The organism is Mucilaginibacter pedocola (assembly GCF_002013915.1).
In the GTDB taxonomy this organism is placed as follows: Bacteria; Bacteroidota; Bacteroidia; order Sphingobacteriales; family Sphingobacteriaceae; genus Mucilaginibacter; species Mucilaginibacter pedocola.
In genome coordinates this window covers 173015-288357 of sequence record NZ_MBTF01000035.1, presented here as the reverse complement: position 1 = coordinate 288357, position 115343 = coordinate 173015, and the positions used below count along the sequence as shown (strand labels likewise).

Sequence of the window (115343 nt, the reverse complement as noted above, 5' to 3'; positions counted from 1 at the left end):
AGCTGGTATATGAGGGTTTGCTGGTTCGTAAAAAACGCACGGGCACTAAAGTTAACCAGGCCACGGTAAGCTCCAAATCAAACAACTGGCTTAGCTTTTCGCAAGAAATGAAGTTGCGGGGCATCAGTATCAAAAATTTTGAGCTGCATGTTACCTGGGTCTATCCCGATGAACTGCTGGCTAACTTTTTTGAAATAAAACCCGACCGCAAAGTACTGAAGATGGAGCGCGTACGCGGTAAACCCGATGGGCCATTTGTATACTTTATATCTTACTTCCACCCGCGCATAGAGTTAACCGGCGACGAGGATTTTAAGCGCCCGCTTTACGAGTTGCTGGAGCTGGAATATTCTACCGTTGCTAACTTATCCAAGGAAGAAATAAGCGCACATGCGGCAGATGAACTGATAGCAGAAAAGCTACGCATTAAAGTTGGCGAACCCGTTTTATTCCGCAAACGCTTTGTATTTGACCAGGGTGAGCGCCCTATGGAATATAACTTAGGCTATTATAAAGCCGATAGCTTTATTTACACGGTAGAAAGCCGCCGATAGTAAGGGCTCTGCAATAAAACAGAGAGGTCAATGTATCAACACATTCGGCCGCCTTTCATTTTGGTTAAGCATTTCCTTGTTTTGGTTATGCCCACTGCGTTAGCAATGCCCACCTTTGGTTATTCATTTTAAACATCATTCTAATGGAAAACCAAACAGCATCAAAAATTAACCAACCCATTGCGCTGGTTACCGGGGCAAACCAGGGCGTAGGCAACCAAATAGCTAAAGAGCTTGCCGCCAATGGCTATACCGTATATGTAGGTTCGCGCAATTTTAGCAACGGCGAAAAAGCTGCTGCCGAAATTGGCGGCAATGCAAAACCCATACAACTGGATGTTACCCAAGCCGACAGCATTAGCGCAGCCGTTGCCAAAATAGAGGCCGAGCATGGCCGATTAGACCTTTTGGTAAACAACGCGGGCATTTCTCACGCAGGCAAACCCGGCCGCACACTGGAAGAAGTAATAGCCGAAGGGCAGGCCACCACCGCCAAGCTTGACGAAGTACGCACCGTGTGGGAAACCAATGTATTTGCGGTAATTGCCGTTACGCAGGCCATGCTGCCATTGCTGCGTAAATCCACAGCAGCACGTATTGTAAATGTTTCGAGCGGGCTGGGTTCACTCACCTGGATATCCGACCCCGAGTGCTGGGCACGCAGTAATTTCGGCGTGGTTTATGCTGCATCAAAAACAGCGCTTAATGCTATAACGCTGGCCTTTGCACTGGAACTGGAGAAAGAAGGCATTAAAGTTAACGCCACCAGCCCGGGCTTTACTGCCACCGCACTGAACAATTTCCAGGGGACAGATACCCTTGAAGTTGGCTCGCGCGAACCTGTACGTGTGGCACTGGAAACTGATGGGCCCACAGGCGCCTTCACCGGACCGGATGGGCCATTACCCTGGTAATAAACACAGCAATTTCATTTTATCCCCTATGGCTACGGCCGCGGGGGATACTTATTACATTTAAAAAATGAAAAGCGAAACACAGAAAGTAGAGAAGCTGGAATCGTTAACGGTAATACACCGTATGCTGGGGTTACCTGGCCCCAACCATCCCTTGATCACTTTTGTAGATGCCACACAGCAACAGGTCGACCTTTGCCGGCTGCCGGCAAATTATGTGCTCACTTTTTACAAAATAACCTTTGTTACCAAATTGGGCGGCAAGGTAAAATACGGGCAAAGCTATTACGATTTCGACGAAGGCAGCCTGATGTTTGCGGCGCCCGGCCAAATCATGGGCGGTGGCATGGAAACTTATGGCGATAACGAAGGCTACTCGCTTATCATCCATCCCGATTTTTTGCAGGGCTTCCCGCTGGCGCAAAAAATAAAACAATACGGCTTTTTCTCCTACGCCAGCAACGAGGCTCTGCACCTGTCGGAGCAGGAACGGTGCACCATTATGGCTATCTATGATATTATCCGCAAAGAGATAAACACCCAGGTAGATGACCTTAGCCAGGAAGTAATTATTGCACAGATAGAGTTACTGTTAAGCTATGCCAAACGCTTCTATAAACGCCAGTTTATTACCCGGCAGGTTGCTAACCACGGCCTGCTTCAGCAACTGGAAGAGTTGCTGAACAATTATTTTGATACCGATCAGCCTATTGACAAAGGCTTACCAACCGTACAGTACCTGGCAGATCAATTGAATTACACCCCCAATTATTTAAGTGATATGCTGCGTTCGCTTACGGGATTGAATGCACAGCAGCATATCCATCAAAAACTTATCGAACGGTCTAAAACGCTCTTGTCTACTACTGCCTTGTCTATCAGCGAGGTGGCTTACCGGTTGGGGTTCGAGCATCCGCAATCGTTCAGCAGGCTGTTTAAAATAAAAACCAAAGCTTCTCCTGCAGAATTTAGGGCGGCGTTTAATTAAGACCCTCAAACAAGTCGCCTTTTACCCGTTGGATGTCGTTTTTACACAGCGCGTAATGCGTATATTCATGCCATATTTGTATCGTCAGCAAAACCTTAAACAACCTGATGCCACAGCATGAAAACAGCGATAAAAAAATTTAGCATCGTAAAACTCGGGGTAGTATTTGCCATGCTTTTGTTAACGTCACTTAGCGTGAATGCGCAGCAAAGCAAACCCATCAAAAGTGGTTATGCGCCGGTTAAAGGCGCTAAAATATACTACGAAGTTTATGGCAAGGGCAGGCCGCTGGTACTCATCCACGGCGCTTTTTACACCATAAAAATGAACTGGGTGGAGCTGATACCTGAGCTATCCAAAACGCACAAGGTTATTGCCCTCGAGATGCAGAGCCACGGGCATTCCCCTTACTCCGACCGTAAGCTGGACATTAACACACTGGCAACAGATGTAACCGATGTGATGGACTACCTCAAAATAGATAGTGCTGATGTTGCCGGCTACAGTATGGGCGGCTCCATAGCTTACCAGGTAGCAGTTAACAGCCCCAAACGTGTTCGCAAATTAGTTATCATTTCGTCTACCTATAAAACCGCCGGCTGGCTGGATGTGGTGAATGGAGCCTTTAAAGATTTTAAGCCTGAGTTTTTTGACAATACGCCTTTACATACCGGCTATAACGCCGCTGCGCCCGACAAAACCAAGTGGCGCAAGTTTTTGGAGCAAATGATGGTATTTGCCGAGGAACCCTTTGATGTGGGGGATGACAATATCGCCAAAATGAAGATGCCCGTGCTGCTCATTTCGGGCGATAACGATGGGTTGGATAAAGTTGAACTGATGAAAACTTATAAGCTATTGGGTGGCGGCATAGCTGCGGACATGGCACCGATGCCAAAATCGCGGTTAGCCATTGTACCCGGCCAAACCCACGTTGGGCTGATGATGCAAACCAAAACCATATTAGGGTATTTGAACGGGTTTTTGAAATAGGGCGGAAGGCTAAAGCTCGGTTGCTAATTTCTTATTTCGTTTCGGTTTTATATGGGCGAAATCCTCTTTACTTGTACAATACTCCAGCAACAGGATAAGCAAAGTGGAGGTAGCAAAATTTATCTTCTGCGTAATGGGCAGTAGGTTCCAGTCGCTTATTCCCCAAAGGTATACGCTGTAGTAAAACATTAACAGACTTATCACGCAAAGGAATTTTAGCCAATGCAGTTTTGTTTTCAGGATGAAAATGGTGATGATCACCAGGCAGGTCCAAAACAGGCTGGTGGATATGATCAGCATCAGGTCGTGCAGGCCGGTGGCAATTAAAAAGGTGGCGAGGATATTAGCCACGCCGCCGATCTGGATAATAACCGCAGCGTTCTTCTCGGGCATTTTCTTAGCCATCCTAACAAAAAACAAAGCATAGGTACAGGGGAACAATATCATAGCGGTATAGGCCCAGTACCTTGCGGGGTTTAATGCACCGTTCAGGGCATGCTCGCCGAAAAGGTTGCATATAAAACTTTCGCCCCAGGTAAAGCCAACGGAATGCGCATTGGCATAAGAGCCGCCGGGATACAGCATAATGGCCTTTATCATGAAGATAAAGGATATAATTACCCCTAATAACACTGCATGTTTCCTGATCAATTGCATAACGTATAGGTTGATAAGCCCTAATGAGATTACCGGCCTGCCCTTTTGTTACAAATTACCCCTGCATTACCACAATGCGGTTCGGCAGAAAGCGGGCTTTTTGTAATTTAGCCCCAAGCAAAAGCATCGCCCATGAAAACACTTGCCGAATTTAAAGCCTCGTTAACCGAAGCGCAGCCACCCCACCAATTAAGTGTACAATTAAAAAGCCTTTGGTACGATGGTAAAGGCGATTGGCATAAAGCCCACGCCGAGGTTGACCAACTAAACGATGCCACAGCGGCCTGGGTACACGCCTACCTGCACCGCAAAGAAGGCGACATTTGGAACGCCGACTATTGGTACCGCCGCGCCGGGCAGAAGCGGCCTAATGTATCGTTGGATGAGGAATGGGAGGCGTTGGTTGAAGAGTTAGTTTAAGCCTAACTTCACTGCAAAGAAAAAAGTAGTTCCCTCGCCAAGATCAGATTCCACCCAGATGCGCCCGTTGTGTCGTTCGAGGATGCGTTTTACTATGGTGAGGCCCATGCCTACGCCTTCGTACTGGCTGCTGCTGTTGTGCAGGCGGCTGAATATGTCGAATATCTTTTTGTGGTTCTCTTTGGCTATACCTATCCCGTTGTCGCTTACAGTGAATACCTGCTCGCCATCTTTCTGAAAGCTGCGCACGGTTAGCTCGGGCTTTTTATCGCCCCGGTATTTAATGCCGTTCCCCATCAGGTTTTGGAAAAGCTGCACCATTTGCACGTAGTTGGCCTCTATGGTTGCCATAGGCTCAATGGTAACCACCGCACCACATTCGTTCACCTTGTTTTGCAGGTTTTGCAGGGCCTCTTCGGCAGCCTTGGTCATATCCACGGGTACAAAAGCGTCCGACTGCGAATCCATTACGGTGTATTGGTATATGCCCTCGATGGTATTGGTCATGTTGTGCGATACCTCGGTAAGCATGCCCATGGTTTCCTGTAGTTCTTCCGACAGGTCTTCGCCAAGCATTTGCAGGGTATCTATCAATAATATGGCAGATGCAATGGGCGAGCGCAGGTCATGAGCTATAATATGCGCAAAACGCTCCAGGTCCTGGTTCTTCAGGCGCAGCATTTCTACCAGGCCGCTGTTGTAGCTTTCCAGCTTTTCATAATTCAGTACCGACCGTATGATACTGGGCAGCAGCAGCATGTGCTCGCCCATATTCTTATCTTTGATCAGGTAGTCGGCAGCGCCGGCCCGCATTAGTTCCACTGCGGTTTTCTCTACTCCCTGCCCGGTAGCAATTACGATAGGAATATCTGCCCCCGCGGCAATCGCTATCGAATCGAAAGCATTACCATCTGGTAAGTTAAAATCGGATACTACCAGGTCGTAGTCTTTTTTCTCTATTTGCTCACGAAGCTCGCCAATACTGGTTACTATATCGCACTCGTACTGTGGGTTAAGCCTGATGAATTTACGTTTGATGAAGGTAATATCTATCTCCTCGTCTTCGAGGAACAGGATTTTGTTTTGCCCGCCAAGGGCAAATTGTTCGTTGAAAAGTTGCGTAATAACACCGGGCAACTCTTTTAAGTGGCTGCCATCAGGGGTTTTCACCAATTCTCTGATAACCTTGTTTTTGAACGATTGCGCTTGTGGCTCGCGCAATACCAGAAACGGTATTTTGGTAAGCTCGAGGAAAGGCATTATGTAGGTGTAAAATGCCCTGTTAACGGCAGCATCATTCACAATTATAAAATCGCAATTATGAAGCTTTACGGCCTTTTCAAAATCTTCGCGGCTTTCGCAGAAGGTTATTTGGGGTTGCTGAAATGCGGCGTTCAGCTCGTTGCTAATGAGAATTTGTTCGTTTTGATCGGCAATTATGGCAATTCTCAAATCATTGATCATATCTGAAAAAAGTATCGGTAATAAAATAACGGGCGCTACTTTTGCGAAGGTGCGGGTGGCTGATTCAGCATTAGCCAATACAGACCCACTTGTTTCACAGCTTCGGCGAAATTGGCAAAATCGATAGGTTTTACAATGTAGCTGTTCACGCCGAGCTCGTAGGCTTTTTTAATATCTACATCTTCTTTTGATGATGTCATCATAATAACCGGGGTAGACCTTAGCCCTTCTGATGACCTTATCTGTTCCAAAACTTCAAGCCCATTCACGCGGGGAAGTTTCAAGTCGAGTAGTATTAGTTTGGGTACGGCTTGCAAAACCTTCTCCGGGCCAGTACCAAAAAGGTAATCTAAGGCATACTGGCCATCTTCCAGCCACTTAATATCGTTTATAAGATTATATTTTTTTAATGCGCGAATGGTGAGCGTTGCATCCTCTTCGCGGTCTTCTACTAATAATACTTCAGGATATTCTTTTATCGTCATGGTAAATGAAAATTATTACTACCTGTTTACTCGAAAAATGTTTGCTTATGCTTTGGGCAGGCTAAAGCTGAAAGTAGCGCCTTTGCCCAGTTCACCCTCGGCGCTTACGGTACCACCATGGCGTTCTATCACCTTTTTTACGATGCTTAAGCCGATGCCGGTGCCTTCAAAATCGCGATCATTATGCAGGCGCGAGAATATCTTGAACAATTTGTTCTTGTACTTCTCGTCAAAACCGGCACCATTATCCTTTACCGAATAAGTAGTGCTGTCGCCATTATCGGTAGAGCTTACTATGATATGCGTTTCGGATGTATTGCGCGAATATTTAAGGGCGTTGGATACAAAGTTGGTAACTACTTGCGCTATCATGGCCTGGTCGCCAAAGGATGGTGCCAATTCGCCAAGTTCAAAAACGACCTTGTGCCCGGCGGGCTCCTGCCTGATCAATTCGTCATAAACGTTCCTGAAGATGGCTTTCATATCCAGCTCGGTATTGATCTTCTCGGCGCGGCTCAGTTTAGAGAACGATAGGATATCATCTATCAGCGTACCCATGCGCAGGGCATTAACTACGATGGTATTCAAGGTTTTTTGGCCATCTGCATCCAGCTTATCCGAATAGTCTTCGATCATGATATTGCTAAAGCCGGCTATGGCGCGCAGAGGTGCCCTTAAATCGTGGCTTACAGAATAGGAGAAAGCCTCCAACTCTTCGTTGGCATGGCGTAGCGCCTCGGTACGTTCGGCAACCAGTTTTTCCAGGTGATTGCGGTGTTCCAGTATCTCGGCACGGTTGCGGCGATTCTCAATGGCCAGGTTGGCAAAACGGGCGCCATAAGCTATACGCTCCAGGTCAACCGGTTCAGGCGTGCGGGGTTCGCGATGATAGATGGCAAAAGTACCCACCATTTCGCCTTTGCTTGATAAAATGGGCTGCGACCAGCACGACTGCACACCTGCTTTAAAAGCCAACTCCTTAAAGGCGGCCCAATAAGGGTGTGTGCCAATATCGTCAACCGTTACCAATTGTTTAGAGAAAGCTGCGGTGCCGCAGGAACCTATGCCCTCGCCTACCGATATACCATCAATGGCATCGTTGTAGAACTTAGGCATACCGGGCCCCACGCCCGAGCCTAATGTATTGGTCTCCTTATCGTAAAGTAATATGGTACAAATAGAACCGGTATCTTCTTCCTGTATCGATTCTACGATAGAATGCATAATCGTGAAGATGTCGATATCGCCCGCCAGTTGCTCCAATATATGGGCCCTGTTGCGTTCGCGAACTCGCAGGAGGTCGCGCTCGGTGTTGTCAGTTTGGTGTTGCTCCCCAGCCTGCCATAATTTATCATGAGCAGAGAGGGTAGATGTGCTCTCGGTGGTTCTCATAGGGTAAAGATGTTATCACGAAAATAAAGCACCGGCTTTTTTCCCGCAAAACAAACCTCACCACTTATAGGAATAACAACCAGACTATGGGCCTACCATTCGGCCAAACTACCGTCTTCCAACCGCCAAACAGGGTTTGCCCAATTGTGACCAACCTTCTGCGCTTCTTTCAGGGCATCTTCGTTTATCTCCACACCTAAGCCCGGCTTAGTGAACAGGTCAATGTAGCCATCGGTTATTTTGAATATCTCCGGGTTAGCCACATAATCCAGCAGGTCGAAACCCTGGTTGTAGTGTATGCCTATGCTGTTCTCTTGTATAATAGCGTTAGGGCAGGCAAAATCAATATGCAAGGCTGATGCCAGCGAGATGGGGCCAAGCGGGCAATGGGGTGCAATGGTAACATCATACGCCTCGGCCATAGCAGCTATCCTGAATACTTCGGAGATACCGCCGGCATGGCTCAGGTCGGGCTGAATGATATCTACGTGCCCATCGTGCAGTAAATTCTTAAAATCCCAGCGCGAGAACATGCGCTCGCCGGTAGCAATAGGGATGCTGGTATAGGCCGCTATCTGTTTAAGCGCCTCGTTATTTTCGCTTAGCACCGGCTCTTCAATAAACATCGGGTTGTAAGGCTCCAATTCGTCTATCAGGCGGCGCACCATGCCTTTGTGCACGCGTCCATGAAAATCCAGGCCCACTTCCAGCGTATCGCCAAACTCATCGCGCAGTTTGCGGATGTTCTCGGCAACTTTCTTTATCTCCGTTTGGGCAGATATCCATTCCATGGGGCCGGTGGCGTTCATTTTAACAGCTTTGAAGCCCGCATCCATTTTATCTTTTGCCTGCTGTAGTACTACCTCGGGGTTGTCGCCGCCTATCCAGCAGTACATCTTCATTTTATCGCGCACGGCGCCGCCCAGCAACTGGTAAACAGGCACGTTCAGGGCTTTTCCTTTGATATCCCAAAGCGCCTGGTCTATCCCCGCAATGGCACTCATGAGTATGGGGCCGCCGCGGTAAAAGCCGGCGCGGTAAAGCACCTGCCAAATATCCTGTATACGATGCGCCGACTGCCCGATCAGGTATTGCTCCATTTCCTTTACGCAGGCAGCAACGGTATCGGCCTTACCCTCTACAATGGGTTCGCCCCAACCAATGATGCCCTCTTTAGTAGTTATTTTAAGGAACAGCCAGCGCGGTGGCACCTTAAACAGTTCGATACGTTCGATGATCAGTTGATCTTGCATACAGCAGCGTTATTTTATTTTACTGAAAAGCTTTTCTACATTTTGTTTTACCACCTCGGGCGAGCCGTTCACCACAGAGCCGCCCACGCCAATGCCCACCGCACCTGCGGCCAGCCACTCGGCAGCATTGGCAGCGCCAATACCGCCCACGGCTAAAAATTTGGTGCCCTTGTAAGGACCAAGCAGGGCCTTAAAATAATCAAGCCCCATGGGCCCCGCGGGGAATATTTTGATAAAATCGGCACCGTTGTTTATACCCACCGCAATATCAGTTGGGGTGATGGCCCCCATTAGGGTAACCACTTCGGCTGCTTTGGCTTCGGCAATTACATCGGGGTTCATGTTGGGCGTTACCAAAAATTGTGCGCCTGCGGCTATGGCCTGTTTGGCCAGTTCGGGGTTAATAATGGTACCCGCACCCACCATTACATCGGGATGGGTTTGCCTTGCCCGGGTAATATGCTTACAAAAATCGGGCGTGTTAGAGGTAATTTCCAGCGCCGTAATACCCGCAGCTACAAGGCTGTCAATGGTTGCGCCAACGCTTTCGCTGTCATCGGTGCGGATAATGGCCACAACCTTCGCTGCTTCTATATTTTTTATAATAATGTCTTTCATCTGATCACATGCCCGGAGGTGTTCCCCTCCATTATTGCTATAATTTCCTGTTCGGTGCTGGTGTGCTGGTCTCCGTAAATGGTATGTTTCAGGGCGAATGCCGCGCCGGCAAAGGCTACGCATTTTTCGTCGCTCCAGCCATGGGCAAGCCCGTGCAGCATACCCGCGGCAAAAGCATCGCCGGTGCCAAACCTATCGGCAATATCAACCGTGTAATTGGCAGAATGGTAAACCTTGCCGTTATTGAGGTATACCGCGCCCAATTTATTTTGCGATGCCGATGTATGCTCGCGGATGGTAAACGCTACCTGTTTTAAACCGAAGGTTTCTGCAGCTACCTGTAGCCCATGTTCTGCTTGTTTTTCCTCGTTGCTGCCATTTATCTGCACATCGTAAACATCCAGCAGGCTGCCTGCATTACCAAGCAAAAGGTCCGTATGTGCCAGTATCTCATCGAATATTACGCGGGCATCTGCCCTATCGTTCCATAAAGTGCGGCGGTAGTTAAAATCGAAGGCAACCTTTACATTCATTCGTTTGGCTTCTTTCACCATCGCGATAGCTTCGGCAGCGCAATTGGCAGAAACAGCGGGGGTAATACCCGAAACGAACAGCCATGATTTGCCCTTCAGTATCTCCGCCCAGTTAAATTCACCGGGCGCTATCTCACTGAAGGCAGAATGCTTGCGGTCGTAAACCACCCGCGAGGGGCGGATAGAGGCGCCCAGCTCTATAAAGTAGGTACCCAAGCGCTCACCGCCGCGGCTGATAAGCGAAGTATCGATACCATAGCTACGAAGCGACCTGATAGCACCATCGCCAAGCGGGTTATCGGGCAGTTTGGTTACAAATTGCACCGCATTACCCAGCACGGCAAGCGAACTGGCCACGTTAGATTCGGACCCGGCGTAGTTTACACCAAACGCCGAACTCCCGGCAAGTTTATCGCCGCTCAGCGCCGGCGTAAGCCTAAGCATCAGTTCGCCAAAGGTTAATATACTCATTGTTAAAATTGGGCCTTCCCGGTTTATTTTACCGAAAGTATAAATATAGTTATAACTACAAGGCCAGTATTTGATTTTTGATACGTTTAAACTATATAATGATAGTTTTTATACGCCCGATAGCAGCCCACCATCTACATAGAGCATCTGCCCGTTAACGTAATCGCTCGCTTTTGATGACAGGAATATCAGCGCCCCAACCAACTCATCCGTTTCGCCCCAACGGCCGGCGGGAGCGCGTTTGCAAACCCAATCATTAAAGTCGGTGTTCTCATAAAGGGGTTTGGTCATGTCGGTTTTAAAGTAGCCGGGGCCAATACCGTTCACCTGTATGTTGTGTTTGGCCCACTCCACAGCCATGCCTTTGGTGAGCATCTTAAGCCCTCCTTTTGATGCCGCATAAGGTGTAATAGAAGGCCGCCCGAGTTCCGACTGCAGCGAACCGATATTAATAATTTTACCGCTTCGGCGGGCTATCATTTTACCTACCACCGCTTTAGAAACTATAAAGGCGCTGGTTAAATTGGAAGCGATTATTCTATCCCAATCCGACTCGTCAAAATCTTCCAGCGGGGCACGCACCGTGATGCCGGCATTGTTTACCAATATATCGATATCGCCTATTTTGCTGCTGATATCAGCCACTGCGGCATTCACCGCCGCAGAATCGGCAATATCAAAATCGTAACCGTAAACCTCGTAACCATCCTCGGTAAATTGTTTTACCTGCGCATCAAGCTTTTGGCGGTTGCGGCCGTTCAAAATAACACGGGCACCATGTTGGCACAAACCTTTGGCAAAAGCCGAACCCAGCCCCCCCGATGAACCGGTGACCAATGCCACTTTTCCTTTGATATCAAATAAATCGCTTTGAAACATTTTTGAGGGAATTACATGTAAGTGCCACCATTTATGCTGATGGTTTGCCCGGTGATGTACGATGCTGCATCTGAGGCTAAAAACACAATGGTGTTGGCCACTTCTGCCGATGTACCCAAACGCCCCATGGGGATGTTATTCATCAGGAAATCCATTTGGTGGGCCGGCACGCCATCCTGCATGCTGGTATCAATAATACCCGGGGCAACAGCATTTACACGCACGCCATTGGGTGCCCCCAATTTGGCCAGCGATTTGGTGAGGCATTCTACCGCCGCTTTACTTGCCGCGTAATGCGCCCCGGCTATCAGTCCGCCCACTTTGCCTGCTACCGATGCCAGGCTAACTATAGCACCGTTCTTGCGCGCTATCATGCCATCAATAACTTTTTGGGTGAGCAGAAATACCGAGGTTAAGTTGATATCCATCAGCCGCTCCCACTCGGCTTTGCTTATTTGCAGCGCCGGGGTACGCAGGTAGATGCCGGCGTTGTTCACCAACACATCTATTCGGCCTTCTTTTTCGGTGATGTGGTTTACCAGCGTTTCGATAAAAACTTCGTCGGTAAGGTCGCCCTGCACATAGTTATCTTCCCGCCGGGCGGCTATATCGGTGCCGTATACACTGGCACCCAGTTCTTTAAATTCGGTAACTAAGGCCGAGCCAATACCACCGGCCGAGCCGGTAACCAGTACCACTTTATCTTGTAGGTTTAAATTCATTTTTCAGTATGTAGAAATTATTGTTTGTCCAGTTTGTAAAAACGCACTGCGTTGGCGTTATAAATTTTGTAGCGGTCGTCATGGCTCAGACCCGCCAGCAACTCATCCGCGGTTTCTTTCCACCGTTTATAGGTTGATGCCTGCCGCACCACGGGCCAATCGCCGCCGAATATCAGCCTGTCGGGGCCGAAATGTTTAAGTACAGCATCAACATATGGCTTTAGTTGAGCGGCGGTCCAGTTCTCAAAGTCTGCTTCGGTAACCAGGCCCGATAATTTGCAATCCACATTGGAGAATTGGGCAAGGATTTCAATGTCCTTTTCCCATTGCATAAAATCCCAGTTCCTGATATCAGGCTTGCCAAAATGGTCGAGCATAAAGGCAACGTTAGGGCATTGGCGTACCAGCTCGATAACTTTGGGCAATTGGTGATGCGCCACACAGATATCAAAGCTCCAGTTATAGGCCGGCAGTAGCTGCACGCCCTGCACAAAACCGGGGCGCAGGCAAAAGTCCGCATCCGCCTCAAATTGAATTATGCGGCGTATGCCTTTGATGAGCGGGTTTTGTGCCATCCTGTCCAGCACCTGTTTTGCCCCCTCGCCAAGTTCGAGCGGCGCCCAGGGGATTATGCCCTGTATGCGTTTATCCTGTTTAGCTATCCCGGTAACCCAGGCGGCCTCTTGCTCGCATTGGGAGGGTTCGCATTCGCACTGTACAAAAACCATCCGTTCTATTTCAATGCCCTCGGTTTGTTGGTTGTAATCGGCTATCAAATGGGCTGTGTTCAGCATGGGCACGTCATCCAGCCAGGGGTAGCGCAGCAATTGCGGGTCCCAAAGGTGCAGGTGGGCATCAACAACAGGTATATTTTGCATCATTAAATGAGTTTAAAGGCTGCCGGCAAAAGATGATGTTTCGCCAAGGCCTTCGCCGCCCATGGTGAGGTAGCCACCATCAATGAACAGGTCGGCACCGGTAATAAAGCTGGCCTCATCGCTCAATAAAAAGGCTACCGGACCGGCACACTCTTCGGCCTCGCCCAGGCGGCGCAGCAAGTGGTATTTACCCCATACCGGCTCCCATTTATCGCGCCCTCCAATAGCGGCCTTCTCTACTTCTTTGGTCCATATCCAGGCGGGACTAACCGCATTTACGCGGATCTTTGGTGCAAGGTCCATGGCCATGCATTTGGTAAGCTGGGTAACGGCTCCCTTGGCCGAATTATAGGTCCAGCGGTAGGGCTGGGCTATGTGTGCCGATATACTGGATAGGTTCACTATGGCGCCGCCGCCTGCATCAACCATGTGCGGATAGGCATATTTGGCCATAGTGCCATAAGCCACGGGGCCGGCGTGCATTACCCTATCCCAATCGGCACGGGTAACATCAGGGCCTTTAGATACAAAGGAAAAAGCATTATTCACCAAAAAATGCAGGCTGCCCCATTTGGCTACCGCGGCATCAACTACCGCTTTGCAAAAGGCTTCTTCGGCCATATCGCCTTTAATAAATTGCACCGAATACCCTTTCTCTGCAAGCTCTTTTTCTGTATCAAAGCCGCCATCGCTAAGGCCGGTAAATGTTACCGAAACCCCTTCGGCACACAGGCGCTCTACGCATGCCTTCCCAATACCCGACGAGCCGCCGGTAACGATAGCAACTTTTCCTGCTAATCCTTTCATGTTGTTTTTTGTAGTTTATATGCGGGGCAACGGCCCTTTGTGGTTGTATTGCCGGTTATCGCCCAAGCTTAGAATACTGTATTTTATTCCGCTTTACCATGACAAAACCGTTCACCAAAAGTGATGGAATTTGCAGGCGGGAGATGATACGTTTTTAGCCAGTAATAGAACAATGTTGACTTTTGTTGAAGGGTGTTATTGTGGTGATAAAACAACAAAGCCGCACCTGTTGGTGGCAGGTGCGGCTTGTGCGGAAGGTCTAGGAAGAATCACTTTGTTGTTGTCTGCCTGCCCATAAAAAACTTGTCAGCCAATACCCCTATCAGTATCACTATCCCCATCACCGCAAAATTGAGCGAACTGGGTATGCCCAACAGGTTTACCAGGTTCTGTATCACCTGCAGCATGGCCGCACCAATAATGATGCCCGCAATAGAACCCTCGCCGCCTTTTAAGGAGCAACCGCCCAATACCGCTGCGGCTATACCATACAATTCATAAAAATTACCGTGCGACGATGGGGCAATTGCATTGGTATAAAAGGCCAGCAATATGCCCGAAATACCTGTAAGCAAACCCGAAATAACATAAGTAAGCAACACCATGCGGTTGGTGTTTATGCCCGAGAAAAAGGCAGCTTCTTCGTTACGGCCAATGGCAAAAATATAACGCCCGTAAACCGACCTATGCAAAAATATGCCTGCTATAACGGCAATGAGTATCATCAACAAAAAGGGCACCGGCACGCCCAGCAAATTGCCGGCCGCTAAATACTGCACTCCTGCAAAACCTTCGCCATCGCCAAAGCCCATGGTTACATCGTTGGAGATGAAACGGGCTATCCCACGGTAAAAAAGCAAGCCGCAAAGTGTTACAATAAATGCCTGAATTTTGTATTTGGCTATCAGCGTTCCCTGGAACCAGCCGATAAGCAGGCTTAAGGCTATCACCGCCAATATGGCCAGCGGCCAGGCCACATGATGGGTAACCAGCAACATACTGAGTATTACCCCCACCAATGAGAACACCGAACCCACGGCAAGGTCTATCCCCCTGCCAATAATAACAATACCACTACCGATGCTAAAAATACCGAATATGCCGATGAGCCGCGTAGTATTCTTCAGGTTGGCGGCGCCTAAAAAGTTGGGGTTGCCTATCGACACCAGCACGCACAACACCACAAAAATTATAAATATCCCTCGTTCCTTCTTCATATTGCTTTAGTACTACAGCCCCACCGCGTGGCGCATAATATTTTCTTCTGTAAAATCGGCAGGCATCAACTCGCCCGAAATCTTGCCCTCGTGCATCACCAAAATGCGGTGGCTGATGTTGATGATCTCTTCCATATCCGAACTCACTACCAGTATCATTACCCCCTGCTTGGCCAGGTTGCGCATAATGGCGTATATCTCGGCCTTGGCGCCAATATCTACGCCACGGGTAGGTTCATCAAATATCAGCAGGCTGGGGCTGCGCGATAACCACTTGCCAATGGCCACCTTTTGCTGGTTACCACCGCTCAAGTTCTTCAACAAGGTGGTTAAGCCCGGTGCTCTTACGTTCAGTTCTTTGGCCACCTTTGCAGTAGCCTCATTCTCTTTCTTGTTGCTGATGATTCCGCCCGATGAATTGGGGCCAAGGTTGGGCAGCGTGGTATTTTGAACGATATCCATCGATACGATGATCCCCTGGCTGCGCCGGTCTTCGGGCACTAAAAAAATCCCGCTGGCTATGGCATCGTCGGGGGTGTTGATACGTTTATCCGCGCCATTAAGGCGCAGGTACCCGCCGGCGGGTTTGTGTATACCGAAAAAGGTATTCACCAGTTCTGTACGGCCCGCACCTACCAGGCCCGATATACCCAGTATCTCCCCGCCAACCAATCGAAGGTTTATTTTGTTGCCGGGGTAGCGGTAAGTGCTTATATCTATGGCCTCAAAAGAATACTCGGGTTTGTAAGCCCACCCCTCCTGCTCGGCCTTGAAAATATCGCGGCCTATCATCAGCTTCACCAAATTATCGTGGTTGATATCCTCGCGTGCCAATTCGCCGGAATTTTTGCCATCCTTTAGTACAATGGCACGGTCGGCTATTTGGGTAACTTCGTTCAGCCGATGCGATATGTATACTACCGATATGCCCTTTGCTTTCAGGCCGCTTATAATGCCGAAAAGCAGTTCGGTTTCTTTTAAAGTGAGGCTGGAGGTAGGCTCATCCATAATGATCACCCGCGCATTTTGCGAGAGTGCCTTGATGATCTCGATGAGTTGCTGCTCAGCTATCGAGAGTTTGCTCACGCTGGTTTGGGGCGATATCTTCAGCCCGAACAATTTCAAAAGTTCAGCAGCATCGGCATACATCTTTTGCTTGTCTACCAGTTTGAAGCGCCCCGTTGGTTCGCGCCCTAAAAAGATGTTGCCCGCCACATCAAGGTTGTCCAGCAGGTTCAGTTCCTGATGAATGAGGATGATGCCCAATTGCTGCGCCGTTTTTACCGAATCGATAGTTTGTTTAACACCATCAATATCTATCTCGCCGCCGGTGGGTATATGGATACCGCTGAGAATCTTCATCAGGGTAGATTTCCCGGCACCGTTCTCGCCCAACAGGGCCAGCACCTCGCCCGGACGAATATCGATATTCACATCATCCAGAGCCCTGAACGCTCCGAAAGCTTTGCTGATGCCCTTCATCCGGATGAAAGGGCCCGGCGTTCCACTCACAATATCTGCAGACATATAATTTTCAGATAGCAGGAATTACTTGGCCCTGATGGCTTTCATTTTAGCAATAAAACCCTCCACATTATCGTGGTTGATGATGGTTGCCGGGATGATCACCTCGCCCGGCGCCGACTTTTTATCACCAGAGATATACTTGGCCAACAGCTTTACCGACTGGTAACCGAACTCGTAAGGCTGTTGCACCACAGTGCCTACTATCTCGCCTTTTTGCACACCTTGCAAAGTCTCCTGCTCTTCATCAAAGCATACAATTTTTACACTCGCCAATTTGCCCGATTCTTTTACGGCATTGAGTATGGCGGGGCCATTATAACTCCATAGGCCTACAAAGCAGCCCACCTCGGGGTTTGATACCAGCACATCGTTCACATTGGCCTTGGCACGTACGCGGTCTATGTTATCGGTTTTAATGCCTACAATGGTAATGCCCGAGTCTTTCAGTTCTTCCTCCAGCCCGGTTATTCTTTCTTTGGCATTTTGCGCATCGGCCTTGCCTACAAATAACATCACCTTGCCGCCTTTGGGCAGGGCGGTTTTTATTAACTGGCCCGCCGCTTTACCTGCCTGTATGTTGCTGGTGCCCAAATAGCACAGGCGTTTGCTGCCGGGGATATCGCTATCGGTAATAACCACTGGGACTTGCTCGGCAGTAGCATCAATAAATGGTTTCTGGTTAATAGGATCCAAGGGGGCAATGGCTATGCCGCTTACGCCGTTCACCAGCAGATCGTCTACCACGCGCTTTTGTTCTTCGGTGGCGCCATCTGTAGTGTATTTAAATATCACGTTATAGCCTGGCAGTTCTTTGGCGGCCTGGTTGGTGCCTTTTTCGGCAAGGGTCCAAAAATCGGTTGCGGCGCCTGCTATAAAGGCAATGGTAGGTTTATCGTTTCGTTTGCAGCCGAAGTTGAGCAGCGCTGCAAGCAGGATGATCTTCGCAGATAGTTTCATATGATAGTTTGGGATATGGGTAAGCGGCACACAAAAATGCCGCAATTAGCGTACATTATTAATACTCCTTTAGCCGGTTATGGTACTTATTTGACTGGTTTTACCTGTAATTCCGGCGTTCAATTAACGGGGACAGCAACAGCAGCGCGGTCAACTGTACCACTTACAACGCCAAAACTGTACTCATCCTCCAGGTATCGCTGCACCTCTCGCAAACCGTTGCAAAGGGCATCGGCACGGCAGGCCGCTTTAAATTCATCCGTTGGATCGGGGTGAACCGCCACGCAGGCAATACCGGCATTAGTGGCCGAATCTACTCCCGTAAGCGTATCTTCTATTACGATGCATTCTTCTTTGGTAAGGCCCAGTTTTTCTACCGCTTTTAAATATGGTTCGGGATGGGGCTTTGCGTTAGATACATCATCGCGTGTAATGATGAGGCCGAAATAACCCATGAGGTTCGCGCGCTCCAGTATAACGGCAACCTCATCGGCCGAACTTGATGTTACCAGTACCAACTGCACACCCAACGCGTTAAAATGGTTGATGATACCCAAAGCATAAGGCATGTGCACGATATCATCGGTACGGAAGGTTTCCAGCATCAGTTCTTCGCGCTTGGCGATCATATCCTTTAGCGAAATATCGAGTGAGAATTCATCGATAAGCCGTTGGGCGTTGATAGCTAATGCCACGCCGGAATACGATGCCATGTAAACATCGTGCGGCAGGTTGTGGCCGAAAAGGGTCACCAAAGCATTCCAGCAACGGTAATGGCTGTTCTCCGAATCAATTAAAGTGCCATCCAAATCGAACAAAAGTGCTTTGGCTGTTTTCATCTGTAGTTTAATAGGGCTTGCTGTAAAGCAATTCAGGTTTATTATTGCCGCTGAAAAGGGCATCTGTTTATAGACGCAAATTGCCTATTTATGCCGATGACCGCACTAACCATATTGACGAAAACTTGTACCCTATTGACCATTTTAGGCAAGGGCCTAGTGCGCCTTTTTCACCGTGAAATGGCGCTGATACTCCATTGGTGTTTCGCCTTTTATGGTTTTGAATTTGCGGTTGAAGTACGACACATTATTAAAGCCCGACTCCACGCTTACCTGCGATATACCCATACTATTGGTTTGCAGCAATTTGCAGGCATAGCCGATACGCAGATCCACCATAAACTCAGATAAGGTTTTGCGGGTGAACTTTTTAAAGTAACGGCAAAAGGCCGAGGGCGATAAATAAGCTATCGAGGCTACCTCATCCAGCGAGAGGTCGCGTTTAAAGTTGGCGAGGATATAATCGTATACCTTGCTCATGCGGGTGGAGTCGTCCAGGTCGAGGTCGTGGATAAAGCCGGGGCTTGATAACACGTTGTAGTCTTTGGAAAGGGAAAGATCTTGCAGGATGCCTAACAAGCCTATCAGCGTTTCGGCGGAGCCAAGGCCTACCAGGTTGCCTATCTGTTTGATCATTTTCTGCCGGGTTTCGCCGGTGAAAACAATGCCCTGGCTGGAACGCTGCAATAGTTCTTTTATGCTCTTAAAAGGTTTCCGCTCGAAAAAGCCGGGGCCGAGGAAATTCTCGTGGAATTGTATCACCACCTGCTTAATGGCTTCGTTATCGCTAAGCCCCCGGGTGAAAAACGTATGCGGCAGGTTAGAGCCGAACATGCAAAGATCTACCCCGCTAAACTCGGTAATACTATCGCCAATAATGCGCCGCCCGTTGCCTTCGAGTATCAGGATGATCTCGTACTCGGGATGAAAATGGAAAGGGAAGTCGTTATATTTAAAACTCTCCTCCTTAACAACCACCTGATTGTCGGGGCTTACAATGTTCTCACGAAAAATTCTCATACTATAATACCGGGGGTATATTGGTTAGCTACGCCTAATTTAATAAATATGTATGAAACTGTACGTAACATATTTGCTGCGGTATCATTCAAAAAAACCGGCGCAATTTATTGCGACCGGCTTTAACCAACTAAAAATTATGAGCTATGCTTACAAAAACGGCAATACGCGGCGGGCTATCCACCGTACAATGACGTTTGAGTTTAACAAAAGTCCTTATTAGCCAAGCAATTGTTTGACACTCGCTTAGCCACTTGTAACACCAAATTGATATTTGCTTAATGCTGTTTCAGCACGATGATATTCTCGATGGCGAGCACATCTATGTCGGTTTTAAGGAAGCAGTCGATGGCATCGGCAGGCGAGCAAACGATCGGCTGATCTTTTACATTGAAGGAGGTATTTACGATAGCGGGGCAGCCCGTGAGTTGATAAAAGGCCCGTAGCAATTGATAGAACTTCCCGTTGGCAGGGCCGATGGTTTGCAACCGCGAGGTACTATCAACATGAGTTACCGCCGGGAAGGGAGATGATATATCCTTCAGTTTTTCGAAACCTTTTACATCGGCATTGGATGCGCGCTGATACTCCTGCAGCAGATCGGCAACAATAAGCATATATGGGCTGCTTTGTGCGATATCGTAATACTGTGCAGCATGCTCCTCCAATATAGCAGGGGCGAAGGGCCGGAACGACTCGCGAAACTTCACCTTCATATTGATGTGCCGCTGCATATCCGCGCCGCGGCAATCGCCAAGGATGCTGCGCGCGCCTAAGGCCCGGGGCCCAAACTCCATCCGCCCAGAAAACCATCCGACCACTTTGCCATCATTAATGTAGTTTGCAACCGCCTGCAGAAATTCATCATCGACCAAGATATGATAGCTTAATGCTTCTGCCCGCAAAGCATCCTCCACTTCGGCGGTGGACCATGCAGGGCCAAGCAATGACTGCTTCATGCTATCGCCTTCTTTGGCTTGTCTGGTAAATTTAAGGTGTAAGTATCGCGCAGCAAAAGCAGCACCCAAGGCCCCACCCGCATCGCCTGCCGCAGGTTGCACCCAAAGGCGTTTGATGGGCGTGTGTTTAAGCAACTTTCCGTTGGCTACGCAATTAAGGGCAACACCGCCGGCAAGGCACAAGTCGGTTAGTTGATGTTTCTCTGATAGAAAAGTGACCATAGTGATGAGGATGCGCTCGGTAACCGACTGGATAGAAGCCGCCACATCCATATAAAACTCATCTATCTCCGCGTCCGGCAGCCTCGCGGGTTTGCCAAATAGCTTGATGAAGTGCTTATTGATCATGGATAGCCCGCCCATGAAATCGAAGTAGCACATGTTGAGTTGAAAGGAGCCATTGGGTTTTAGATCGACTATCTCCCGCAATATCAACTCGGCAAATCGTGGCTGTCCGTAAGGCGCCAAACCCATCACTTTGTATTCGTCACTGTTTACTTTAAAGCCGAGGTATTGGGTGAACGCCGAATAAAGCAAACCCAACGAGTGCGGGAAAGGCATATCGCTAACCATACTGAGTGTGTTGCCCGCGCCTATCCATGCCGAGGTGGTGGTCCACTCGCCTACGCCATCAATAGTAAGTATAAGCGCCTTTTCAAATGGAGAAGGATAATAGCCGGATGCCGCGTGCGACTGGTGATGCCCGGTGAAGAGCAGTTTATGGTTACGCTTTGGCCAAGCTGCATCGATGTTGTTTAGCTCGCGGTTGATGAGGCGCTTTTGGAAAAGTTTTTCGCGCAGCCAAAGGGGTATAGCTTTCAGGAACGAGCGTAAACCGAACGGCGCAGTGGCTACATAACTTTCCAGCAGCCGCTCGAATTTCAGGAAAGGCTTTTCGTAAAACACTACGTGTTCTATGTCGGCAAGGGTAATACCCGCTTCGCGCAAGCAATATTTAATAGCCTCAGCAGGGAAAGCCGCATCGTTCTTTATCCTCGAAAAACGCTCTTCTTGCGCGGCAGCAATTACCTCATCGTGATGAATAAGGCAGGCGGCGCTATCGTGGTAAAAAGCGGAGATCCCGAGGATGTACATGGTTCAGAAAAGCGAATAAATAAAGGGAGCCAAAGCCGAACCGTGCGCCAGCGCAATAAGCGCCCCGAAGAAGATGAGCAGGAAGAATATAGGCCACAACCAATACTTTTTCCGGTGCCTTAAAAAGCTGAAAAACTCTGCAATTATTTCCATGTTTAAAATTGTTCTTCCATTGATGTTTGGCTACTGTCAGGCTCCTCCCAGTAAGATGCTGCCGGAGTTTTAAATTTCCGCCCCATCGTATCGCGGCCCAACAGCCGGCGGATAAGACCCAGCGGAGTTAACACTAAAAAGTATATCCCCGAAAGCATCACCACCCCGTTGATGTTACCCAATAGCTCGCCCAACCAAAGCCAGCACCTGCGAAAACCATCCGCAAGCTGTGGGCGAACAAAGCCCACAAGAGCGAAAACCACCGCTATACCTAAAGTATACCATGCGCCCGCCCTGTCTTTATAAGCTAACAGCGCCGTTACGGCAAGCAAAGCCATCGCCATTTGCAGGCAAAATTTGCGGTTGATGTTATTTGTTGCTTTCATTAGTTGGCCTTGGTGGATGCATACTTATTGGCAATACTATGCTCACCCAGCAGGCGGTAGCAGCGTGCCATCTCTTTATTATCCTGCATATTTGGTTTCTGCCTGATGTTGTTCTCTACGGCTATCATGTGCTGTAACAAACCGCGTACATTGGCCAACGTTGTGTTCTGCGGGCTTTGGCTTAAGCCGTAATCGATATAAGCCAGGGCATTTTGCAATTGCTGCCGTTTCACCTCCAGTTCGAAAAGTTCTTGTGCCAATTGCATAGAGGGCTGCATTTTAAATGCCCGACCCAGATAATTGGCTGCCTTATCTAATTGCCCGAGTTTTGCACTTAGTCCGCCTGCCATGGTGTAAAATGCAGGGTCGGTAGGGTACTCCAGTAGCACTGCTTCGGCTACTTTCAACATCCCGATAGTGTCCCGACGGCGCTGGTAGTTCTCCATCAACTTATCCATGGCATCGGTCCATTTTAAACCGCGGGCAGCCATATCGTAGCCAACGCTATCTTCAAAAGCGACAGGCGTAACCAGTTTTATTTTTTGGGTGAAAGGCCAGCGTTGTTTCAATAGTTGGATAGTGTATGCGCCAAAAGCAGAATCGGCACGGGTGATAGGCATCTCCTGCCGAAGTTGTTGCAGGGTTAGGTTGCGCGCAGGTTTTGCAGGCAGCAGGTGGCGTTTGTTAAGCGCCTGATAAAAAGCGTCCGACAGCAAAGCATAACCAAACAAATTAGGATGCACATGCTCGGTAAGGGTGCTGTTGCCAATAATACCATTCGGCGAATTTGCCTCGAATATAGCTTTAGCATCCACCAAATAAGTTTGCGGGTAGCGCTTCGTCAAAGCTATTACCTCTGCATTTATTTCTTCCGGCGCACGGAAGCGTAGTTTATCGGCTTGTTTGGCAGCTACAAAAAGTTGTTTCGCCTTTAAGTAATTACCCGTAGCATATTCCTGCTGTGCTGTTTTGTATAAGCCCCCAGCATTGCCTTTTGTATCGCTAATAAAAGGCCGCAGGTCCTTTTCGTTGCTTACTATCGTACTCAAAAACACCGGGACACCCTTTGCGGATAACGTTCTACAAACCGCATCCATATTATCAGCGAACTGTTCGATACCCGCTTTATATATCTCCGAACCTTCCGGAATTTTCTGTTCCTGCGCCATACGCTCCATCAGGTTTTTGGAAACATCCGCATCCGCCGAATTTTTGCCCTTGAACAGGGAGGTATATCCGTTGAATAGTAACTGCACAACGCGCAACTTCTTTAAAGCTATCAATGCTCGCACAACCGTTTGGTTACTGCCTAATTTACTGGTAGAGCCAACACCCAAGGCCCCGTAATATTCGTTATGCCCGCAATAAATAAGTACTGCATCGGGCTTGTAAGCGGGCAGCTCGGCAGCTATATCCCGCACGGTGAACGAGTTTACAGCTGTTAGCGCGAGGTTAATAATTTCTATTTGCTTCTCCGGGTATTGCTGCATCAACCGGTATTGCAAGAACCGATGGAACGCCCCATTGTGCATATAAGGGAAACCAATAGTGGTAGACTCGCCCAGCACAAAAAACCGCAACAGCCCCTTTGGCTTTTCCTTCAAAAATGGCTCGGCGTTGCCTATGGTGGCATTAGCGCCAATAGTAAAATAGCGTTGCGACAAATGCGGGTTGACGACTAAGTAATCGGGCTGATTTTCGTCGGCAAGGAACAGGCTCAGGTCCTGACCGTAATGGAACAGCCGCAGCAAAACTTCCAATAGGCCCATTATTACAAATGGCAACAAAACGGCAAAAAGCTTAAAAAACAGCGTTTTTCTGCTGTTCTTTAAGCTACCATGTTTATTTGTTTTGCTTATTGCCATAGTGACCGTTTAAAATGCCAGAAAAGGGTGCTGCAAAAAATGCGGCACCCTTTTACAGGATAGTTTAATACCCCGTATTCTGTTTAAGATTCGGGTTGGAATTAAGCACCTGCTGCGGTATAGGGAATATCGACCTAAAATCGCCGTTGGGTTTGTGTGATAGCCAACTTTTGGTGGTGAACACCCCGAAGCGGATATCATCGCGACGGCGGTGGGCTTCCCAGGGGAACTCGTAGCCCAGCTCGTCCAGCATACCACCGAACGGTACTACGGCCTGGTTGCCGGGATTGGTAATGTTATAATTCTCCACAAAGCCATAGTTGTATTTGCTGTTACCCGCCAGTTGCGCGCCGGTCACGGTAGCCTGCGTAGCATCGGTAAAGTTGCGGGCACGTACCTGCGTTACTATCTGCGCAGCTTCGGCGCTGTTGCCGCTTCTTAATAAACATTCCGCCTTCATCAACAATACTTCGGCGTAGCGGAAGAAGGGGAAATCGTTACTCAGGTCGCTCAGTGCGCCGGTTTTTACTTCGAATTTGTTCATGCGATAGCCTTCGGTCTCGCTGGTGAAAAGCCCGTCGGGCAGGCGGTTCACAAAGTTGAGCGGCTGCCCATTTTTATCGTAAGAGCCCCTTAACGGCGTAACACCATCCGCCCTGAATTGCGGGCCCATCAGCCAGGTATCGGCAAGCCTTTTATCGGCAGCATTGTAGGTATCAATAAACTGCGGGATACCCTGCGCCGAACCCGAACCCCAAGGCGTGGCCTGCATCGAAACTTTATCCTTCAGGGCACCATGCCACGAAAACATCTCTACAAAAAAGCCCTTGCCCTGGTTCTCGTCGAACGGTATAGCAAAAACTATCTCCGGCGAGTTCTCATTAGAGGTTTTGAAAACGTTTTTGAAAGCCGGCTCCAGCGAGTATTTGTTAGAGGCAATAATATCGTTACACTGCGCCAGGGCCTCTGCCCATTTAGCAGTGCCGGTGTACACTTGTGCATTCAGGTAAATGTTGGCCAACAAGGCTTTTGCCCCCCATTTGTTAAAACGGCCGTACATCAGCTTATCGTTATTCTCGCTCAGGTTTGGCAGGGCATCGGTAACATCTTTAACAATAAAGTTGTAAATATCGGTGCGCGAAGCTGTCTGCGGCAGTTCGGTAGAGGTGCTGGTTACCAGCGGCGCATTACCAAAGTTGTCACAAATAAGCCAGTAGTAAAATGCTCTTACCACCTTCATTTCGGCAATAAGCGATTCTTTTTTAGTACCGGCATCGGGCGGAATGCTGCCTTTATCCAATTGCTCGATGATGCGGTTGGCGTTAATTACGCCCGCATAAAGCGTTTGCCACATATTGCCCATTTGCGGGTTCTCCGAGTTCCACGTATGCAGGTGTATGCGTTTGTAAATACCGGCATCTTCCCAACCCGATGGATTGGCAGGCATCACTATCTCGTCAGAACTGGTTTCCTGCAGGGCGTAATAACTGGTGTGCGAAAACAGGCCGCGCAGGTTGGCATAGGTAATGCCCATGGCCGCGTAGGCACCGGTGTATTTGTAGGTTTGCGCAGAAAGGTCCGAAAAAGTTACCTCGTTCAGATCGTTCTTGCAACCCGGTATGGCTGTCAGCATTAAAGCAGGCAACAACATTAAATATTTTAATTTTTTCATGGTCGGCTTAATTAAAATGTGAAGAATGCACCCAAGGTGTAGGTTGATGTAGCGGGGTAACGGTTCCTGTCGTCGACACCCGGCGCAAGGCCAAGTATGGCAACTTCAGGGTCGATGCCTTTGTATTTCGAGAACGTTTTCAGGTTAGAGCCCGATGCATAAACACGCACGCTTTTGATGTAGCGGCTTTTTATGGCCAGGTTGTAGCCCAGGGTTACGTTATCTATCTTCCAATAGTCGCCATTCTCAATATAGTAGCTCACATAGCTAACCGATTGGTCGTCTGCCAGCGGGCGTTTGCCATACACATTATCGTAGGCCGTTTTCAGCAGGTTACCGCGGGTCATCATCACCGGGGCATCGTACCAAATACGCGGGGTGTTCAGTATCTGGAACCCAAAAGCACCGCGCATGGTAATGTTCAGGTCGAAACCTTTGTACGAGAAGCTGTTGTTCCAGGCCAGGTAATGCTTAGGCAAACCGTTACCAATAATTTGTTTATCATCTGCCTGTGCCTGTACAATAGGTTTGGGGTTACCATCCTTGCCTTGTACTATCCAGTGGCCGGCATCATCTATATCCACACTCTTAAAGCCCCAGAAGTTGCCAATAGGCTGGCCAATTTGTACGCGACTGGTGGGAGTTTGTATAGGCTCTGCCAAAAAGCCGGCGTCAAAATAACCGCTGGCCAGTTGGAAGCTTTTGTCGGACAATGAAAGGATCTTGTTTTTGTTGGTAGAGTAATTCACCTGCGTATTCCAGGTAAAATCCTTACCCTGCACGGCGGCAATGTTCACGCCCACCTCAATACCCTTGTTCTCCATTGATGCGGCGTTGGCCGTAATGTTGTTGTACAGGTATGGCGGCGTAGCTACGGGGTAGTTAAAGAGCAGGTCGCTGGTGGTGCGGTTGTAGTAATCAACCGTTGCGGTAATGCGGTTATCCAACACACCAATATCCATACCCACGTTCAACTCTTTTTTGCGCTCCCAGCGCAGGTCGGGGTTGGCGTTGCTCGATGGGTTAATGGCTTGTATCCACTGCCCGTTCACGTAGGTGTTGGTATTGAAGTTTATCCTATCCAACGATAAGTACGGACTGGCAGGCTCGGTACCGGTGATACCATAACCCGCGCGGAATTTTAACGAACTGATGGTTTTGTTATCGACAAGGAAGGATTCTTTCTTCACGTTCCAGCCGACAGACGCTGCCGGGAAATTACCCCATTTGTGGTTCACCCCGAATTTTGATGAACCCTCGCGGCGTATACTTGCCATCAGCAGGTATTTATCGTTAAAGGCGTAATTCAAACGGAAGAAATAACCGATCAGCTTATTCTGGCTGCGGTACGAGTTTTCTACACCCTGGCCGCGGCTAAGCGCACGGCCCGATTGCAGGCTATTGTATGAGTTATCGTTAGTAGGGAAATCGTAGTTCTGCGCGTAAAAGCTCTGGAAATCGGTTTCGCGCCAGCTATAACCTGCCAAACCGGTAAAGGCATGCAGGCCAATGTTCTTTTTGTAGTTGATGGTAGCCTCCAACAGGTTCTCTTCGTTGCGTTGCGCGCCCCTTGCGGCATAACCATTCTTACCATCGTGCAGGGTGGAGTAGTGCTGCTTGGTTTCCGAGTAGCCTGAGAAGTTATTCAACAAGTCGCGCGAACCCAATACTTTAAAGTCCAGATCGGTTATGGGTGTAAACGTTACCGAACCAATAGTACGCAGGTCGGTGTTTTGCTGTATACCATCCGAATTATAAAGCAACGATACCGGGTTGGCATAATCCGTTTTATCTACATGTTCCGAATAGCTGCCATCCGCTTCTTTCACAGGTTGGGTAGGGTTCAGGTAAATAGCGTTGCGGTAAACATCGCCACGGAAACCGCCGCCATCAAAACCGAAAAAGTTTTGCTCGTAGCCGTTAATGTTAGCATTCAGTTTCAGTTTACCATCAAACATATTGTGGTTCACCTCTATGCGCGGGAAAATGGTTTTATTGTTAGAGCGCTGCATGATACCGTTCAGGTTACGGTAGTTGAGGTTCACCACGTAGTTCGTATTTTCGTTAGAGCCTTTCAAGTCGATGTTGTACACCTGCGAGAAAGGGTTTTGCAACACCTCGGGCAGCCAGTCGGTGCTCGATCCATAGTCGGTTGCACCCGGTTTCTTTTGGGCCACGTATTGCCTGTACTCGTCGGCGTTTAAAAAGTTGAGGCGTTTGGTTATCCTTTGGGTAGTGAAGTAAGTGTTGAACTCCATCTTAGGAGCCGACGGGCCTTTAGCCTTACGCGTAGTGATCAGGATAACGCCATTGGTACCACGCGTACCATAAATAGCGGCTGCCGAACCATCCTTCAATACGTCGACAGATTCGATATCTTCCGGTGCAACCGTGGTTAAAGTACCCGGCACACCATCAATAATTACCAGCGGACTGGTGCTGGCATTAAGCGTAGCTATACCACGCAGGTTCACCTGGGCAGTAGCGGTTGGGTTACCATCGGTAGTAACAACCGACAGGCCCGGCACTTTGCCACGAATCAACTGCGCTGCATCGTTTACCGAACCTTTTACAAAGTCCTTAGCTTTTACGGTAGATACTGCGCTGGTTACCTCACCGCGGCGCTGGGTACCGTAACCTACCACAACTACCTCATCAAGCCCTTTTGGCTCGTCGAGCAGTTGTATATTGATGGTGGTTTTGCTCTCGCTAAACGTTACTTCCTGCGAAGCAAAGCCGATGAACGAGAACACCAGCGTACCGGTAGCGTTGGGCACCGTGAGGCGGTAATTACCGTTAATGTCGGTAGTGGTGCCGGTGGTGGTGCCTTTTAGCTGCACGTTAACGCCCGGCAGGGGCAAATTTTTACTATCTGTTACCTTACCGGTAATGGTGGCCGGTGGTATGGGTTGCGTTGAAGTGCTTGCGGCGCCAATGGGTTTAATGGTGCCCGCTGCGGCCGGTTGAAAGCAGAGAACGGTTGCCGGCAATAAGGTTAATGCCATAGCTTTCCGGTATCTTCCGCCCAGGGGGTATAGCCGCAATACACTATTGAAAAATATTTTCATACTTTTGAATGTCTGGTTAATTAGGTTGATAATTACTTGAGTGGTTATTTGCTGTAGCCCGACTTGCCGGGATCTGTCGCAAGCATTTCCCGGTTTTGCGTTATGGCCTTTTTGTAAACTTTATTGCATACGCAGGTTCCTTCCTTGGTTTAAATTGGTTGCCGTATATCTTTTTTTAAAATGAGCATCCCCAGCACCGGTATTTTTCACCCGATGTAAAAGTTCTTCAGCAGCTTTTAGCGCTGCTGAAGAGTTTCAATAAATATTAGTTTGCTATTTGGCCTTCTCCGGTATCCAAACCTGGTACGGCGCGCCTAATTCCCTGTTGCCAAGGGTGTAAAAAGGCACAGCTGTAAAGTCAACCGTTTTCCCCGTAGCCTCGTTTACCGCTTTACCCGTTACCACGTTAACGCCGTTGAGCAGGTTCGGCTTGTAAGTGAGCACCATTGGTGTATTAGGGCTTACCTTGTACGATGCCAATGATGGGTTATCAATAGTTTCGAAGCTGTACAATACCGGCCCCGAAGCAATGGCCAGTTTGCTTTTAACGCTCTGTACCGAATCATTAGCCGTTACCACACGGGGCGCCATTGGTAACGACAGGCTTATTGCGTCGCCTTTTTTCCATTTACGGTTAATAACCGCATAACCATTTACCGGCTGTACTTTCATGGCAACACCATTCACTTTTAACGTTGCCCTCCCGGTGCTGTTAGATGTATACAAACCGTAAGGGTTTTCTTTCCCTTGCGCCCAGCCCGGGATGCGCACTTTTACCGTAAAGTTTTTAGGAACTGCAGGGCTTACGGTTATTTTGGTGTCGCCTTTCCAGGGGTATTGTGTGCTTTGATTCAATAACACTTCGCTGTCGGCAACCTTTACCGTTGCTTCGCTGCCTATGAACAGGTTCACGTAAACATCTTTTGCATCCTGTGCGTAAATGTATTGCGGCAGTACGCCTATCATTTTCAATATCATGGGCGGGCAGCAAGGGCAATCGTGCCAGGCCCAGCGTTTGTTACCGTTGCCCACCAGCGGGTTTTCGTAAAAGTATTTCTCACCGCTTAACGATACGCCCGAAAGCAGGTTATTGTAAGCTACGCGCTCAAATTCGTCCATGTATTTGCCATCGGCTTCCAGTTCATTCATCCTGCCGCTGAAGAAAGCCGAACTGATAGAGGCGCAGGTTTCACCGTAGGCATTCTCGGGCAAAAAGTAATTGGGGCCAAATTTCTCTTCATCGTGTATAGCACCCTCGCCACCGGTGATGAAAAGCTTTTTGCCTATCATATTATCCCAAAGGGTATTGGCGGCCAATATGTACTTCGGGTCTTTATTTTCCAACGCAGCGGTAGTTACACCGGTGGCAAACAGCGTTGCCCTAACGGCGTGCCCCTCAATAGTTTTTTGCTCAAAAACCGATTTATCATCCTGGTCATAAGCTTTCAGGTTCTCGCGTTTGTGGGTGCCATCAGCATTGCCATGGTCGCCGCGTGCCTCTATCCAAAATTTAGCCAGGTCAAAATATTGTTGTTCTTCTACCGGAGCGCCTACTTTGCTTTTAAGCGCAGGGTTTTGCTTGAACAACCAATACAGTTTTATCAACGCCTCTTCAGGGCCGCCATGGCCGGGTACTACGTTCAGTTTTGGATATGGGCCCATTACTTTGTACATATAGTTGCTCAGCTTTACGGCAACGGTAAGCAGTTTGGTTTCGCCGGTGGCGTTGTAGTAATGCACTGCCGCCTCTACCAGCATGCCTGCGTTATAGCAATCGTGCTGCCAGGTATCGCTGCCACCATTAGTTCCCCAGCGCATAGTGGGGCGGGTAAGGGTGGTGTAGGTGTTTATGTAGCCATCAGGGTCGGCAGCTTGGGCTGCGGCTATACGGTCTATATAGGCATCTATCTTTTTCTGCAAGGTAGGGTCGGGGTGCTCGGCCAGCAAGTCGGCGGCACCGCGGATAGTTTCGTAAACCAGGCCATCGTACCAGGGCGGGCCGTCGTGGGTTTTGGTATCTACCTTGCCTTTGGCTACCTCGTCAAAATTCAGGAAAGCGTTACGGGTACGACCGAGCTTTTCTTTTTCCGCGATAATGTCGGGCCGGTCGGGGACGTATTTACCCTCCAGTTTATCGAACACATCATACACGGTTTTAGATGTCCATACCTTCAGTTTAGGGCTCCAGAACGAGTCGTCTATCCGCACCTGCTGAAAAGTTAACGGGGTTATGATCTGGGTTTTACCACCCGTTTGCGCAAGCGCGGGCAATGATAACAGCGCCAGCTGACTGCACACCAGGGCTATGCGGTGCCTTTTAAAAAATGCCATTGAGTAAAATTTTATTCGTTTATGTTGGTATATAATTGAAGCCCTTGCTATAGTGGATATGCAATACTTCTATTTCGGATGCAATTTGGGGTTTATGTGTGCCTTGTTTTAGCACAATCTTAACTTTTTCTTGCACTTTATTGATATGTGTATTTTAGGGGTTAAAATACGAATTTCGATGCTTTTACTGTGTAATTGCATTACGCAAGGGCTAAACTTAGTCAATATTGATGTAAAAGCCGTCAAAAGGGTGCAAGCCAATTTGCAGCACATGGCAGACATTAGGCGGAATTATAAAAACCTGTTATGAACATATCCCGATCATCTATCAACCTCCTCACAAAGGCGGGCATTTTCTCTGTATTACTCTTTAAAACCGCGGCGGCCGATGCTCAATCGGCACATATTACTATCGATGCCGCTAAGGTTCTAAATAAAGTGCCTGCTACGCTGTATGGTTCGTGCATTGAGGATGTGAATCACGAGGTTTACGGCGGTATTTATGGCGAGCGCATTTACGGCGGCAACTTTGAAGAACCCGCACTTGCCCATGCCTTTAAGGGCTGGGCCAACCTGCAAGGCGAGTGGCGCATTGGCGGTGGTGGCGCAGGCTCGGCAGCAGGCCCGGGATATACCATATTGCGCAATGGCGTACAGACCAACAACGGCTCTATAGAAGCCGATATTGCCTTTACAGATAGGGGGCGCGATGCAGGACTCTTATTCCGGGTAACAAAAGCTACGCCCGGAAGCCCTTATTTTAATGGTTACCGCGTAAGCTGCAGCAAAGGGCAACGCCGAATAAGGCTCGAAAAATTCAACGGCAGGCCTGCACTGGTAGACGAAAGTGCAGAAGATATCGATATTAAAAACGAAGTCCACCTTAAGATAAAAGCCACAGGCAACCACATATCGGTTTACGTGAACAGCAGCGAAACACCGGTTATCGACTATAGCGATAAAACGCCCCTCCCGGCAGGAAGCGTCGGTTTGTACACCAACAATGCTGCGGCAAGTTTTCAAAACATAGCTATAGATGCCGATGGTAATAAAAGTAAAGAAGCAAGCCTTACTCCCGTTACGGCACTACAAGTAAGCTTTCAATGGAAGCCTGTGGGACCGGTAGCGGCGGTAAAATATTCACTCGATTCGGCCGATGCTGTATCGGGCAGGCAGGCACAGGTAATAGAGGCTTTAACCGCTAATTCCAAAGCCGGCATTTCCAACGCCGGGCTTAACCATTGGGGCATCAGTATAAAAAAAGGGCAGCGTTATCCGGGGTTTGTTTACCTGAAAGCGCAGGGCTACAGCGGAACGGTTATGGTTACGCTGGAGAGCGATGATGCCAAAACCATTTATGCAAAAGCAACCATTAGCGGTGTTTCTTCGGCATGGAAAAAGTACTCTTTCAGCCTGCAAACTACAGGCAGTACCGCCCGCGGCAATTTGGTGATACGCCTACTGGGAAAAGGAAAGCTTTTGATCGACCGCGCATCGCTCAGCGGAGCACCTCAGGATGAATTTAAAGGACTAAACCTGCGGGCGGATATTGCCGGCATGATGCAAAAGGAAGGGCTTAGCTTTTTACGCTATGGCGGTACCATGGTGAACGCAAAAGAATATAACTGGAAGAACATGACGGGCCCGCAAAGCCTGCGCCCGCCCTACAGAGGGCATTGGTACCCGTGGTCGAACAACGGGTTTGGCTTCGAGGAGTTTTTGCAGTTATGCGAGGCAGCCGGATTCACGAGCGCCTTTGCCGTTAATACCGAAGATTCGGCTGAGGATATTGCCAACATGGTGGAGTATTTAACCGCTGATAAAAGCACTGCATGGGGCGCAAAACGCGCGGCCGTTGGGCACCCTAAACCTTACCCGGTGAAGTACATAGAAATTGGGAATGAGGAAGTGATATGGGGCGATAAAAAGGAAGATTACGAACATTACGCCCAACGCTTTAACATCCTGTACGATGCCATTCATGCTAAAAACCCGGCTATAAAAGTAGTTTGCGCTGCCTGGTGGCGGCCTAAATCGCCCAATATGGAGATCGTATTTAAAGCTATAAACGGCCGAGCCGATTATTGGGACCTGCACACCGATGCCGACGAAGCTGCTGCGGGCACCACGGTGGATAAGAACATCCAACACATGCATGATCTGTTTTTGCAATGGGACCCGGCCACCAAAATGAAGTGCGCCGTGTTTGAAGAAAATGGCGGGCTGCACAATATGCAACGTGCATTGGGCCACGCCACTACGCTGAATGCCATACGCCGCCACGGCGATTTTGTGCTTACCTCATGCCCGGCCAATGCCCTGCAACCTTACCTGCAAAATGATAACGACTGGGACCAGGGGCAAATATTCTTCACACCAGATAAAGTTTGGGGTATGCCGCCCTTCTACGTGCAGCAAATGGCATCGGCCAACCACCAGAGGTTGCGCATTGCCGAAACGGTTGAAGGCCCGCTTGATGTAAGCGCCACCCGCTCGGATGATGGTAAAGAACTGGTATTGCACATTGTGAATACGGGCAAAAGCGAAGTAACCTCTGCGCTTGATATCACCAATTTTAAAGCCACGGGGCAAGTTGCCGTAACTACTATCAGCGCCCCGCCTTCGGCAGAAAACACATTGGAGGAACCCAGTAGAGTTTCGCCTTTGAGCAAGGTGATATCCCTGCAAAAGGAGTACACCTTCCTACCGAACTCTTATACTATAATGCGTTTTAAAAGATAAAAACCAACGGCACGCCATTGCCAAATGTTGACTAAATTACGGCTCGGTTAACCGCATGTTAAATACGGTTAACCGATGCCTGTAAATGAAGAAGTTTTTCGCCCTGCTGCCCTTTGTTATTTATGCTTTTTTGCTGCCATGCAAGGCACAAAATATGCTGGGTACACCGGCTATAAACAACTATAAACCCGAACAGTACCGCGCGGCAAACGACATTTGGCACACCGCACAAGATGCCGGCGGCAGGCTTTATTTTGCTAATGATGAGGGACTGCTTTGTTTCGATGGTACTTACTGGAAAACTTACCTGCTCCCCAACAAAAGCGGCATCAAGTCGGTAGCTATAGATGGGAAGGGGCGTATATGGGTTGGCGGGCTTGATGAGATCGGCTACTTTTTTCCCAACGCACAAGGACTACTGAAATACCATTCGCTCACCCAACTACTGCCGCTTAAAGCGCGGCAATTTGCAGATGTATGGGATATTGTGCTGTATAACGATGAGGTGTTTTTCCGCACCATCGAATGCATCTTCGAGCTAAAGAACAATACCATACACACTTTTGATGCGCCATCCGCATGGATGATGCTGGCTTGTGCGGGCAAGGAACTTTTTGCTTATGATAAAGACCTGGGGCTGCTCACGTTCGGGCAGGGCAAATGGCAGCCTGCTACCGATGGCGCCATAACTACCCGTATAACCGGCATAGCCGAATACGGGCGCGACACCTTGCTGCTGGCTACCCGCAATAACGGACTGCTGTTTTTAAGCGGACGAAAAGTTACACCCGCCCCTGCCGCCATAAACACCGAATTACGCACCGACCCGGTGAACTTTATGCAAGGCATGCCCAACGGACAATACCTAATTGGTACCGCAGCAAAGGGCGTTTTTATATTGGATAAAGCACTTAGGGTTACAGCCCACTACACTACGGCACAAGGGTTGCAAAACAACAATGTACACAGTGTCTTTGCCGATGATAGCCATAACTTGTGGCTTGGATTGGAGAGCGGCACCGACCATATTTTTTACAACACCGCGGTCACCCGAATCACCCCTAACCATAATAACAGGCTCAAAAGCAATGCGGTTACCGTTTTCGATAATACATTATACATTGGTACCTCCAATGGCATTTACGCTACGCCGCTTAGTACCCTTCAGCGGGATATCAGTAAACAAAACGCCGCCTTTACCGAAGTTACCGGCACCAAGGGGCAGGCCTGGAGTTTTACCGAAATTAACGGGCAGCTATATGCCGGCCACCAGGATGGCGTTCTGGCTATCAACGGCTACTCGGCTACACCAATTACACCCGGCCCGGGTGCCTGGATGCTGAAGCAATTGCCCAACACCAACCATGTGGTGGCGGGCACCTACACAGGTTTCCAGTTGCTGAACCGGCAAGGCGGCGCGCTCGGCTTTGTTGACCGGATAAATGGCATTTACGAATCGTTAGGGAATTTGGCGGTTGATGCCGGGGGTAATGTCTGGGCATCGCACCCGTTCCGGGGGATATATAAAGCACAACTATCGCCCAACCATCAAAAGGTATTGCACGCTACCCATTACACGGGCAAGAACGGGTTGCCGTCATCAGCCAATAACCGCGTAAACTTTATCCGCAACCAAATTGTAGCCGCCACGGTTAGCGGCGTTTATGAATACGATGCAGGAAAAGACAAATTCGTTCGTTCTCATTTTTACCAAAAGCTATTCGGCGATGCAGGCGTTCAGTTCTTAACTACCGATGCAGCGGGGAAAATCTGGTTCATTTGCGGCCAGCGCGCCGGGGTGGCCGACTTCAGCAAACCCGCCGGTAGCCAAGCTTACACAGTTACTTATTTCCCCGAAGTAGCCGGGCAAAAGGCAAGGTCGGCGCAATACATTTACCCTTACGATGCCGAAAATATTTTTGTGGGGAGCGATGATGGCGTATTCCATTTAAACTATAAAAAGTACGCTGCTGCGGCTGTAAAACAGCAAGTGCTACTATCATCGGTAACGGCCGTTGGCGAAAAGGATAGTGTTATCTTTGGCGGGTACTTTACAGGTACGGGTGCACCGGATGCCGGGCAGGTAATATCTTTACCCAATAAATGGAACTCCTTTCGTTTCGAATACTCGTCTACCTCGTTCAGCCCTAACAATACCCGGGAGTTTACCTACAAACTGAAAGGCTTTGATAAAGAATGGGCGGAATGGGCCAGCAAAACCGAAAAAGATTATACCAATCTCCCCTACGGTAAATACACCTTTTGGGTAAAGGCGCGGAACAGCTTTGGTGCGGAGTCGGCACCATTGGGTTATACTTTTATTGTAGAGCCAGCCTGGTACCAAACCATTTGGGCCTACCTGCTTTATGCTGCGTTGGTAGCTGCCTTGGTTTATGCAGGTGTCCGCTTACAGCAAAAACGACTGGCCCTGCAGCAACGCCGGCACGAAGATGAGCAACGCCGCCTCAGCTATCTGCACAGCCTGGAGCTCGACCGCAACGAGAAAGAAATTATTGCCCTGCGTAACGATAAACTGGAAGCCGACCTGAACTATAAAAACAAAGAGCTGGCAACACTAACTATGCAGATGGTAGGCCGTGGCAAGCTATTGCAGGATATTGAGGAAGAGCTGGAACAGTTACTCAAAAAACTGAACATACCCGATGCCGGGCATCAATTCAGAAGCGTGTTCCGCCTTCTGGGCGATAGCGAAAAAAGCAGCGAGGACTGGGATAATTTTGCGCTGTATTTTGACGAGGTGCACAACAACTTCCTCAGCAAGCTAAAAGCCAAATTCCCTAACCTATCCCCCACCGACCTTAAGCTTTGCGCCTACCTGCGGCTCAACCTGTCATCAAAAGAAATTGCCCAACTACTCAACATCTCGCTGAAGGGAGTAGAGGTGAGCCGCTATCGCCTGCGCAAAAAACTGCAGATTGTTACGGAAACTAATTTGTACGATTTCCTGATAGAGGCAACAAAATAACCATTGGCAGTTAATTAAGATAAGTTAGGCGATTTTGTTAGCCCATCGGGCTAAAAGCTTTGTAGAAAACCATTCAACCACGCTTTCGAGCGCCGTAGGTGCTCAACTAAGCCGGGTTCAACACCTAACGGCGTTGCCTTGTTTTTTCATGGTTTCTACAAAGCTTAAACCTCTACGATGTTGAACTTCTAACTAAGTGGTACTGCCCTCTGCTATTTCGCTCCTGTTCCCAGCCAAAGCATGGCATCGCTAAACATTTTATTTTGCAGTGGCGAATTAAATACAGCATCGCCGTGGCCCATGTTGAGGTATATCATGCGGTAGCGGGTGTTGGTCCACACTACCGGGATGTCGCCGCCACGTATCACATCCTTTTTACCCAAGGGGTAATTGGCGGGGTCCATGGTGAGCAATACTTTTATATCCTTATTATCGCGCGGGTTGGGTTTCCAACCGTACCACTCCGTAATGGGTGCTACATAGTTTTTGGGCAGGCTTTTGGTAGCAGGGTGCGTGTTATCATCTACTATTAATTTTGCTGGTAGCGGCGGCCAGTTGTTGTTATGAAAGGTAGCGCCTAAAAACTGCACTATCCAGGGCCATTTGGTGGTACCATCGTTATAGCCCGATACGTGGTAGCCCATCCACGCACCGCCGTTCTCCATAAAATCTTCAAAGGTTTTGCGCTGGGCTTCGTCCTGCGGGAAATCGTTTATCCAAACTACTACCTGGTAATCTTTCAGGTTGGCGGGGTTCAGTTTTTTCCAGTTGGTGGTAGTATCGAACACAAAATTCCTGTCGGCTGCCATTTTTGTGTAGAAGCTGATGCAATCGCGTGCAAAGTCCACATGGTCGGGTTCCACAATGGTTGAGTAAAAGGCCAGTGCTTTAAATTTTGGCTGCTGTGCCTGCGCGGATAGTGCGAATGCGTTTTGTAACGATTTCCGCATTTTGCCCAATGCATCCACAAACCCGGTAAACAGCGCGTCATCCTCTGCCGACCAGTGCTTGCCTTTGCGGTAATCCCACCAGCGGTATTCCAGCTTCGAGTATTCGTTGCTGATGCCCGGCTCAACGGGTTGCTCAAATATCTTGTCCACAATAAACCTGTAACCCGCCGTGGTATGTTGCAGGGTTAAGTTAATGCGCATCCAATAATAATGCCCGCTGCTGCTCACCGGTATCTTAAAAATACCTGTGCCGGTTACGCTATGGCTTTCTTTATCAACCCGCATAACGCCGCTACCCGGATACTTAAATTCCGATTTGAACCATTGCCCCGCTTTGCTGAACAGTTGCGCATCGGTTAGTATGGCGGTCGAAGTATAAGTAGAATCGTAAACAATTTTACCGCGCACCAGCGGCAACACTGCTTTGGGTGCAGGTGTTTGTGCCATGGAGGCCAGCGGCAGTAACAGGCAAAGGAGGAGGCTTTTGTAAAACATTGTGATAAGGTTTAGAAATTATTTCTTAGCGGCTGCCCAAAATATAGCATTGCTGAAAAGCCGCTTGTAATTCGCATCATCAAACAAAATAGGCGAATGCCCCATAAAAATGTAAACGTTGCGGGCTTTGTAAGCGGGGTTGGTCCAGATAACGGGATGGTCGCCCATTTTCACATCGCCATTGGGTTGGTAGGTATTCTCATCTACCGAGGCCAGCACATGCACATTGGGGCGGGGGCTTTTATCGTAGGTGTACCATTCTTCTTTTTCTACCCAAAACGAAGCCGGGATACCCTTCATCACGGGATGCTTTTTATCCTCTACATTCACCTGCCCCTTGGCAAAGGCGGGGATGTAATTCTTAAACCGAACCTGCCCCATAAATTGGTAGAACCAGGGCCACATCTCAAAGCCATCGAACTCGCCCAGCAAAGTAGCATGATGGAAACCTATCCAGCCTCCCCTACCTTCGTTAATGTATTGCTCAAAGGCTTTTACGGCCTTATCCTTCCAGCCGTATGGCGGAAAATCTAACTGGATAAATAATTGGTATTTGCTTAAAAAGGCGCTGTCGATGCCGTCGGTATTGGTGATGTAATCTACAATGAAACTATTATCAGCTGCCAGTTTATTGAGCCATGGCATGGCCGCTTTAGAAAATTCGAGGTGGTGCCCGCCATTCTCATAAAGGGCCAAAACTTTAAAACGCGGGGCTTTTTGTGCCCGACTTGCAAATGCCAAAAGGCAACAAAAGACTATTAGAAGGATTCGTTTCATATCGGTTTATTTTGATGCCGCCCAAACAATGGCATCGTGTATAAGGGTTACATAATCTTTGTTCTCAAAATCATCAGGCGAGTGGCCAATGCCGATGTATATCATGCGGCGGAACTGTTCGTTCGTCCAGATGATGGGGTGGTCGCCCATTGGTTTGTTTTGTTTGTAAGTGCTTTCGTCAACTGTTGCCAGTACGCGCACTTTATCGCGCGGGCTTTTGTTGAACTCGTACCATTCGTCGGCTATGGTAAAGCTTGCGGGTAAGCGCCGGGTTGCGGGGTGATTCCTATCCTCTACCAACACCGTAGCCTGCTGAAATTTGGGGTGGGGCGAATAAGTAACACCACCCATAAAACCTTCGAACCATTGCCAATAACGCGTATTGGGTCCTAAAAATTCTTTACCGGTAAGCCCCGCCGCATGTATACCCACCCAGCCGTTACCATCCTCGCAAAACTTTTGCAAAGCATCTTGCTGTGGGTACGCCATATCGAAAGGGGCTAATTGCAACATCACAAATACTTTATACCGGCGCAGGTTGGCTGTGTTTACTTTGCTGGTATCGTCGGTATAGTCAATAGTGAAGCCACTATCGGCAGCCAGTTTGGTAAAGAAGGGCTTTGCAGCGGCCATCATTTTCATGTGGTCGTCTGCCCGCGATGCCAGTATCAATACGCGGAACTTGCTTTTTTGAGCTAACGTACTACCAATGCTTAGCAGTAATATAAACGAGGTAAATACTATCTTCTTCATGGTTGCATATTAGGGTGTAGCTACGGCCAATAAATACCAGGCAGCATGCGGTAGCCACTGCTCGGCCCAGCGCCAGTCGGAATCTTTGCCCGATACGGCATAGGGGATATTAAAGTCGATATCATGCTCATCATCAAAGCCCGACGTAATGCCGTTTACGATACCGCCCGGCGCGTTGGTATACTCAAAGGTGCCAAAGAAACCATAAGCCGGGTTGTTATGCCCCGTGCCCTGCAGCATACTGGCATCAAAGGGGTTCAGCCCTAATATCCAGTTTAGTTGATCGAGCGCGTAGGTTTGCAGTTGCTTGTAAAATATCTTATCATCTTTAAACAGCGGTGCGGCCATTTTTGCAGCAGTAGCTACCGAACCCAACCGCGCATTCTCGCCCTGCCACCAGGGCGAAGCATCGCTGCCATGCGGGAAGAAGAACGATGTACTGCGCTTGCCTAAGGTATCCTGCACCAATTGGCGGCTGTAACCAAAGGGGTTGTTCACCTCGCGGGTAATATCCAGTTCGGCTTGTAGCGATGCTTTTACAGCAGCCTTAATTTTTTGCTGCATGTCCTGCGATGCCTGTGGATAAAACTCCAACAGGCTTACCACCGGCATGCCGGCATCAGAGGGGTGGAAAAAGGGCCTGTCCTTATCATCGGCACGCCAGTAGTTTTTGTACTTACCCCAGGCAGTCAATCTGCCCAATAAATTATTGGCGCGGCGCTCGGCAGCGGCTTTGTAAACATCCTTATGGGTTACTTTATATAATTCGGTCGCTGCGGTAAGGGCGCAATAGTCATCGAGTATATTTTCCTTACCATCGTAATCTATTTCAGGGTTGTGTTCCTCAAGGAAGGCGAAAGCGTTTTCGGCAGCCTTCAGGTAATCGGCATTGCTAAACTCGCCCGATGTAGGGTACGCCGATGCCATGGCAAGCGATCCGATAGCCAAGCCACCACCCGAGCGGTAACTGGCCAAATAGCTGCGCAGGCTTTTTTGTTCGATGGTTTTGGTGAACGATTGGTTTTTGTTTTGCTTAATGCGATAGCTACCTTCGTCGGGCTGTATCACCCTGTCCTGCGGCAGCTTGCCGGGGCCGGGCGCACCAACCGAACGGTAGAACGAACCATCCTTTACCTGCAGCCTCACCAAATAATCGGCGCCATACATGGCCTCATCCAAAATGCGGCGCAGAAACTGGCGGTAATCGGTTCCCGGGCGGGCGCTCAGTAACTCGTAGGTTTTAAACAGGCTCCAATCGGTAAGCGATATTTGCTGCGGGTTAAAGTAATTGGAAAACGACAGGTGCGAGAGATGCTTGCCATAATCGCCGGTAGCATCGTACCAGCCTCCGTGTGCATCAATGGTATCTTTACCCTTGCCCGATAGGGTTAGGGTATGGTCCGCCTTATCCAGCAAACCCGAACTGCGCTGCCCTTTAAAATAATACACCACTTCAGATATCGTCTTTTGCTCCAGCAGGTTTTTGCCAATGGTAAAGGGGAATGAACTTACTTGTTTTGCCGGAAGGTTTACCATCAGTTTATACTCCCCGGGCGTTGTAAAGCTGCTAAAGTCGATAGTATAAAACTGCCAGTGCTTCCATTTATCAACCGGGCCGCTGTACTGTACCTTTCCTGCAAATACTTCTTTGCCGCTTTCAGCATTCACTAATTTAAAGGTGTTAATGGCGAGCTTGCTTTCGGCAACCACTACGGCGCGTTTGGGTTTATCAAACTCGTATCCCACGTGGTTGGTAACAATTTTCACCTGGGCCAATGCGCAGGCAGGTAGTGCGAGTAAAAAGCAGAAGGTTTTTAGCAGTTTTATCATATCAATACGGTAAGCCAAAACTAAGGCATTAAGCCGCCCGTTGCTAATTTGTTGCCACTACAATAACACTACTGATGGTAAGTTTCGAGCACATTTATACTTAAATACCCATCGCTGTAGTGTAAATGTAGTGGTGCGTGTTGCGTATATTTAAAACGGGCGGCCGTAATTTGCGGCAGCTTTAACAAGCCCTAAATTTACGCATGCCGCAATTACCAAAACGCCTTTTATCTATCGATGTGCTCCGTGCGCTCACCATGTTCCTGATGATATTTGTGAACGATGCCGATGGCATAAAACAAATACCCGAATGGATAGGGCACGCCCCGGGTGATGCCGATGCGCTTGGTTTTGCCGATACTATTTTTCCGGCATTCCTGTTCATCGTGGGTTTGTCGTTGCCCTTCGCTATAAACAACCGAATCAAAAAAGGCGACGGCCCGGTGCAGGTACTGTTTTATATTTTCATCCGCAGCGCGGCTTTATTAATAATGGGCTTTTACCATGTAAACCTCGAAGGTTACGACGAAGCCACCGCCCCGCTGCTTAAAGCTGTTTGGGCACTCATCATTACTACGGCCTTCTTTTTAATATGGATGGATTACCCCGAAACGCTTGCCAAAACCCGCAAAAACCTATTGATAGGTTTAGGCGTAGCCATACTGTTAGCCATGGCCATCATCTACAAAGGCTGCGACGATGATGAGGTTGCCCGCGGCATGCGCCCCGGCTGGTGGGGTATATTGGGTATTATTGGCTGGGCGTATTTGGCATGCGCAGTTTTATATTACGTGCTCCGAAAAAAGCTGGCCTATTTGGTTACCTGCTGGGCGGCACTTATTGCGCTTAATATCATCGGCCATAGCATGGCGCCAAAATTCAGGCTTTGGCTGGTTGGCGATGGCGCCTCGGAAGCTTTAATAATGGGCGGCATTGTAGCATCGCGGCTGTATGCTTTACTGGCAGAACAAGGTAAACCGCAAAGGCTATGGGCGACGTTTATTACTATAGGTATTGGCCTGTTGGCCGCCGGTTTTGCCATTAGGCCCTTCGCACAAGGTATATCAAAAATACACGCTACACCTGCATGGGTACTTATTTGCAGTGGCATTACCTTGCTGGTGTTCCTGCTGTTTATTTATTGGGTAGATGTGCGCGGCAATAAAAATTTATTCAATTGGATTCGCCCTGCCGGTACCAGCACACTCACCTGTTACCTTATGCCCTATTTCCAGGTATTTATCCTCAAGCTTTTTATCACCAAATACCCCGATGTAATTAATACCGGTGCCACGGGTCTGCTGCGTTCGGTACTTACCTCATTTGTGCTGATAGCATTGGTGGGGCTAATGGAAAAGAAACACCTCCGCCTTAAAATTTAAACCTAACTAACCCTATTGATACCCGAAAATGAAAACATTAATTAAATTTAAGCCCCTGCTGCTCGCCTCTGCCTTGCTTTGCATAGTAGCGCTATCGGCAATGGTGAACCCGAACCCGCCCAAGCCCAAAAAACCCAAGCGCGTTATAATAGGCTACGTAGGCGGCTACCGCGGGCTGATAGATACCACCATGGTGAACGCCAATAAGCTTACCCATATTAACTACGCTTTTGTGGATGTGCAGAACAACCGCGCCTTTTTGAAACGCCGCAAAACCGATACAGTTAACTTCCGCATACTGCGCAACCTAAAAAAAGTAAACCCCGACCTGAAGATACTTATCTCCATAGGCGGCTGGACCTGGAGCCGCAATTTTTCGGACGCGGTACTTACCGATACCTCACGCCGTGCATTTGCCAAAAGCGCCGCCGACCTGGTAAAAACCTACCAACTGGATGGTGTAGATATAGACTGGGAATACCCTAACGATATTGGCAACGGCAACATCTACCGCAAAGAGGATAAACAAAACTTCACGCTGATGTTCGAGGCATTGCGTAACGAGCTGGACGAAGTAGAACGCGTTACCGGCAAAAAGATGCTGCTTACGGCGGCCGTCGGCGGGTTTAAACGCTTTATCCAAAATACCGAAATGGATAAGGTGCAGCGTTACCTCGATTACGTAAACCTAATGACTTACGATTATTTCCAGGACAGCTTGGGCATTGCCGTGCATCATACAAACCTATACCCATCAAAAGTTTACCAAACCGCCAACTATGCCGATAAAGCTGTGAATGATTTTATTGAAGCCGGCGTACCTGCTCATAAACTGGTGATGGGGATGGCCTTCTATGGCCGCTCGCGCAAGGTTACCGATGTGCTGCGCCAGGGGTTGGGGTTAAAAACAGATGGCTATATGCGTGGCGGCGGCTATACGTATATTAAAGATAGCCTGCTTACCCAAAAAGGCTTTAAATACTACCGCGACCGCGATGCCGACGCGCCCTACATCTTCAATGCCGAAACCAAGCAGTTCATTTCGTATGATGATGAATGGTCGGTAAGGCAGAAGTGTTATTACGTAATGAAACGCGATATGGCAGGCGTAATGTTTTGGGAATATTCTGATGATAAAAAGGAATACCTCATCAACGCCGTAAACCGGGCACTCAAATAAAGCTCATCTCTCTTTTTTTATATCTCTCTCGGGGCCGCCTCAAGCAATTGGGGTGGCTTTTTTGTTTTGCTTAATAATTATTTAACCTTATAATTGCATTAAGCCAATACGCTATAAATAATTTTGGTACAATTACATAACAAGGTGTTTATTCCCCGCAGACCAATATATGTTAGGCCTCTTGCCATTTGTACAGTTGCACTGTACTTTGTATTTGCCTGTTTGTATGTAATTGCCTGCCCCAATGTTTTCCGTCAAAACCTTAACGAGCATTCTGTTGCCGTTAAAGATGCAAAACAGGGCGAACGCCATGCCGGCCACTTCAAGTTTTTGAGCAGGCCGCGCCTTATTCTCAGCAAAAAGTCGCCTTTGCCCGTTACGCCATACTTCCCTCAGGGAGGCTTTAGCTATTCGGCTTCGGTGCAAACTATACAAACCGCTTTCACCTGCGCCCAGCCCCAAACCAAGGCACAGTTATCAGTTGGTGTAAACCAGCTATTTTGCCGCTGGTTGGTTTAAATTAGTATTTTTCTTACAGCCCCACAAAACGGTTTCCTGGTTAGGAGGCCCATCATTTCGCTTAACATTTTTATTTAAAATATTTGAACCCAGTGGTTCAAAGTTTCCGTTTAACCGGAAACAGTTAAGGCTAATACCCGCGAGGGGTGTTTCATGTATATTTTTTTTAACCGGCTATTCCTAATTTGGGATGGCCGGTTTTTTTATGGAATAACACCACCTTACGCAATAAACATTGGTTTATAAAATGTTATGCAACCTTAGCGCCGCAACGTTATATTTGTTTCAAACCAAAACAAACCTACCTATGAAATTACCTGCTTTTGCACCACGTGTTTTTATTGCCTTACTTTTTATATTACCAGCAGGCATGGCTAAAGCGCAGCATTCGGTAACCAAATTATGGCAAACTGATACTGTTTTAAATATTCCGGAATCGGTTCTGCACGAAAAAGATGTATTGTATGTTTCACTCATCGACGGCGATGCCTGGGCGGCAGACGGCAAAGGTGGTGTTGGTACCGTTTCCATCGATGGTAAAATAAAAAATACCAGCTGGATAACCGGACTGAATGCGCCGAAAGGCATGGCGCGTGTTGGCGATAGGCTATACGTTGCCGACCTGAATGAAGTAGCAGTGATTGACATTAAAAAAGGGGCTATCGACCATAAGATAGCCATACCGGGCGCTGCCTGGCTGAACGATGTTACGGCGGATAAAAAGGGCACTGTTTACGTAACAGATTCTAAAAATGGTACTGCTTACAAAATCGAAGGCGATAAAGCCACCCTGTTTTTAGAAGGCATAAAAGGTATCAATGGGATAAAAGCCGTTGCCGATAAGGTATACGTACTCGGAGGCGATGCCATGTACCTTGCCGGGAATGATAAAAAAGCCACCAAATTTGCCGAATTGGAACATGGCGGCGATGGCCTTGAGCCTATTGGCAACGGCGATTTCCTGGCAACGGCCTGGTCGGGATACCTGTACTACATAAAAGCCGACGGCACGAAGGAGCTGCTTTTAGACACCCACGAAACAAAAAACAAAACCGCCGATATAGGATATGACCCCAAAACGCGAATAATTTATGTGCCCACATTTTTAGGCAAATCGGTGGTCGCGTACAAGCTCAATTAAGGGCTTCAATTCCGGCGGCCATATTACCGTAGCTGGGCTATAGGGCCCTGTTGGCGTACCCAAGACATAACTAATTCTTAACCGGCTATTACTCTTTTAGGATGGCCGGTTTTTATGCGTCCGAGTTTATATATTTACGCATATCTATCGAAACCTCATGAAAACATTTGCCTTAAACACCTTTATGGTGTTCTGCTTTTTATTGCTTACAAGCGTTACCAGGGCACAACACGCTGTAACTAAACTATGGCAAACTGACACCATATTGGCAGTACCCGAATCGGTATTGCCGGGCAAAGGCGTATTATATGTTTCGCAAATAGGCGACCCTAAGAATCCGACAGCTCGTAAAGGCGGTGTGGCACAACTTTCGCCGGCGGGTAAAGTGCTTAAAACCGATTGGATAACCGGGCTGCAGGCACCAAAAGGCATGGCGCAAATAGGCAATTTACTTTACGTTGCCGATGTGAACGAATTGGTGGTAGTGGATATTAAAAAAGGCCTTATCGATCATAAAATAACATTTAGCGGTAACCCGGGGCTTAATGATGTAACTGCCGATAAAAACGGCATCGTGTACGTTACCGACCCGCGGAATGGCAGCGCCTACAAAGTAGAAGGCGATAAATACACCCTGTTTTTAGAAGGGCTTAAAGGCATAAATGGCATTAAAGCGGTTGATGATAAAATATACGTGCTCACTGCCGACGGCATATACCTTGCCGGTAACGATAAAACCGCCACCAAAATTTGCACGCTCGAATACGGCGGTGACGGCATCGAACCCATCGGCAATGGCGACTTCCTGGTTACATCGTGGGTGGGCTACCTGTATTACGTACATGCCGATGGCACCAAAGACCTGCTGCTGGACACCCACGAATCGAACAACAAAACCGCAGACATAGGCTACGACCCAAAAGCCAAAATAATTTACGTACCAACATTTTATGGCAAGTCGGTAGCGGCTTATAAGCTAAATTAATGTGCGCTCAAACAGCTTCTGTCCTTAACCCAGTGCCAGACGTCCCGTTAGGGACCAAAGCTTTGTAGAAAATATAGTAAACAATATTTCAACGCCGTTAGGTGTTGAACTCGGTCTTGCTGAGTACCTACGGCACTCCAAGTCTCGGTTGGTTAATTTTCTACAAAGCTTTCAACCCTACCGGGTTGGTAGAAATGCTCAAATACAGAGACTTCTTTACGGCGTTTTCCATGTATCGGCCGTCAGCACCGGGTTAAACTCTATATTGTTTGTGGTTACGGTAAGCTTGTTTTTTCCATCGGATGATTCTGTTACTGATGGATAGGTGATGCCGCCTTTGGCCACAAAGTTTCGGTATACCGAATAGTTTGCTGCACCACCAACCGAATAAGCGTTTGCTTTGATGTTGCCGCCGGCATCTATCAAATAAATTACCTTGTTGCCATTTACTAAAAAGGTTACCATATTATCACCTTTTGATTTGGCCACGGTAGCGGTAGAAAAATAGTTGTTCAGGTTTTTATGCAGGCCCATTACGCCCTGATAAAGGCTTAGTTCCATATCGGTTTTGTCCTTTTCAGACAGGGCACTTTTCGCGCCTTTTACCCATTGCCAGCTATCGACCCCTGCCGCTTGTTTCACCATCAGCAATTGCCCGTTCTGCCTTATTTCGAGGCGGAATTTCCGTGCAGCAATATCGGTTATGGCGGTAGCTTGCATGTTGCCGGTTATGGTTGATGTTTCCTTTACGGTGTTTACTTTATCGATAGCGGCTCCACCATAAGTTGCGCGAAGTTTGGTTAACAATTCTCCCGCTGATACGCCGGCATCCGATGAAGCAGAATTGTTACTGGTTGTGGTACTGCTACTACCCGTACTCTTCTTTACCGATCTGTTTGGGCGCTCTTTGACCAACTCATCTTTATCCTTACGGAAATAAAAATCGCCATCCATTACTATCATATCCTGCTCGGCAGGCGGGCTGTAAAACAGGCTGTGCTTATCTACCTTGCCATTGTTAAAACTCAGCGTTATTTCGCCCGGACTAAGTTTGTAAGTACCCGCGGTCGACTTGTCATTGCTGAACTTTCCGCCAATACTGCCGCCTGTGGCAACCTCGCCCATAACGCCTACAACGCTGGAACGATCTGCCGAAAAATTGCCCTTACCATCGAAGAAAAGAAAATCGGACGAGAATGCGCCCACATAAGGCATATTGGTACCAATACCCCCACTGCTTGATGCCGACTTGCGTTCAAATGCCCCGGCGGGTATGCTGGTTATGGCCTTCATTTTATAAAGCGTATGCCTGATGCCTTGTGTACTTTCGAGGTTACCACTGCTGTTTATTTTGTAGGTTTCGTTATCCTTCTTGTAAACAAAATGCACCGCACCGCCACTGATACTGTATTTTCCCGTAACATCTGTACGCCAGGTGCGGCTTTTCATATTATCGGTATAGGTACCATCGGCCCGGAAATAAACCGAAAAATAACTTATCTGCATACCGTTAAAAGGGGTGGTATACAATTGCGCCCCGCCAAAAACGCCATCCAGCTTTTGAGCCTTAGCCTCGCCGAAACAAATGCCTATAACAAACAGGCACATCAATAGATATTTTTTATAATTCATAAGTTGTTGTTTTTTAAGCAGCTTACTTATCAATTATAAAAGGCAATAATTACTTTTTTGTTGTAGCTAATTTCAATTCTGACAAACGTAAACACTCAAAGCTTGATAAAAACAAACCGTCTGGCAACGGCTCAAAATCAGGTGACACCGTCTATAACTGACTCACTTAAAGAATTTTACTTTTTTTTCCAAATCAACTATTTAAGACTATATTAGAGGAGCCTTAACCTTAAACTCGAATGAAAAAGCTTTATTCTAAACTATTTAAGATCATAATTATGATTACGATCTTAATATTGTCTGCTGAGAACTTAAAAGCTCAGGTTTATAATAACCAAACGAAAGACCTGCAGATAAAAATTAACAACATCCTTAATTTCCCTTTAAAGTCGGAGAACTTTATAACCGATTCGAACTTTGTTAAACGCTTAGATTCGGTACTAAATACAGTTAGCGGCATAACTTACAAGGATGGAAAGGGAGGAATCACATCGGCCAGTATAGATGATAAAGGTTTATCACTTTTCGGCAACATCCGCGACAGAGAAAACTACACTCTACAGGTAACCCTTGGAGGGCAATCAACAAATAGCTTTGTGGATGTATTTTCCGGCGGACATTACAACAAAACGCTCAATGCAGGGCTGAATTTTTTTTATTTCCCATCGTGCAATAGCGCTACCCTTGTAGGTAACCCCCGGCAAGATTTATACGATAAAATGGATCGACTGCATGAGTATTACTCAGGCCTAAGAAACGGTACAATTGTTCAAACGGAGGTTAAACAACTCGCTGAACTTTTTGATACTTACGGCATTTATATATATTCAAACGATCGAATTCCTTCTGGAATGGTAGCTTCTTACGAACAGGTTATCAAATCCTATCTTGCTTTACTTGCCAAATACCGCACCTATTTGCCCAGCACTTTTGACGCAGATAATTTAGCTGCTAAAAGGATGTCAATTGAAGCCTTAAATAACAACCGGGATGATATAGCTATCAATTTTTGGCATCGGAAAGAATTAGATACGCTGAATCGAGTGCAATTAACATTGCCATTCCATCAAGTTATCTATAACTGGTTCAATTTTAGCGCAAAAATTAACACCACAAAATATCCAATTTATGACTCTACTGCTCATGATTCAAAATTTGTTAGGAATTTTGATGATAATTATTGGAGCGGCTCGGCATCTTTTAACGTTTTATGGGCGCGCCCTAAAGCTAATTGGTATTTTTCGCCAACAATAAAAATCTCAAACAATCACGATTTTAAAGCGGCCGACTTAATAACAGCAAATATTCTTACAAAAACCGTTATAACTAATGGTAAAACTATAAATGAGTACGACCCGACAAGCTACTATGCGCAAAAAGCTAAGAGGAAGTTTGCTGTAAACGCCGAACTCCCCTTGGTACTTTTTTACCCTAATAATAACTTCCCGTTTGGATTCGACCTTGCCATTAACGCAGACCTACAACCCAATTGGGCTAACTTGGGCGCACGTTTTGGATTCTATTTAACCCTACCCGGAACTAAAGACAATGTAGTGATAGAACCAATCATAAGGTTCAGCAAACTTGAACAAGGAGACTTGGTATTTCTCAAAGATCAATTTGCTTTTGGTTTCAATTTGACTGTTACACTCCCAACCTTTCTTACAGGCAAGAAAAAATAACCCGGCTTTAATATCTATTATAGATTAATATAAGCTAATAATGATTTCAACCCGGTCCCGGGCTAACGGCGCTCCAGCCACCATCAACAACAATATTTTGCCCTGTAATTTGCCCCGATAATGGCGAGGCCAAAAACAATGCGGCGTTCGCTACATCCTGTACGGTACCTGCGCGGCCCATGGGTGTAAGTTTGGCCCAAGTATCTTTATAACCGGCATCTTCCATGGTGCGCTCGGTAAGGGTTGCGCCGGGTGCTATGGTGTTCACCGTAATTTGATATTGGGAAAGTTCTACCACAAGGCTTTTGGCCAGCATCTCTAAGCCAGCCTTGGTCATTCCGTAGGCCTCAAGGTCGCGGTGAGCCTGGTGACCCGTTACCGACGACATGAAAACAATGCGCCCGCCGCTTTGCTGTTTTACCATTTGCCTTGCCGCCCGCTGCGCCAAAAAGAAAGTGCCGCGCAAGTTAAGGTCCATCACCCGCTGCAGCGAGTCAACAGGATAATCCAAAAAGTTACAGAACAAAGTAATACCCGCATTGGCTATTACGATGTTGAGTTTACCATAACGCTCCACGGCAGCATCTACCAACTGCTGAATAAAACCCACGTCAGAAGCATCGCCCGACAATGCCGAGCAATTACTGTCTTCGGCATTAATCGCCTCTACGGCTTTTGCCAATAAGGTTTCGTCTTTATCGTTCAACAACACGTCGGCACCGTTCAGCGCCAATTGTTTGGCAATTTCGTACCCAATGCCCTGCCCTGCTCCTGTTACTATGGCTACCTGCCCTTCAAATGTTCTCGCTGTCATATATGCCTGTTGTATTTTAATGCGAATCTTTAGATACTTTGCTGCCGCTACCGCCCCGTAAAAAATCCATATCGGCCCCAAGGTGCGCCTGCTCTACATGCTCGATATACAATTTAACATAGCCCCGAGTAGCCACCGGTTCACCGGGCTTCAAATTACGTTTACGCTCGGCAAGTTCGGTCTCTGTAAGGTTCACCGTTAATGATCGGTTAGGTACATTCAATGTAACGAGGTCGCCTGTTTGGATGGCCGAGAAGTTACCGCCTGCCGCAGCTTCGGGCGAAGCGTGTAATACCACGGTACCAAAGCCGGTGCCGCTCATGCGCCCGTCGGATATCCGCACCATATCTGTAATGCCTTTATCAAGCAGTTTCTTGGGGATACCCATATTGCCCACCTCCGGCATGCCTGGGTAACCTTTGGGGCCAACATTCTTTAACACCAGCACACTGGTTTCGTCAACCTCCAGTTCATCGCTATCTATCCTTGCTTTATAGTCGTCTATATTTTCAAAAACTACCGCTTTGCCCGTGTGCACCATCAAATGCGCGCTGGCTGCCGAGGGCTTTATTACCGCTCCGGCTTCGCAGACGTTTCCGCTTAATATAGCCAAACCCGGTACGCTATTGAAAGGCTTATCGAGCGTGGCCAACACATCATCGTTATAACACTCTGCCTTCTCATAATTCTCCGCGATTGTTTTACCGTTAACCGTCATAGCATCGCGGTGCAGCAGGCTATCCAGCGCCTTCAGCACCACGGGCAAGCCACCGGCATAAAACATATCTTCCATAAAATATTTACCGGCGGGCTGGATGTTGGCCAGCAAGGGCACATTGGCAGCCAATGGGTCAAAGTCCAGCAGCTTTAACGGAACGCCTATCCTGCCGGCAATGGCCAACAGGTGTATCACAAAATTGGTAGAGCCGCCAATGGCCGAGTTCACCCGAATAGCGTTCTCGAATGCCTCGCGCTTAAGGATATCTGAAAGCTTCATATCCTCCCTCACCATATCCACAACGCGCAGTCCGGACAACTGCGCCAAAACCTTCCGCCGTGAATCTGCCGCCGGGATGGCCGCGTTGCCGGGTAGAGATAAACCCAACGACTCGACCATACAAGCCATAGACGATGCCGTGCCCATCACCGCACAATGCCCCAGGCTGCGGCACATGGCGGCCTCGATGGTAAGCAGCTCTTCGTCCATTATTTTGCCCGACCGTATATCATCATGATAACGCCAAATATCGCTGGTGCCGATGGATGCGCCGCGGTGCCTGCCCGTAAGCATTGGCCCGCCCGAAACTACAATAGTGGGCAGATCCACACTGCAGGCGCCCATTACCAACGAAGGGGTGGTTTTATCGCAACCGCAAAGCAACACTACACCATCCAAGGGGTTGGCGCGGATAGATTCCTCTACATCCATACTGGCCAAATTGCGGTAGAGCATGGCGGTGGGTTTCATCAGCGTTTCGCCCAACGACATTACCGGAAACTCCACCGGGAAACCACCAGCCTCCAGCACGCCGCGTTTAACCGACTCGGCCAGGTCGCGAAAGTGCGCGTTGCAGGGTGTCAGCTCGCTCCAGGTATTGCAGATGCCTATGATAGGTTTATTCTTAAACTCGTACTCGGGGATGCCCTGGTTTTTCATCCAGGCGCGGTAAATAAACCCATCCTTGCCTTTACGGCCAAACCATTCTGCACTGCGTAGCTTTTTATCCTCGGGCATATTCTTAAATATTTAGTGCTGTTTTCGGGGCGACAGCTTATAACTGGTTCTCAAAGTTATAATATCTGCGGGCAGATGAAAACGCATAAGAAAGTTTATGTACCGATAGGTGTGCATTTTGTATTTAGCGGCCGATAACCTTTTAGCTGCTATCATCCCCCTAAACTAAAAGGCAATTATTTGCATGCTAAAACGGTAAGGCTAAAACACATGCTTATATTTACACATCGCTTTAAAATAGTGCCCAGCTATTGTTTTTTATAATTATTACATAACTTGCAGCACCAATTTTAAACTGTTTACCCGGTAATTAACTAATCTAACGTGGTTCGCCCCTACAGAAATACGTCGGACAATGACCTGTTTTTGTTGCTTGCAGAAAGCGACGAGCGGGCCCTTGCCGAAATTTATGACAGGTATTGGGCGGTACTTTATTTGTATGCAACAAAATTTTCGTGGCATGCAGATGGTGCGGAAGACATTGTACAGGATGTATTTATCGACCTTTGGAACCGCGCCCCGGAATTAGATTTGAACAGCAGCCTATCGGCTTATCTTTATGCGGCGGTCCGATATAAAATATTCGACCTGCTGGACCATGAAAAGGTGAAAGAAAAACACCTTGCCTCGCTTAGCGCCTTCCTCGAAAAGCAGCAGGCAACACCTGATAGCGCTATTATTGAAAAAGAACTGGCCAACCAGATAGAATTGGCAATTGAAGCTTTGCCGGCAAAAATGCGCGAAGTGTTCGAGCTGAGCCGCAAAAATGGGCTATCGCAAAAAGAAATAGCCTTGCATCTGAATATATCTGATAAAACGGTAAAAAAGCAGGTGAGCAACGCCATCAAGATCCTGCGCCTTAAGTTGGGGACGCTTATCTCTGTACTCCTTTTTTTCTGACCGAAAAAATATTTTCATTCCACCTACTACCTGCGCCACGGTTAACCTACTTATACCCGAGAATGAGTAAACGCGGGCCTCAACCAAGCCCTTATACCAGCGGCACTGCCATTCGCCAATTATCGAACCCAAAAAATGACTAACAAATATAACCCGGAAGAATTGCTGGCACGGTACCGCGCCGGAATCTGCACGCCCGAAGAAAAGGCGCTGGTAGAAAGCTGGCACCTGCAGCAATTGCGCGAAAAGCCTACCCAACCCGACCTTGCCGAGATGGATGCTGCCAAAGGGCGCATGTGGCAGCATATTACGGCAGACAAAACGCGTGTAAAACGCCTGAACAAGCAATGGCTGCAATATGCTGCCGCGATATTGGTATTTGCAGGCCTGGGCATTTGGCTATGGCGCGATACCACGCAACTGCCTGCTCCGGGTACCTCAATTGCAAAAAGCAAACCCATTGTACCCGGCAGCAACAAAGCCGTACTTACTTTGGCCAGCGGGAAGCAGGTTGTACTTGACGGCACATCGGCGGGGATCATCGCTAACGAGGGCGATGTTGCCGTTGTTAAAAATACCAACGGGTCTATCCAGTATAACAACGGCGATAAAACCGGGCAAACTGCCTACAATACGCTGAGCATACCACGTGGTGGCACCTATAGCCTTATACTGGCCGATGGTACTAAGGTTTGGCTAAACTCAGCATCTACCATAAAATACCCAACTGCATTTACCGGCAACCAGCGCGCGGTAGAAATTACGGGCGAAGCGTACTTCGAGGTGGCCAAAAACAAAGCCATGCCATTTGTAGTAAGCACGCCGGGGCAAAAAATACAGGTGCTGGGTACCCACTTTAACGTGCATGCCTACAGCGACGAAAAAACTGCTGAAACCACCCTATTGGAGGGTAAAATTGCGATAAGCAAAGGCTCACAAACCGAGATACTAACACCAGGCCAACAGGCTATAAATGCCGAAGGCATCGCCATGCGGATAGTTAACATGCCCGATGCCGAAGATGCCATTGCCTGGAAGAATGGTTACCTATCTTCCTCGCACGAGAGTATCTACAGCCTCATGACGCGTATATCGCGCTGGTATGATGTGGATATCGAGTACAAGGGAAACTTTGAGGGACGGTCGTTCGGGGGCACCATCTCCAAATTCGGCAACGTGAAAGATGTGCTCAACATTATAGAATCTACCGGATCTGTACACTTTAAAATTCAGGAGAGGAGGATCATTGTTATGCCGTAACTCTACCATACACAGCTTAATAAATGATCTTGAAAAAGGGCCTGAAGCGCGGCAACGCTTCAGGCCGGTGGCCAAAGCCATTGCAAGTATCGTTGATCAATTAACACACCGACCAATTAACCTTACGATCAAATGTATAAAAAATATCATGCATTTATATGCAGGGGTGCCTTTTGCGTGCCCGCCAAAATCATTATAAGAGTGAAACTTATCTTCATTTTTATGCTAACCGCGCTGCTACAGGTGCACGCATCATCGTATGCGCAACGCATTACGCTTAATGCCAAAGATGCCTCGTTGCAAAAAGTATTTAAAACCATACGGCAACAGAGCCAATACGGCTTTTATTACGACGAATCGGTACTTAAAGAGGCCAAGCCGGTAACCATAAACGTTAACGACGAGCCCATTGGTCCCGTGCTTGACAAGATATTCCGCGACCAGCCCGTAACGTATGTTATACAGCAGAATACCATAGTGGTAAAACGCCGCGATGCCGAACCCGCACAAGAGCTGCGCCCGGTTTCGCCTGCGGATATTACCATTAGCGGTAAGGTAACCGATGCCAATAACATACCTCTGCCGGGCGTGAGCGTATCTGTAAAAGGCACCACCCGCGGGGTAATGACCAAGCCCGACGGAACATTCAGCCTGGCCGTACCCGACACTAAGCAAACGCTGGTTTTCAGTTACATCGGGTTCGAAACCAAGGAGGTACCCGCAAGTGCTTCGAGTTTCAACATCATCCTTACCGAAACGCGCTCGGCTCTGAACGAGGTTGTGGTGGTAGGCTATGGCGTACAAAAGAAGGTGAACCTTACCGGAGCCATATCTACCGTAGATATGAAGAAGCAGGAGAACGCCCCTCTTACCAACGCATCGCAATTATTGCAGGGTGTAGAAGGTGTTTACGTAAACCAGGCCGGCGGCCAGCCGGGGCGCGATGTGGCCACCGTGCGTATAAGGGGTGTGGGCACGCTTAACAACAGCAACCCATTAGTATTGGTGAACGGTATAGAGTTCGCGCTGGAGAATGTTAACCCGGCAGATATCGAAAGTGTATCAGTACTCAAAGATGCGGCTTCGGCGTCTATCTATGGTTCGCGGGCGGCCAATGGTGTTATACTGATCACTACCAAAGGCGGCAAAAAAGATAAGTTCAGTGTAGATTATGACTACTACACCGGCAACCAGTACGTAAACTACCTGCCCGACTTTGTAAAAGACCCAATTCAGTTTATGGAGTTGCGCAACCAGGCGCAAAAAAATGAAGGTAAAGCTGTGGTTGATTACTCGGACGCACTGATAGCCGAGTACAAAGCAGGCATGCTTACCGATAAGAATGTTTACCCCAATAACGATTGGCTGGATATCATGTTCAATCCGGGCAATATGCAAAACCACGATGTCCGTTTTTCTGCCGGGACGGATAAACTTACTTACGCATTATCGCTAAACTACCTGTCGCAGGATGGCGTTTTGCGTGGCACCAACTCTAAACGCTACGCCTTAACCTATAACACTACAGCGCAGGTAAGCAGCAGGCTGAAGATAGGCGCTTATCTTAATGCATCGTACAAGGATATTAACGAACCCGTTGCCGGTGTGGCCAACCTGATGGAGATGACCTTTAAAGCCCAGGCTTTCCACCCTACGTACCTGCCCGACGGGCGCTACGCCAATACATTCATCCGTACACCGGGGCACAACATTTTCAGGAACCCGCTGGCCCTAGCCGACGAAGGCAAAAACAACAGCAAAATACAGCAGGTGTTGTTGAATATTTTTGCAGAGTATAAACTGCCTTTTAATATTACCTATAAAATAAACGGCGCGGTAAACAAAGGCGATAACTTTATATCGCAGTTCGTACCCGAAATATATACCTACCAGGTAAAAACCGGTGAGACCCAACTGATCCCCTATGACGGGCAGGGCCAGCGCGGCACCCGCCAAACCAACCCGGGCAGCCTGAATACAACCTTGTTTAACACCCTTAACTGGGAAGGCAACATTGGCGACAAGCACAACCTGAAAGCATTGGCCGGTTACAGCCGCGAGAGCTTTAGCAACCGCTCGTTCTTTGCGCGCAACGAGGGTTATTTGGGCAATACGCTTTACGAGTTAAATGCGGGTTCGTCTAACCCTGCGGTGGGGGGCACATCCGCATCATCAAAACTTAGCTCATTCTTCGGCAGGTTGAATTATATCTTCAACGAAAAATACCTGGCCGAGGCTAACTTCAGGTACGATGGCTCTTCGCGTTTTGCACAGGGCAGGCAATGGGGTTTCTTCCCATCGTTCTCGCTGGGCTGGAGAATTAATAAAGAAGCTTTCATGCAGAACATCCATTGGATAGACGACCTGAAACTCCGCGGATCTGTGGGCCAGCTGGGTAACCAAAACATCGATCTGTTCCGCTATGTAAACCTCGTTACGCTCGGGCGCGATTACCCTTTCGGCACTACGGTATCATCGGGCGCGGCAGTTACTGCTTATAACGACCCCACCATCACCTGGGAAACCACAACTATTACCAACATAGGGCTTGATGCTACCTTGTTCAACAGCACCCTTAACTTTACGGCGGAGGTATTTAAAAAACGCACCACCGATATCCTGAACGCAGTTACCATCCCCGACCAGATAGGCGCTTTAACAGGCCCTATCCAAAACATAGGCACGGTAGATAACACCGGCGTAGAGTTGAACCTTGGTTACAATGGCAAAATAAAAGAGTTTCAGTTCGGTATATCGGGCGGTATCACTTATGTAAAAAACAAGGTGGTTGATCTTAAAGGCGGCGTAATATACAACGGCCGAAACATTATTACCGAGGGCTACCCTATTAATTCTTACTACTTAATAAATGCTGCAGGTATATTCCAAAATACTGCCGAGATTGCTTCAAGCCCGTTCCAAAACATTAATACCAAACCGGGCTACTTAAAGTATAAAGATGTGAATGGTGATAACGCCATCTCAGAGGCCGACCGTACAATACAGGGTTCCAACATCCCAAAACTAACCTACCAGTTCAATGTAAACCTGAGCTACAAGCGCCTGTCGCTTAACACCTTCTTCCAGGGGGTAGGCACGGTTTATACTTATACCGAAAACATTGGTGCGCAACCGTTTTGGTTCGGCACATCGGTAACTAAAGAGTGGGTTACCGATTCGTGGACACCTACTAACACCGGTGCCCGCCTGCCCATAGTAACTACTGTAGAAGGCAGCCAAACCGAGAATTACCGCAGTTCTACCTTCTGGTTAAAAAATGCCGCCTATCTGCGCATGAAAAATATCCAGCTTAACTATGCCTTACCCGAGCGTTGGGTAAATAAGATCGGCATCAAGAAGGCCAAAATATTTGCTAACGGCCAAAATCTCCTCACGTTTACCCCGCTTAAAGGCTTCGACCCGGAGAAGAACCTCACAGGTTCTACCTTCTACGAATTCCCAACGGTAAAAACGTTTACCGCCGGCATCAATGTTTCATTATAATATCAAGCACGATGAAAAACCTTAAGATATACATCCCACTCATCATTATACTCCTTACTGTAAATCCCGGTTGTAAAAACGACTTGGTAGTAAACCCGACCGACCAATATAGCGAAGACACTTTTTGGAAAACACAGGCAGATGCGCTGGCGGGACTATCGGGCATATATAACTCCCTGTACGATTGCCAGACCTGGTTCTACGAAACCGACATGATAACTTCTAACGGCTTGGCCTACAACGAAACCAATGGTACCGATGCCATTGCCCGTGGTGCCCATACGCCCATTACTGCCTTAATAACCAGCCGCTGGACACAGGGCTACCGCGGCATAGGCCGCGCTAATACCTTTTTGGCTAAAGTAGGCGGAGTTACCGGCATGGCCGACGACCTGAAAAACCGCACCATTGGCGAAGCTAAATTCCTGCGTGCCTTTTATTACTTGGGGCTGGTTGATTGCTTTGGCGGCGTGCCGCTAATAACCGACGAACCCAATGTAGCCACCCAGGCCACGCTACCGCGCAATACGGCCGACGAGGTGTACGCCCAAATAATAAAAGACCTTGACGAAGCCATCCCTGCATTACCCAACAGCTACACCGCAGGTACCGATCTTGGGCGTGTAACCAAAGGCGCTGCTATGGCATTAAAAGCAAGGGCCTTGCTTTATACGGGCCGCTGGGCCGAGGCTGCCACAGCCGCAAAAGCATTGATGGATATGAACGTTTACACCTTGTTCCCGCACTACCGTAACATGTTTTTGGTGGCCAACGAGCGTAACTCGGAAGTTATTTTTAACGTGGAGTACCAGTCGCCCCGCTTTTTAAATAACATGGATAACGACAGTTACACGCTTAACCGCCCGGCACCCACTAAAAACCTTGCGGATGTTTACCTGATGACGGATGGACTGACCAAAGAAACATCGCCATTGTACAACCCGGCCAAACCTTTTGACAACCGCGACCCACGCTTGCTGCAAACTATGTACCCCGTAGGTTATAAATTTAACGGCAGAGTAACGGCCGCTTCTAACGTAGTTACCACCGGTTTCGGCCTGAAAAAATACACCAACCTTACCGATGACGATGCGCAACCTGCCCCAAAGGCTAACAACAGCGACCTGAATATTATTTTTATACGTTATGCCGAAGTATTGCTCATTTATGCCGAAGCGCAAAATGAAGCCAGCGGGCCCGATGCATCTGTTTATGATGCACTGAACAAAATACGTAAGCGGGCATCGGTAAACATGCCGGAGATAACGCCCGGATTAACGCAAAGCCAAATGCGAGATGTAATAAGGCGCGAACGCCGCGTAGAGCTGGCTTTTGAGGGACTCTACTACAGCGACATTAAACGCTGGAAGACTGCCGAAATAGAAAACAACGGCACCATATTAGACTACCTTGACCGCGTAAGGAGCACCCGCACTTTCAATAAAAACCGCGACTATTTGTGGCCCATACCAAGTAACCAAATACAGTTAAACCCTAATTTAGCGCAAAACCCTAACTGGTTTTAAAAACCCTCATCTATGAATACTAATAAACTAACCCTTGGCTTTGCAGCGTTGCTGATGCTGTGTGGCGGAGCTAACGCCATTGCCCAAACCAAACCGGCAATAAAGCCTAACGTAATTGTTATCTATACCGACGACCAGGGCACCCTCGACCTGAACATCTACGGTGCCAAAGACCTTACAACGCCTAACCTGGACAGGTTGGCGCGCTCTGGCACCCGGTTCTCCAACTTTTATGCTGCATCGCCTATTTGTTCGCCATCGCGGGCATCGTTGTTAAGCGGGCGTTACCCGCAGCGCGCGGGCTTGGTTGATAATGCTGCCGGCGCTTATGGAGGTGGCGGCATGCCGGGTAGCCAGTTCACCATGGCCGAAATGTTTAAGGCCGGTGGCTACAACACGGCGCATATTGGTAAATGGCACATAGGCTATAACCCCGAAACCATGCCTAATCAGCAAGGCTTTAACTATTCGTTCGGCTTTATGGGCGGCTGTATAGATAGCTATTCGCACTTTTATTATTGGGGTGGCCCCAACCGGCACGACCTATGGCGCAACGGTACCGAAATTTGGGAGGCTGGCCACTACTTCCCGGATATGATGGTTGACGAGGCAGGCAAGTTCATGGCCTCAAACAAAAGCAAGCCGTTCTTTATGTACTTCGCCATTAACATGCCGCACTACCCGCTGCAGGGTGAAAAGAAATGGCTCGATCATTATAAGAACCTGCCTATCCCGCGCAGGTTTTATGCCGCATCGATATCTACCATGGACGAAAAAATTGGCTTACTGCTGAAGAAGCTCGACGCATTGGGGCTAACCAAAAACACCATCGTAGTTTTCCAGGCCGATCAGGGGCACTCGGAAGAGGAACGAGCTTTCGGCGGCGGTGGTTACGCGGGACCGTACCGCGGTTCAAAATTCAGCGTGTTCGAGGGTGGTGTTAAAGTGCCTGCATTTATTAGCTGGCCCGGGCATATTGCAGCCAATGCAATACGCAGCCAGTTTGCTGCCAATATAGATTGGTACCCCACGCTTGCCGAATATTGCGGTATAAAACTGCCCGAGCGCAAATTAGATGGTGTTAGCCTGGTGCCTGTTATCGCATCGCCAAGCGCACCAACTACGCACCCGGTATTTTATTGGCAAAGCCTTGGCTCTAAAGAAGACCCGCAATGGGCAGTGCGCGAGGGCGACTGGAAACTGCTGCACAACCCCATCCAATCGAAAAAAGAGGAATTGGATGCTAACAAGTTCATGCTGATAAACCTAAAACGCGATAGCAGCGAGAAGGTTAACGAGGCAGCTAACAACCCCGAGATAGTAGAAAAACTGAAAGCCAAATACCAAACCTGGATAAAAGAGGTTTACGAGCAGTAGTTTTTGTGGTTAATTTTACCACAGAGTACACAGAGGGAGAAACACAGAGATGCACAGAGCCTGTAAAATGGTTGACAAAGCTGTTTATCGAAGTCCAGCAATAAAACTCCTCTAACAAATTTGCAAATCTCTCTGCGAACCTCTGTGTAAAACTCTGCGCCCTTTGTGGTTAAATAACCAATCGCAACATTGTTGTTAGTTATTTAACCACAGAGTTTTTTTTGACCGGTAAATAATTTTTTGTGGTTAATTTTACCACAGAGGCACAAAGAGAAAAACACAAAGATGCACAAAGGGTAGCTCGGTAAAGTTTTTCAATGGAGCCTGTTTAAACCAATTATAGAACGAGAAATTGAAGATAAGCTTTACAAATAGCGCCATCGCCTTGCTATGCCTAACGGCTTGGGGCTGTGGCAATGCCGGTAAGCCCGCCGCGCAACAAAATGCCGACACGGTGGCCAGCCAAATGCAGCCAACAACTGCGCCTGCAGGTATGGTATTGATAAAGGGCGGAACCTACACCATGGGCGCAATCGATTCTACTTTTACCGATGCGCGCCCTTTGCATAGCGTTACTGTGGGTGATTTTTTGATGGACGAACACGAGGTTACCAATGCCGAGTTTGCTGCTTTTGTAAAAGCCACCAATTATGTAACCGTTGCTGAACAGGCCTTAAACCCGGCAGACTACCCAACGGTAGACCCAAAGGACCTGGTGCCCGGCTCGGCAGTATTTACGCCGCCTGAACATCCTGTTAATTTAAATGATGCTATGCAGTGGTGGCAATACATTGCCGGAGCAAGCTGGCAACATCCCGAAGGAAAAAACAGCAGCATTAAAGGGCGGGAAAATTACCCTGTAGTGCATGTTTGCTACACCGACGCAGCTGCCTATGCCAAATGGGCAAACAAGCGCCTGCCTACCGAGGCCGAATGGGAATACGCGGCACGCGCAGGCGGCGGCAACAGCACCTACTATTGGGGGAACGAATTGCACCCCGGCGGCAAATGGATGGCCAATAATTACCAAGGGCACTTCCCGGATAAAGACTTGGCCGAAGATGGCTACAAAGGTGTAGCCCCTATTAAGAAATTCCCGGCCAATAAATATGGCTTATACGATATGGATGGCAATGTATGGGAATGGTGCAGCGACTTTTATCGCCCCGATTATTACCAACACAGCCCCGCCAACAACCCGCTGGGCCCTACCGACAGCTACGACCCTGATGAACCCGGCGCGGTTAAACGCGTACAACGCGGTGGCTCATTTATTTGCAGCGAGCAATATTGCATCCGTTTTAAAACCGGCAGCCGCGGCAAAGGCGAAGTAAGCAGCGGCTCCAATAATTTAGGCTTCAGGTGCGTTAAAGATATTTGATGATAGAAAACATGAAATTGAAAAAATACTTTGGTTTGATAATGATTGCCTGCCTCTGCGCAAGCTTGAGTTTTGCCAACGGAAACACAGCAGATACCAAAACTCCGCTATTGGCAGATAGCCTGAAAAAAGCTAAGCAAAACCCATTGGCTCCTAAAAAGAGTTGCTGCAAAGGCAGCCCATCGAAGGCAAAAATGCTGGCTCAGCAGAAGAAGAAAAAGCAATAACCCGTTTTAAAGGTTTACCTTTACCTAAAAACAAAATCAATGGAACCTATCGCGCAGCTAAAAAAGTCGGTTATGGAAGTTTCGGGCATGCGCGAGGAAGACTTTGCGCTATCGTTACCCTACTGGCATCATAAAACTTACAAAAAGGGCGAGTTTTATAACGAGTACCGCAATGTTTGTAAGCACCTTGGCTTTATCCTCAGCGGTGTATTTCGCATTTACCGATTCGACGACCGCACCTCTACCGAGCGGAACATGCTTTTCTTCACTGCCAACCAGTTCATGAGCCCTTATAAAAGTTTCCTGAACCAACAAGCCTGCGAGTACTATACCGAGGCCATGTCGGTTGCGGATATTTATTACATCCATTACGACCACCTGCAGTACCTTTACCAAACCTCGCCCGCCTGGGAACGCTTTGGCCGCCTGTATGCCGAAGCCGCGCTGAATACTGTGATGACCAATACCGAGGGCTTCCTATTCAAAACTGCCGAAGAACGCTACCGCGAAATGCTGGATATCCACCCCGATATTTTTGATGCTGTGCCGCTGTACCATATCGCCTCTTATTTGGGGATAGAAGGCCCATCGTTGAGCCGCATTCGTAAAAGGCTAAAGGCCTAAATTTCAAATGACATTTGCATGATGATAAATCTTCGGGACTTTAACCCGGGTTAATATTTGCGGGCAAAAGGCAGCCTACCTTTGACCTATCAAAACACAACAAATAAAATACAAACATCATGAAACGTACAGCAAATGCACATTGGAACGGTAACTTACAAACAGGTAACGGCGAAATAACCACCCAAAGTACCGTATTAAATAAAACACAATATTCTTTCAAAACCCGCTTTGCCGATGGTATTGGCACCAATCCCGAAGAGCTTTTGGCAGCAGCACACGCAGGCTGTTTCACCATGGCCGTTGGCGCAGCATTAACCCAAAACGGCGTTACCCCCGGCGACCTGACAACTGATGCTATCCTCGATCTGGATATGACAGCATTGGCCGTAACCGGCATCCACCTGTCGCTTAAAGGCAGCATTATAGAAGGCGTAAGCGAAGAGCAATTTAAAGCCATTGCCGAAGGCGCAAAAGCAAACTGTATCATCTCTAAAGCACTGAATGTGCCTATTACATTAGAAGTGGTTTACGCATAATTGTCAAAGCATCTTACAAAGAGAGGCTATTCCGAAATGGAACAGCCTCTCTTTGTATTTAGGAGTGCAAAATTCGTTACTCTTTATAGCTGTATTCAACCCCAAGTTCCTTAAGGGTAAGCCATACATGCCTTATGTCCCTCTCGTGGTAACCGCTTTTAAATTCTGTCAAAATTATCTTTTTGTTCTGCTGGCTTTTATCTATAATAGCTAATTCCCAAAACTTATTCCCTCTATCATTCACAGTGTAGAGTTTCGCATAGGCATCCCTTAAATTTATGGTTACAGGTGTTTGCTCGGCCCAAAGCCGCCTCCGGTAATGTATCATAACCTGGCTCTCTGTATCTATTACAAATTTCAAGCTCAGTTCTCTATTGACAGCTATCGCAGCAAATATCAGATTGGTAAATAAAATAAACGTAGCCGTGCCCCAACCCGGCTGTATCAGTAATACGAGCCATGGCACTGTCAGCGTCACAATCAAAACAGCCCAGCCTTGCGCTAACTTGAATTTATCAAGATCGCTGTTTATTACTATCACCTGGCCGGCATCCATGCTAAGAGGTTTATTGAACTATTGAGAACACATTATAAATCTATCAATATTATTTCTTGTCGCCAAAATCGCATCAGTAATATTGGTAGGCAATACCGTAATACGTATAAGCAGTATTACAAAAACAGGCTGCAAATTTGTACTGTTCTGTTAAAAGAACATCAAATATGCATACTATGGAAAAAAGAACATTAGGTAAAAGCGGGCTGGAAGTATCGGCCTTAGGTTTAGGCTGCATGGGTTTAAGCTTTGGCTACGGCCCCGCTACCGATATCAGCGAAGCAACCAAACTACTGCACGCAGCAGTAGAGAAAGGCGTTACATTTTTTGACAGCGCCGAGGCTTACGGCCCGTTTGCGAACGAAGAACTACTGGGCAATGCCCTTGCCCCATATCGCGATAGCTTAGTTATAGCTACCAAGTTTGGTTTTAAAGATGCTACGCCTACCAATGGTGTTGATAGTCGCCCCGAGCATATCCGTAAGGTTGCTGAAGAATCGTTAAAACGCCTGAAGACCGACCGCATCGACCTGTTTTACCAGCACCGCGTTGACCCAAGCGTACCCATGGAAGATGTAGCCGGTACTGTAAAGGACCTGATAGCCGAAGGTAAAGTACTGCACTTCGGCATGTCGGAAGCGGGCGCAGCATCTATCCGTGCGGCACATGCCGTGCAGCCTGTGGCTGCCCTGCAAAGCGAATATTCGTTATGGTGGCGCGAGCCCGAGGCAGAAATATTACCATTGCTGGAAGAATTAGGAATTGGCTTTGTGCCTTTTAGTCCGCTGGGTAAGGGTTTTCTTACCGGAGCGATAAGTGCAGATACGCAATTCGACAAAACCGACTTCCGCAACATTGTACCACGCTTTGCCGAAGATGCCCGTAAGGCTAACCAGATAATGGTTGACCTGCTGACGGCTATCGCTAAAGAAAAAGAAGCAACGCCTGCCCAAATAGCTTTGGCATGGCTGCTGGCACAAAAACCATGGATAGCGCCTATTCCCGGCACCACCAAATTACATCGTTTGGAAGAAAACCTCGGCGCATTGGATGTAAAACTAAGCACAGCCGACCTTGCCAAAATTGAGGAAGCAGCATCGCAAATAAAAATTGAAGGCGCACGTTACCCTGCAAGTTTACAGGCATTGGTAAGCAAATAAACCCGGAGCAATAAATGAGTGAAGGTAAGCTCCAAAAAATAGAGGAAATACTAAAGCTGTCTGCCGATAAATTTACCTGGAAAACTACGGGCAAATTTGATTTGGTGGATGAGCTTTTTGATGATAACCTGGTGTTCGTACACATCACCGGCCGCACCACCACCAAAGATGATTGGATGGACCAGTTGCGTACCCGCCGTTTTGTGTACAACAAAATAGAGCAGCAGGAAGAAGCGTCGGTAAAAGTATTCGGTAATGTGGCCGTGCTGGTGGGCAGGGCCACATTTACCGTAAACGGCGGTTGCGTATATCCGCTGGTTTACACCGAGGTATACAACCGCAAAAAAAGCGGCAAATGGAAATTGGTGAATTTGCACACTACATCGGCCTATTGATATGAAAAGAAAAGACTTTGTGAGGAAAATAATATTACCGGCGATGTGCGCAGTGTTAACCGTTTTCATTCTGCCATCGTGCGGGCGCGCGCAACAAGCACCTGCTGACGCAAACCCAACAGGTGGCAAACGCATCCTGATAGTTTACCTCTCGCGCACCAACAATACCAAAACACTGGCCGAGATAATACAAGGTTATACCGGCGGCGATCTGATGCCAATTGAACTGCAAAAGCCTTACCCGGCAGATTATAAAACAACCGTAAGCCAAGTGGCTCACGAAAATGAAACGGGCTACCTACTGCCGCTGAAAACCAAAATTGAGGGAATTGAGAAATATGATGTAGTATTTGTAGGCTTCCCTACGTGGGGCATGCAATTGCCGCCGCCTATGAAAAGCTTCCTGCATCAATACAACCTTAAGGGTAAAACCATTATACCGTTTAACACAAATGCGGGTTACGGCATAGGCAGCAGTTTTGATACCGTAAAGGAATTATGCCCAAACAGCAAAGTCTTAGACGGCTTTACCACCAAAGGCGGCATTGAGCGAGATGGTATTTTGTACGTGATGGAAGGTAACAAGAAAACCGAAACCGATGCAGCTGTTAAGAAGTGGCTGCAAAAGATAGGGATGCTGCCACAATAATTTTACGGGATTAAAAGCTGTTCAACTAATCAATCTCTATCTATAAGACGTTCCTATGGAACGTGACATTTGCGTTTACATTTATCTACCTATAAAATATCCCGATGGGATATAGAGGCGCTTCGTTCCATAGGAACGGCTTATGGGTAGGAAATAACAGCATCCGCTCTACGTTCCAGCGGAACGTTTTATGTAAGCCCACAATTTAGGGCCGCTACTAATATGAACGTAGTCTTTTTAGTTTAAGTGGGTAATTTGTATTCCAACAAGTTCAGATACGGATCACCACCAAGCCCCAGCAATTGGCAAAAGGCAGGTTCGGTTTTTATGCCTTGTAGTTTTAAGCCAATAACAGCCTGTTTAAATTCTTCGCCGAAGTGCTGTAAAATAGCATACTCGGCAAGCATGTGGCGATAGCCCATCTGCTCGATCACGGGGATCGCTTGCCCGAATATTTCTACGGGCAGGCCACTTTTGATAAAGCTCACCAGTACAGCGGGCTCTGCTAAATGGCTTATTTCCTTTATCGAAAAGCCATCTTCGGCAACAAACAGTGCTTTCATTTCTGCTGCGAACGAATCAGCATCAGTATAACAGCAAACAATATCCAGATCGCTGCCGGGTACTTGTATATCTAAAGGGAACGTACCCACGGGCACTGGCGAATAGTGCTTCAGCATATCCATCACTTGCCATTCGGTAAGTAAAGTATAAACTTCCTGCTGCGCTGCAGAGCCATGTTTTAGGTATGTTATATCAGTAAAGTTTATTACCATAAGCCCTCCATTAAATGCAAAACGGGCATACCGTTGCCGGCATGCCCATTATTATCTTGTTATTTGTTTGGTTATTTATGTTTGCTTCCCATAGTAAACACTAATTCACCACCAGCCATGATATCCTGGTGGGTGATAGATAACGAGGTAAGCGGCTTACCGTTCAGCGTCATCTTTTGGATGTAAACGTTCTTCTCGCTTTGGTTCTTCACGGTAATGTTGAAGGTTTTGCCGCCGCCAACTTGTATGCTCGCACTGTTGATAGCAGGGCTACCAATGGCATAATCGTTAGAGGCCGGTGCGACAGGGTAAAAGCCCAGTGTGCTGAAGATGTACCACGCGCTCATTTGGCCGGTATCATCGTTACCACCCAAACCATCCGGCGTAGGTTTATACATGCGGTTCAATATCATCCGGATGCGTTCCTGTGTTTTCCATGGCTTGCCGGTCCAGTTGTACAGGTAAGCTACGTGGTGCGATGGTTCGTTACCATGCACATAGTTGCCAATGATACCGTCGCGGGTAATATCTTCGGTTTCGGCGAAGTATTTATCCGGCAGTTCCATCGTGAACAGTGAATCGAGGTAGCGCACAAAGCGTTTATCTCCCCCCATCAGTTTTATCAAACCTTCAGGATCTTGCGGGGCGAACAGGGTGTAGTTCCAAGAGTTGCCCTCAATAAAGCCTTCGTTAATGGTGCTCAACGGGTCAAATTTAGCGCGGAATGTACCATTAGCCAGTTTAGGGCGCATAAACCCTACTGATGGGTCGTAAACGTTCTTATAGTTTTCGCTGCGTTTGATGAATTCGTTATAGATATCGGTTTTGCCCAGCTTCTTCGCCATTTGTGCTATTGCCCAATCATCGTAAGCATACTCTAAAGTATTAGATACCGATACGCCGGTACGCTCATCAGCGATGTAACCTTTATCTATGTACTCGCCAATACCTTCATAGCTGCGGTGGCGTGCGGTAGCTACGGCAGCATCCAGGGCTTTGTTGGCGTCAAAAGGCGCATTGCCCTTCACTACAGCATCTGCTAAAACAGACACACTGTGGTAACCGCTCATGCACCAGTTCTCGTTGGCGCTGTTGCTCCAAACAGGCAGCATGTGCTCGGGGCTTTGGTCGTAATGCACCAGCATCGATTTTACCATGTCGGCATTACGCTGCGGCTCGATGATATTGAACAGCGGATGTAAGGCGCGATAAGTATCCCAAAGCGAGAAGGTGGTATAATTAACAAAGCCATCTGCCTTGTGTACGTTTTGATCAAGCCCTTTGTATTGGCCGTCCACATCCATATAAATGGTTGGGTTTATCATGGTGTGGTACATGGCGGTATAAAAATCCTGCTTTTTCTCGGTGCTGCCGGTTACGGTAATTTTATCCAAAGCAGTTTCCCATTGGGCCTGCCCATCGGCTTTCACCTTTTCAAAATCCCAGCCCGGTGCTTCAGCCTGCATATTGACCAGTGCGCCATCCATGCTTACCGGCGATAATGCAAATTTTATTTTGATCTTCTCGTTGGCTTCGGTCTTGAAATCGAAGTAAGCACGTATTTGTTTGCCGGCTATCTCGGGGAAGTTTTTGCTTTGATTGAATTTACCCCAGAAGCCGCCGTATACCTGGCGCTTCTCATATTTCTTAAAACCGTATTGTGCGAATGCTTTATTGAACGACATGGCGAAGTATAGCGTACGTGTACGTGCCCAGCCATTGGTTTGGCGGAAGCCTACCAGTGTGCTATCGTTCAAAACTTTTACATATGTCCAAACGGTTTTATCTGGATAGTTGTAAATACCCGCCATCAGATCAAGTACGATGTGCGCCTGATCGGTTTTGGGAAAGGTGTATTGATGAAAGCCCACACGAGTAGTGGTGGTCATTTCGGCAGTTACGTTGCTTTCGTCCAGCTTTACTTTGTAGTAATTGGCTTCGCTCACCTCATTAGCGTGCGAAAACGCCGAGCGGTAACCGCTGCCGGGTTTATCTGCCGTACCGGGGTTCAATTTCAAAGCGCCAACGGTAGGCATAATCAGGAAATCGCCCAGGTCCGAGTGGCCTGTACCGCTGAAATGCGTATGGCTAAAGCCTACAATGGTTTTATCATCGTACTGGTAACCTGCGCAGTATTTGTAAACATCGGGGTTGTACTTACCGTTCAGCTCGTAGCTGGGGGTATCGGTTTCGGGGCTTAATTGCACCATACCGAAAGGTACGGTAGCACCGGGATAGGTATGGCCCATACGCTGTGTGCCTATAATAGGCTTCACGTATTGCACTAATTTTTCGTGTGTGGGGGTTTGGGCAGCGGCGGTAAGCCCTGCAAAACATATTAATGATACAAGTAGTTTCTTCATTAATGGCGTAAATAGATGATCAGTAAAACAATTTAACAGAAGCAAATATAAAATCATATATTGGTTAACTGCATTTTATTGCATCTACAGCCCTCAAAAAATTGCCATTGTGGCGCAAATGTTACGGTTTGTAACATCGGTATGGCTTTTGTAATCTAATTCGTAAATTCACATCACCATAAACTAAAAAAACATCCAATGAAAAAGTTATTCTTCGCGCTGGCCATTATGGTTGGGGCAATGTCGTTAAGCTCGTGCAGCTACAATAGCATGGTTACAGCCGACGAAAATATAAAAAGCAAATGGGGCGAAGTACAAACCCAATACCAACGCCGTGCCGACCTTATCCCTAATTTGGTATCGACCGTGAAAGGCGAAGCCAATTTTGAAAAAGGTACACTAACCGCTGTTGTTGAGGCTCGTGCAAAAGCCACATCGGTACAGGTTGATGCCGCTACCCTAACTCCCGAGAACATCCAGAAATACCAGGAAGCACAAGGCCAGTTAAGTGCCGCATTAGGCAAATTGCTTAACATAACAGAAAACTACCCTACTCTGCGCGCTAACGAAGCCTTCAGAGGCTTACAGGCACAGTTGGAAGGCACCGAAAACCGCATCAGCGTAGCACGCCGCGATTTTAACGAAGCCGTACAAGCCTACAATAGCAAAATACGCGCCTTCCCGGCCAATATTACTGCCAAAATGTTCGGCTTTAAAGAGAAAGGCTACTTCCAGGCCGATGCCGGTTCAGAGAAAGCACCGTCGGTTAACTTTGATACCGATACTAAAAAAGAAGATACGAAGTAATATTGTCGTAGCCTATAGGGCAAATTAATGTTACCCTATAGGCTTTCATACTATCGGTGGAATAGTAAGCCATCGGTGGAATCAGAAAATCACATCGGTGAAATCATAAATCATCGGTGAAATCACAAAAAAAAATGGCAGTATTTACCGACGAAGAACAGCTTCGTATACAAAAGGCCGTTGCCGATGCCGAACGAAATACCTCCGGCGAGATACGCGTATGCGTTGAGAAAATCTGCAGCGAAGAAACCTTAGACCGTGCCGCAAAATACTTCACCCAACTGGGTATGCACAAAACGCGCCTGCGGAATGGTGTGTTGATATACGTAGCAACCGTAGACCGCAAATTTGCCATTATTGGCGATGCCGGTATTAACAAGGTTGTTCCACCTGATTTTTGGGATGGTACCAAAGAAGATATGCTGAGCCAGTTTAAATACGGCAACCTTGTTGAAGGCATTGTAACGGGGATTATCAAGGCAGGCGAACAGTTGAAAAAGTACTTTCCGCACCTGCTCGACGATAAGAACGAACTGCCCGACGACATTGCCTTTATGGATGGCAACTAACATGAATACCATGCTGAAGAGAATATTTTTATTTGTTGGGCTGGTGCTCTGCGCAACATTAGCATTCGCCCAAAACTACCCCGAAAAACCCACGCGCGGGCTGGTGAACGACTTTACAGGTACACTATCCCCGCAGCAAGTATCGCAGCTGGATGCAAAGCTAAAGGCGTTTGAAGACAGCACTACTAATCAAATAGCAGTGGTGCTTATCCCTACGCTGGACGGCCGAGAGATAATTGACTACGGTGTTGGCCTTATACGCAAATGGGGTATTGGTACTAAAGAGAAAAACAACGGCGTACTGGTGCTGGTAGCCGTTAACGACCGTAAGGTATCTATTCAAACAGGCTATGGCGTAGAAGGCGCCCTCCCCGATATTATTACGCAACAGATCATCCAGAAAGATGTAAGGCCACGGTTTAAACAAAACGATTACTACGGCGGGCTGGATGCCGCTACCGACGATATCATCAAATACACCAAAGGCGAATATAAAGCCGAGCCGAAACAGAAAGATGAAAATGAAGGCGGCGGCCTTGGCAGCGTTATTTTCATTGTGATAATTGTGGTAGTTATACTCATCATTATCATCAGCAAGCGTGGCGGTGGGGGCGGCGGCAGGCGCATTATTGGCAGCCGCGGCGGTTCGCATGCGTTTTGGTGGTATTTGGCAGCTAATGCTCTTGGAAGCGGCAGCGGAGGCGGCGGCAGCTGGGGTGGTTCATCCGGCGGCGGTAGCAGCTGGGGCGGCTTCGGTGGCGGCAGCAGCGGAGGCGGCGGCAGCAGCGGAAGCTGGTGATGGAAGCCTTAAGCCGAAAGATCAAAGCCAAAAGCCGGAGGGAGCTCCAAATTCCAATAACTTAATTCTAATCAGAGGTTGGGGAGCACCGTGCCACCTAACCTCTGATCAACTAACCTCCAATTTCTAATAACCCATGTACCAACGCGATTACCTGCTTAACGAGGCCCGTAAAATGGCTTTGCTGCTGGCGAAACTTATGGGCTTGAAGGCCGAAGAAAAAGAGGAAGAATACCGCCAGTATTTTAACGAGGTATTGCAAGATGAATATAACCACGAGTTGGATACCCTTTTGCAAGCCGATACAGAAAAGTTTAAAAACCTGCTGCTATCTGCCAATTACAGCTCCGAAAAGCTGAATGCCTTAAGCCAAATGCTTTATGTATTTGCCGAGCCGTTTAAGGCCGATGAAGAAACAGCCGCTATTTTAAATAAGGTGCTTGTTATTTTTGATGTGTTAGAAAGCGAGCATCATTACGAATCTTTTGATAATTTAACCAAGAGGAACCACATCTACGGTTTCTTTAAAAACAACTATGGACGAATATAAATGGAAAACCCTTTCCACCACTTATGTACACAAAGGCCCCTGGGCCACCCTGCGCGCCGATAAATGCGAAATGCCCGACGGCACTATTGTTGACGAATACTACGTACTGGAGTACCCCAACTGGGCAAATGCGGTAGCACTTACCGAAGACAATAAAATTATTATGATACGCCAGTACCGCCACGCGGCGGGCATTGTATCGCTGGAGATACCGGGTGGCGTAATAGAAGAAGGCGAAGATAAAGAAGAAGGCATGCGCCGCGAGTTGCTGGAAGAAACCGGCTACGCCTTTAATAGCGTAGAACTCATCAGCACGGTTTACGCTAACCCATCTACCGCAGGTAATGTTACTTACTGCTACCTAGCGAAAGGCGGCAAAAAGGTGCAGGAGCAATCGTTAGACGAGCACGAACGCATTGAGGTGATGGAATATACCATTGATGAAGTAAAACAATTACTTGCCGAGAATAAGATACCGCAAGCGTTACACTGTACCGGTTTGTTTTACGCACTTATGAAATTGGGGGCCATCAGTTAATTTAGCAGGCGAATTCAGCGCGATGATTATAGCTGCAATGAAATTTTATAACTACAAATAAACTAACATGATAAGTATAGAAACGGTTGAGCAATTTCACAAAGCATTAAAAAAAGAACGAACGCTCACTATTGTTTGTGCAGAAAGTATTACTGCGGGGTTGTTAGCAAGCACTATTGCATCTGTTTCCGGCGCATCCGCAATTTTAAAAGGCAGTATCGTTACTTATGACGAAAATGTAAAAGTGAAAATATTAGGGGTACGACGCAAAATCCTGAAAAAATATACGGCCGAGTCGCAGCAAACAACTACGGCAATGTGCTATGGCATAAAGAGGCTTTATCCCAATGCTGACATCCATGTGGCGGTTACCGGTATGGCTTCTGCTATCGATCCATCTACTGATTATAAGGCAACCGCTAGCGTAGGTCAAATTTATGTGGCTATTTTTTATAAGAAACTACACCCGTTCAAGCATTCTTTTCTACCCGAAGATATCATCGATAAAAACAATAGCAGAAATGAAATAAGGGATAAAACGGTAGAATATATTTTCGAACAAATAGAAAAGTTGATAGCATAATCATAAAACACAAAACCCCGAAGCTTATCACTCCGGGGTTTTGTGTTTTAGAACGGGTTATTATTAATAACCTTCGTTTTGCACCAGGGCCGAGTTTGCGTTTATCTCGCGCAACGGAACCGGGAAAACCAATTTTGGTGAATTATATGGTAAAGCACCAACAGATTGCTGCAAACGCTTGGCATCATGCAGGAAGAAACCACCCTCAAAGGCAAGCTCCAGCCTTCTCTCTTTTAAAATATCGGCCAGCGTAACTGCTGCAACATTGCCCAGGCCCGCACGGTTACGTATTGTAGTGATATCGGCAGCGGGAGTAGCACCAATAGCAGTACCAAGCCTTTGGTTTGCTTCGGCACGTATCAAATACATTTCGGCAAGGCGCACAACGCGCACGTTACCATAAACGTTGCTGAACTTACCTACGCGCAAAATGCCGTCGCTATCTTCAGTGTAAATAGCAGCGCGCTGATCGTCCGGCTCAAACTCGGCCAAAAAGTTATCTCTTACAATAATATCGCCGCGGCCGCTATCATCCGGAGATGCGTAATAGGTGTTTAAGCCGTTGGTGCCTTGTTGGGCAGTAACCTGTACGGCAAAAATATCTTCGGTAGTGTTATCTACGTGAATTTGTGCCGGATAAGGAAACTCAGCTGTGTAAGGTGTTACCAGGGAGTAACGGTTAGATGCAATTACGGTATTAGCGGCATCGCGTGCATTTGCGTAATCGCCTTTTTGCAGGTATATCCTCGCCAACATAGCTGTAGCAGCATTCTTGGTTGCATAAAAGGTATTACCTGCCGGCAACAGGTTTTGCGCGTCGGTAAGGTCGGTAATAGCTTGCTGATAAACAGCTTCAACGGTAGCGCGCGGCACTTTTGAAGACTCGTCAACCACCGTGGTTGGTGTTAATACAATAGGTACGGCCAGGTTAGTTGCCGGGCTGCCATCGTTGTAAGATTTGCCATACATTTCGGCCAGGTTAAAATAAAGTATACCGCGTATAAATTTGGCTTGCCCTTCATACGAAGCTTTTGAGGCTGCATCAACTTTGTCCAAATTGGCAATAACGTTGTTTGCCTGGTTAATGGCCTGGTACGAGCTTAGCCACATACCCTCCACAAAACCATTATCGTTTGTAATAGTTTGGGCTACCATTTGGCTAAGGTCCTGAAAAGTACCCTGCCAGTCAATTATTGTTTGGGTTGCCATCAGGTCGGGCTGCAAGAAGTTACCGCCACCGTATGTGCCCGATAGCGCGAGCCTGTTATAGGCACCCACCAGTGTAATTTGCACATCAGTTGATGTAAGTATGGCCACATCCTGTCCTACCGACTGAAAGGGCTTTAAGTCCAATTGCTTATTGCAGGCGGTTAATAATAACGCGGTGCCAAAAGCTGTAAGGTATATCGATTTAAATTTTTTCATTGCTATAATATTAAAATTATAATCCTATGTTCACTCCAAAGGTAATGGTACGTGGCTGCGGCGCCGAGTAGAAATCAACACCAAGGTTGATATTGCTGGCCTGGTAATCCGCGTTCACCTCCGGGTCCCATCCTTTGTATTTAGTGATCAGGAATAAGTTGTAAGCATTCATGAATACCCTTGCATTGGCAAGCTTAATTTTAGCCAGTAACGATTTAGGAATGCTGTAGCCAAGGCCAACGGTTTTCATCCTGATGTATGAGCCACTTGACAGGTAACGGCTTGATGCATTAACGCCGTTTCCGTAAAATAAACGAGGCTCAGGCACATCAGTAATATCGCCGGGTTTGTCCCAGTAAGCCATTTGATCTACTGTTTGGTTATCGAAACCGTTGCTTGCTGAAGCCGACATGTATTGCCCGCCGCCATTGTAAATTTTGTTACCCCAAGAGCCCTGCATAGTTACCGATAGGTCGAAACCTGCATAAGCGAAGGTGTTGGTCCAACCGGCAGTATATTTAGGTGTTGGGTTGCCTAAAATTACGTTTTGTGCCGCGTTATAATCGTTAGTTGTAGTTCTGATAAAGTTGCCGTTAGCATCTTTAGTATTCAGGTAGTAGATAGCGTCGCCGTTTGCTGGGTCAACACCGGCATACTCTTTACCATAAAATACACCAATTGGCTGGCCTTCAATTACGCGGTTCAGGTCGTTAGAGCCCAATACCTGTTTTTTGATATCGGTAACTACGTTTTTGTTGAATGCGCCGTTAAAGCTGCTTGTCCATTTAAATTTGCCAACAAAAATATCGCCCGATAATTCAAGCTCGTAACCCTGATTGTATAATTTACCAAGGTTTTGTGTTTGTATAGAAAGGCCCAGTGTACCCGGTATATTTACATCCAGCAAAAGGTCGCGGGTGTTTTTGCGGTAATACTCGAAACCACCCGAAATACGATTATTGAAGAAACCGAAGTTAACACCAACATCAAACTGACCGGTGGTTTCCCATTTAAGGTTAGGGTTGGCAATTTGAATGAAGCGCTGGCCGGCAGAACCGTTATAACCCGCATCACCCGAAAATAAGCCTAATGCCGGGTAATTGCCCACTTCCGCATTACCTGTTAAACCGTAACCGGCTTTCAGTTTCAAATTGCTGATGAAAGTAGAGTTTTTAAGGAAGCTCTCTTCAGAAAGTATCCAGCCCACAGATGCTGCGGGGAAGAAACCGTAACGGCTGTTTTTACCGAAACGCGAAGAAGCATCGGTACGTGCACTTGCTGATAACAGGTATTTACCTTTATAAGCATAGTTAGCACGAGAAAAGTACGACACAAATGCGTACTCGCTTTGCGAAGACGAACCACCCGATTTTACGGCCGCCGATGCAATTTGCTTGTAAGCATCTGAAGGGAATTGCTGGCCTTGTATATCATTACCAACAAAGTGGTTATACTCGTAGCTGGTACCTGCAGTTACATCCAAAGAGTGATCGGTGTTGAAAACGTTTTTGTAGTTGATGTAGTTGTTTACAGTGTAGTGGATGATACCGTTATTGGTATTTTGGCCCGCACCATTTGGCGTACCTGTGTTACGGAACGTTAAACGGCCGTAATAGCTATCCTCGTTTTGGTTGGTCTGGTCTAAACCGAACTCGCTGCGGAGAGTTAAGTGCTTAACAATTTCCCAGCTGCCGTAAACGTTACCAATAGTACGGAATACGGTAGTGTTATAGTATGAGTTTGCTACGCTAAGCAAAGGGTTATAATAAACCGGATAGTTACTTGCCGAACCCGGTAAGCTACCGCTCAATAAACCTGTGCGCGGGTCTATAATAGGCGTAATAGGCGATAAGGCCACGATCTGCATCGGGGTAGAGAACTGGTTATCATCCGATATACGGTTGTTTACCGTATTGGTAAAATTCAGGTTCATGCCCACTTCTACGCGGCTAAAGGGTTTAGTGCTCAGGTTTACACGGCCCGAATATTTTTTGAAGCGGTTACCCACCAAAATACCTTTTTGGTCAGAGTATTGGCCCGATATCAGGTAGGTAGTTTTATCGTTACCGCCCGATAAGTTAAGGTCGTAAATGGCCTGTGGTGCATCCTGAAATGCTTGTTTTTCCCAATCAACATTGGCTGCGCCAACATCTGCAACGCCTGCAGAATACCTCAATAAACGGCTTTCAACAAATGCAGCATTATCATCAAGTGCATCCTGGTAAGTATCATAAAAACCATTATTAAAATCCTGTAATGAAGCACCCACGCCTGCGCGGCGCTCTATTTGCAGGTATTGCTCGCTATTTAAGAACTGGCGGTGCCTCGATGGCTTGCTGCTACCAAACTGGCTGCTGAAGTTCAACTTGGCCTTACCCGCTTTACCCTTTTTAGAGGTAAGTAGTATAACACCGTTTGATGCACGGGCACCATAGATAGCTGATGCCGATGCATCTTTCAATATCTCTACCGATTCGAAATCGTTAAAGTTGATATCAGCCAAAGGATTAGTGGCTGCGTTTGTACTCGATATGTCGCCCTGGTTTAGGATAATACCATCTAATACGATAAGTGGCTGCGTACCTGCCGAAATAGATGAAGTACCACGAACGCTGATTTTAATACCCTGGCCAAGTTTACCGTTGTTTGATTGTATAACAACACCGGCGGCTTTACCTTGTATGGCTTGTTCTAAGGTAGTTACGGGGGTATTCTCTATTTCTTTTGCAGCAATAGAGGCTACCGAACCTGTAATGTTTTGGCGCTTTTGTGTACCGTAACCAACTACTACAACTTCGGTAAGTTGTTTAGAGTCGGTTTCTAACGTTGCGTCTACTACACTGCTGTTAGCAGCAAGTTCCACGGCTTTGTAGCCGATAAATTTAAACACCAGCACCTTACCGGCAGGTACCGAAAGGCTGTACTTACCATTGACGTCGGTTTGGGTGCCGATACCAGGGGTACCTTTTACGGTCACGGTTACTCCCGGTAACGCTGATCCGTCTTTCTGGTCTGTTACTTTACCGGTAATCACGCTATTTTGACTAAAAGCTAATGATGCGGTAACAAATAACAGCAGGAATGAGAGTAGAATTTTCTTCATGCAATATGAGTTAAGTGAATTGAAAAAGGAAGTTCACAATAAAAAAGTACAAAAACAACAAAAGGCATAAAATTTTATGCCTTTTGTTGTTACTTTTTAAAATATTCTTCGTTTTCGATCGTTATCGCGCTTAAAAACTCATTAAAATTTGCCCTTTTTCAACTTTATCGCCAGGTTTTATTTTAATTACCTTAATGTTAACGTCCGCGGGGGCTTTTATGATATTTTCCATCTTCATGGCTTCCAATACAAACAAATTTTCACCCTTTTTTACGTCAGCACCGGGCTCCACAAACACTTTAAGTACCAAACCCGGCATAGGAGCCTTTATTTCGCTTACAGATTTTGCAGCCATATTGCTCAGCCCCATTTTTTCCAACAGCATGTCAAACCTGTCTTTACCCGATAGGGTGTAAACAGTATTATTAACCTTTACAACGGCCGCCTTTGCTTCTTTATCAAAACTTATAACCTCTGCATTGTACGATGCGGTTCCGTTTACAATATGGTATAAACCGGGGCGCAGCTCTTTAATATCGGGCGTAACAAAACTATTGTTAACCAGCAATGCATCACCCTGCCTCTCTGCCTCAAAATCAAACTTATCGTTAACTTTTATTTTATGCATATAACAACGGGCTATAAGTTATTTGGTAAATATATACTGTATCATGTTTGCGCCCATGCGCAGGGCTTTTTGCCGGGTTTCCTGCGTATCGCCGGCGTAGGTGCCGTAATCTTCCCAACCGTTGCCCAAATCGCATTGGTAGGTATAAAAGCATACCAGCCTGCCTTTGTATATCAACCCAAACCCTTGCGGGCGTTTACCATCGTGTTCGTGTATTTTGGGCAAGCCCTGCGGGAAGCTATACTTTTGGTGGTAAATAGCGTAATTGGTAGGCAATTCTACAAACTCAAGCTCCGGGAAAACCTTCTTCATTTGCGGGCGGATAAACGGGTCGAGCCCGTAGTTATCATCAATATGCAAAAAGCCTCCACCCGTTAAATACTTGCGTAGGTTTTTAGCCTCCTGCTCGCTGAATATCACGTTGCCGTGCCCCGTCATAAACACAAAAGGATAGTTATATAACTCGGCGCTGCCAACCTCCACAGTTTCCTCTTCGGGTTGAAAGTTGGTTTTTAGGTTCTCGTTGCAAAATTTAATGAGGTTGGTAAGTGCGGTACGGTCGCCATACCAATCGCCGCCGCCGTTGTACTTTAAGCGGCCCATTTTGTATGATGGCTCGGTAAAGCTGCATACAGCAATTGCAGCAACAATAAAGGCTACAGCAAAAAACGGCTTCCTCATTAGCGGTTCAAAAAGTTTATTTCAAAACAAGCTTCCAATGCAGCGGTTTCGGTGCGCAGGCGGCTTTCGCCTAAAGTTATGGCTTTGTATCCATTCTGCAAAGCAATCTCAACCTCTGCAGGACTAAAATCTCCTTCGGGGCCTATCAATATCAAATACCGGCTTTGCTTAGCGATAGCTTCTGGAAGCGCCAGCTTTTCACCTTCCGCGCAATGCGCAATATACTTTTCCCCATCAAAGGGTTTCTTTATAAACTGAGCAAAAGTCACGGCTTCATTTAAAACCGGGTGATACGCCTTAATAGATTGCTTAATGGCCGAAGTGATGATTTTGTTTAGCCGTTCAGCCTTGGCCTCCTTGCGTTCCGAACGCTGGCTGATAATGAGCGATACCTCATCTATCCCTATCTCGGTGGCTTTCTCTAAAAACCATTCGGTGCGCTCGATATTTTTGGTTGGGGCTACAGCCAGGTGCAGGTAATGGTTTCGTTTAGCATACTCCGTTTGTACCGAATTTACCTGTAATATGGTGCGCTTGGGATGGGCATCTTTTATCTCGGCTTGGTACAAACCGCCTACACCATCTATCAGCGTAACAGCATCCCCTTTGGCTAACCGCAACACACGCACAGCATGTTTGCTTTCTTCCTCATTTAAAAAATATTCGTGGAGAGATGGGTTGATACCGGGAGTATAAAATAGATGCATAGTAATAGCGCAGCCTGTTGCTTTAAAGCAAAGCTATTATTAAAACGCAGATAAAATAAAGTAAGTATGGAAATTATCAGTGCAGGTCAACCGCGTCTTCTTCGTTTATCAGCAGCTCCAGCTTCACCGATTCGATGTTTTGGTCGGATTTTTTGAGCACGGTGATGTTGTAGCCATTAGATTCTTTTTGCTCGCCAACATCGGGTATCTTACCGAAGATATCGCCCAACCAGCCGGATACGGTATCAAAATCGCCGTCTTCCGGTAAGTCGTGGGGCAGGTGCTCGTTCACATCGTATATTGGCGCAAGGGCATTCACCACAAACTCGCGGTCGTTTATTTTTTCAACGATAGGTTTTTCTTCGTCAAACTCATCCTGTATCTCGCCAACCAATTCTTCAACAATGTCTTCCAGCGTAACCATACCTGCGGTGCCGCCAAACTCATCAGATACGATGGCTATCTGTATGCGTTTTTGCTGCAACTCGGCCATCAGATCATTTATCTTTTTGGTTTCGGGAATGAAGTAAGGTTTGCGAATGATGTTTTTCAAAACGATCTCTTCTCCGCGTGCAAGAAGGGGCAAAATATCTTTGGCGTGCACTATGCCGATGATCTTATCTATCACATCATCATAAACCGGCATGCGCGAGTAGCCCTCGGTTATCAGTATCTCCAGCAATTCTTCGGTAGGTGTATCAATCTCAATACCCTGTATTTTAGTACGGGGTACCATGATATTCTTCACCACGCGCTCGTTAAAGTCGAATACGTTTTGGATAAGTTCGTGCTCGTTAGAATCTAATGCGCCGCTCTCTTTACCCTGCTCTAATAGGTACTGAAGCTCTTCCGAACTATGGTGCGTTTCGCCGCCTTCCAGCGTGCTGATGCCCATTAGCTTCAATATAAAGTTTGCGAAACCGTTAAGCAGCCAGATGAAGGGCCTTGCAGCAACAAAGAAAAACTGCAGCGGTAAAGATACCGCCAGCGTAGTACGCACCGATTTTTGTATGGCCAATGATTTTGGTGCCAGCTCGCCAAACACAATATGCAATATGGTGATGGTTGCAAAGGCAAGCCCGTGGCTTATCGAAATAAACAAGGGGCTAAGCTCTACGCCTACACTCATGAAGCCGCGCACCATTATGTTGGTGGCAACTTCTTCGCCCACTACGCCAAGCCCAAGCGAGGCAATGGTAATACCCAGCTGCGTGGCAGCCAGGTATCCATCAAGATTATGCAGTATGCCCCGGGCAATTTTGGCTACCCCGCTGCCGCTTTTAGCTTTTAGCTCTATCTGCGATCCGCGTACTCTTACCATGGCAAATTCGGCAGCCACAAAAAAGCCGTTCAGCAGCACCAAAAATATGGTGGCAATTATATAAAAGCCGTTTATCTCGTACGTATGCGCGGGGTCCATTAATTAATTATTGGTAAACGGGGAAAGTGGCCTTATAAAGGTCGAGCGCCTCGGAAATAACCTTATGCGCATAACGCAAACCAAGCAAATGCTCAATAGTTACGTTTTTGCCTTCAAGTTTTTTATAATCTTTAAAGAAACGCACTATCTCGGTCATGGCGTGTGGTGGCAATTCGTTAAGGTCGTTAATGTAATTAACCGACATATCGTTTTTTGCTACCGCGATGATCTTATCATCTTGTTCGCCGTTATCAACCATGTGCATTACGCCTACTACTTTGGCTTCAATAATGCTCATGGGGTAAACATCGGTTGAGCAAAGTACCAGTATATCCAAGGGGTCCTTATCGTCGCAGTATGTTTGCGGGATAAAACCATAGTTGGCCGGGTACATTACCGACGAAAATAAAACGCGGTCGAGTTTCAATAAGCCCGACTCTTTATCAATTTCATATTTGGCCTTAGAACCCTTTGGTATCTCGATGATAGCGTTTACAATTTCAGGAATGTTTTCGCCCGGAGAAACCTGGTGCCATGGGTGTTGTGTGCTCATTTGGTATATGTTGTATTATTCTGCTTGTTCCGTATCGCCCGTTTTTGTTAACTTCTTTTTTAAAAAGGCAAATATCAGCGGAACAGTTGTTATTGTTATCAGTCCAAGTATTATGTATTGCAGGTAATCTTTCAATTGCGGAAACCTCCTGCCTAAAAAATATCCGGCCAGCGTAAGAGTTGTAACCCATGCTACGCTGCCAACTATGTTGTAAATGGTAAATTTCTTTATATCAACCTTTACAACACCTGCAAATATAGGGGCAAATGTCCTAACTATAGGGAAAAATCTGCCTAAAATAAGCGCCATGCCGCCGTATTTGGCGTAAAATTCTTCGGCAACAGCAATATACCGCTTTTTAAAAAACAACGAGTCGTTTTTCTTGAACAGCACGGGCCCCGTTCGGTAGCCAAACCAATAGCCGGTATAGTTGCCCAATATGCCCGCACCAATTAGCGAAAGTACCAACGTATACACCGGTACCTGTATAATACCTGCTGCGCTAAGCAGGCCAGCTAAAAACAATAAGTAATCTCCGGGCAGGAAAAACCCAAAAAAAAGGCCCGTTTCGGCAAACACCACTATCAGCAGAAGGTAGAAACCACCACTGCTGATAATAGATTCAGCTTCGGTTAAAGTCCGCAGGTACTCCCAAAAATTCTCCATTAGCTATATCTGTAAAACTACAAATATTATATGGAAAATAAATTTGGTGCTAAATTAAAAGGCCCGAAATTAATGAAGGGTATACGCCGATAGCTATCGTTACTACTGCTGCAAAGCCTAAAACAAATTTGTAATAGCCCGGAATTTGCACTTCGGCACGCTCGGCACTACGGAAATACATAGCGATAATAACTCTGAAGTAGTAAAAAATGCTGATGATAGCATTCACTACAGCCACTATAACCATAATGTATTTATACTGTAATAACGCGCCCGAGAACATAAAGAACTTACCAATGAAGCCCGCAGTAAGCGGTATACCTGCCAATGATAGCATGCTTACTGTAAGTACAAAGGCAAGGAAAGGGTTTTTAGCTGCCAGGCCATTAAAGCCGTCAACATCATCGGTACCGGTTTGTTGCCTTACCAATACCAAAGCACCAAACGCTATAATAGATGCTATTGAATAGGCCGTAGCGTACATAAATATTGAGCTTGCCGATGCTGCACCTAAAGCAACAATAGCAAATAACAAGTAGCCGGCATGCGATATACTGGAGAAAGCCAGCATACGCTTAAAGCTCTGTTGGTACAACGCGGTTATGTTGCCTATAAACAATGTGATGATAGTAATTACCATTAATACCGGCGACCAAAAAGCGGCGATAGAACCAAAGCAAGACAAGAACAACCTCAGGAAAGCAGCAAAGCCTGCTGCTTTAACCACGGTTGACATGTAAGCTGTAATAAGCGATGGCGCACCTTCGTACACGTCCGGTGTCCAGAAGTGGAATGGTGCTGCACCTACTTTAAAGCAAAGGCCAACGATGATCAACAATACACCCGTGTAAAATATAGGGTCGATATTGCGCGGATGTGTAAGTACATAATCGCGGATACCATCCAGGTCAAAAGAGCCTGATGAACCGTAGATAAGCGCAATGCCGAACAACAAAAAGCCGGTTGAGAAAGCCCCCATCAGGAAGTATTTCAGCGCCGACTCGTTAGAGGCAAAATCGTTTTTACGTATACCTGCCAATATGTAAAGGCTTACCGACATAATTTCGATACCTACAAACAACATGGTTAAGTTATGGTAGCTTACCATTACCACTATACCGGCAAGCGAGAACAATACAATAGCGTAATACTCGGCAATGTGGTTGCTGATTTTCTCGAAGTAACCCTTCGAAAGCATCAATATCAATATGGTAGAAATAATGCTAACTACAGAGAATGCAACTGAGTAGTTATTGAACAGCATCATGCCATGGTAAATGGGCTGGGCAACATCGTCTTTATTCCAGGCACATACGGCAGCACCCAATGCCACCAGCATGCCAATAATAGTAACAGGCAATAATGCCTTTTGAGCTTTATATAAACCTAAGTACAAAAGCACAATAGGCAAAACAGATATGATGATTAAAGTAGTCATTTGTTTATTGTACCTGTACTTTAAAATTTAGCATTAACAAACTTGTGGCTTACAGTTTCTATAAGGTTAGTAACCGAAGCTTCTGAAATATGCAGCAATGGCTGCGGATAAACACCTATTACGATAATCAGCGCGCAGATTATCCCAAGGGCTAATCTCTCGCTGCCTTTAATATCGGTAAAAACCGAGGTAGTTTCGTTCAACTCGCCCTGCATCACATTCTTGTACATACGCAGCATATATACAGCACCAAGTATAATAGTAGTACCTGCAATAGCCGATGTAGCAATGCCCGACATATTGAAAATATTAATACCTAATACGCCCCTCAACAGCAAAAACTCTCCAACAAAGCCATTTGTTAATGGCAGCGCAACAGTGCCTAATACCACAATTAAAAATGTTATAGCAAACTTAGGTGCAATTTTAGCTATACCACCCAGTTGCGAAATATCGCGGGTATTTAAACGCCTGCTGATGATATCCCAAATAAAGAACATACCCACTACGTTTATACCGTGGCTTATCATTTGTATCATGGCACCTTGTACACCATAAATATTCCAGGCAAAAATACCGGCAGCAATTAAACCCACGTGCGCAATTGATGAATATGCTACAAGGCGCTTTCCGTCGGTTTGTTTAAATGCTATAATTGATGCGTACACAATTCCTATTACCGATAATACAATAGCCCAATTACCCCAGGCTAAAAAGCCGATCGGCGCATTAGGTATCAACCAGCGCAGCACGCCGTATATACCCATTTTCAGCATTATGCCCGATAGCATCATGGTACCCGCGCTTGGCGCAGTAGTATAGGTATCCGGCTGCCAAGTGTGGAAAGGGAATATTGGCATCTTGATGGCAAATGCTAAAAAGAACGCTCCAAAAACCCAGCCCTGGTGGCTTGCATCTAAAGTAAGGTTATAAAAGTGCGACAGGTCGTAATCTTTAGTAGGAGTTTGCAGGTACAGGTAAATAATACCTATCAGCATAAAAATAGAACCTGCAAAGGTGTAGATGAAGAATTTGATGTTTACACGGATGCGGTTTTCGCCACCCCAAAGTGCGCAAATAAAATAGATAGGTATTAACGCTGCTTCCCAGCCAACGTAAAATAAGAAACCATCTAAAGCTGTAAATACAGTAAGCATACCTGCCTGCATAAACAGGATTAGGGCATAAAACGCACGGGCATTCTTATACTCATGCTCGTATGTAGTAAGTATAATTAACGGCACTAACACAGTAGTAAGTAACACCATTATCATACTAATACCATCAATACCTGCCTTAAAGTAAATGCCAAACTGTGGTACCCATGGTACGTCAAGGCTGTATTGTAACGAAGCATCTGCAACAAAACCGCTTAAAAAATATAGGGCAGTAGCCAATTCCGCAACAGCAAAAAACATAGCTGCGTGCTTGGCCATTTCGTTTTTAAACAACAGGGTTAATACTGCTGCTATTACCGGTAAAAAAATTAAAATGCTAACCGTCATTTTATCTGTTGAAAATCGCTGTCTATTATATTTTAGTTACGCCGTATACCAGGATGGCCACTATACCAATCACCATCATGAATATATAGAAGCCCACATTACCGGTTTGCAATAAGCGCAAACCTTTACTTGTTTCTAAAGTGCCCTTACCCAGCCCATTTACAAAGCCATCAATACCTAATTGATCTATAACTTTGTAGAAGAATCCCGAAAGGAAATCAAGCGGCTTGCGGATAATGGTATCGTAAAGCTCGTCTACATAAAATTTGTGGTATGATAAGTTAGCCAATGCCGGGCGTTCTTCTTCGTCGGCAACTGGCAGGCTTCCGCCCTGAACATATTTCACGTAAGCATACGCCATGGCAACCAAGGCAACACCAACAGATACACCCATCAACAACCATTCGGTGCTGTGGCTCAATTCATGTTCACCTAATATCTTTTCAGATGCCTCAAAAACAGGTGCAAGGTAAGCGTGTAATTCGTGATGGCCGCCCATTACCGCAGGCACACCAATCATACCGGCAATAGCCGATAGTATAGCCAATACAACTAATGGGATAGTCATGCTCAGTGGCGACTCATGTAAATGATGTTCCTGTTCGTGCGTGCCGCGGAATTTACCCCAGAAAGTGAGGTACATCATCCGGAACATATAGAAAGAGGTAAGTCCGGCAGTTATTACGCCCACTACATAAAACGTAGTGCTATGTGCAAATGCCGCAGCTAATATTTCGTCTTTTGAGAAAAAGCCCGACAATGGAGGGATACCGGCAATAGCTACAGTACCAACCAGCATGGTTAAAAAAGTAATTCTGATCTTACCTTTTAAGCCGCCCATTTTGCGCATATCCTGCTCACCGCTCATGGCGTGGATAACTGAACCTGCACCAAGGAACAATAATGCTTTAAAGAAAGCGTGGGTTAATACGTGGAAGAAAGCACCTGTGTAAGCGCCAACGCCCAAACCTAAAAACATATAGCCTAATTGGGATACTGTTGAATAAGCCAGTACCTTTTTAATATCCGTTTGAGTTAAAGCAATAAGCGCAGCAAAGCAAGCCGTTGCCAAACCTATGATAGCTATTATCTCCATGGTATCAGGCGCCATGGTGAACAAAATGTTCGAGCGGGCTATCATGTATATACCGGCAGTAACCATGGTAGCCGCGTGTATTAGCGCCGAAACAGGTGTTGGGCCGGCCATCGCATCCGGTAACCAGGTAAACAGCGGCAATTGTGCCGACTTACCGGTTGCACCAATAAATAGTAGTATAGTTACAATGGTAATAAACGATCCGCCTTTTACTACTGTTGCCGCTTTAGCAAATATGGTTGAAAATTCAACGCTTTTAAATACAATGGTAAGGATGAACACGCCCAGTAAAAAACCAAGGTCGCCTATGCGGTTCATTACAAATGCTTTTTTGGCAGCATCGGCGTAAGCGCCGTTAGTGTACCAAAAGCCGATGAGCAGGTACGAGCATAAACCTACGCCCTCCCAACCTATAAACATTACAATATAGTTGCTACCCATAACCAGCAGCAGCATGAAGAATACGAACAGATTTAAATAAGCGAAGAACTTGCCAAAACCGGCATCATCGTGCATATAACCTGCCGAATATAAGTGAATAAGGAAACCTACCCCTGTAATAATAAGCAACATGATAGAGCTAAGCTGATCTATCAAAAACGCGAAAGGTATTTTTATATCGCCAACGCTTATCCAATCAAAAAGGGTTACGTTAATTGCTGCGCCTGTATGTTTTATCTGGAAGAATGTGGCTATGCTTATGCCAAATGCTACAAACACCAGCAAGCTGCCAATAGCGCCAATAACGCTTTTCGACAGGGTGTTGCGCCCCAATCCGTTTATCACAAAACCGGCTAAAGGTAATATAGGAATAAGCCAAATGTATTGATTCATATAAAGTTCGTCAGCCCCCTAACCCCCTAAAGGGGGAACAGAAGTTTAATTTCGTTTTTAATTTATTGATCCCTTTCCTGCTCCTCCGTTAAGCAACAGAGGCCGGGGGCTACCATTTCAACCTGTTCAGTACGTTAATATCTATCGAGTTAGTGTTGCGGTATATCATTACTATAATGGCCAACCCTACTGCTACCTCTGCAGCTGCAAGCGCCATAATAAAAAATACGAATACCTGCCCGGCTGCATCGCCGCGGTAAACCGAAAATGCTGTAAGCAACAGGTTAACCGAGTTAAGCATCAACTCAACCGACATGAATATGATAATAGCATTGCGGCGTAAAAGCACGCCCATAACCCCTATCGAAAAAATTAAAGCACTTAACAAAATGTAATGGTTAAGCGGCACTGCTTGTATGGTGTTGGCTACGCTATTCATTAGATAGTTGGTTTTGGTTCTTTCTCTTTAGTTGCCAATAATACAGCACCCACCATTGCCGATAACAGCAATACCGACGATACTTCGAAAGGCAGCAAGAACTCGTTAAATAAAACTTTACCCAGGTTTTTCACCAAACCCAAGTTTGGGTTTTTCAATACCACAGGGTCTGAAGTGTGGGTTAATACTTTTAATGATGATACCAATGCCACAGCTAATATACCCGCACCAAAAACTGCAGCCAGCTTCACCATAAATGGCTTCACAGGTTCGCTCTCTTTGTTCAGGTTAATAAGCATCAGCGTATAAAGGAACAATACCAGTATGGCCCCCATGTAAACAATAAAGTTTACAACGGCCAAAAACTGGGCATTCATTAAAATATAATGGATGGTAAAAGTAAAAAACGTGAGGATGAGGTACAGGATGCTATGCACCGGGTTCTTGGCAGAAATTACCAGGATGGAGAAAAAAATTGATAAAAACGCGATGAAGTAAAATGTACTCATGTTGATATTTACAAAATACTTTTGCCTTTTAAAAGAGTTGGGCAAAGGTATAAAACTTCTGTTATTGATTTAACGGTGCCTCTACTAATTTGTCTTTGCCGTAAATGAAATCCTTACGCAGGTAATCCGACGGAACGATGTCACCATCAAGATATATTGCCTCTTTAGGGCATGCTTCCTCGCAAAGGCCGCAGAAAATGCAGCGCAGCATATTTATTTCATACACAGCAGCATACTTCTCTTCGCGGTATAAATGCTCTTCGCCTTTTTGGCGTTCGGCAGCCGTCATGGTGATAGCCTCTGCCGGGCACGATAGTGCGCAAAGGCCACAGGCAGTGCAACGCTCTTTACCGTTCTCATCACGTTTTAGCGAGTGCATACCACGATAGTTTTCAGAAAACTCGCGCTTCTGCTCGGGGTATTGTATAGTAACCGGTTTTTTGAAGAAGTGCCCGATCGTAATGCTCAAACCTTTGGCAATAGCAGGCAGGTAAGCCTTCTCCCAAAAATTGAGGGGCTTTACTTCTAAAACTTTCTTTTTATTACTTAATGATTCCATTTTGTAAACTATGCCTCGCTATTTAAAAAAAGTAATAACTACGCCTGTAACAACTATATTGGCAATGGCCAGAGGTATCAAAATTTTCCAGCCGAGGTCCATCAACTGGTCGTAACGGAAACGCGGGATGGTCCAGCGTATCCACATGAAGAAGAAGATGAACAGCAATGTTTTCATGAACATTACGCCAAAACCTAACAAAGGTGCCCAAGTGTCTCCCAGCAATTCGTGCATATAGTCCATCCCCGGGTAATTATAACTACCCCAATAAAGGGTAACCATTACCGCCGATGAAATAAACATGTTGATATACTCTGCAAACAGGTAAAAACCTAATTTCATTGAAGAATACTCGGTATGGTAACCACCAACCAGCTCGGTTTCGCACTCAGGCAAGTCGAATGGCGTACGGTTAGTTTCGGCAAAAGCACATACCAGGAAAAGCAGGAAGCCAACCGGTTGGTAAATCACGTTCCAGTGCCAGCCATGTTGCTGCTGTGCAATTTCGCCCAGGCTTAAAGTTCCGGTAACTAATAAAAGAGCGATGATGCTCAAGCCCATCGAAATTTCGTAGCTGATATTTTGAGAAGCCGCGCGGATAGCACCCATTAACGAGTACTTGTTGTTTGATGCCCAACCACCTATCATGATACCGTATACACCAAGCGATACAACACCAAAAATGTAAAGGATACCTACGTTAATATCAGTTACCTGCAATGGAATAGATTTACCGGCAATTACTACAGTTTGTCCCCATGGGATAACCGCAGAACCTATACAAGCTGTGAGGATAGCCAGCGATGGGCCTACAATGAACAAGAATCCAGTTGCATTAGTTGGGATGATCTCTTCTTTCAAAAACATCTTACCACCATCAGCCAATGGCTGTAAAATTCCCCATGGGCCTGCGCGGTTAGGGCCAACACGATCCTGGAAGAAAGCTGCCACTTTGCGCTCTGCATAAGTAGAGTACATGGCAACTACCAGGCTTATCAGGAATATAACTACGATAAGCCCGAACTTAATGAGTATATCTAAACCTTCCATTATAAGCGTGTCTCCCTTTCAAATTGTTCTTTATTGGCCTGCTGCAATTGCGGATTAGCTTTCACTACCGGCAACGGCTTAAGTGTATCGTAATGATTAGCGCTGATAACCGATTTGTTTGAAACCTTGCGCGGGCCTTCAATTACCCAATCAGCAGTTTTCTTTTTATCGAAGCGGCAGGTGTTGCAGATAAATTCCTCAACCTCACCGTACTCATCTTTACGTGCGGTTACACGGATAACATCTTCGCCTTTGTACCAAAGGGTTACTTTACCGTTGCATTTCTCGTGGTCGCAATCGCGGTGTGCTTCTACCGGTTTGGTGAACCATACACGGTTTTTAAAGCGGAAAGTTTTATCGGTTAAGGCACCTACCGGGCAAACGTCTATCACGTTGCCACTAAAGTCGTTATCAACAGCTTTTTGTATGTAGGTAGAAATTTCGGAGTGGTCGCCGCGGTTAAGGATACCGTGTATACGGTGGTCGGTTATTTGGTCGGCGGTGAATACACAACGGTAGCAAAGGATGCAACGCGTCATGTGCAACTGTATCTTATCGCCAATATCTATTTTCTCGAATGTACGGCGGTCGAACTCGTAGCGAGTTTTAGCGGCACCGTGCTCGTAACCTAAATCCTGCAGGTGGCATTCGCCTGCCTGGTCGCACACAGGGCAATCAAGCGGGTGGTTTATCAAAAGCATTTCCACAACGCCTTTGCGTGCCTCAATAACCTCCGGCGATGTGATGTTTTGTACTTCCATACCGTCCATTACCGTAGTACGGCAGCTGGCCACCAGCTTTGGCATAGGGCGCGGGTCTTTTTCAGAACCTTTGCTCACCTTCACCAAACAGGTACGGCATTTACCGCCGCTACCTTCCAGTTTGGAATAATAGCACATGGCAGGCGGAACTATGTCGCCACCAATCATCCTTGCGGCGTTCAGGATGGTGGTTCCTGGTTCTACATCGATCGGAAATCCGTCTATCGTTACCTTCATTGACTTAATGTCCTTTTATATTTTATTACGCTACGACAGCATTTAACGGATCAGCGTAATGCGCTAAGCCATAATTGCGTGTTGTAGCTTCGTAGGCACTTGTTACATGCCATTCAAATTCGTCTCTAAAGTGGCGTATTGCACTGGCAACCGGCCAGGCCGCAGCATCACCCAATGGGCAAATGGTATTACCTTCAATTTTTTTAGATACATCAACCAACAGGTCAATGTCGCTCATTTTGCCATGGCCGTATTCCAGGCGGTGCAACACTTTCTCCATCCAGCCGGTACCTTCGCGGCATGGCGAACATTGGCCGCAGCTTTCGTGGTGGTAAAAACGGGCAAAGTTCCAGGTATTGCGCACAATGCACTGGTCTTCGTCGTAAGCTATAAAGCCACCCGAACCCAACATAGTACCTGTTGCAAAACCACCATCACTTAAAGATTCGTAGCTCATCAAACGAGCCTCGTTGTTAATGGTTTTCAGGAACAGGTTGGCAGGCAAAATTGGTACCGATGAACCGCCGGCAACAACTGCTTTAAGGCGTTTGCCATTGGCAATACCCTGGCAGTAATCGTCGCCATAAACAAATTCTTCGGCGGATAGGCCTAATTCTATCTCGTAAACACCGGGGCGTTTTAAGTTACCACCGGCAGATATCAGTTTAGTGCCGGTACTGCGGCCGATACCTATTTTAGCATACTCTTCGCCACCATCGTTAATGATAGGTACTACAGCAGCAATTGATTCTACATTGTTTACTACCGTTGGGCAGCCATACAAACCCGCAATGGCCGGAAATGGTGGCTTTATCCTCGGGTTACCGCGTTTACCTTCCAACGACTCTAACAAAGCGGTTTCTTCACCGCAGATGTAGGCGCCGCCGCCCGGTTGTACGTAAAGCTCCAGGTCGTAACCGGTGCCTAAAATGTTTTTACCTAAAAAGCCTTTTGCTTTTGCTTCGGCAATGGCTTTTTCCAGTATACGTATCTGCGGCATCATTTCGCCGCGCAGGTATATGTACGATGTATTGGCACCCAGTGCGAAGCTGGATACGATCATACCCTCAATTAATAAGTGAGGGATATAGGTCATCAAAAAGCGGTCTTTAAAAGTACCGGGTTCAGATTCGTCGCCGTTGCAAACCAGGTAGCGCGCAACGCCTTCCGGCTTGGCCAAAAAGCTCCATTTCATGCCGGTAGGGAAACCCGCACCGCCACGGCCGCGTAAACCCGATTTCTTTACTTCCTCTACTATTTCTTCGGGGGTAAGGGTTTTCAGGGCTTTTTCTACCGCAGCATAACCACCTTTAGAGCGGTAAACATCAAATGTATTGATGCCGGGTACGTTGATATGCTCGAGTAAAAGTTTACGTGCCATTAGTTGCCAGCCTTTCTTCTTAAATCGCTGATCAAAGTATCAACCGACTCTTTGGTTAAGTTCTCGTAAAAAGTATATTCGGGGCCAATCTGCAATACCGGGCCAAAGCCGCAGGCTGCAAGGCACTCAACGCCTCTCCAGCTAAACAAGCCGTCTTCGGTAACGTCGCCTTCTTTTACACCCAATTGTTGCTCAATGTGCTCCATTATTGGCGTAGCGCCTACAATTTCGCATGGGCCGGTGCGGCAAACCTCCAGCATATATTTGCCTTGTGGTTTTAAAAAATACATGGTATAGAAAGATGCCACCTCGTAGACTTCGATAGATTGTATCGACAAATATTCGGCAACGGCATCCATAGCAGGGGCGCTTACCCAGCCATATTCGGCTTGCACCAAATGCAGCACAGGCAGCAGGGCCGATTTTTGTTTACCTGCAGGGTAACGGCTAACCACATCGGCAAACTTTGCCTTCAGTTCCGGCGAAAATGTTACCGGGGTATCGGTATTCTGTACGCTAAGCATCTAACTCTCCTGCTATTACGTTTAAACTACTCATGTTAATAATCGCATCAGACAACAGCATGCCGCGGCTCATAGGCGCATACATCTGGTAGTTGATGAAGCTTGGCCTGCGGAAGTGTAAACGGTAAGGGCTTCTGCCGCCATCGTTCACCAGGTAAAAACCAAGTTCGCCGTTGGCACCCTCTACCGCATGGTATACTTCGGCGTTAGGGGTTTCTACTTCGCCCATCACAATTTTAAAGTGATAGATCAAAGCTTCCATGTTATTGTAAACTTCTTCCTTTGGTGGCAGGTAAAATGCCGGCACATCCGCGTGGAAAATGCTTGAATCTTCTTTTTCTATTTTGTTCAGCGCTTGCTCTATCAGGCGCATGCTCTGCCACATTTCTTCGTTACGCACCAAAAAGCGGGCGTAAACGTCGCCATTATCGCCAACCGGTACTTCAAAGTCAAATTCATCGTATGACGAGTATGGCTCCATCGCCCTTACGTCGTAATCTACGCCGGTAGCACGCAGTATAGGGCCGCTCCAGCTGTAGCTTAAAGCTTGCTCAGGAGTAACGGCGGCAACACCACGGGTACGGTCAACAAATATGCGGTTACGGTTAAAAAGCGATTCGAACTCTTTTAAACCGTAATTGAAATCTTTTAAAACCTTGCGGATCTTGGCGAAAGCAATGTGGTTGAAGTTGCGTTCGAAACCGCCTATACGACCAATATTAGTAGTCAAGCGCGAACCGCATATTTCCTCGAATACTTCGTAGATAGCTTCGCGGTACTGCATCATGTAGGTAAAGCCGGTTAAAGCGCCGGTATCTACACCAAGAATGGAGTTACAAACAATATGGTCGGCTATGCGCGATAGCTCCATAATGATGATACGCATGTAGTCAACACGTTTTGGCGTGGTGATACCCAAAAGCTTCTCAACCGTCATGTGCCAGCCCATGTTGTTAATGGGCGACGAGCAGTAGTTCAGGCGGTCGGTAAGCGGGGTTATTTGATAGAATGGCCTATGTTCGGCAATTTTCTCAAAAGCGCGGTGTATGTAGCCAATGGTTGATACGCCGCTAACAATACGTTCGCCATCCATCTCCAGTACGTTCTGGAATACACCGTGCGTGGCAGGGTGGGTTGGCCCAAGGTTGAGCGTAGAATGCTCGGTTTGCGGGTCGTTATCAGTATATACGGGATGGTTATACATTATCTTCCAAAAAAGTAATCTTTTTTATCAATACGGTTCGGATCCTCAAGCGGGTATTCTTTCCTCATCGGAAAAGCCGTCATATCGTCAACATTCAATATCCTGCGCAGATCGGGATGCCCGTCGAATATCACGCCGAAAAAGTCGTAAGTTTCGCGCTCCATCCAGTTAGCGCCATCCCAAATGGTGGTGGCAGTTGGTATATGCACATCATCGGCACTCAGGAAAACCTTCACACGGATGCGGGTATTGGTTGTTAAGCTATGCAGGTGGTAAACTACGCCAATGGCTTTTTCTTGTTCCGGGTAATGCACGCCGGTGATATCTGTAAGGAATATAAACTTCAGTTCATCATCGTTCTTTAAATACGACAATACTTCGGTTATATGCTCCCTGGTGGTTTCTACAGCAAGCAAGCCAAAATCCTGGCTTATGGCAGCTACTTCCCCGGGGAATTTGGCGGTCAGTTTTTCTATCAGTACTTCGTTAGCTATCTTACCCATTATTGTATTCCGTATTTAGCTAACAATTCCTGGTATTTAGGTTCAGAGCGGCGGCGAAGCGTTTCGGTACGCACCAGCTCTTGTATGGCCATAAAGCCATCAATTATAGCCTCGGGGCGGGGCGGGCAGCCGGGTACATAAACGTCTACCGGTATCACCTCATCAATGCCTTGCAAAACCGAGTAAGTATCAAATATACCCCCACTTGATGCGCATGCACCAACAGCCATTACCCAACGAGGTTCGGCCATTTGCAGGTATACCTGACGCAATACCGGGCCCATTTTTTTAGATATGGTACCCATCACCATCAGCAGGTCGGCCTGGCGGGGCGAAAAGCTTAAACGCTCGGCACCGAAACGGCTCAAATCGTAAGTAGAGGCCATGGTGGCCATAAACTCGATACCGCAGCATGATGTTGCGAAAGGCAAAGGCCATAACGAGTTGGCGCGGGCCATACCTATCGCCTTATCAAGCGAGGTGGCAAAAAAGCCTGAGCCTTCTACACCGGCCGGAGCCTCAACTATCTGAATATCACTCATGAATTTTTTTATCAAATAAAATAAACCCGTCAGCTAAGCTGATATGCAAATTTATAACAAATTACGTTGTAACACCTACACTATGGCGGCAGGGGGAGATATTTAGAATTAATCTAAACAGCCGCACACCATTTAAATCCCACTCAAAAACAGTTAGTCCTGAAAAAAGAAACGCGCCCTTGAGGCGCGTAAGTAAGTAGCAAAAAGCTTAATCCCAGTTTAGTGCACCCTTTTTGAGGATGTATATAAAGCCGGCCAGCAGCGTTGCCATAAATATGAACATCTCTATAAGCCCTTCGCGGCCAAGGTCGCGGAAGTTTACGGCCCAGGGGTACATAAATATTACCTCGACATCAAACAATACAAACAGGATGGCCACCAGGAAGTATTTGATTGACATTGGGGTGCGTGCGTTACCCACAACCTCAATACCCGACTCGAAAGGGGTAAGTTTGTCTTTTGTTACGCGCTTAGGGCCAATTTTGTGTGTAACAAACATGGTTGTAACCACAAAACCCATTGCCACAAGCATTTGGAATATTATCGGAAGGAAATCGCCTGGTAAACTTTGTAATTCCATGTTGCAAATATACAAATGAGTGCAAAATAAAAAAGCCCCTTTTTACAAGGGGCTTTCTATTTTATATTGTGGCAAAGGCATTATTTACCTTTGGCACCACCTTTTTTGCTAAAGTAGCCCAACGCCTGCTTATTAGTAGGGTCAACTTCTTTTGCTTTGGTGTAATTCTCAGTAGCTTTTGCTTCGTCTTTTTCCTTAAACTCGTAGTAAGCACCAAGGTAAGCATAAGCCTCGCCCATATTCTTTTTCGATCTCTCGTCCGGAAGTGGAGCTGCTGTCATTATGGTTATATACTTTTCGTAAAATGGCTTAGCCAAACCTTTAATGTTGTTACGGTCTTTGTCTTTATACTCGGCAATACGTGCACGGTATAAGGTAACATCACCAATTGGTTTGCTTGCTTTTTGCTCCACATAGCTAAATGCCGAATCTGCTTTGGTAAGCAAGGTAGTATCCGGGTTTGGTTTAGACGGATCGTAAGCAAAGTAGTAAGAGAAGCCCTGGCGGAAATAATCATTCAAGGTACCTTTTCTCGATTTGGTTAAGTACATGTGGTAAGCGTCACCGGCTTTCTCATATTTCTTTTGTGCGTAGAAAGATTTAGCCATTTCAGAATACACATCAGCCTGGGTAGTATCTAACTGGTAAGCTTGTTGCAATGAAGCAATACCCAATGAATCTTGCTGAGACGCAATTTGCGCACGGCCATAGTACAGGTAGTCGCGGGCGATAACACGTTTTGGTTCAGCTTTAGTGATCCAGGTGTTCATTGCAGATAATGCGGTTGGGTAATCTTTGTTCTCGTAGGCCGCGTAGGCCAAATAACGATAAACTTTTAAGTTTTTAGATGTTTTCGACAGGTCCGTAGCAACGGTCTGCAAAGTTTTCCAGTCACCTGCATATACAAGGAAGTCGGCGTAACGTAATTGCGATTCTTCAGACATATCTGTCAACGAAAGGTATTTACGGTACTGATCAACAGCTTCTTTAATTTTTACCGAAGCCATTTTAGGGTCAGATAACGCCCAACGTACATCTGTTTCTGCCCATTCGCGGTATGCAGGGCCGTAATTAGGGTCGATGGCCAAAGCAGCTTTAAATTCGGTTTCTGACGATTCGAAATTGTTAGCGAATTTCCAGATAACGCCGGTGGCTACTTTAGCGCTCGCCAATTTAGGGTTAATGCTCAAAGCGGCCTGGTAGTTGCTCAAAGCCTCGGTGTTTTTAGATTGGGTGCGGTAAGCTTCGCCCAAAGCCAATAACACGTCAACATCCTTTGCATTAAGTGCCTTTGCTTTATTTAATATAGCAATTGCAGCTTCAGCATCGGCAGGGGCTACCCTATCGTTAACAGGAGCCATTAAATAACCACGACCAACGTAAGCGTAAGCGGTAGTATTTTTGCCGGCCAATGTTACCGCCTGGTTAAAGTTTGTGGTAGCTGTAGCTTTGTCTTTATCAACAAAAGCAGCCACACCTAAACCGGCATAGTTAAGGGCCGATTTGGGGTTTACAGCAATACCTTTATTAAATGCTGTTTTAGCAGAGTCGGTATAATCTTGCAGTACATATACCCAACCCAGGTAAAAGAAATTTTCATCTTTAGTAGCCTGAGTAACCGTAAGGTTCTTCAACATCGATTTTGCCTTTTGGTACTGCTCTGCATCAATAGCTTTGCGCGCGTCTTCCAAGCTCTGCGCCGATACAACCGAGCTCACGAACACCAGGCCCAATATTAGTTTACTTATTTTACTGATCATTTTCATCTTAGTTTCGTAATTCAAAATAGTCCGTTTATATAGTTCTTAGTGTGTTATGTTTATTTCCCTTGTCGGTATCGAATCAGGCAGTAATCCCGATTTCAATATGATCCGCTGACCACGGTCGCTTGCCAAAAACGATGCAAAGCCGGCACCTAAGCCTTTTCTTCCTGTGCAATCGAGTATGTACAGCGATCTGCTAAGCGGATACGTATGTTGGACGAGCGTAGTCTGCGATGGTTTAAAGTATTCGCCTGCGTGCTTCGTCTCCTTGGTGTCATCTTTAACACCCACAATTTTCACCTTATCTACGTCTGCTGCGTAGTCTTTGTCGGGATCGTTCAACCAGGCAAAACCTGTAATGCCTATTGCATTATCGTGGCTCGCCACATATTTAATAACTTCTTTGTTATTTTTTAGTGCATATATATTCTTCTGCACCAAGTCTTTTCTTCCCGAAAGCTGCTTCAAATACCTTACCAAACTGGAGTTGGGGTTATCGAAAACAATGCTTTTATCGGTTTTAGCAGTGCCATTTAGCATGCCGATAATTTCCTTTACCGATGTTAACGTATCAGCCGATGCTTGGTTAACAATAATAGTAACCGCATCAATAGCAAACTTGTTTGCGTTTACACGCAATGCCCTGCGCTTTAACACACCTGCTTCTGTAGTATCCAGCTCGCGCGACAAAATAGCCACCCTTACCTTATCATTAAGCAACTGGTTTAGTACCTCTGCCTCCGTTACGTAGCTGATAACCGGCTTGGCGTTTGGGTAAAGGGCTTTAAAAATGTATTCTTCCTCGCCCACTATCGGCGAAAACGACTCATCGGCAGCAAAAGCAAGTGTGCCTGAGGTGAAGCCGTCTTGTATAACTGCTTTTTTATCGGTTTTATTTTCCCCGCAGCTAAAAAAAACTGTTAAAAGCCCAAAGCCAAGCAGCAATAATATGTTGTTATTCTTCATCTTCGGGGCTTTTTCTTAAATAGCGTGAGAAACGCAATACCGCATAAATCAAAATTATCGAACCGAATATTCTGCGTTGGGTAACCGGTAAATCTAAAGGAAACTTGTCCCAAAAGATGATCATCAGCCCCAGTATACAGAAACCCGTGAATGCGGTTACTCCTAAAATAAGCAAAAACCGCCTTTTGGGCGATTTTTGCTTTCCGTTATCATTTAATAACATTAATTTTTATTCTTCTGAAGCCAGAGCAAACGCTACCGGAACGCTGAACTGTACACGTACAGGGCGGCCGTTCTGAATACCCGGTTTCCATTTCGGAGATGCTTTAAGCGCGCGGATAGCTTCTTCGTCGCAACCGCTGCCAATGCCTCTCAGCACTTTAATATCTGTTAACGATCCATCTTTCTCCACAACGAAGGTCAAGATTACCCTACCCTGTACGTTGTTTTCCCTTGCTACTGCAGGGTAACGGATGGCTTTTGCCAAATATTTGTTAAATGCATTCTCATCGTTACCAAAGCTTGGCTGTTGCTCTACTGCGGTAAAGATCTGGTTCGGGTTTTCCTCTACCACTTGCTTTACGTCAGAGTTACCTACCGGCTCATCTATACGGATATCTGCATTCGGGTCACCTTTCTGGTCTTTCTGGCCAGGGTCAGCAACTTCCAACTCTTTTACGGTTGGTGGTTCTTTCTCACGCACCTCGTTATCCGGTTTTACTACCGGAGGAGGGAAACGCACCTGGTCAACCTTTGGCTTAGGTGGCTCCGGTGGCGGCGGAGGTGGTTTTTTTGTTTCGTCAACCGGCGGAGGAGGAAGTACCACCTCGGTGATCTTCACCTTCTCTTTTTCCTTAGGGATAAAGCCCTCAAGCTTGTTGAGGATGGTTTTAAAGGAAATAGCAAATACAAATACAGCTACACCGATGATAAGGGCCCTGTTGGTATGGCGAGGGTTTTCCTTACGCAGATCGTAAGCTCCATAAGCTTTGTTACGGCCTGTAAAAACGACATCTATCCACTGCTGGTTTAATATGTCTAATTTTGATCCAAGCATTATCTTATACTTTTAATGTTCTATTAATAATTACCGTCGCGTTTCAGCAATTCAAGCTCGGCCGGCAAAATATCAACAATTGCATAGGATTGTACGCCGGTAATGTTCATTTCGTCAATCGTATCAACCACGTTTTTGTAAGTTGATTTATCGCTTGGCTTAATTAACACAACCATGTATTTACCGGTTGATTGTTGAATTTCTTTACCTTTTTCGATAAGGGTTTTGCGCAAGCCATCTTTACCGTAATTATCGGTAGTTGGCTGCGATTTGCCTGGCTCGCCAATAAACCACTCTACTTTATTGTTAGCACCTAACAACAGTGTCATGGAACGCGAAGCAGCAACCGCCAATTGATCATCATTGTGCTCTTCCTTATCAGGCATGGCCAAATCCATTGCCTTAGGTTTCGACAGCGTAGTGGTAAGCATAAAGAAGGTGATCAACAAGAAGGCCAAATCCACCATCGCGGTTAAATCCACGCGTGTAGAGGCTTTTTTACTTCTTACCTTCCCGCCTTTATGTTTACCTCCGCCGGAGGTATCTAATTCTGCCATCTTTTTTTACTTTTTAGTTCCGCCTTTCACGGTGGTAATTAGCGCGAACTTGTTAATTTTTTGTCTCTGAAGAACGCCTATCAGTTTTTTGATAGTTGGGTACTCTTCCTTGTTATCGCCTTTGATAGATATACGTAGTGCTTTGTTGTGCAAGCTTACGTCAACCTTACGTGCTTCGCGGATCCAATCCGACAGCTCGTTGTTGGCTGTAGTATCATAAGGGATACCGGTTTGTTGGAACTTTTTACGCTCTTCTCCATTTAAATCCAGATAGCCGGCCAATTGTTTCATAGGCACACCAAAAATTGGCAAGCCCGAAAATTTAACCTTTTGCTCATCGGTGAATTTCACACCGTATTTATCACCCATCTGGGTTAGGGTTTGCATGCGTATATCGTTACCATCCACCGAGAAAAACACCTTACCCTGGCCAACGGTTAACATTAGCATGTTATCGTCGGGGATAGGTATCTCTGTAGTTGCAGCCGGGATGTCAACAGGAACTGGGTCCTCAACCCTTGGCTTTGCTGTTAATATAAAGAAAGTAAGCAGAAGGAAAGCTACGTCGCACATGGCGGTCATATCTATCGAGGTGCTCTTTCTTTGGACTTTTACTCTTGGCATGGTGTAAAGTTAAATATTAGGTTTTACAATATCAAATAAATTCCAAATTATATTTTGTTATAAGATGGAAAAACGCTCTAATATTTTACTATTTGCTGTTTTTGTGCGATGCGCCGAATGTTTGAACGATGCTGAAACCAGTTTCGTCGATAGCGTAAGTCAATTTATCAATCTTAGAAGTAAACACGTTGTACATTACGATTGATACAGCTGAAGTACCGATACCCAATGCAGTGTTGATAAGTGCCTCAGAGATCGAAGCGGAAAGTGCTGATTGGTTTGGAGCACCTGATGCTGCTAACGCACCGAACGCCTTGATCATACCGATTACCGTACCTAATAGACCGGTTAATGTACCGATAGATACCAGGGTAGCGATGATGGTAAGGTTTTGCTCTAACATTGGCATTTCCAAAGCAGTTGCTTCTTCGATGTCTTTTTGGATAGCCAAAGCTTTTTGATCAACGTCCATTGACTGGTCAACTTCCATTTCTTTGTATTTTTTCAAACCAGATTTGATAACGTTAGCTACCGAACCTTTTTGTTTGTCGCACTCTGCGCTTGCAGCGTCGATGTTTTGTGCGTTAAGGAAAGATTGGATCTTTTTAACGAAAACTTCTACGTTGCCGGTGCCTGAAGCTTTGCTGATAACGATCATCCTCTCGATAGAGAACACGATAACCATTAACAGGTAAGACATGATGATAGGTACGATAACACCACCTTTGTGGATGATACCGAAGTAGTCGCCTTGTACGGCTTCGTTCTCAGGGTCGCCGCCTACGAAGTGGCTCGAGTCACCCAAAATGAACACGAAGATACAGATAGCTACTACAATACAGATCGGGATAGTTAAAGTTGCAAATAGGCCCGATGCACTTGAGCTTTCTTTCTTTACAGGGGTAGTTGGTTTTGTTGGTGCGTTTGCCATTACTTTTGATTTTTAGTTTTCGTTTTGTTTGTAATATAAGTTAAATTAAATGTGTGCGTTTTAATGCGAATAACAAAAATAGAATTTAAATGAATTAAAAAAACTTTTTATGTAATTCTTTATAATAATTTAATACAACACGCTAAGCGGTTTTTCAAATTGGTAATACTTAACGTAATAAGCCAGTAAAATTGTGTTTTTACCAAATAAAATTTTACAATAAAACCCATTTTTTTTAAGAATAGCAAGCATTGCCCAACAAAAAGTGTGTAACTAAACTGATATATTAGTGTCTAAAATACAATTACAGCTATGCCCGGGCACTACCATTGCGTCAATAAAACACATTGAACTGCCTGATAATTAGGCATAAATAAAGCCCGCACCCCGAAGCAACATCTACTGCAAATATTGCTGCATTTTTTTTGCTTGAAACAAAATAAGTTTTTTGTGGCCGGGCCTCCAAAGCCCGTAGATGTACAAGTTAGTACAAGTTGAAACACGGCGCCCAAGCTGCATAGATAAGTGCCGGAAGGGAAAAAGTGTTTGTAAAGGTTTTGCTAATTAAATACGAGAACGAGTACAGCAGCCGGTACTATATATAATAGGTATAAACTATCCGCCTGCTTTTTTGGCCTTGTAACCATCGGCAAGTAGGATGGCCAGCACTTTATCGCGGAAATCGCCCTGTAATAATATCTCGCCATCTTTGGCAGAACCGCCTACCCCGCATTTGCTTTTCAGTTTTTTACCCAGAGCTTCCATGTCGGCAGTGGTTCCTGCAAACCCATTGATACGGGTTACCAGTTTGTTGCCTTTTATACGATCGAGAAAAACTTTGAGGTTTTGTTGCTGCGGCGGCAGCGTTTCCTGTACGTCGTTCCCTTCTTCATGGTATTGGAAATCGGGATCGGTTGAGTACATGATGCCGGTATAATTCTTTTTTGCCATGGGTTTAGCCTTTATAGTTATCGCCAACAATAATTTTTAAAGCGCCGGGCATTACGTTAATATCTATATCTACGCCAGCTTCGCGTGGTTCGCCATCCAGGTGGATAGGCCCAGGCTGCGAACGGGTGATAGTAATATTCTTTCCTTTTATTATCTCGACGTATTTAGAGCTTTCGGTAGCCTTCAATATCATCCGGAAACCCATTTCGGGGAAACGGTATAGTGGGAATGGTTTTATAATACAAACATCCAGTAAGCCATCCTGCACCGAGGCTGTTGGCGATACGTGTGCATTGTTGCCATATTGTGATGAGTTGGCTATACTGAGCATAAACGCTTCGCGCTGGTAAACTACACCATCTATATTAATATGGTATTGCTGTGCTTTATAACTCGCAATTTCCTGGAAAGATGATTTAAGGTAGCCGGTAAAACCGCGCTTGGTGCTGCGGTCGGCAAATACCTGGCTTATGTGGGCATCAAAACCCATCCCTGCCATGTTGAAAAACCAGCGGCCGTTCATTTTGCCGGCATCTATAGTAACAGCGCGCCCGGTGTTGATACCTTTAATAGCGCCCTCTGCATTCATGGGTACACTTAAAAAGCGCGATAGCCCGTTGCCCGATCCGTAAGGAATAACGCCTAAAGTTGTATCGGTACCGGCGATGGCCGAAGCTACCTCGTTAACCGTACCATCGCCACCTACGGCTACAATAATATCGTAAAAACGCGATTGTTCGCGGGCTACATCGCGTGCGTGTTTTATACCCGTGCTAAAGATGGTTTGATAGTCGAACTGCGAATGATCGAGGTACTGTTTTATAAGCTCCGGCACCCCATCTTTCCGCTTCCCGCCCGACACCGGGTTTATTATAAATAACGCTTTCCTTTTCAACTATATAGGTTTACAGGCGGCAAAAGTAAATATTTTCGGCTTTGTAAAAAATTGTTTTATTTTTGCTCCCGTCGTAAGTGGACTGATTTGATGGTATGGGCCTGCCCCATACATGTTGCAACCACGTAAAAAAGTGCTAATTCCTGCTTCTCTTTTTACAAGTTTCAAATAAATCCCTACTTTCGGCTTTAACGTTTATTTTCAAAACAATATGCCATATTTATTCACTTCCGAATCTGTATCAGAGGGGCACCCGGACAAAGTTGCCGACCAAATATCCGACGCATTGATCGATAACTTTTTAGCATTCGACGCACAGTCGAAAGTGGCTTGTGAAACTTTAGTTACTACCGGGCAGGTAATTTTGGCCGGCGAAGTAAAGTCTAAGGCTTATTTAGATGTTCAGAAAATTGCCCGCGAGGTGATCAATAAAATTGGTTATACCAAAGGCGAATATATGTTTGATGGCAGCTCTTGCGGTGTGCTATCGGCCATCCACGAGCAATCGCCAGATATTAACCAGGGTGTTGAGCGCAAAGCTCCCGAAGAGCAAGGTGCCGGCGACCAGGGTATGATGTTTGGCTACGCTACCGTAGAAACCGAAAACTACATGCCATTGGCATTAGACTTGGCTCACGCTTTATTAATAGAGCTTGCCGCTATCCGCCGTGAGAACAGCGAAATAAAATACCTTCGCCCGGATGCAAAATCGCAGGTTACGTTAGAGTACAGCGACGAGAACGTACCTACCCGTATTGATGCTATCGTTATCTCTACGCAGCACGACGACTTTGATGAAGAAGCCGCCATGCTGAAAAAGATTAGCGATGATATCATCAGCATCCTTATCCCGCGCGTAAAAGCTAAATACCCTAAATACGCTCACCTGTTCAACAGCGAAATTAAATATCACATTAACCCCACCGGTAAATTTGTTATTGGTGGTCCGCACGGCGATACCGGCTTAACCGGCCGCAAAATCATCGTAGATACTTACGGTGGTAAAGGCGCACACGGTGGTGGTGCTTTCAGCGGTAAAGACCCATCGAAGGTTGACCGTTCGGCTGCTTACGCTACCCGCCACATTGCTAAAAACCTGGTAGCTGCCGGTGTTTGCAGCGAGGTATTGGTACAGGTATCGTACGCTATTGGCGTTGCGCAGCCAATGGGTATTTACGTAAATACCTATGGCACTGCAAAAGTTGGCTTGAATGATGGCGAGATCGCTAAAAAGGTAGAGTCGATTTTTGATATGACGCCTTACGCTATTGAAACCCGCTTTAAACTGCGCAACCCAATCTACAGCGAAACTGCTGCTTACGGCCACTTTGGTAAGCCAAGCATTACAGTAACCAAATCGTTCAACGCACACGATGGCAGCAAGCTGGAGCGTGAAGTGGAACTTTTCACCTGGGAGAAGTTGGACTACGTGGATAAGGTAAAAGCCGAATTTGGATTATAATACCCCTAATAAAATAATCAATAGCAAAGCGGCTCGATAATTTCGGCCGCTTTTTTTATGCTGTATTGCCATGAATGCTAAAACATTTGCCCCGGCCTGGCTGGTGGCCTTCGCTTTTTTTAACATCTACATTGTGTGGGGTTCTACATACCTGGCAGTGGCGTATGGCTTGCAGGGCTTCCCGCCATTTATATTGGTGGGTATACGTTACCTTACGGCAGGGCTATTACTACTGGCGTGGTGCAAACTAAAAGGCGAAGCCTTACCGGAATTTAAATTCCTGTGGCGGCATGCTTTCAGTGGTACGCTTATGCTGGTTGGCGGTACAGGTATGATAGCCTGGGCCGAGCAATACATCAGCTCGGGGCAGGCGGCCATACTGGTAGCAACCGAGCCATTGATGGTATTACTGATAGACCGCGAGCGCTGGGGCCAATATTTCTCTAATAAATACATTGTTACTGGGCTTATAGTTGGCTTCATTGGTATCTTCCTGTTTGTAAAGTTGGGCGTAGCTACTACGGCGCAGCAATCGGGCATGGCAACAACGGCAAGCATTATTATTTTGTTCAGCGCTATGCTGTGGGTATTTGGCTCGCTTATTATTAAAGGCAACCAGGGTAAAAGCACCACGGTGATGAATGCAAGCGTACAACTTTTATCGGCGGGAATTGCATGTGCCATTATAGCTTTTTGCAAAAGCGAGCAAATAGGCTTCAGCTTTTCGCAGGTAAAGTTTGAGGCTTGGGCAGGTTTGATATTTTTAATAGTGATGGGCTCGCTGGTAGCCTACCTTTCCTACGTTTGGTTGCTGAGCATTAAACCGCCTGCTATTATCAGTACGCATACCTATGTAAACCCTGTTGTAGCGGTGTTTTTGGGATGGCTTTTTATACACGAGAAGGTTAACACTGCCCAACTACTGAGTTTGGTAGTGATATTAATAGGAATATTAATGGTAAATGTGCCCGGATATTTAAAAAGAAACCGGGCGGAGGAAGCTTAAATAGTTTCGATTAAATATCTTTACGAGCGTTCCTCCTATCCTATTTGAATATGCAACATCCCACCGAAAACCCCTGGACCACCCTATCTGAAAAAAACATTTACGATAACCCCTGGATAAACGTTACCGAGTACCAGGTGCTCAACCCATCGGGCAACCCGGGTATTTACGGCAAGGTGCATTTCAAAAATGTAGCTATCGGTGTAATCCCGTTGGATGCCGAGCTGAATACTTATTTAGTAGGCCAATACCGATATGTACTAAACCAATACTGCTGGGAAATACCCGAAGGCGGTGGCCCCGAGGGTACCGATCCGCTGGAATCGGCCAAGCGCGAACTACTTGAAGAAACCGGGCTAAAAGCAACGGAATGGACAGAACTGCTGCAAATGCACCTTTCCAATTCGGTAAGCGACGAGCTGAGCATTATTTACCTGGCTCGCGGACTGGAGCAGCACGAGGCCGAGCCCGAAGACACCGAAGAACTATTGGTGAATAAGGTGCCCTTTGAAGATGTATACCAAATGGTTTGTCGCGGCGAAATAACCGATTCGGTAACGGTAGGTGCCGTACTAAAGCTGAAGCTACTATTGTTAGAGAACCAATTATAAGCCAAAGGTTTACCATTTTATTAAAAAAATTTACCTTTGCCGCGTAAATGAAAAAGTTTTTAGGCTACATCCTTTCGCCCTTTGCCACAATTGCATTTTTGCTGGTGCTTTGCATCTTCCACCCCCTACAATGGATATGCTATAACTGGTTTGGTTATGCTGCCCACAAAAAATGTGTAGATATACTCAACTTCTGGCTCATAAGCACCTATTATATAGTTGGCAACAGCGTGAAGTTTACCAACAACCAAAACTTGCCGGTTGGCCGCCCCATGATATTTATTGCCAACCACCAAAGCACGTTTGATATTCCGCCGATGATATACTTTTTGCGTAAATACCACGCCAAATTTGTATCTAAAATGGAACTCACAAAAGGCATCCCATCAATATCCTACAACCTGAAAAAAGGCGGCGGCGCTAATATTGACCGTAACGACCCGCGCCAATCTATGAAGGCCCTATTTGATCTTGGCGACAGGATGAAGCAGAACAACTGGTCGGCCATGATATTCCCGGAGGGCACCCGCTCGCGCGATGGTAAGCTAAAAACCTTCCAGGCGGCAGGCGTGGGCGCTATTTTAAGAAAATGCCCCGACGCTTTGCTGGTGCCTGTTGCTATCAAAAACTCATGGAAGATGATTCAGTACGGATTATATCCCCTCAACACTTTCACCCCAATGAGCTTTGAAGTATTAGAGCCTGTTGAACCGGGCACCGGGAAGATTGATGAGGTGATAAAAATTATCGAAGACAGGATAAAGGCTGTTGTTGAGGAATAGTTTTAGAGGCTTGAGATTAGAGATAAGAGGTTAGGCGGGGCTATACCTTTTCCGGGGTAATTATGCGCCTTTGCCTTACGTTATCTTAACCGTTAATAGGGTAATATCATCAATAGGTTTTCCTTTAATTACCGTATTAATATGCTCCATCATGGCGTCATTAAAGTTGTCGGGAGATAAATTACCGTTGTTTATCACAAACTCAAGTAATTTTTCTTCGCTCCAGGCTTTGTGGTTTTGCAATTCGTGATCCATCAGCCCGTCGGTATAATTAAAGAAAAGGCTGTTGGGGTCTATATCTATTTCACCCTCATTTAAAAATGGCAACTCGTCAAAAGCGCCTATCATGGTGGTGCCCAGTTTTAAAGGGAAGGCTTCGCCATCGCAGTACAAAATGGTAGGGTTATGCCCGGCGTTTACGTAATTAAGCTTACGCGTTTTCTCGTTAAAGCGTGCCAAAAACAAGGTGATAAAGCGCTCGCCCTTAGTGTTATGAATAACCAGCTTGTTCAGTCTTTCTACTATAGTGGTTAGGTCGTCTTCAATAGCAGCAAGCCCCTGCAAACTGGCCTGGAAATTGGCCATCAGTAAAGCCGCCGAAATACCTTTACCAGATACGTCGGCAATGCACCATAAAAACTCGTTCTCGTTCAGCCGGAAGAAATCAAAATAATCACCGCCTATGTTTTGGTGAGGCATGTATTTGGCCCCCACCTCCACCCCATCGTCCTTGTAAACCCTTAAGGGTACCAGCATATTTTGCACCTCAACGGCCAGCTCCATTTCGCGCTGAAAGCGTTCGGCCTGCAGGCGTTCGCGGAAGAGTTTTTTGTTCTCCAGCGCCACTACAATAACGTTAATGAGGGTTTGAATAAAGGTAAGGTCGTTATTCAACATCTCGCCCGAGGTGGGGAACTGCCCTATCAGCGCGTAGGCCAGTGCCTTATTTTTATGATAGATGGGAATGTAGTAATCGTACTTGCTAAGCACCGGGTCGGCATGGCCGGTAAGTACCGATGGCGATTTGATTTTGCTGAGATGGGTCCATGTACCGTTGAGTACGCTGGCAGGCTCTATATCGCCGCCGTATTTGGATATGCAGCTATAAACTTTATCCTTGGCTATCATAAACCTGAACTTGCCAATTTGCAGGTAGTTGCGCAGGATATACTCCAGCATCTTTATCAGATCGGGCGTGGAGGTGTTTTTATTGATGGCCTGCGTAATTTCGAGCAAAGCATTCAACTCCGACTGCCGTTTCAGCAGCAGCCTGATCAGTTCCTCTTCGCCCGAACTTCCCTGAGTGTTTTGCATTATTATAATAGGCAGCCTAAAATAATGAATAATTTATTTTTAGCAGGATTTGTTTGCTTTTTGTGGCAAATGTTAGTTTACAGTACGGCCCTTCCAAGAGTATTTGCGTGTGTTGCCGATAAGGCCCACATAAACAAAATAAACTATGTGTATGGGAATGAGAATGATAAGCAAACCCACCAAATTAACACGCTTAAAAAACGATGTGATAGGCAATAAAAACGCCACCTCGAAAATATACTTCAGCAAAAACTGAACGAGGAAAAGTTTAAAAAAGAAAATATTGTAGAAGCTCAGCCCGGCGTTCACCAGCAGCGAAACGTTGAAAAGCCATATAGCAACCGCCAGCGCCACTATCCATTTATCTTTATACCGGGTAGATTTGGATGCCCAGCGGCGGCGTTGCTGCAAAAACTCCTGTAAGGTATGCTTGGCGTGTGTATAAACTACTGCCTCGCTGTTTTTAAGAAAACCTATGCGATTGGGGTATTTTACCGCTACCTTTTGCAGCAGTAATTCGTCGTCGCCCGAGGCCAGGTCGTCTATCCCTTTAAAACCGCCCACTTCGTAAAACACATCCTTGCGGTAAGCAAGGTTTGCCCCATTGCAGGTAGATGCCCGCCCGTTGCCTATGAAGGCAGCGCCAATGCCTATGAGGTACGAAAATTCAAGCGTTTGTAGTAATTCAAATAAACTCCGCTCTTCAAAATAGGTAACCGGCGACGATATCATTACCGGTTGATGCGTTTCGTAATAACTCACAATAGTGCTCAACCAACTTTTGCCCATACGGCAATCGGCATCGGTTGCTACCATCAGGTCGCCTTTGGAGCGGGCAATGGCCTCGGCAATGGCCTTCTTTTTATAGGAGTTTAGTGGTTTATCTTCCTTCAGCTGCATCAGCGTAATACCCTGCGATGCGTAGCTGCTAATGATCTCGGCGGTGCGGTCGGTGCTATGGTCGTCAACTATAATTACTTCTACCAAGTGGCGGGGATAATCCTGCGCCAGAATATCTTCGATGGTTTTATGGATGAGTTCTTCCTCGTTACGCGCAGCTATCAGTATAGTAACGCGGGTATTTAGTGGAGCTCCATCTGTTTTAGGGCGGCGCAATGCTGCCCAGCCTTTAATGAGGTACGCCACTACCAAAAGGTATATGCCGGTGAGGAAAAGAGAAACGAGGCTATGTGCGATCAAAGAATTTGAGTTTTAAAACGAACACCGAGCCCATAATGGCCGGTATAATTAAGTTAATAAGCCAGATAGATGATACCGCTGCAATAATAGCTATTTGCTGGTCGGTAATGTAAGAAAACAAACGCATGGCGGTAAAACTGCGTACGCCAATATCCAACAGATCGAGCGAGGGCAGGGCCGATTGGACAAAAATAAACACAACTACCGTAAGCATCATGGCGGCAAATGGAAGCCCGGGCAGCAACAGGTGTATCACCAAGTAATATTGCACCGAAAATACAGCGAAGCGCGCTATACTGTAACCTATAACAACGGTCAGCTCGCGAAAATTATACCGCCCCATAATATCAAAAAAGCGGTGGTACTTTTTTAGGAACTTTATTTTATCGAGCAGGTTTACTAACCAGTTAATGTGGAAGTAGACCACCAGCAGCAAAGCCAGGAATAGCATAGACAGCACCGCTATGCCCCAGTAAAGCCAGGCAGTTAAATGAAAGTAGGTGTAGGCAAACCATAGCGAGGCCAATACCCCCATAACGTTGGTAATAACGTTTTGCGCAAACGCACCAACCGCCATAGCAAATACACCGTGTATACGTTTACGGTTGGGCAGAAACATTACCCTGCCGCCAAACTCGCCTATGCGATTGGGGGTAAAAATAGCCCAGGTAAGCCCGCAAAAAACCGCTTCCACTGCTTGCCATACCGATATGGAAGCAAGCCTTTTAGAAAGGAATTGCCATTTAAAACTTTCCAGCAGCCAGTTAATCAGCATGAGCAAAACTACCGCTGATAAGGTAATAACTACCTGTTGGTGGCTGATATGCGAAACCAGCACGCGGAATTGTTGCAGGTCGTTGTTCTTTTTTAAAAACTTATGGTAAATAAAATAGAAAGCCAACACCAATATGGCGGCTTTGAGCAAGTACGAAAGAAATTTTCGGGCGGTAGCTGTCAACAACAAAAATTTGTGCAATGTTACAAAAAGCAACGCAAGCGGCGGGCTTGCCGCCAAATTATTCCGATAAGTGGGAATGAATGTGGCAAAGCAAATACAAAAGATGGGGCTTTTTGTTTAACCACCTGCCTGTGGTGGGGTTTAAAATGTCGGCGGCGTCCCCACCGCCGACAAGGGAAGATGAATACTACCCCAATATCTCCTTAATATCATCTGCCGAAAGCGACTTAATAAAGCTCTCTTCGGTGGTGATGAGCGAACGGGCCACGCTGAGTTTGCGCTGCTGCAGGGCTAATATCTTTTCTTCTACGGTATCTTTAGTGATGAATTTGTAGATGAACACGTTTTTGGTTTGGCCGATGCGGTGTGTACGGTCAATAGCCTGTTGTTCTACCGCCGGGTTCCACCATGGGTCGAGGATGAAAACGTAATCCGCCTCGGTGAGGTTCAGCCCCACGCCGCCGGCTTTTATGGATATCAGGAACACGCGTGTTTTGGTATCTTCCTGGAATTTTTGAACTACATCGCCACGGTTCTGCGTGCTACCATCCAGGTAAACGTAAGGGATACCCTGCTGATCGAAGTGTTCGCGGTAGATATTCAGTTGTTTCACAAATTGCGAGAATATCAACACTTTATGCCCGCCATCCAGTACGTTGGCCAGAGTATGCACCACGTTCTCAAACTTGCCCGAATCGCCCTCGTAGTCCTGGTCTATCATGGCGGGGTGGTTGGCTATCTGGCGTAGCTTTATCAGCCCCTGCAAAACCTGCATTTGGGTTTTGGCGTAAGTGCCATCCTCAATGCTGCGCAGTAATTCGTTGCGGTATTCAGATTTTACCTTGTCGTACACCTCGGCCTGTTCTTCGCTCATCTGGCAGTAGAAAAGGTTCTCGGTTTTAGGCGGCAACTCGGTAGCCACCTGCTCTTTTGTACGGCGTAATACAAAGGGTTTAATGATCGCCTGAAGTTTACGTGCTTTCTCTTCATCCTTTTTCTTCTCTATCGGCGCAACAAACTCATTCTGAAAATATGCCTGCGCTCCCAGCAAACCCGGATTAATAAAGCTCATCTGCGTCCACAGGTCGTTCACCGAGTTTTCTACCGGCGTGCCGCTCAGTATCAGCTTAAAGCGCGACTTAAGCAAGCGTACCGCCTGGTATGATTTGGACGATGGGTTTTTGATGTTCTGGCTTTCATCCAATATCACATAATCGAAATAGTAATCTTTAAACATTTCGATATCTATACGACTGATACCATACGTGGTGATGATTACGTCGTAATTGGCAAACACCTCTGCCGATTTATAGCGGAATGCACCGGTGTGCACCATGAGGCGTAATTGCGGCGCAAACTTACGCCCCTCGTTAAGCCAGTTATAGATCAGCGAGGTGGGCATAATTACCAGCGATGTAGCTTTGCTGCCTGCCGCTTCGGTATCCTCCTTATGCTTTTGCAGCAAGGCCAGGGTTTGTATGGTTTTACCCAAACCCATGTCATCGGCCAAACAACCGCCAAAATGGTAATCCTTCAAAAAGTGGAACCAATTGTAACCCGCCTTTTGGTAAGGGCGAAGGCTGCCTGCAAAGTTTACCGGCATAGGCATATCTTCGGTTTCGTCGTAATTGGTAAGCTTTTGCAGCTTGCGGTTCATGCTGGTTTCGGCCATTTCACCTTCCAGCTCGTGCACAAGGCCAACATGGTGGCGGCGTAGTTTTATACCATCGCCACTTTCCGAAAAATGCAGCAGGTTACCGTACTGCGAAAACCAGTGTTCGGGTATTACGGCTATCTCGCCCGATGGCAGTATAAATTCTTTTTTATGGCTTAGGATATGGTTCTTCAGTTGAATGAAGGGTATACGGTATTGCCCAAAGTAAACCACGCCGTTAATATCGAACCAGTCGTTATTTTCGGATATCTCGATATCTATTTTGGTAACACCAAAAACGTAGCGCTTCTGGCCGTCTGGCTGTTCTATCTCAAAGCCTTTTTCAATAAGTTCATCGTGGTGTTGATTCAGCCATTCAAAAACCGGGAAAGAGCGGTCGCTATCGTCATCGCCATGCGCCACTTCCAAATTTTGAAAAAGCGAGGAAGTAAGCGTAAGCCCTAAACTCTCCAATTGAGCAAGTTTGCCCTTCTCCCAGGTTGTAGAGCGCTTAATGCGATGAAAAAGGTAATCGTCGCCGGTTTTTTCCATCCGTACCGATATATGCCTGCCATCGCCGTAGGGGAAAATATAGCCCGCATATTTAAAATAAAGCTGCAATTGCGATGTGCCGCCTTCTACATATACCGGCTTTAAACAAGCCGTAGCATCGTACTTTTCGGTATTTATAGTAAAGCCTTCGGCATATACGTTATGCTTCTCTATAAGTGGGGCCACAAACTTTTCAAAGTACGAATGCTCCGACGATTTGGGGATAGATATAAAGCGCTTATTTAAAAAGGGCTGCAGTTTTTTACCTTCTATCTCTTTATCGAAATAGTAGAGCGTATCATCAAGCAGCATCCAGGCAGGATGGTTGCAAATGATCTCGGCATCTTTAAACATAAATTCGATACGCAGCCCCCGGTATTTAATGGTAGGAAAGTAACGTATCTCCTCCTCATTTCGGCGGAAATGAAACAGTACTGAAGCTGCCTCGTCGGCAATGTGAACCTTACGGCCGGCGGGATACCCCTCCTTGCTCATCAGGTACAATTGTTTATTGCCTGTACCTATTAGTGCCAGGGCCTCTACTATCTTTTTCTCAATTTTCGGGCGGATAACGTCAAATACCTGGTCGTTAAATACCTTGGCAAAATACTCGAACGGGCGTATGGGCTTTTTATAGAACCTTTTAATGATGTTGCCTTGTTCAATATCCTCCAGCAGCTTAATAAGCTTGCGGTCGGTATCATCTAAACAGTGGTTAAACTCAACTGCGGTATTGCTGAAAAGGCGTTGGTAAGTGAGCGAAAACTCGCCATTAGGGTTTAGCTGCACAATGTGCGGCTCTATTACGTATAACAGGTAATCGTGCCGGGCAATGGCATATATAATTTGGCAAGGTTTGTTGCTGTCTACGCGTAACATCAATTTTGGCTAAAAATTAATGAAAGCTACATCAACAAAAAATTCAAACGTAAACAGAAATTGTAATAAACTAAAATTTTTAGTGCGATTTTTTTAAACAATTGCACCGGCAAAAACAGCCTTCACCCGCGGGCTTTATTTTACGCCGTCAATTACCGTATTGTTTGCATTGTCGGGCGCAGGCTTAAGCAAAAGCTTTTTGCCAAAGTTAATGGCGGGCTTTTCGATGTATTTGAATATTAACGCTGCCGAAGCAATGGTTATGGAAAGCGTAATACAGTCAAATGCAATGTTTAATGCCACATTGTTTTGTATTTGCACCGTTTTAAGGCGGCCCAGCATATAAACACATATGGGCACATGGATGAGATAAATGGAGTACGACAGGTCGCCCAGACGCGAAAAGAAATTATCGGGCAGCGGGCGTATGCTGTTGGCAATAATAGCCAGGCAGGTTAAAATGCAAACAATTAACCAGTTGATGTCTCCTGCGTGCCAGATGGCACCAAGGCACAAGAGTAGTAACAAGATGACCAGAATTTTATTGCCTTGAGCGTTATGCAGCAGATAGTGGCCGCCCAAACCGAGTGCGAAGGATGGCCAATTTTTTAAAAAGAAGGCAGGAATATATTGGGGCGGGGCAACAAGGGTTACAGCTGTAATAAACACAAATGCTGCCAGGCGATATTTTGGCTTCAAAAACAGCACCAGGTAAACAACAATGTAAAAACACACCTCGCACGAAAGCGACCAGTATACCCAATTTATTGTTTTGAAATGCGTAACCGGCGAGGTAAACAGCGTAATTATTGCCATTGCATGCAATGGTGTTTTGGGTAGCGCGGCAACATCGTTAATATGATTTATTAAAAGCTTGCCCGCTATTATGGCCAAAATTAAAACTACACTAAACCAATAGGCGGGGAATATCCTGAAAAAACGCCGTGTAATAAACTCATTGGGCGAACGGGTATGCTTAACCGCTATAAGTATACAATAACCGCTTATTACAAAAAAGGCCGGTACGCCAAGC

At 46.7% G+C, this 115343-nt stretch carries 103 protein-coding genes (2 of these 103 running past the window's edge); 35 read left to right on the top strand and 68 right to left on the bottom strand.

What is annotated here, in order from left to right; all coding sequences use genetic code 11:
* From BC343_RS24060 to BC343_RS24045, 4 genes are all read left to right on the top strand, one after another.
* A protein-coding gene (locus tag BC343_RS24060) for a GntR family transcriptional regulator (protein ID WP_078350350.1) crosses the window boundary here: on the top strand, nt 1-554 show its 3' portion. The gene continues 175 nt to the left of window position 1, outside the view; 554 of the gene's 729 nt are visible here — the last part of the coding sequence; its start codon lies beyond the left edge, outside the window; it ends in the stop codon at nt 552-554.
* 143 nt (nt 555-697) lie between these two features.
* Complete coding sequence (locus BC343_RS24055; RefSeq protein WP_078350349.1) at nt 698-1468, top strand: SDR family NAD(P)-dependent oxidoreductase; 771 nt, start codon at nt 698-700, stop codon at nt 1466-1468.
* 67 nt (nt 1469-1535) lie between these two features.
* Nucleotides 1536-2456 carry a helix-turn-helix domain-containing protein gene (locus tag BC343_RS24050; RefSeq protein ID WP_078350348.1) on the top strand — a complete coding sequence of 307 codons (921 nt, stop codon included), beginning with the start codon at nt 1536-1538 and terminating at the stop codon, nt 2454-2456.
* Nucleotides 2457-2573: 117 nt separating this feature from the next.
* Nucleotides 2574-3449 carry an alpha/beta fold hydrolase gene (locus tag BC343_RS24045; protein WP_078350347.1) on the top strand — a complete coding sequence of 292 codons (876 nt, stop codon included), beginning with the start codon at nt 2574-2576 and terminating at the stop codon, nt 3447-3449.
* A 9-nt stretch (nt 3450-3458) separates the two neighbouring features.
* Here BC343_RS24045 and BC343_RS24040 read toward each other — a convergent pair whose 3' ends face one another.
* Nucleotides 3459-4106, bottom strand: coding sequence for a hypothetical protein (locus tag BC343_RS24040; RefSeq protein WP_143822329.1), 648 nt, complete (start codon nt 4104-4106; stop codon nt 3459-3461).
* A 132-nt stretch (nt 4107-4238) separates the two neighbouring features.
* Here BC343_RS24040 and BC343_RS24035 point away from each other — a divergent pair, with 132 nt between their 5' ends.
* Complete coding sequence (locus BC343_RS24035; RefSeq protein ID WP_078350345.1) at nt 4239-4526, top strand: hypothetical protein; 288 nt, start codon at nt 4239-4241, stop codon at nt 4524-4526.
* On the opposite strand, the gene BC343_RS24030 is transcribed toward BC343_RS24035, so the two are convergent.
* The 22 genes from BC343_RS24030 to BC343_RS23930 form a co-directional block, all read right to left on the bottom strand.
* A complete protein-coding gene (locus BC343_RS24030) occupies nt 4518-5990 on the bottom strand; it encodes a sensor histidine kinase (protein WP_078350344.1) in 1473 nt (490 codons plus the stop codon). The genes BC343_RS24035 and BC343_RS24030 overlap by 9 nt on opposite strands.
* A 35-nt stretch (nt 5991-6025) precedes the next feature.
* Nucleotides 6026-6475 carry a response regulator gene (locus tag BC343_RS24025; protein ID WP_078350343.1) on the bottom strand — a complete coding sequence of 150 codons (450 nt, stop codon included), beginning with the start codon at nt 6473-6475 and terminating at the stop codon, nt 6026-6028.
* Nucleotides 6476-6520: 45 nt separating this feature from the next.
* Nucleotides 6521-7867 carry an ATP-binding protein gene (locus BC343_RS24020; protein ID WP_078350342.1) on the bottom strand — a complete coding sequence of 449 codons (1347 nt, stop codon included), beginning with the start codon at nt 7865-7867 and terminating at the stop codon, nt 6521-6523.
* Between the two features lie 92 nt (nt 7868-7959).
* Nucleotides 7960-9120 carry a galactonate dehydratase gene (dgoD, locus tag BC343_RS24015; RefSeq protein WP_078350341.1) on the bottom strand — a complete coding sequence of 387 codons (1161 nt, stop codon included), beginning with the start codon at nt 9118-9120 and terminating at the stop codon, nt 7960-7962.
* A gap of 9 nt (nt 9121-9129) precedes the next feature.
* Nucleotides 9130-9738: a bifunctional 4-hydroxy-2-oxoglutarate aldolase/2-dehydro-3-deoxy-phosphogluconate aldolase gene (locus BC343_RS24010; protein ID WP_078350340.1), complete on the bottom strand. Its 609-nt coding sequence runs from the start codon at nt 9736-9738 to the stop codon at nt 9130-9132.
* Nucleotides 9735-10742, bottom strand: coding sequence for a sugar kinase (locus tag BC343_RS24005; RefSeq protein ID WP_078350339.1), 1008 nt, complete (start codon nt 10740-10742; stop codon nt 9735-9737). The genes BC343_RS24010 and BC343_RS24005 overlap by 4 nt, the downstream gene beginning before the upstream one ends.
* A gap of 108 nt (nt 10743-10850) precedes the next feature.
* The gene (locus BC343_RS24000) at nt 10851-11621 is read right to left on the bottom strand and encodes an SDR family NAD(P)-dependent oxidoreductase (RefSeq protein ID WP_078350338.1); all 771 of its coding nucleotides are present in this window, start codon (nt 11619-11621) and stop codon (nt 10851-10853) included.
* Nucleotides 11622-11632: 11 nt separating this feature from the next.
* Nucleotides 11633-12343, bottom strand: a complete 711-nt coding sequence (locus BC343_RS23995) for an SDR family NAD(P)-dependent oxidoreductase (RefSeq protein ID WP_078350337.1) — start codon at nt 12341-12343, stop codon at nt 11633-11635.
* Nucleotides 12344-12360: 17 nt separating this feature from the next.
* Entirely contained in the window at nt 12361-13224 is an 864-nt protein-coding gene (locus BC343_RS23990) for an amidohydrolase family protein (RefSeq protein WP_078350336.1), read from the bottom strand.
* Between the two features lie 9 nt (nt 13225-13233).
* Nucleotides 13234-14028, bottom strand: a complete 795-nt coding sequence (locus BC343_RS23985; RefSeq protein WP_078350335.1) for an SDR family NAD(P)-dependent oxidoreductase — start codon at nt 14026-14028, stop codon at nt 13234-13236.
* 269 nt (nt 14029-14297) lie between these two features.
* Nucleotides 14298-15245 carry an ABC transporter permease gene (locus BC343_RS23980; protein ID WP_078350334.1) on the bottom strand — a complete coding sequence of 316 codons (948 nt, stop codon included), beginning with the start codon at nt 15243-15245 and terminating at the stop codon, nt 14298-14300.
* A 12-nt stretch (nt 15246-15257) separates the two neighbouring features.
* Nucleotides 15258-16772 carry a sugar ABC transporter ATP-binding protein gene (locus BC343_RS23975; protein WP_078350333.1) on the bottom strand — a complete coding sequence of 505 codons (1515 nt, stop codon included), beginning with the start codon at nt 16770-16772 and terminating at the stop codon, nt 15258-15260.
* Between the two features lie 21 nt (nt 16773-16793).
* The gene (locus tag BC343_RS23970; RefSeq protein ID WP_078350332.1) at nt 16794-17729 is read right to left on the bottom strand and encodes a sugar-binding protein; all 936 of its coding nucleotides are present in this window, start codon (nt 17727-17729) and stop codon (nt 16794-16796) included.
* A 119-nt stretch (nt 17730-17848) separates the two neighbouring features.
* On the bottom strand, nt 17849-18568 hold the full coding sequence (locus BC343_RS23965) for an HAD family hydrolase (RefSeq protein ID WP_162276925.1): 720 nt from the start codon (nt 18566-18568) through the stop codon (nt 17849-17851).
* Between the two features lie 156 nt (nt 18569-18724).
* Complete coding sequence (locus tag BC343_RS23960) at nt 18725-19588, bottom strand: AraC family transcriptional regulator (RefSeq protein WP_078350330.1); 864 nt, start codon at nt 19586-19588, stop codon at nt 18725-18727.
* A gap of 278 nt (nt 19589-19866) precedes the next feature.
* Nucleotides 19867-21642 carry a carbamoyltransferase family protein gene (locus BC343_RS23955; protein WP_078350329.1) on the bottom strand — a complete coding sequence of 592 codons (1776 nt, stop codon included), beginning with the start codon at nt 21640-21642 and terminating at the stop codon, nt 19867-19869.
* Nucleotides 21643-21645: 3 nt separating this feature from the next.
* Entirely contained in the window at nt 21646-21795 is a 150-nt protein-coding gene (locus tag BC343_RS31435) for a DUF5989 family protein (protein WP_202909846.1), read from the bottom strand.
* Between the two features lie 2 nt (nt 21796-21797).
* Complete coding sequence (locus BC343_RS23950) at nt 21798-22181, bottom strand: SxtJ family membrane protein (protein WP_078350328.1); 384 nt, start codon at nt 22179-22181, stop codon at nt 21798-21800.
* Nucleotides 22181-24046 carry a hypothetical protein gene (locus tag BC343_RS23945; protein WP_078350327.1) on the bottom strand — a complete coding sequence of 622 codons (1866 nt, stop codon included), beginning with the start codon at nt 24044-24046 and terminating at the stop codon, nt 22181-22183. The genes BC343_RS23950 and BC343_RS23945 overlap by 1 nt, the downstream gene beginning before the upstream one ends.
* A 64-nt stretch (nt 24047-24110) precedes the next feature.
* On the bottom strand, nt 24111-25718 hold the full coding sequence (locus tag BC343_RS23940) for a RagB/SusD family nutrient uptake outer membrane protein (protein WP_078350326.1): 1608 nt from the start codon (nt 25716-25718) through the stop codon (nt 24111-24113).
* An 11-nt stretch (nt 25719-25729) separates the two neighbouring features.
* Entirely contained in the window at nt 25730-28786 is a 3057-nt protein-coding gene (locus tag BC343_RS23935) for a SusC/RagA family TonB-linked outer membrane protein (protein WP_078350325.1), read from the bottom strand.
* Nucleotides 28787-29059: 273 nt separating this feature from the next.
* On the bottom strand, nt 29060-31117 hold the full coding sequence (locus BC343_RS23930; protein ID WP_078350324.1) for a glycoside hydrolase family 127 protein: 2058 nt from the start codon (nt 31115-31117) through the stop codon (nt 29060-29062).
* Between the two features lie 306 nt (nt 31118-31423).
* Here BC343_RS23930 and BC343_RS23925 point away from each other — a divergent pair, with 306 nt between their 5' ends.
* Entirely contained in the window at nt 31424-33859 is a 2436-nt protein-coding gene (locus BC343_RS23925) for an alpha-L-arabinofuranosidase C-terminal domain-containing protein (protein WP_078350323.1), read from the top strand.
* Nucleotides 33860-33944: 85 nt separating this feature from the next.
* Nucleotides 33945-36845 carry a ligand-binding sensor domain-containing protein gene (locus BC343_RS23920; protein ID WP_078350322.1) on the top strand — a complete coding sequence of 967 codons (2901 nt, stop codon included), beginning with the start codon at nt 33945-33947 and terminating at the stop codon, nt 36843-36845.
* Nucleotides 36846-37057: 212 nt separating this feature from the next.
* Here the strand turns inward: BC343_RS23920 and BC343_RS23915 are convergent, their stop codons facing one another.
* The 4 genes from BC343_RS23915 to BC343_RS23900 are packed head-to-tail and all read right to left on the bottom strand — an operon-like array spanning nt 37058 to nt 41650.
* A complete protein-coding gene (locus BC343_RS23915) occupies nt 37058-38290 on the bottom strand; it encodes a ThuA domain-containing protein (protein WP_078350321.1) in 1233 nt (410 codons plus the stop codon).
* An 18-nt stretch (nt 38291-38308) separates the two neighbouring features.
* Nucleotides 38309-39067: a ThuA domain-containing protein gene (locus BC343_RS23910; RefSeq protein WP_078350320.1), complete on the bottom strand. Its 759-nt coding sequence runs from the start codon at nt 39065-39067 to the stop codon at nt 38309-38311.
* Between the two features lie 6 nt (nt 39068-39073).
* Nucleotides 39074-39820, bottom strand: a complete 747-nt coding sequence (locus tag BC343_RS23905; protein WP_078350319.1) for a ThuA domain-containing protein — start codon at nt 39818-39820, stop codon at nt 39074-39076.
* 9 nt (nt 39821-39829) lie between these two features.
* Nucleotides 39830-41650, bottom strand: a complete 1821-nt coding sequence (locus BC343_RS23900; protein WP_078350318.1) for a glycoside hydrolase family 9 protein — start codon at nt 41648-41650, stop codon at nt 39830-39832.
* 203 nt (nt 41651-41853) lie between these two features.
* On the opposite strand from BC343_RS23900, the gene BC343_RS23895 reads away from it, so the two are divergent.
* The 5 genes from BC343_RS23895 to BC343_RS23875 all read left to right on the top strand — a co-directional run bounded on the left by BC343_RS23895 (nt 41854) and on the right by BC343_RS23875 (nt 46857).
* The gene (locus BC343_RS23895; RefSeq protein ID WP_078350317.1) at nt 41854-43032 is read left to right on the top strand and encodes a DUF5009 domain-containing protein; all 1179 of its coding nucleotides are present in this window, start codon (nt 41854-41856) and stop codon (nt 43030-43032) included.
* 28 nt (nt 43033-43060) lie between these two features.
* Nucleotides 43061-44212, top strand: a complete 1152-nt coding sequence (locus tag BC343_RS23890) for a glycoside hydrolase family 18 protein (protein WP_078350316.1) — start codon at nt 43061-43063, stop codon at nt 44210-44212.
* Nucleotides 44213-44434: 222 nt separating this feature from the next.
* The gene (locus tag BC343_RS23885) at nt 44435-44731 is read left to right on the top strand and encodes a hypothetical protein (RefSeq protein ID WP_078350315.1); all 297 of its coding nucleotides are present in this window, start codon (nt 44435-44437) and stop codon (nt 44729-44731) included.
* A 307-nt stretch (nt 44732-45038) separates the two neighbouring features.
* The gene (locus BC343_RS23880; protein WP_238381848.1) at nt 45039-45872 is read left to right on the top strand and encodes an SMP-30/gluconolactonase/LRE family protein; all 834 of its coding nucleotides are present in this window, start codon (nt 45039-45041) and stop codon (nt 45870-45872) included.
* Between the two features lie 157 nt (nt 45873-46029).
* Nucleotides 46030-46857 carry an SMP-30/gluconolactonase/LRE family protein gene (locus BC343_RS23875; protein WP_078350314.1) on the top strand — a complete coding sequence of 276 codons (828 nt, stop codon included), beginning with the start codon at nt 46030-46032 and terminating at the stop codon, nt 46855-46857.
* A 216-nt stretch (nt 46858-47073) separates the two neighbouring features.
* Here the strand turns inward: BC343_RS23875 and BC343_RS23870 are convergent, their stop codons facing one another.
* Nucleotides 47074-48489, bottom strand: a complete 1416-nt coding sequence (locus BC343_RS23870; protein ID WP_143822328.1) for a hypothetical protein — start codon at nt 48487-48489, stop codon at nt 47074-47076.
* A gap of 239 nt (nt 48490-48728) precedes the next feature.
* Between BC343_RS23870 and BC343_RS23865 the strand changes: the two genes are divergently transcribed.
* Entirely contained in the window at nt 48729-50171 is a 1443-nt protein-coding gene (locus tag BC343_RS23865) for a hypothetical protein (RefSeq protein ID WP_078350312.1), read from the top strand.
* A gap of 46 nt (nt 50172-50217) precedes the next feature.
* On the opposite strand, the gene BC343_RS23860 is transcribed toward BC343_RS23865, so the two are convergent.
* Together BC343_RS23860 and BC343_RS23855 are read right to left on the bottom strand one after the other, a co-directional pair.
* Entirely contained in the window at nt 50218-50985 is a 768-nt protein-coding gene (locus BC343_RS23860) for an SDR family NAD(P)-dependent oxidoreductase (RefSeq protein ID WP_078350311.1), read from the bottom strand.
* Between the two features lie 16 nt (nt 50986-51001).
* The gene (locus tag BC343_RS23855; RefSeq protein ID WP_078350310.1) at nt 51002-52720 is read right to left on the bottom strand and encodes an IlvD/Edd family dehydratase; all 1719 of its coding nucleotides are present in this window, start codon (nt 52718-52720) and stop codon (nt 51002-51004) included.
* Between the two features lie 324 nt (nt 52721-53044).
* On the opposite strand from BC343_RS23855, the gene BC343_RS23850 reads away from it, so the two are divergent.
* The 9 genes from BC343_RS23850 (at nt 53045) to BC343_RS23810 (ending at nt 64058) form a co-directional block, all read left to right on the top strand.
* The gene (locus BC343_RS23850; RefSeq protein WP_078350309.1) at nt 53045-53620 is read left to right on the top strand and encodes an RNA polymerase sigma-70 factor; all 576 of its coding nucleotides are present in this window, start codon (nt 53045-53047) and stop codon (nt 53618-53620) included.
* 135 nt (nt 53621-53755) lie between these two features.
* Nucleotides 53756-54880, top strand: coding sequence for a FecR family protein (locus tag BC343_RS23845; RefSeq protein WP_078350308.1), 1125 nt, complete (start codon nt 53756-53758; stop codon nt 54878-54880).
* 222 nt (nt 54881-55102) lie between these two features.
* Nucleotides 55103-58384 carry a TonB-dependent receptor gene (locus BC343_RS23840; protein ID WP_143822327.1) on the top strand — a complete coding sequence of 1094 codons (3282 nt, stop codon included), beginning with the start codon at nt 55103-55105 and terminating at the stop codon, nt 58382-58384.
* An 11-nt stretch (nt 58385-58395) separates the two neighbouring features.
* Nucleotides 58396-59910: a RagB/SusD family nutrient uptake outer membrane protein gene (locus tag BC343_RS23835; RefSeq protein ID WP_078350306.1), complete on the top strand. Its 1515-nt coding sequence runs from the start codon at nt 58396-58398 to the stop codon at nt 59908-59910.
* A gap of 12 nt (nt 59911-59922) precedes the next feature.
* Entirely contained in the window at nt 59923-61287 is a 1365-nt protein-coding gene (locus BC343_RS23830; RefSeq protein WP_078350305.1) for a sulfatase-like hydrolase/transferase, read from the top strand.
* 352 nt (nt 61288-61639) lie between these two features.
* Nucleotides 61640-62668, top strand: a complete 1029-nt coding sequence (locus BC343_RS23825; protein ID WP_238381847.1) for a formylglycine-generating enzyme family protein — start codon at nt 61640-61642, stop codon at nt 62666-62668.
* Between the two features lie 11 nt (nt 62669-62679).
* Nucleotides 62680-62895, top strand: a complete 216-nt coding sequence (locus BC343_RS23820; protein WP_143822326.1) for a hypothetical protein — start codon at nt 62680-62682, stop codon at nt 62893-62895.
* Between the two features lie 39 nt (nt 62896-62934).
* A complete protein-coding gene (locus tag BC343_RS23815; RefSeq protein WP_078350303.1) occupies nt 62935-63519 on the top strand; it encodes a Crp/Fnr family transcriptional regulator in 585 nt (194 codons plus the stop codon).
* Nucleotides 63520-63638: 119 nt separating this feature from the next.
* The gene (locus BC343_RS23810; protein WP_078350302.1) at nt 63639-64058 is read left to right on the top strand and encodes an OsmC family protein; all 420 of its coding nucleotides are present in this window, start codon (nt 63639-63641) and stop codon (nt 64056-64058) included.
* A 76-nt stretch (nt 64059-64134) separates the two neighbouring features.
* Here BC343_RS23810 and BC343_RS23805 read toward each other — a convergent pair whose 3' ends face one another.
* The gene (locus BC343_RS23805) at nt 64135-64614 is read right to left on the bottom strand and encodes a hypothetical protein (RefSeq protein ID WP_078350301.1); all 480 of its coding nucleotides are present in this window, start codon (nt 64612-64614) and stop codon (nt 64135-64137) included.
* A gap of 176 nt (nt 64615-64790) precedes the next feature.
* Here BC343_RS23805 and BC343_RS23800 point away from each other — a divergent pair, with 176 nt between their 5' ends.
* From BC343_RS23800 to BC343_RS23790, 3 genes are read left to right on the top strand one after another with little or no spacing between them, the layout of a single operon-like run.
* Nucleotides 64791-65774 (top strand): aldo/keto reductase, encoded by a 984-nt coding sequence (locus tag BC343_RS23800; protein WP_078350511.1) that lies wholly within the window; start codon nt 64791-64793, stop codon nt 65772-65774.
* Nucleotides 65775-65788: 14 nt separating this feature from the next.
* Entirely contained in the window at nt 65789-66169 is a 381-nt protein-coding gene (locus tag BC343_RS23795) for a nuclear transport factor 2 family protein (RefSeq protein WP_078350300.1), read from the top strand.
* A gap of 1 nt (nt 66170) precedes the next feature.
* Complete coding sequence (locus BC343_RS23790; RefSeq protein ID WP_238381846.1) at nt 66171-66818, top strand: flavodoxin; 648 nt, start codon at nt 66171-66173, stop codon at nt 66816-66818.
* A 242-nt stretch (nt 66819-67060) separates the two neighbouring features.
* Here the strand turns inward: BC343_RS23790 and BC343_RS23785 are convergent, their stop codons facing one another.
* Together BC343_RS23785 and BC343_RS23780 are read right to left on the bottom strand one after the other, a co-directional pair.
* On the bottom strand, nt 67061-67594 hold the full coding sequence (locus tag BC343_RS23785) for a DUF4269 domain-containing protein (RefSeq protein ID WP_078350299.1): 534 nt from the start codon (nt 67592-67594) through the stop codon (nt 67061-67063).
* Between the two features lie 71 nt (nt 67595-67665).
* Nucleotides 67666-69957, bottom strand: coding sequence for a GH92 family glycosyl hydrolase (locus tag BC343_RS23780; RefSeq protein WP_078350298.1), 2292 nt, complete (start codon nt 69955-69957; stop codon nt 67666-67668).
* A 198-nt stretch (nt 69958-70155) separates the two neighbouring features.
* On the opposite strand from BC343_RS23780, the gene BC343_RS23775 reads away from it, so the two are divergent.
* From BC343_RS23775 to BC343_RS23750, 6 genes are all read left to right on the top strand, one after another.
* Nucleotides 70156-70764 (top strand): LemA family protein, encoded by a 609-nt coding sequence (locus BC343_RS23775; RefSeq protein ID WP_078350297.1) that lies wholly within the window; start codon nt 70156-70158, stop codon nt 70762-70764.
* Between the two features lie 134 nt (nt 70765-70898).
* Entirely contained in the window at nt 70899-71333 is a 435-nt protein-coding gene (locus tag BC343_RS23770; RefSeq protein ID WP_078350296.1) for a TPM domain-containing protein, read from the top strand.
* A 10-nt stretch (nt 71334-71343) separates the two neighbouring features.
* Entirely contained in the window at nt 71344-72132 is a 789-nt protein-coding gene (locus tag BC343_RS23765; RefSeq protein WP_078350509.1) for a TPM domain-containing protein, read from the top strand.
* Between the two features lie 136 nt (nt 72133-72268).
* Complete coding sequence (locus BC343_RS23760) at nt 72269-72682, top strand: hypothetical protein (protein WP_078350295.1); 414 nt, start codon at nt 72269-72271, stop codon at nt 72680-72682.
* A complete protein-coding gene (locus tag BC343_RS23755) occupies nt 72669-73220 on the top strand; it encodes an NUDIX hydrolase (protein WP_078350294.1) in 552 nt (183 codons plus the stop codon). Before BC343_RS23760 ends, BC343_RS23755 begins: the two co-directional genes overlap by 14 nt.
* A 67-nt stretch (nt 73221-73287) precedes the next feature.
* Nucleotides 73288-73803 (top strand): CinA family protein, encoded by a 516-nt coding sequence (locus tag BC343_RS23750; RefSeq protein WP_078350293.1) that lies wholly within the window; start codon nt 73288-73290, stop codon nt 73801-73803.
* A gap of 63 nt (nt 73804-73866) precedes the next feature.
* On the opposite strand, the gene BC343_RS23745 is transcribed toward BC343_RS23750, so the two are convergent.
* From BC343_RS23745 to BC343_RS23595, 30 genes are all read right to left on the bottom strand, one after another.
* A complete protein-coding gene (locus tag BC343_RS23745; RefSeq protein WP_078350292.1) occupies nt 73867-75228 on the bottom strand; it encodes a RagB/SusD family nutrient uptake outer membrane protein in 1362 nt (453 codons plus the stop codon).
* Between the two features lie 16 nt (nt 75229-75244).
* On the bottom strand, nt 75245-78331 hold the full coding sequence (locus BC343_RS23740) for a SusC/RagA family TonB-linked outer membrane protein (protein ID WP_078350291.1): 3087 nt from the start codon (nt 78329-78331) through the stop codon (nt 75245-75247).
* Nucleotides 78332-78461: 130 nt separating this feature from the next.
* Nucleotides 78462-78959 (bottom strand): acetyl-CoA carboxylase biotin carboxyl carrier protein subunit, encoded by a 498-nt coding sequence (locus tag BC343_RS23735; RefSeq protein WP_078350290.1) that lies wholly within the window; start codon nt 78957-78959, stop codon nt 78462-78464.
* 18 nt (nt 78960-78977) lie between these two features.
* Nucleotides 78978-79640 (bottom strand): DUF4159 domain-containing protein, encoded by a 663-nt coding sequence (locus BC343_RS23730; protein WP_078350289.1) that lies wholly within the window; start codon nt 79638-79640, stop codon nt 78978-78980.
* Complete coding sequence (locus BC343_RS23725) at nt 79640-80347, bottom strand: 16S rRNA (uracil(1498)-N(3))-methyltransferase (protein ID WP_078350288.1); 708 nt, start codon at nt 80345-80347, stop codon at nt 79640-79642. Before BC343_RS23725 ends, BC343_RS23730 begins: the two co-directional genes overlap by 1 nt.
* A 76-nt stretch (nt 80348-80423) precedes the next feature.
* Nucleotides 80424-81767, bottom strand: coding sequence for a hemolysin family protein (locus tag BC343_RS23720; RefSeq protein WP_078350287.1), 1344 nt, complete (start codon nt 81765-81767; stop codon nt 80424-80426).
* A gap of 7 nt (nt 81768-81774) precedes the next feature.
* Nucleotides 81775-82320 carry an inorganic diphosphatase gene (locus BC343_RS23715; protein WP_078350286.1) on the bottom strand — a complete coding sequence of 182 codons (546 nt, stop codon included), beginning with the start codon at nt 82318-82320 and terminating at the stop codon, nt 81775-81777.
* Nucleotides 82321-82335: 15 nt separating this feature from the next.
* Nucleotides 82336-82986 (bottom strand): DedA family protein, encoded by a 651-nt coding sequence (locus tag BC343_RS23710; protein WP_078350285.1) that lies wholly within the window; start codon nt 82984-82986, stop codon nt 82336-82338.
* A 49-nt stretch (nt 82987-83035) separates the two neighbouring features.
* Complete coding sequence (locus BC343_RS23705) at nt 83036-84424, bottom strand: NADH-quinone oxidoreductase subunit N (RefSeq protein WP_078350284.1); 1389 nt, start codon at nt 84422-84424, stop codon at nt 83036-83038.
* Nucleotides 84425-84444: 20 nt separating this feature from the next.
* Nucleotides 84445-85929 (bottom strand): complex I subunit 4 family protein, encoded by a 1485-nt coding sequence (locus BC343_RS23700; protein ID WP_078350283.1) that lies wholly within the window; start codon nt 85927-85929, stop codon nt 84445-84447.
* A gap of 25 nt (nt 85930-85954) precedes the next feature.
* Nucleotides 85955-87859 carry an NADH-quinone oxidoreductase subunit L gene (gene nuoL / locus BC343_RS23695; RefSeq protein WP_078350282.1) on the bottom strand — a complete coding sequence of 635 codons (1905 nt, stop codon included), beginning with the start codon at nt 87857-87859 and terminating at the stop codon, nt 85955-85957.
* A 109-nt stretch (nt 87860-87968) separates the two neighbouring features.
* Entirely contained in the window at nt 87969-88298 is a 330-nt protein-coding gene (gene nuoK, locus BC343_RS23690) for an NADH-quinone oxidoreductase subunit NuoK (RefSeq protein ID WP_078350281.1), read from the bottom strand.
* Complete coding sequence (locus BC343_RS23685) at nt 88298-88807, bottom strand: NADH-quinone oxidoreductase subunit J family protein (protein WP_078350508.1); 510 nt, start codon at nt 88805-88807, stop codon at nt 88298-88300. Before BC343_RS23685 ends, nuoK begins: the two co-directional genes overlap by 1 nt.
* A 61-nt stretch (nt 88808-88868) precedes the next feature.
* Complete coding sequence (locus BC343_RS23680; protein WP_078350280.1) at nt 88869-89366, bottom strand: NuoI/complex I 23 kDa subunit family protein; 498 nt, start codon at nt 89364-89366, stop codon at nt 88869-88871.
* A gap of 18 nt (nt 89367-89384) precedes the next feature.
* Complete coding sequence (nuoH, locus tag BC343_RS23675; protein WP_078350279.1) at nt 89385-90416, bottom strand: NADH-quinone oxidoreductase subunit NuoH; 1032 nt, start codon at nt 90414-90416, stop codon at nt 89385-89387.
* Nucleotides 90416-91414, bottom strand: coding sequence for a 2Fe-2S iron-sulfur cluster-binding protein (locus BC343_RS23670; RefSeq protein ID WP_078350278.1), 999 nt, complete (start codon nt 91412-91414; stop codon nt 90416-90418). The genes nuoH and BC343_RS23670 overlap by 1 nt, the downstream gene beginning before the upstream one ends.
* A 25-nt stretch (nt 91415-91439) precedes the next feature.
* A complete protein-coding gene (gene nuoF / locus BC343_RS23665) occupies nt 91440-92795 on the bottom strand; it encodes an NADH-quinone oxidoreductase subunit NuoF (RefSeq protein ID WP_078350277.1) in 1356 nt (451 codons plus the stop codon).
* A complete protein-coding gene (locus tag BC343_RS23660) occupies nt 92795-93319 on the bottom strand; it encodes an NADH-quinone oxidoreductase subunit NuoE family protein (protein ID WP_078350276.1) in 525 nt (174 codons plus the stop codon). The genes nuoF and BC343_RS23660 overlap by 1 nt, the downstream gene beginning before the upstream one ends.
* Complete coding sequence (locus tag BC343_RS23655) at nt 93312-94523, bottom strand: NADH-quinone oxidoreductase subunit D (RefSeq protein ID WP_202909845.1); 1212 nt, start codon at nt 94521-94523, stop codon at nt 93312-93314. The genes BC343_RS23660 and BC343_RS23655 overlap by 8 nt, the downstream gene beginning before the upstream one ends.
* The gene (locus BC343_RS23650) at nt 94523-95026 is read right to left on the bottom strand and encodes an NADH-quinone oxidoreductase subunit C (protein WP_078350274.1); all 504 of its coding nucleotides are present in this window, start codon (nt 95024-95026) and stop codon (nt 94523-94525) included. The genes BC343_RS23655 and BC343_RS23650 overlap by 1 nt, the downstream gene beginning before the upstream one ends.
* Nucleotides 95026-95568 (bottom strand): NADH-quinone oxidoreductase subunit B, encoded by a 543-nt coding sequence (locus tag BC343_RS23645; RefSeq protein WP_078350507.1) that lies wholly within the window; start codon nt 95566-95568, stop codon nt 95026-95028. The genes BC343_RS23650 and BC343_RS23645 overlap by 1 nt, the downstream gene beginning before the upstream one ends.
* 208 nt (nt 95569-95776) lie before the next feature.
* Entirely contained in the window at nt 95777-96148 is a 372-nt protein-coding gene (locus tag BC343_RS23640) for an NADH-quinone oxidoreductase subunit A (RefSeq protein WP_078350273.1), read from the bottom strand.
* 80 nt (nt 96149-96228) lie between these two features.
* Nucleotides 96229-97908: a tetratricopeptide repeat protein gene (locus BC343_RS23635; RefSeq protein ID WP_238381845.1), complete on the bottom strand. Its 1680-nt coding sequence runs from the start codon at nt 97906-97908 to the stop codon at nt 96229-96231.
* A gap of 45 nt (nt 97909-97953) precedes the next feature.
* The gene (locus BC343_RS23630) at nt 97954-98877 is read right to left on the bottom strand and encodes a PstS family phosphate ABC transporter substrate-binding protein (protein WP_078350271.1); all 924 of its coding nucleotides are present in this window, start codon (nt 98875-98877) and stop codon (nt 97954-97956) included.
* Between the two features lie 229 nt (nt 98878-99106).
* Nucleotides 99107-99934, bottom strand: coding sequence for an energy transducer TonB (locus BC343_RS23620; protein ID WP_078350269.1), 828 nt, complete (start codon nt 99932-99934; stop codon nt 99107-99109).
* Between the two features lie 23 nt (nt 99935-99957).
* Nucleotides 99958-100491: an ExbD/TolR family protein gene (locus BC343_RS23615; RefSeq protein WP_078350268.1), complete on the bottom strand. Its 534-nt coding sequence runs from the start codon at nt 100489-100491 to the stop codon at nt 99958-99960.
* A 6-nt stretch (nt 100492-100497) separates the two neighbouring features.
* Nucleotides 100498-101115, bottom strand: coding sequence for an ExbD/TolR family protein (locus BC343_RS23610; RefSeq protein WP_078350267.1), 618 nt, complete (start codon nt 101113-101115; stop codon nt 100498-100500).
* A gap of 88 nt (nt 101116-101203) precedes the next feature.
* Entirely contained in the window at nt 101204-102046 is an 843-nt protein-coding gene (locus BC343_RS23605) for a MotA/TolQ/ExbB proton channel family protein (protein ID WP_078350266.1), read from the bottom strand.
* Nucleotides 102047-102661: 615 nt separating this feature from the next.
* Nucleotides 102662-102997 carry a translation initiation factor gene (locus BC343_RS23600; RefSeq protein ID WP_078350265.1) on the bottom strand — a complete coding sequence of 112 codons (336 nt, stop codon included), beginning with the start codon at nt 102995-102997 and terminating at the stop codon, nt 102662-102664.
* 4 nt (nt 102998-103001) lie between these two features.
* Nucleotides 103002-103892, bottom strand: coding sequence for a diacylglycerol/lipid kinase family protein (locus tag BC343_RS23595; RefSeq protein ID WP_078350264.1), 891 nt, complete (start codon nt 103890-103892; stop codon nt 103002-103004).
* A 211-nt stretch (nt 103893-104103) separates the two neighbouring features.
* Here BC343_RS23595 and metK point away from each other — a divergent pair, with 211 nt between their 5' ends.
* The 4 genes from metK to BC343_RS23575 all read left to right on the top strand — a co-directional run bounded on the left by metK (nt 104104) and on the right by BC343_RS23575 (nt 107753).
* The gene (metK, locus tag BC343_RS23590) at nt 104104-105354 is read left to right on the top strand and encodes a methionine adenosyltransferase (protein ID WP_078350263.1); all 1251 of its coding nucleotides are present in this window, start codon (nt 104104-104106) and stop codon (nt 105352-105354) included.
* Between the two features lie 70 nt (nt 105355-105424).
* On the top strand, nt 105425-106360 hold the full coding sequence (locus BC343_RS23585) for an EamA family transporter (protein WP_078350262.1): 936 nt from the start codon (nt 105425-105427) through the stop codon (nt 106358-106360).
* 50 nt (nt 106361-106410) lie between these two features.
* Nucleotides 106411-106971, top strand: a complete 561-nt coding sequence (locus tag BC343_RS23580) for an NUDIX domain-containing protein (RefSeq protein WP_078350261.1) — start codon at nt 106411-106413, stop codon at nt 106969-106971.
* A gap of 47 nt (nt 106972-107018) precedes the next feature.
* Nucleotides 107019-107753, top strand: coding sequence for a lysophospholipid acyltransferase family protein (locus BC343_RS23575; protein ID WP_078350260.1), 735 nt, complete (start codon nt 107019-107021; stop codon nt 107751-107753).
* A 75-nt stretch (nt 107754-107828) separates the two neighbouring features.
* Here the strand turns inward: BC343_RS23575 and BC343_RS23570 are convergent, their stop codons facing one another.
* The 5 genes from BC343_RS23570 to BC343_RS23550 all read right to left on the bottom strand — a co-directional run.
* Nucleotides 107829-109067, bottom strand: coding sequence for a PP2C family protein-serine/threonine phosphatase (locus BC343_RS23570; RefSeq protein ID WP_078350259.1), 1239 nt, complete (start codon nt 109065-109067; stop codon nt 107829-107831).
* A gap of 72 nt (nt 109068-109139) precedes the next feature.
* Nucleotides 109140-110267, bottom strand: coding sequence for a glycosyltransferase family 2 protein (locus tag BC343_RS23565; protein ID WP_143822325.1), 1128 nt, complete (start codon nt 110265-110267; stop codon nt 109140-109142).
* A complete protein-coding gene (locus BC343_RS23560; RefSeq protein ID WP_078350506.1) occupies nt 110254-111225 on the bottom strand; it encodes a lysylphosphatidylglycerol synthase domain-containing protein in 972 nt (323 codons plus the stop codon). Before BC343_RS23560 ends, BC343_RS23565 begins: the two co-directional genes overlap by 14 nt.
* A gap of 187 nt (nt 111226-111412) precedes the next feature.
* On the bottom strand, nt 111413-114310 hold the full coding sequence (locus BC343_RS23555) for a DEAD/DEAH box helicase (protein ID WP_078350258.1): 2898 nt from the start codon (nt 114308-114310) through the stop codon (nt 111413-111415).
* A 135-nt stretch (nt 114311-114445) separates the two neighbouring features.
* A protein-coding gene (locus tag BC343_RS23550) for an acyltransferase family protein (protein WP_078350257.1) crosses the window boundary here: on the bottom strand, nt 114446-115343 show its 3' portion. It continues 137 nt past the right edge of the window; the window shows 898 of its 1035 coding nt (coding positions 138-1035); its start codon lies off the right edge, out of view; it ends in the stop codon at nt 114446-114448.

What these genes read in the sequence shown, in the direction of transcription:
- BC343_RS23715 (WP_078350286.1), bottom strand. Translation starts at nt 82,320, where the DNA reads ATGAGCACACAACACCCATGGCACCAGGTTTCTCCGGGCGAAAACATT.
- BC343_RS23955 (WP_078350329.1), bottom strand. Translation starts at nt 21,642, where the DNA reads ATGTACATCCTCGGGATCTCCGCTTTTTACCACGATAGCGCCGCCTGC.
- BC343_RS24020 (WP_078350342.1), bottom strand. Translation starts at nt 7,867, where the DNA reads ATGAGAACCACCGAGAGCACATCTACCCTCTCTGCTCATGATAAATTA.
- BC343_RS24000 (WP_078350338.1), bottom strand. Translation starts at nt 11,621, where the DNA reads ATGTTTCAAAGCGATTTATTTGATATCAAAGGAAAAGTGGCATTGGTC.
- BC343_RS23585 (WP_078350262.1), top strand. Translation starts at nt 105,425, where the DNA reads ATGAATGCTAAAACATTTGCCCCGGCCTGGCTGGTGGCCTTCGCTTTT.
- BC343_RS23620 (WP_078350269.1), bottom strand. Translation starts at nt 99,934, where the DNA reads ATGCTTGGATCAAAATTAGACATATTAAACCAGCAGTGGATAGATGTC.
- BC343_RS23645 (WP_078350507.1), bottom strand. Translation starts at nt 95,568, where the DNA reads ATGAGTGATATTCAGATAGTTGAGGCTCCGGCCGGTGTAGAAGGCTCA.
- BC343_RS23875 (WP_078350314.1), top strand. Translation starts at nt 46,030, where the DNA reads ATGAAAACATTTGCCTTAAACACCTTTATGGTGTTCTGCTTTTTATTG.
- BC343_RS24005 (WP_078350339.1), bottom strand. Translation starts at nt 10,742, where the DNA reads ATGAGTATATTAACCTTTGGCGAACTGATGCTTAGGCTTACGCCGGCG.
- BC343_RS23610 (WP_078350267.1), bottom strand. Translation starts at nt 101,115, where the DNA reads ATGCCAAGAGTAAAAGTCCAAAGAAAGAGCACCTCGATAGATATGACC.
- BC343_RS23940 (WP_078350326.1), bottom strand. Translation starts at nt 25,718, where the DNA reads ATGAAAAAATTAAAATATTTAATGTTGTTGCCTGCTTTAATGCTGACA.
- BC343_RS23720 (WP_078350287.1), bottom strand. Translation starts at nt 81,767, where the DNA reads ATGGACCCCGCGCATACGTACGAGATAAACGGCTTTTATATAATTGCC.
- nuoK (WP_078350281.1), bottom strand. Translation starts at nt 88,298, where the DNA reads ATGAATAGCGTAGCCAACACCATACAAGCAGTGCCGCTTAACCATTAC.
- BC343_RS23980 (WP_078350334.1), bottom strand. Translation starts at nt 15,245, where the DNA reads ATGAAGAAGGAACGAGGGATATTTATAATTTTTGTGGTGTTGTGCGTG.
- BC343_RS23680 (WP_078350280.1), bottom strand. Translation starts at nt 89,366, where the DNA reads ATGGAATCATTAAGTAATAAAAAGAAAGTTTTAGAAGTAAAGCCCCTC.
- BC343_RS23960 (WP_078350330.1), bottom strand. Translation starts at nt 19,588, where the DNA reads ATGAGAATTTTTCGTGAGAACATTGTAAGCCCCGACAATCAGGTGGTT.
- BC343_RS23905 (WP_078350319.1), bottom strand. Translation starts at nt 39,820, where the DNA reads ATGAAGAAGATAGTATTTACCTCGTTTATATTACTGCTAAGCATTGGT.
- BC343_RS23705 (WP_078350284.1), bottom strand. Translation starts at nt 84,424, where the DNA reads ATGACTACTTTAATCATCATATCTGTTTTGCCTATTGTGCTTTTGTAC.
- BC343_RS23630 (WP_078350271.1), bottom strand. Translation starts at nt 98,877, where the DNA reads ATGAAGAATAACAACATATTATTGCTGCTTGGCTTTGGGCTTTTAACA.
- nuoF (WP_078350277.1), bottom strand. Translation starts at nt 92,795, where the DNA reads ATGGCACGTAAACTTTTACTCGAGCATATCAACGTACCCGGCATCAAT.
- BC343_RS23975 (WP_078350333.1), bottom strand. Translation starts at nt 16,772, where the DNA reads ATGTCTGCAGATATTGTGAGTGGAACGCCGGGCCCTTTCATCCGGATG.
- BC343_RS23575 (WP_078350260.1), top strand. Translation starts at nt 107,019, where the DNA reads ATGAAAAAGTTTTTAGGCTACATCCTTTCGCCCTTTGCCACAATTGCA.
- nuoL (WP_078350282.1), bottom strand. Translation starts at nt 87,859, where the DNA reads ATGAATCAATACATTTGGCTTATTCCTATATTACCTTTAGCCGGTTTT.
- BC343_RS24050 (WP_078350348.1), top strand. Translation starts at nt 1,536, where the DNA reads ATGAAAAGCGAAACACAGAAAGTAGAGAAGCTGGAATCGTTAACGGTA.
- BC343_RS23700 (WP_078350283.1), bottom strand. Translation starts at nt 85,929, where the DNA reads ATGACGGTTAGCATTTTAATTTTTTTACCGGTAATAGCAGCAGTATTA.
- BC343_RS23580 (WP_078350261.1), top strand. Translation starts at nt 106,411, where the DNA reads ATGCAACATCCCACCGAAAACCCCTGGACCACCCTATCTGAAAAAAAC.
- BC343_RS24035 (WP_078350345.1), top strand. Translation starts at nt 4,239, where the DNA reads ATGAAAACACTTGCCGAATTTAAAGCCTCGTTAACCGAAGCGCAGCCA.
- BC343_RS23820 (WP_143822326.1), top strand. Translation starts at nt 62,680, where the DNA reads ATGAAATTGAAAAAATACTTTGGTTTGATAATGATTGCCTGCCTCTGC.
- BC343_RS23895 (WP_078350317.1), top strand. Translation starts at nt 41,854, where the DNA reads ATGCCGCAATTACCAAAACGCCTTTTATCTATCGATGTGCTCCGTGCG.
- BC343_RS23815 (WP_078350303.1), top strand. Translation starts at nt 62,935, where the DNA reads ATGGAACCTATCGCGCAGCTAAAAAAGTCGGTTATGGAAGTTTCGGGC.
- BC343_RS23855 (WP_078350310.1), bottom strand. Translation starts at nt 52,720, where the DNA reads ATGCCCGAGGATAAAAAGCTACGCAGTGCAGAATGGTTTGGCCGTAAA.
- BC343_RS23915 (WP_078350321.1), bottom strand. Translation starts at nt 38,290, where the DNA reads ATGTTTTACAAAAGCCTCCTCCTTTGCCTGTTACTGCCGCTGGCCTCC.
- BC343_RS23965 (WP_162276925.1), bottom strand. Translation starts at nt 18,568, where the DNA reads ATGAAAACAGCCAAAGCACTTTTGTTCGATTTGGATGGCACTTTAATT.
- BC343_RS23750 (WP_078350293.1), top strand. Translation starts at nt 73,288, where the DNA reads ATGATAAGTATAGAAACGGTTGAGCAATTTCACAAAGCATTAAAAAAA.
- BC343_RS23655 (WP_202909845.1), bottom strand. Translation starts at nt 94,523, where the DNA reads ATGTATAACCATCCCGTATATACTGATAACGACCCGCAAACCGAGCAT.
- BC343_RS23985 (WP_078350335.1), bottom strand. Translation starts at nt 14,028, where the DNA reads ATGAAAGGATTAGCAGGAAAAGTTGCTATCGTTACCGGCGGCTCGTCG.
- BC343_RS23745 (WP_078350292.1), bottom strand. Translation starts at nt 75,228, where the DNA reads ATGAAAAAATTTAAATCGATATACCTTACAGCTTTTGGCACCGCGTTA.
- BC343_RS23780 (WP_078350298.1), bottom strand. Translation starts at nt 69,957, where the DNA reads ATGAAGAAACTACTTGTATCATTAATATGTTTTGCAGGGCTTACCGCC.
- BC343_RS31435 (WP_202909846.1), bottom strand. Translation starts at nt 21,795, where the DNA reads ATGGAAATAATTGCAGAGTTTTTCAGCTTTTTAAGGCACCGGAAAAAG.
- BC343_RS23635 (WP_238381845.1), bottom strand. Translation starts at nt 97,908, where the DNA reads ATGATCAGTAAAATAAGTAAACTAATATTGGGCCTGGTGTTCGTGAGC.
- BC343_RS23790 (WP_238381846.1), top strand. Translation starts at nt 66,171, where the DNA reads ATGAAAAGAAAAGACTTTGTGAGGAAAATAATATTACCGGCGATGTGC.
- BC343_RS23785 (WP_078350299.1), bottom strand. Translation starts at nt 67,594, where the DNA reads ATGGTAATAAACTTTACTGATATAACATACCTAAAACATGGCTCTGCA.
- BC343_RS23570 (WP_078350259.1), bottom strand. Translation starts at nt 109,067, where the DNA reads ATGCAAAACACTCAGGGAAGTTCGGGCGAAGAGGAACTGATCAGGCTG.
- BC343_RS23615 (WP_078350268.1), bottom strand. Translation starts at nt 100,491, where the DNA reads ATGGCAGAATTAGATACCTCCGGCGGAGGTAAACATAAAGGCGGGAAG.
- BC343_RS23950 (WP_078350328.1), bottom strand. Translation starts at nt 22,181, where the DNA reads ATGAAAGCAACAAATAACATCAACCGCAAATTTTGCCTGCAAATGGCG.
- metK (WP_078350263.1), top strand. Translation starts at nt 104,104, where the DNA reads ATGCCATATTTATTCACTTCCGAATCTGTATCAGAGGGGCACCCGGAC.
- BC343_RS23910 (WP_078350320.1), bottom strand. Translation starts at nt 39,067, where the DNA reads ATGAAACGAATCCTTCTAATAGTCTTTTGTTGCCTTTTGGCATTTGCA.
- BC343_RS23925 (WP_078350323.1), top strand. Translation starts at nt 31,424, where the DNA reads ATGAACATATCCCGATCATCTATCAACCTCCTCACAAAGGCGGGCATT.
- BC343_RS24030 (WP_078350344.1), bottom strand. Translation starts at nt 5,990, where the DNA reads ATGATCAATGATTTGAGAATTGCCATAATTGCCGATCAAAACGAACAA.
- dgoD (WP_078350341.1), bottom strand. Translation starts at nt 9,120, where the DNA reads ATGCAAGATCAACTGATCATCGAACGTATCGAACTGTTTAAGGTGCCA.
- BC343_RS23795 (WP_078350300.1), top strand. Translation starts at nt 65,789, where the DNA reads ATGAGTGAAGGTAAGCTCCAAAAAATAGAGGAAATACTAAAGCTGTCT.
- BC343_RS23600 (WP_078350265.1), bottom strand. Translation starts at nt 102,997, where the DNA reads ATGGCAAAAAAGAATTATACCGGCATCATGTACTCAACCGATCCCGAT.
- BC343_RS23755 (WP_078350294.1), top strand. Translation starts at nt 72,669, where the DNA reads ATGGACGAATATAAATGGAAAACCCTTTCCACCACTTATGTACACAAA.
- BC343_RS24040 (WP_143822329.1), bottom strand. Translation starts at nt 4,106, where the DNA reads ATGCAATTGATCAGGAAACATGCAGTGTTATTAGGGGTAATTATATCC.
- BC343_RS23930 (WP_078350324.1), bottom strand. Translation starts at nt 31,117, where the DNA reads ATGGCATTTTTTAAAAGGCACCGCATAGCCCTGGTGTGCAGTCAGCTG.
- BC343_RS23605 (WP_078350266.1), bottom strand. Translation starts at nt 102,046, where the DNA reads ATGGCAAACGCACCAACAAAACCAACTACCCCTGTAAAGAAAGAAAGC.
- BC343_RS23970 (WP_078350332.1), bottom strand. Translation starts at nt 17,729, where the DNA reads ATGAAACTATCTGCGAAGATCATCCTGCTTGCAGCGCTGCTCAACTTC.
- BC343_RS23650 (WP_078350274.1), bottom strand. Translation starts at nt 95,026, where the DNA reads ATGGGTAAGATAGCTAACGAAGTACTGATAGAAAAACTGACCGCCAAA.
- BC343_RS23805 (WP_078350301.1), bottom strand. Translation starts at nt 64,614, where the DNA reads ATGGATGCCGGCCAGGTGATAGTAATAAACAGCGATCTTGATAAATTC.
- BC343_RS23555 (WP_078350258.1), bottom strand. Translation starts at nt 114,310, where the DNA reads ATGTTACGCGTAGACAGCAACAAACCTTGCCAAATTATATATGCCATT.
- BC343_RS24025 (WP_078350343.1), bottom strand. Translation starts at nt 6,475, where the DNA reads ATGACGATAAAAGAATATCCTGAAGTATTATTAGTAGAAGACCGCGAA.
- BC343_RS23935 (WP_078350325.1), bottom strand. Translation starts at nt 28,786, where the DNA reads ATGAAAATATTTTTCAATAGTGTATTGCGGCTATACCCCCTGGGCGGA.
- nuoH (WP_078350279.1), bottom strand. Translation starts at nt 90,416, where the DNA reads ATGGAAGGTTTAGATATACTCATTAAGTTCGGGCTTATCGTAGTTATA.
- BC343_RS23730 (WP_078350289.1), bottom strand. Translation starts at nt 79,640, where the DNA reads ATGAGGAAGCCGTTTTTTGCTGTAGCCTTTATTGTTGCTGCAATTGCT.
- BC343_RS23760 (WP_078350295.1), top strand. Translation starts at nt 72,269, where the DNA reads ATGTACCAACGCGATTACCTGCTTAACGAGGCCCGTAAAATGGCTTTG.
- BC343_RS24055 (WP_078350349.1), top strand. Translation starts at nt 698, where the DNA reads ATGGAAAACCAAACAGCATCAAAAATTAACCAACCCATTGCGCTGGTT.
- BC343_RS23810 (WP_078350302.1), top strand. Translation starts at nt 63,639, where the DNA reads ATGAAACGTACAGCAAATGCACATTGGAACGGTAACTTACAAACAGGT.
- BC343_RS23830 (WP_078350305.1), top strand. Translation starts at nt 59,923, where the DNA reads ATGAATACTAATAAACTAACCCTTGGCTTTGCAGCGTTGCTGATGCTG.
- BC343_RS23740 (WP_078350291.1), bottom strand. Translation starts at nt 78,331, where the DNA reads ATGAAGAAAATTCTACTCTCATTCCTGCTGTTATTTGTTACCGCATCA.
- BC343_RS23845 (WP_078350308.1), top strand. Translation starts at nt 53,756, where the DNA reads ATGACTAACAAATATAACCCGGAAGAATTGCTGGCACGGTACCGCGCC.
- BC343_RS23880 (WP_238381848.1), top strand. Translation starts at nt 45,039, where the DNA reads ATGAAATTACCTGCTTTTGCACCACGTGTTTTTATTGCCTTACTTTTT.
- BC343_RS23945 (WP_078350327.1), bottom strand. Translation starts at nt 24,046, where the DNA reads ATGGCAATAAGCAAAACAAATAAACATGGTAGCTTAAAGAACAGCAGA.
- BC343_RS23890 (WP_078350316.1), top strand. Translation starts at nt 43,061, where the DNA reads ATGAAAACATTAATTAAATTTAAGCCCCTGCTGCTCGCCTCTGCCTTG.
- BC343_RS23710 (WP_078350285.1), bottom strand. Translation starts at nt 82,986, where the DNA reads ATGGAGAATTTTTGGGAGTACCTGCGGACTTTAACCGAAGCTGAATCT.
- BC343_RS23765 (WP_078350509.1), top strand. Translation starts at nt 71,344, where the DNA reads ATGCTGAAGAGAATATTTTTATTTGTTGGGCTGGTGCTCTGCGCAACA.
- BC343_RS23865 (WP_078350312.1), top strand. Translation starts at nt 48,729, where the DNA reads ATGAAAAAGCTTTATTCTAAACTATTTAAGATCATAATTATGATTACG.
- BC343_RS23735 (WP_078350290.1), bottom strand. Translation starts at nt 78,959, where the DNA reads ATGCATAAAATAAAAGTTAACGATAAGTTTGATTTTGAGGCAGAGAGG.
- BC343_RS23900 (WP_078350318.1), bottom strand. Translation starts at nt 41,650, where the DNA reads ATGATAAAACTGCTAAAAACCTTCTGCTTTTTACTCGCACTACCTGCC.
- BC343_RS23990 (WP_078350336.1), bottom strand. Translation starts at nt 13,224, where the DNA reads ATGATGCAAAATATACCTGTTGTTGATGCCCACCTGCACCTTTGGGAC.
- BC343_RS23775 (WP_078350297.1), top strand. Translation starts at nt 70,156, where the DNA reads ATGAAAAAGTTATTCTTCGCGCTGGCCATTATGGTTGGGGCAATGTCG.
- BC343_RS23660 (WP_078350276.1), bottom strand. Translation starts at nt 93,319, where the DNA reads ATGCTTAGCGTACAGAATACCGATACCCCGGTAACATTTTCGCCGGAA.
- BC343_RS24010 (WP_078350340.1), bottom strand. Translation starts at nt 9,738, where the DNA reads ATGAAAGACATTATTATAAAAAATATAGAAGCAGCGAAGGTTGTGGCC.
- BC343_RS23685 (WP_078350508.1), bottom strand. Translation starts at nt 88,807, where the DNA reads ATGAGTACATTTTACTTCATCGCGTTTTTATCAATTTTTTTCTCCATC.
- BC343_RS23995 (WP_078350337.1), bottom strand. Translation starts at nt 12,343, where the DNA reads ATGAATTTAAACCTACAAGATAAAGTGGTACTGGTTACCGGCTCGGCC.
- BC343_RS23725 (WP_078350288.1), bottom strand. Translation starts at nt 80,347, where the DNA reads ATGCATCTATTTTATACTCCCGGTATCAACCCATCTCTCCACGAATAT.
- BC343_RS23670 (WP_078350278.1), bottom strand. Translation starts at nt 91,414, where the DNA reads ATGAAGGTAACGATAGACGGATTTCCGATCGATGTAGAACCAGGAACC.
- BC343_RS23640 (WP_078350273.1), bottom strand. Translation starts at nt 96,148, where the DNA reads ATGGAATTACAAAGTTTACCAGGCGATTTCCTTCCGATAATATTCCAA.
- BC343_RS23800 (WP_078350511.1), top strand. Translation starts at nt 64,791, where the DNA reads ATGGAAAAAAGAACATTAGGTAAAAGCGGGCTGGAAGTATCGGCCTTA.
- BC343_RS24045 (WP_078350347.1), top strand. Translation starts at nt 2,574, where the DNA reads ATGAAAACAGCGATAAAAAAATTTAGCATCGTAAAACTCGGGGTAGTA.
- BC343_RS23835 (WP_078350306.1), top strand. Translation starts at nt 58,396, where the DNA reads ATGAAAAACCTTAAGATATACATCCCACTCATCATTATACTCCTTACT.
- BC343_RS23870 (WP_143822328.1), bottom strand. Translation starts at nt 48,489, where the DNA reads ATGAATTATAAAAAATATCTATTGATGTGCCTGTTTGTTATAGGCATT.
- BC343_RS23840 (WP_143822327.1), top strand. Translation starts at nt 55,103, where the DNA reads ATGCTAACCGCGCTGCTACAGGTGCACGCATCATCGTATGCGCAACGC.
- BC343_RS23770 (WP_078350296.1), top strand. Translation starts at nt 70,899, where the DNA reads ATGGCAGTATTTACCGACGAAGAACAGCTTCGTATACAAAAGGCCGTT.
- BC343_RS23860 (WP_078350311.1), bottom strand. Translation starts at nt 50,985, where the DNA reads ATGACAGCGAGAACATTTGAAGGGCAGGTAGCCATAGTAACAGGAGCA.
- BC343_RS23920 (WP_078350322.1), top strand. Translation starts at nt 33,945, where the DNA reads ATGAAGAAGTTTTTCGCCCTGCTGCCCTTTGTTATTTATGCTTTTTTG.